The following is a 114,470-nucleotide window of genomic DNA, read 5'->3' on the forward strand; positions in this document are numbered from 1 at the left end:
TATAGCGCACAATCATTCCCTCCTGAATCACCGCCAGGTAAGGAAAATTGATGCTGGAAAACGCATCATAGCTCTTTGCCCTCTCCTTCTTTGCCCTAGTTCCGGCAATCACCTTCCCATCAAACACAATATTAACATTCTGGGACTCATGGTCTGCCGCATAGATAAAACTGTCCAGAAGGTTTGTCCTGGCATCAGTCACATCCATCTGAATTGGCTTCTGAGCCCCTGTAATTACAATAGGTTTTGCTGAATTCCGAATCATATAAGACAGCGCCGCCGCTGTGTAAGCCAGCGTATCCGTCCCATGGCAGATGACAAAGCCGTCATATGCCTCATAGTTTTCCTCAACACTTCTCGCAAGCAGCCGCCAATGCTCAGGCGTCACATTGGTACTATCCAGATTGCACACTTGAATCGTATCAACCTCGCATACCTGGCGTACCGCCGGTATATAAGAAAGAATATCTGCCGGCGTAAGCCCCGGCGCAAGCCCGTACTCTGTCTGTGTGGAAGCAATCGTGCCTCCGGTTCCTATCATTAGTATCCTTTTCATCTCTGTATCTCCTGGCCTTTTAACTCTTAATCGAATTGAACGTAAGCTATATGGACGACTGAATCGGTATCATTTCAATCTGTTGGGTAAAAAATCTGGCTGCTGCCTGAAGCATATAATAGCTGTCTTTCACTCCGGCAGTTTCATAGGAAGAATGCATGGCAAGCTGCGCAAGCCCGATATCAATACTGTTCATGGACACCTGGGACATGGCAATGTTGCCAAGGGTACTCCCGCCTGCCATATCGGATCGATTGGAGAAAAACTGCAGCGGCACTCCCGCCTCCTTGCAAATCCCCCGAAATACGGCAATGCTCACGGCATCACTGGTATATTTCTGCCCAGCATGGGATTTCACTACAATCCCTTCATTAATATACACACAGTTGCCTGTATCCGTCTTATCCGGATGATTGGGATGGACCGCGTGGGCATTATCACAGCTTAACATAAATCCCTTGGAAGCCGCCCTAAAAAAATCTTCTTCTCCCATTCCCAGACACATATTCGACCGGTAAAGGATATCATACAAAAATGTAGAGCCTGCTCCCTGCTTCGTACCAGACCCCACTTCCTCGTTATCAAAGCAGGCAAAAATATTGACAGCCTGGTCATCTGCGCCTTTCAGGAAGCCTTGAAGAGAGGTATAGGCGCACTGCAGGTCATCAAGCTGGGGACAAGAAATAAATTCCTTCTTTGCACCCCATACAGAAGGCTTCATCCGGTTATAGAGATACAAATCCATCCCGTAAATGTTCTCCTCCTCCACCTTCAGCTCTCCTGCAATCAGCTTCTTAAAGTCTCCCTCCTTACACTCGCTCCCTCCCAATAACGGCAATAGATCTACCTGTTTATTATAAGCGTAGCCGTCGTTCACTCCACGGTTCATATGGATTGCCACACTAGGAATCATCAGCAAATCCCTGTCAATATTCAAAAGCCTTGCCTCATATCTCCCCTTGTCCCTGACCATGACCCGTCCGGCAACAGACAGCGGACGGTCAAACCATGCAGCGCACAGCATCCCGCCATAGCCTTCTGTATTCAGCTTCATATACTTCTCTTTTACCTTTATTTCTGCATTTTCCTTTATCTTAAAGGTAGGGGAATCACTATGAGACGCAGCAATCTTAAAGCAGTAATCCTCAAGCCTTGTCCCTACATTCAGTGCAATAATACTGGAATCATTGCGGGTTACATAATACTTCCCGCCTGGACTAAGCTGCCACTTTTCGCCCTCCCAAAGCCTTTGGTAGCCATTTTCCCTTAAAATACCTCCTATATTTGCCACAGCATGAAATGGCGTCGGACTCTTTCCTATAAAAGAGGTCAGTCCGGATACAATTTCTTCATACATCTTGCTTCACCTCTGTCATTTGGTTTTATCAACAGTTGGGAAATGAATAACCTTCATATCCATCTCTGTTTCACCGGAAAATATTATACTATGCGCATATCTGAAAAACAAGTCTTAAAGTTCCACAGATATACTGCCCAAAAGTTCCCACGCCGCATCCCTCTCCTTCTTCTGCTCAGCCGTAAGCTCTGCATAAGAACACAGCATGGGATGCTGTCTTGCGGCGTCATTGCGCGCAGGTCCGTAAGTCCAGTTATAAAATGTATAGAAGCGGAGCCAACGCAGATGATCCAGCCTCCGATACATATCCTGCACAGACTCCTCTATTCTTGTCTCACAATATTTCTGATATGCCCTTTCTACCGTATCGGCATTAAAATCTGTAATCGTTTCATCTTTTAACAGTATACGAATTTTCATCAAAATATGGTCTGCAGCAGTAATCTTTGACTCCCGATGAAAATCATCTAACTCATCCCAACTAAGGGTTGGGTAGGAAACAGATTTGCGGAAAATCTCATTGATCGTGATAGCTGCTTGGTTCAGCGAGGTCCGCATAATCTGATTTGGCGTATATATATCCTCATTGGTCCCAAAATATGATACTCCAGGCGCTTTTCGATTACTATGCAGATGAATCTGTCCGGAAAGTTTGTAGTATTTATGAAGCCTCCAGAAGATATTCCATCCCTCCGGTTCATCGTCAGGACAGATGATAATTCTGTCCGCCATCTCTAAAAGTATATGATAATTCTCCCAAAATTCGTCATGAAATATCAGAGAATCCATTTTCTCTGATTCTTCGCCAAGAGAAAATATCTCCTGGAGATGGCTATGCATTGCAAGAAATTCCTTGGAATATCCAAAAATATGATAAGCCACATGCTGATTTACAGAGATAATATTAGTTAAAATCGCACGCTCCAAAATACAGCGTCCGTAATTTCCGAAGCCAATCAGCACAATCGTATTCTCTTGACTTAGAAGGGGCCTGGAACGCCAGTACTGCCTGGCGCAGCAGTCATAACTATGAAAAAAATTAATGTTTCCTGAGAGGTGATCCTGTCCATTCGTGGTTCTTGCATAGACCTCCACAGGTAATTTGTGTAAGTCAATGGCACGGCTGTTCACACCGATATCATTTTCTTTCATAAGGAAAACCTTGCATCTTGAACCAACGCCTTTCTTACACGCCACAATCCGTGCCGGAGAAGCGCTGATAAAAAGGCAGGGATAATCCGGAAATTCCATCTGCTCGTCCCTTTTCTCACCATAGATTATAACTGCGTCAGGATCCTCTTTATAGATATTTCCGGCTAAAGTATTAGCTTCCGCGCCGTAATCTGCAAAATAGTACCAGTTTTTCTTCCTCTGAAAGCCAAGCATGAGAAACGGAAACCCTTCACTTGTGATAAAGGATATGACCGCGCCAAACAAGGTCATCATCATGCCTGCTGACAAGAATAAAAAAACAACTCCTACACCGTGTCCAAGAGGCGTTACCGGCGTCAAATCGCCGTATCCAACAGTCGTTAGCGTAACCAGGGAATACCAAAACGCATCACCAAATGTCCGGATCGTTGCACTGCTGTCCGTATATTCTGAAAAATAAAGAAGCATAATCAATCCAATATAAACGAATAATAAAACTGAAGTCATGTACAGATAAATTTTTTTTCTTCTTTTCATATGAATCTGTCTCCTTTTTTATGCTGGTTTAGCCGCATCCCCTATCACATTATATCATACCGGCCGCCAAAGGAAATAGAAAGAAAACATTTACTTTAACACATTATTTTGCTAATATAAGGAGGTAGTCTACTGCTAAGGGTATGAGCGCCCTCAGCATTATAGTTATGGCATGATGAGAAAAAGGAGGAAGAACATGTTAGAAAAGCTCTTCAAATTGAAGGACAACAATACAGATGTCCGGACAGAGGTACTTGCAGGTATTACAACGTTTATGACAATGGCGTATATCCTCGCCGTGAATCCCAGTATCCTTGCTGCGGCAGGAATGGACCAGGGGGCTGTATTCACGGCTACGGCGCTGGCATCGTTTATTGGTACGCTTCTTATGGCGTTTCTGGCGAATTATCCCTTTGCGCTTGCGCCTGGAATGGGACTGAACGCTTATTTCGCCTATACCGTAGTCCTTGGTATGGGGTACAAATGGGAGGTTGCACTTACGGCAGTATTCATAGAGGGTCTCATCTTTATCGTCCTGTCCCTAACGAATGTGCGGGAAGCGATTTTTAATGCAATTCCGCTTAACCTTAAGGCAGCGGTCAGCGTGGGGATCGGATTATTTATCGCATTTATCGGACTACAGAATGCCAATATTGTAATCGGAGGCGCAACTTTAGTGGAGCTGTTCTCAATAGACGGATATAATCTTGCAAACGGCGTAGAAGCAAGTTTTCATGACGTTGGCATCACGGTTCTGCTTGCTCTTTCAGGCGTAATCATCACTGGTATCTTGGTTATTAAAAATATTAAGGGAAATATTCTGTGGGGAATTTTGATTACATGGATACTTGGTATCATCTGCCAGTTTGCAGGTATTTATGTTCCAAACCCAGAGCTCGGATTCTATGGACTGCTTCCGGATTTCAGCAACGGGCTGTCTGTGCCAAGTATTATGCCTGTTTTTGGTAAACTGCAGTTTGGCGGAGTTTTTACACTTAATTTTGCTGTCGTTATCTTCGCATTTTTGTTTGTAGATATGTTTGATACCATCGGTACGCTGATTGGCGTAGCTTCCAAGGCTGATATGCTGGATGAAGACGGAAAGCTTCCGAAAATCAAAGGGGCTCTTATGGCGGATGCTGTCGCCACAACTGCAGGCGCAGTACTTGGAACCACCACAACTACTACATTTGTAGAGAGCGCTTCTGGTGTGACGGAGGGCGGCAAGACAGGGCTTACGTCCGTGACTACGGCAGTTTTGTTTGGACTTTCTCTTCTGCTTTCTCCAATTTTCCTTGCAATACCCTCATTTGCAACGGCTCCAGCGTTAATCGTAGTTGGTTTCTACATGCTGACAAATGTGGTGAATATCGATTTTAACGACATCTCCGAGGCCCTTCCGTGTTATATCTGTATAGCGGCAATGCCGTTTTTCTACAGTATATCCGAAGGCATTTCCATGGGAGTAATCTCTTATGTAGCGTTGAATCTGATTACAGGTAAAGCGAAAGAAAAAAAGATTAGCGTGCTTATGTATGTATTGGCCGTATTATTTGTTTTGAAGTATATATTCCTATAATTTTATGCAGACAAATATTAAGAGTTTTATTTTGCAATGTATTCTTTCCGCAGCTTTGTGGAGATTACTGATAACAGGGTTCCTTTGGATAGATATCACTAATGAATTATTTCTTTATATATTGTTAGCAGTATGCTTTGGCATGACACACTATTTTTTTCATTGTATAAAAAAGGAAAATAAAATGGGAGTTCTTTATTGGTGGATTCTTTTGGGCATTATATTCAGAGTAATTACAATACCTTTGGGCTATATAGCAATCACTACAGCGGCGCAAGGCGTAGTCCTTTTATGGGTGATATTTATTTTAGGAATTCCTTTCGCAGTATTAATCACGAACAAATTATTTAAGATAATAAAAATGATTGTTTCATAAGATTTCTTAATGTATATAAGGCGGCCTGTAAAAGACCGCCTTATCATTACCTATTCTCTAATCCTTAGTAATCTCATAACTTCCCTCATCTACCCGTAGCTTTATCTTGTCAGATTCCTGCTCAGCCGGATCCTGCTCATCTGGTTTTGAAGCCTGGGCAAAGGTAATGACCGCATCATTTTTCCTCATAAACAATAGCCCAAACGAACCTGAACCGCAATTACTCGCAATCGCGGATGATGCTTTTTGAAGGTAAACCCTCTCAAACGGGCAATACTGACGTACAACCTGCTGAATATACTCAAGCCGCTCCTCATCCATCCCTGCATAAGTAATGAACAGGATACGCCGGTCAATACTTCTTGCATCCCGAAATACTCTGCGCACATAGCTTCGCACCATATACGAAAAATCTCCCATTTCCAAACCACCTACCGTCATACGGCTCTTACGAAGATGAATGATGGGATGCAAAAGCAGAGCATCGCAAAGCACCTGCACCCGTTTGGATATTCGTCCCGCCTGACACATCATATGTGTGCTGTCGATAATAAATGCTGATGAGATAAAGTGTCTGAGCTTCTTCACGTTTTGTATAATCTCTGCCTTTGAAGCATGGTTCTCTGCCATATAGGCGGCATACAAAACAGACAGCCCCATGCTGCTGGAAAGATGACCGGAATCGATGACAGTAACATTTTCAAATGATTTTGCCGCCTCAACAGCATTATAATATCCGTCGCTGACATGCTTCGCCATCGTAATATGTATGACATTCTGGGCCTCAGTCAGCTTTTCAGCAAAAAACCTCTCGTAATCCTCTACATCCGGCGGCTGGGAATAGCCATTCCGTCCCTCCGCCATATGCACAAGCAGTTCATCGACCCTAATTTCCACCTCGTCCAGAAACCGTCCTTCATCCGTACAGACATAATAGGGACATACGGAAATGCCGAACTCTTTCTTAAGAGTATCCGGAAGATCACATACACTGTCCGTCGTAACTAACAAAGAGATTCTTTGCGCCTGCTCAAATATCAGGAAATCCTTTCCAATATCAGACTGATTGGCATCCTCGCTTAACTTCACAAGCTCTTTTGGCAAAATACTAAGTACAGCCACCTCAAGAAGCGCACCGCTGACCGGCTTTGCCAGATAACCGCTGAATCCTTCCTTCCGGTAGAGAAGCTGGTTATCGCTGCCTGCATTGGCAGTCAGCGCAATTACAGGCACATTCTGGCATAGCCCTCCCGGCTGACTTTGAAGCGCATGGAAACACTGAATACCATCCATCTCCGGCATCATGTGATCCATCAGAATCCCGTCGTAGTGCTGAACCTGCGTCATCTCAAGACATTCTGCGGCGCTTAATGCCATGTCGATCTGAATCTTTGTCTCCGAAAGCAGCTTTTTCACCACAACCAGATTCATTTCGTTATCGTCTACCACAAGAATATGGGCGTTCGGCGCCTCGAAGCTCTGTTTATAACGCTCTCCTTCATTGGTCCTTGAACGGGATTCCAGAGTAAATGTTCCCAGCTCTTTTTCGTCTATAATATCCTGCTCAATCATGACAACGAATTTTGAACCTTTGGTATAAATGCTATTGACGCTGATTTCACCGTCCATCAGCTCCACCAACTGCTGGACAATGCTAAGCCCCAGCCCTGTACCTTCGATATGACGATTCTTTTCCTCATCTACCCTTCGGAAAGCATTAAAAATATAAGGGATATTTTCCTTTTTTACCCCTTGCCCTGTATCCTCCACAGAATACCAGACGCGCACCCGATTCAAGGTTAGACGCTCGCACCGGACAGACAAGGTGACGGAACCCTCGCTTGTATACTTCACAGCATTATTAAGCAGGTTAATTAACACCTGCTTAATACGCACCTCGTCACCACAAAGCATGCTCGGAATTGAAGAATCCACATGTAGCCGAAACTCCAACCCTTTTTCTTTCGCCTTAATCCATATCATGTTTACGATTTCTGAAAAAAGCTTTCCTGTCTCATAGGAAACATTCACGATCTCCATTTTTCCAGATTTAATCTTGGACAGATCCAGAATATCGTTAATCAGCGTAAGCAAAAGTTTGCTGGCTCCCTGGATATTACGCGCATTCTCCGCAACCTCCGCCGGAATATCCCCCCGCAGAATAATCTCATTTAACCCAATAATCGTATTAATAGGCGTACGAATCTCGTGGCTCATGCTTGAGAAAAAATGATTCTCCGCTCTGTTTAACTCCTCGATCTCCTTCTTCTGCTGCTTTGTAAGCTCATTTTCCTTATCATAAATCCTGTTTAGGAACATTAACAAAATACTGGTCAGCATTCCAACCAAAATAACTGAATGGGCAGAATCGAAAAAAGAATGTTTCTGCGAATTCTGTGCAACAAACTCCGGAAAATAATAAGCGCCGCGATAGCAAAGCAAAGTCTCCGCCATACAAAGCAGAAAAAACGCGTACATGCGTCTTCCTTCAAGCGTAATACAAATGTAAATAAAACAAATCACGAACCACTCCGGCACTCCACTGTAGAATCCTCCCGCCGTAAAAAAACAGATAGGGAACAAAATCAAAAGCAACACAGAAATTGCCGTAGCCCCCGCATGGATGCAGTTCTTCCGAATACTGAACTTCACAATCAACGCCATAATGGCAATGCTCACAGGCAGCAGCACATAATTCAAAACATTTCTGCCCATAGGCAGCATAAACATCAACGCAACCATGCAGACGCCTGTAACAATTCGATACATACGCTCACGCAGACTGATCCTATGATCATAGATGATAGCAATCCATTTTTTTAACACGCAATGCTTCCTCCTCTCAGTACGTGTATACTCTCAAAAAGAGTATCTAAAAATCTTATAATTTTGCGATACCCTCACAGACTTCATCATACATCCGCAAAAACTCAAGGTGATTCTTTCGGATATACTTCACATCCTCTTTCTTCCCTGCATGTTCCAGTAATTTTGCATAGGCAGAAAGACGCTCTGCGCCTATGGTGAGTGATGTGCTTTTTAATGCGTGAACCTTCACAGCATAATTCGCCCAGTCAGCGGCTTCATAAAGAGCAATAATCTCTGCCTTTTTATCCGCGCTCTGAGACTGGAACATCTGCAGCATCTCCATATAAAAATCCTCATCGCCGCAGCAGTAATCAAGCCCTATCTTGACATTGACGCCAACGCTCTTAAGACTGGTATAAGACACAGACGTTCCTCTTTCCAAAACGCCTTCTTCCAGAGCTTCATCAAGGTTACTGTTATCCTCCTGTGATTCCTCCCTTTTCCCTGCTATGTCCATCTCTGGTGGCTTTTCCTTTTCCTCTGCTTTATTTGACACCGCTAGCTTTACTTTTTCAGCTTCTTTATCTTTCGCTGCAGGCTTCACTTTTTCAGCTTCTTTATCTTTCACCCCAGGTTTTACTTTTTCCCTTGCTTTATCTTTCATCCCAGGTTTTAATTCTTCCCCTGCTTTATTTTTCACCTCATGCTTTACTTTCTCTTCTTTGCCTACCGCCGTCTTTGCTTTTTCAGCTTCCTTATACGTTATATCCCTTGCTACAGAGTCCACATAAACCGTTGGCTTATGCTGAACCACCGGCGCAACGCTATAATGAATACAAGTCTCCGGCAGCACCTTGCGCAGCACCCGCTCCAAAACTGCTCGCTCAATAGGCTTCGGAATAAATTCTGAAAATCCCTCATTCCGAAACATTTCCCTGGCGCCGCTTATGGTGTTCGCTGTCAAAGCAATCACAGGGCGGTCCCTATACATTCCATTATTCATCTCACGGATACGCTTAAGCGTTTCCACTCCGTCAAACTCTGGCATCATATGATCCAGGAAAACAATATCATAGGAAATGTTACGGCACCTCTCAATCGCCTCTCTCCCGCTTAAACAGGTATCAACCTGTATCCCGTAACCTCCCAGAACCCCTTTTGCAACCACAAGGTTCATTTCTTCATCATCCACAGCAAGAACTCTGACTCCATCACAGGAAAACGGCTTGCGTTCTGCAACCTGCGCCTCTTTAAATCCGTTCTCCCTCACCTCGCCGTTTAACAGGTTCACCACAGACAGAGCTGAAAACGGCTTGCGAATCACAAGCAGCCGGCTGTCTCTGTCTGGCATAAACCCTCTCTCAGCAATCACTACTACCCGAAACTTATTCGCCAGTTCCTCATAGTAGGTCTTGTTTTCTTCATATTCCGCCTGAGCAATAAATATATGAGTCAGCTTATATGTACGCTGCAGCTTTAAAAGCCCTTCAAAATTATGAGCCTGGTATCCCTCAATGCCAAGCCCTTCCACCATATGGTGAATCAGCCTGTCATAATAACTCTTTACTTCGTCACAGCTATATTTCTCCGGCCTGAAATAGCACGCAATACAAAGCTGATCAGCATGAGCAATCTCCATGCAAGGCGCATCGTCCGCCACCCCCTGGGGAATCGTAATATGAGCCTTAAGCCCCTCGTTCCCTTTGCCGTCAAAATAAATAAAACCTCCCATGGCATTGAGAAGCCCTCTCGCAATTGGAAGGCCAAGACCAAGGCCGCCTACCAAACGTCTGGTTCCCGAATCGGCCTGATAAAAATCATCATACATCTGGGTAATCTGAGAATCCGTCATTCCAATGCCGGTATCAGAAATATCTATAATCAGATTGACTCCATAACTCTCCCGTCTAAATTCCACACAGACACAGATACCGCCGCTCTCTGTAAACTTAATGGAATTCTCCACCAGAATTTTTAGTACATGTGAAATCTTCTCCGCATCCCCGATAAGGATTGACGGAAGCTTGGGATCAATATCAAATACCATCTCCAACTGATTCCTGCTGTTTTGCACCGCCATAATGGTAAGTACGTCATTCAGTAACGAAGTAAACCTGTATTCCTCCTTTGCCGGTGAAAGCGTCCCCTCTACAATCTCCGTGTAGTCAAGCATATTGTTGATAAGATTAGAAAGACGCCTGCCCGCCATACGAATGGACTTGACATCTTCCCTCATCTCCGGAGAAATATCCTTATCCTGCAAAACCTCGCTGATTCCAATTACCATGTTAATTGGAGTCCGAAGCTCATGAGATACATTTGACAGGAAAACCGCATTCTGCTTTCCCGCTGTCTCTAACTGGGCAAATGTTTCCTCATGCTTTTTTCTTTCTTCCAGCCTATTATTAATCCGATAGCGCGCAATCCCCGTCGCACCTGCCACCACTGCCGCTCCCAGTATTAAACGCATAATTACCCGATCTCCCGGAGAAACCGCTATGGAACGCAGCAGCCAGATTTGATAAACCATTTCCACTAAGTACAAAGCGACCGTCATACACAACAGCCGCTTTCTGTCAAACAAGGAAAAAATAAGAATCAAGATACATGCCACAGCCGGAATATCAAATATGATACCCCGATGTACACCGAAAAAGAAGAATTCACCCAACATTAATCCAGCGCACAGATTCTCATACAATATCTCTGAACCACTTCTTCCAATGTGAAGAAACCACACGCTGAACATTCCGGCAATAATTAATGGAACCATCCAAGGCTCCCACGCCATTGTAAGCGTCATCATAACCAGCATTACGCTGAATACTGTGACGATGACAGCCAGAAGCAGATGTTTACTTGTCTGCCTTTTCGTTCTCATTCCTTCTCAAGCTCCTTTGCAACTCGTTTTAGTAATTCCTTGGGGAAAAATGGTTTTTTGAGGTAATTTGCAGCGCCCAGCCTGATCGCATTCATAACGTCATCCTCATAACCCGATGCAGTCAGAAAAATTACGGGAAGCTCCGCTGCAATCTCTTTCATACGCTCAAATGTCTCAATACCGTTCATCTCCGGCATTGCAATGTCAAGAAGAACCAGATCTATCTTTTCACCCTTCATCTTATTCAGTGCTTCTTTGCCGGACTCTGCAAGAAGCACATTGTACTGCTTCTCCAAAATCCTTTTCGTCAGCATCAAATTCATTGCGTCGTCATCCACGACTAAAATACGTTTCTTCATATCTGCCTCCCTCTTTGCTCTTAGAGATTACCGAATCCCTGATAGATATATTGTAAAGCAGAGCCTGAAGAAAATCAAGTGTAACAAATACCATCTATTTCTCATATAGAAATTTTTCAGGAAGGTTTACCTTAAAATCTACTGCAAGATCTCTGAAATTTTGCGCAGAAATCGTCTGCTGTTTGTCCTGTCTCATAGACAGCACCTTCACCAAAATCTCGGCAGATTTTTCCACTGTATGCATTAGGCCAAAGGTCAAATCAAAATCCTCACCAGATACAAACATGCCATGATGGGCCCAGATTGCCACGTCATAGCGCTTCATCAATTCACTGGTCGCCACCGCAATCTCTCTGCCGCCCGGCACCATCCAGCCCACTACCCCAATTCCGTCCGGAAATACCACTGGACATTCCGTCGCCATCTCCCAAAGCTCTCTGGTAAATATTTCATCCTTTAAAGGCAATACAAATGTAAGGGCAATCACATTTGCAGGATGGGCATGGTAAATGACCCTGTGCTTCCCCCCTGTTGCCGCCATCTTCACCTCATGGTTCATCAGATGGCTAGGAAACTCACTGGTAGGTCTTCCTCCATTCACAAGTCCCCAGCAAATACGGTACTTCTCACCTGTCTCATCAATTTCCACAATCGCCAGTGAATCCTCTGGCATTAAAATTGTATTGCGGAAATATTTGCCGCTTCCTGTTACCAGAAAAAAATCTGCCGAAAGCTTTGGAACAGAAGTCCCAATTTCCTTCCACTCCCCGTCTGTACATAAATCTTCTCTTACAGCCTCTACTTCCTCCTGTTTGATTCGGTAGGTTAAGTTTCCTCCATTTCTTTCATGCCATCCCTGCTCCCATCCATCATTACACATACGAATAAATCCCTGAACAAATCCTGCTTCTAATACCTTCATCCTCATTTTCCTTTCTATAATACCACTGTTTCCGATTTCTGCTGCGGCTGATACTCTTTTATTTCAAATGACTCATAAACACATTTTCTAGCCGCCGAAAGCCCCATAAATTCTCCTGCTTTAATAAGCTGGGCCATAAGATTCCCGATTGCTGTCGCCTCTGTGGGCCCTGCATAGACCTTCTTCCCTGTAGCGTCTGCTGTAAGCTGGTTGAGATACTCCGCATTCGCGCCTCCTCCAATAATATGAATACTGTCATACCTTTTTTCGGTCAGCCTCTCCAGCTCCCTGACAGTAACGCCATAACAGTCAGCCAGACTGCGATAGATTACTGCCGCCATTTCTCCCGTCGTTTCAGGCACTCTCTGCCCTGTCCTTCTGCAATAATCCTGTATCTCCTTCCTCATGCTGTCAGGCGCCATAAAACAACCGTCGTTTGCATCCACACGGGATGGGAAATCCTGATTTTCCTTTGCCATGCCGCACAACTGAGCAAAGGAATATTCATCCTTCAATTCATGCCGCACAGACTGTATCATCCACAGTCCCATAATATTTTTCAGATACCTGAACCGATAATCATAACCGCCCTCGTTGGTCATATTTGCTTTTCTGCTCTCTTTGCCGCAGTCTGCTTTTTTCAGCTCAACTCCCATAAGGGACCAGGTTCCCGAACTGATATAAAGTCCGTCTCCGTTCTCTTTTGGAAGGGCCATTACTGCAGACGCCGTATCATGGCTGCTGCAAAGAACCACCTTGCAGTCAAATCCTACCTCCTTTGAAACCTCCTTTGAAAGAAAACCAACCTCTGTTCCGGACATCTTAAGGGGAAGGAAGATGTCCGTCGGATATCCCAATATCTGAAGCAATTCTTTATCCCACTGTTTGGTATCCGGACTTACAAGCTGCGTAGACGTAGCGTTCGTGTATTCTGAAACCTTCTTGCTAGTGAGGCAGAAGCTAAAATAGTCTGGAAGCATCAAGAATGTTTTTGCCATCCTGAGTATTTCCGGTCTTTGAAGCCGGTCCGCCATTAACTGATAAATCGTATTAAACATCTGCTTCTGGATTCCTGTCCTTGCATACAATTCATTTTCCGGAATCAAACGATATACTTCATCATCACACCCTGCTGTTCTTTCATCCCGATAGCCATAGACATCTCCAAGAACCCTGTCCTTTTCATCCAAAAGTACATAATCTACTGCCCATGTGTCAATCGACATACTCTCTGGAATCTTCCCAAGCCTTACACATTCCCTCATACCATTCTTAATCTCACCCAGAAGATACTCTACATCCCACAAAAGTCTGCCGTCCTTATTTGTCATTCCATTTGCAAAGCGATAGATTTCTGTAATCTTAAGATTTCCCTCCTCCATGTGCCCTAATATGTGCCTTCCGCTGGATGCCCCTATGTCTACGGCGAGAAAATACCTGCTCATGTTCATCCCTCCTAAAAAGTAATGTAGACTTTTCCTTCTCTAAGGGTTATTATATAAAAAAACAAACCGGAAATTAAGGTCATACCCAGACAAAAATAGGGACCTTATTTGCATTTTTGTGAGGATATATCATGAATCAGATACTCTTAGACAGTCTAAGAAAAATTACGGAAGAAGAAAACGCAATCCTCCACGGCAGTTCAAGTGTACAAAAGAAGCTCTATACATCAAAAAAGGAGTTTGTGATTGACAATGCAAAGCTGTTAGAACGGGGACATCTGATTGAGCTTCGTCCCCATACGCGTTTTGTCCATTTCCCCAGACACCGCCATAATTATGTGGAGATGGTGTATATGTGCAGCGGAACCACCACGCACATTATTAATAATACTGACCGAATCAAACTGAACGCCGGAGATCTTCTCTTTTTAAACCAGAACGCAACTCAGGAGATTTTTCCTGCAAAGGAGGAGGACATAGCAGTAAACTTCATTATTCTTCCAGAATTCTTTGACTGTGCGCTCACTATGATTGAGCGCGACAATGTGCTGCGTAATTTTCTGATTTCTACTCTATCAGAGGATACCTCCCAGATTAGCTATCTGCACTTTGAGACGAAAGAAATCCTTCCAATCCAGAATCTCATTGAAAATATGCTCTGGACTCTTATTGATAAAAAGCCAAATATGAATACCATTAATCAGATTACAATGGGGCTTGTTTTTATGAATCTGTCTGCATTTGGCGAGTCTATTATGAAAAAGCATCCCGGCAGCTATGAACAGGACTTGATCTTCCGTATCTTAAAGTATATTGAAACCCATTATAAATCAGGAACACTGGCAGATATCTCCACTGAAATAAAGCTGCCGAATTATCAGGTAAGCCGTCTGCTGAAAAAATATACCGGACATACCTTTAAGGAATTGCTGCAGCAGCAAAAGCTGCAGCAGGCAGTATATTTGTTGTCCCAGACCAATCTGTCTATTGATGCAGTTATCGGCGCGGTTGGGTATAATAACAGCAGTTTCTTCTACCGCATATTTCGAGAGAAGTATGGGTATTCACCTGGGGAATACCGGAAATTGTAAAAAATTATACCTTGCTGGATGAAGTCCACCCACCCGAAGGGTATGCTTTACGGTGTGCCCTTGGGTATACCTTTGTATTACTACCGCCAATTTAACAAATGAGAATTTACATCGCAGTTATTTTTTCAGAAAATCACTAAATTCCTTCAATTCCTTTTTTGTATTTTCTGAAAGTCTGTTATATTCTGTATCATGAATTGCTCCCTCTAATGTATATAAATGTACCAGACACACATTTGGATATTTCTGCTTTAGCTTAAGAAATGCACCTTTTGCACCTACCTCAATAAGTTTCTCAGAAGATTCAATACCAACAGCTCTCAGCTTATTGGCCATTTCTTTACCAATATTCATCATTGATGTTAATTCTGACATATTAATCTCCAACTCTCCTTAATTTACTTATCCTTCCAAGCTTCGCAAATTCTCAATTTGACCTGCTTGAATCGCCGCAATGTTTTTCTTAATTCTGTTTTCAGACCAGTTCCACCATTGAAGTTTCAATAATTCAGAAATTACATCATCTGAAAACCGTTTTCGTATCGGTTTTGCCGGAACACCTCCAACAATAGTATAAGGCGGTACATCTTTTGTAACAACTGCTCGTGTACCAATAATCGCTCCATCACCAATTGTGACACCAGATAGAATAATCGCTTCAAAGCCAATCCAAACATCATTGCCGATTATAATATTGCCCTTGTTGTCCCATGCGCTTGCAATCTCTTTTACGTCCAATTCCCATTCCTCAAAAAATATCGGAAATGGATATGTTGAAAGTGAAGACATTGCATGATTTGCACTGGTAAACAAAAACTTTGCTCCACAAGCAATCGAACAGAAGCGACTATATCGGTTACTACAATGCAGCGTCTCACTTCATACCTCCATTAACTTTAATTTGCAGATTTGATTATATCGTGTCTGTTCTCAGTTTATCATACTACATAGCCCGCCTCATTTAATAATTCTAATGACCTTTTATAAAGCGGGTCTAACTCACACCCACAACTGCCACATTCTCTATCTGCTTGTTTGATAGAAGCAATGAGCGTATCTTTATCACATTCCCCCTTCAACCACGCATGTGCAGGAACAGAAATCAAATCCCATCCAGATGCTGCAAATTTTTCCATAATACTTCTCAATTCCTCCATAATGTTTCATCCTTTCTAATTTTGATAATCTTTAATGACTCTTACATCTAAATCTTTCGCATCAACTAAACTTTCCTGTCTGGACTTAGGAGAATACATCAAAAAAATGCTTTCGTTCTGTATCCTCTCTAACTCTGTTTCAGATTTTATTTCCGCAAACAGGACAAAATATCCATTCTGCTGCCATTACGCTAAATCCTCAACATTAAAACTTTCTGTTTTTAAATCACAATAATGCCTGCCCTTTATTGCTGTAAATCTCAATACGCAATAGTCTGGGTCAGTTACCCCCTGCTTATAATACATAGTATCCCCTGTACACCAGATTTCCCGCTTTATATCATCATCCTGCAAAACTTCCATTGTACCTGTCAGCATAATGCCTTCAAACTTAAAACGTCCTCTATTATAAGAATAGATACTTGCCTTTGGATTCCCCATAAACTGCTGTGTACGCATGGAAGATGTATTGGTCGAAAAATAAAAGCAATTTCCCTCTATTTTGCGTGGTGTAAACATTGCTTTCATATTGGGAAAACCATCTTCATCCACAGAACCGATAAATATTGTTTTTTGTTTTTGGATAAATTCAATGATATGTCGTCTTGTTTTCATTGGAAATCCTCCTTGCTTTAAAATTATTTGCTTGAATGCAGATTTTTTATCAAGGTTTCAAGTATTCGGGCAAGATACTGTTCAAATTGATTCTGCTCCTTTTCCGAAAAACCTTCATAAAATAAAATGTTCATTTGCTGAGATACAACTTCATATTTTGCTTGTAATGATTTTGCATACTCTGTAAGCGACACAATGGTCTGACGGCGATTCTTAGGATTAATATTCCTTTCCACAATTCCCTTATTAACCATACCATTTATTACTACAGATACTGTGTTTTTAGCAAGGGAGGTTTTTTCACTTATTTCGCTGATGGTAAGATTATCTGTTTTCCATAAAACAAATAAGATTCTTCCCTGTCCACCACTTATTTCAATGTCATTTTCAAGTAATAATCTTTCAAAAATCCGATCTTGAAGCTGTTTTATCTGCGTAATATAAAATCCACCATTTGTTTCCAATCAGCCGCCTCCAATCCCATTAGAACAATTCTATATAGAACAATTATAAGCTTACCATAACTTTATTGAGAAAGCAACTTGAAATATCACGACAAAACGCAGAAGGCACAGAAAGCTATGTCAAAACAAAGAGAGTGCATAGAGCGTATCAAACGCCGGAAGGCACAGGGGCTTCAAGGCGTCCCTTTAGATGATACCTTCGCCAATGATGACATCCAGAAACTCGAAAAAGAGCTTATATATGCATAATAATATCGCAAAATCTATTTTGTTGACTTTAAAGTGTATTTTTGCCAAAATGAAAGTATTCACTTGCATGGAGGTGATAATTTGGATGAAACAAGTCAAAAAATTATAGATGCCGCAATGATGCTGGTAAGAGATAATGGGTATGTTGCCACTACAACGAAAGCGATTGCAAAAGCTGCAGGAGTGAATGAGTGTACCCTGTTTCGGAAATTTAAGAATAAGAAAGATATTGTACTGCAAGGTGTAAGCCAGGCAGGATGGAGGGCAAATATAACTCCAGAAATTTTTGAAAATGTACAATGGGATTTGCAGGCAGACATAGAGATGTTTATGAAAGCATATATGGACAGGATGACGCCAGATTTTGTAAATTTGTCTATCGGTTTGAGGGCCCCTCAATTATATGAGGAAACGTCTTCCCTCATTATGAAAGTTCCACAGGCTTTTTTATCATCATTCACACAGTATCTTAATAAAATGTTTGATTTGGGAAAAATACCCAAAGCAGATTTTGACGCTCTGGCTCTGACAGTTTTTTCATCAACATTTGGCTATGCGTTTTTAAATGCGTCTTTCGGCAATGAATTATCTAAAGTAGAAAAAGATGAATATATAAAAAGTAGTGTAAAAATGTTCATAAAAGGATTAGAACAGTAAAAATCGGTACTGCCCTTTATAGGAATCTGTTACAACTTTATTTGCTTATCCAGGAGGACAGGCAATAGACCTGTTTAATGCGCTATATGGAGAAAAGGATTTAGACGTTATTTTGCCACGCCATGAGCAGGGATTAGTTCATGCGGCAGACGGATATGCCCGCTCCACAGGAAGGGTGGGCGTCTGTCTTGTGACAAGCGGACCGGGAGCCACCAATCTCGTTACGGGTATTGCCACGGCAAATTATGACAGTGTTCCACTGGTATGCTTTACGGGACAAGTACCAACCAGCCTTATTGGGAATGATGCTTTTCAAGAAGTAGATATTGTAGGCATTACAAGAAGCATCAGCAAATATGCGGTAACGGTACGAAAAAGAGAGGATTTAGCGGAAACAATCAGAAGGGCCTTTTATATTGCAAAGACAGGAAAGCCGGGAGTGGTTGTTGTTGATTTACCAAAGGATATTCAGAGGGCATATGGCAGCGATCGCTATCAAAAGGAAATTACTATAAGAAGTTATAAGCCAAATACTTCCGTTCATACGGGACAATTAAATAAAGCATTAGATATTTTGAACCATGCTAAAAAACCCATTTTTTTAATAGGCGGCGGAGTTAATATTGCCCATGCAAATAAGGAGATGACACAACTTGCAGAATTGACAGGAGTTCCCGTTATTACAACAATTATGGGAAAAGGGGCAATTCCCACAACAAATAATTTGTATGTTGGGAATATAGGCATTCACGGATGTTATGCCGCCAATTCTGCAATCAGTAATTGTGATGTCCTTTTCTCAATAGGAACAAGGTTCAATGACCGTATTACTGGGAAAATCGAAAAATTTGCAGCAAACGCAAAGATTATCCATATAGACATTGATACGGCATCTATTTCCCGTAATATTGTTGTTGACGTTCCAATTGTAGCTGATGCAAAAAAGGCGATATGTGCTTTGCTTGAAAAGGCAAAGCCACTTCATATTTCAGAATGGACAGATGAAATAAACCACTGGAAACTGGAATATCCGATTGACATGAAAAACAGCGGTTTGACGCCGCAGATGGTTATTCAATCCATCAATGAACTTTTTGAAGATGCTGTTGTAACTACTGATGTAGGTCAAAATCAGTTATGGACAACACAGTTTCTTGATCTTGACGAAAATAAGCGAATGCTGACATCTGGCGGCTTGGGAACGATGGGATACGGTTTTCCCGCCGCGATTGGGGCGAAGCTTGGCAATCCCCATAAAGATGTAATTGCCATCTCTGGTGATGGCGGTATGCAGATGAACATTCAAGAAATGGCGACTGCCATTGTTTACGAATTGCCTATTATTATCTGTATAATGAATAATGGATATTTGGGGAATGTACGGCAATGGCAGGAGATGTTCTATGACAGGCGTTATTCGAGTACCTGCATGCGTTACCGAAGAAGTTGTGAAACAGGCTGTAATACTCCCAATCATTGCTGTTCAGAATATACGCCTGATTTTATAGCGCTGGCAGAAAGCTACGGGGCGAAAGGCATCCGTGTTACAAAAGCAGAGGATATAAAAACAGCTTTGATAAGTGCAAAGCAGAATGGGAAAACGCCTACGGTTATTGAATTTATCATAGACAGAGAAATCAATGTTATGCCGATTGTCCCACCAGGGAACTCCCTTAATGACATGATTTTGGAAAGTGCGGAAAGCGCAGAATGTTGTTAAAATTAATCATTGTTCGGATGCAGATATAACGGAACTATTTCGTATTTCAAAAGTATTCGGAATTACAATCATTGATTATGATGGTTCCACGGTTCATCTGGAATATATGCAGACAGAGAACAAGAATGATGATTTAATCATCCTACTAAAAAGAAAATTTGTGAACAGAATTGAAATAACAAGAGGGGGAAGCATTGCAGTTGAATCAGTCAGTATATCGGAAAGATAACGGCTGTAATGCTTCATGCCAGATAGAAATGAAACAGAGCCAAGAATGTCCGGTCTGGCGTCTTCCGCCTGGTCAGATCCAGCATATCTTCCCTTATTAAGCATTTCCATCTCTCCCCCAGATTACTTATTCTATCAGATCTGGATACGGCCAATCCAGAATCCCTCCGAATTCCATAATATTTTCATATCCCATATCTGCAAGTTTTTGCGCCGCCTGTTTGCTCCGGTTCCCACTCCGACAGTATACCAGGATCTCCTGGTCTTTATTCGGCAGTATGTCCGGTTCACTTGTTATATCCTCATTCGGCAGACATACTGCGTTTTTGATATGTCCAGAATCAAATTCCTCCTGAGTACGTACATCCAGAATAATTATATCCTTTTCCGTATTCATCCTCTCTTTTGCTTCCTGTGGGCTAATCTGTTCATAGGTCATCGCTGCATCCTCCTGCTTCTGATCCTTATGAGCTTCCATCAGCTCTAAAATGGCATCCACCGTCTGCTTCTGTTGCTCCTCCCGTCTGATCCCCGCGGTATGGTCGCCCTTTTGTTCTCCGTAGTTTCCAAACTGTGCATGGTTTCCGCCTTCTATGCAGATTTCCGTATAGTCTACAGGCATGTGGATTTTCCCTTCCTCCACTTTCTCCATATTCAGAACGCCGTCTTCACTGCCATAAATTGACAGGACGGAAAAGGAATCCGATTTTAAGTTCTTCGTCGGGTAGGCTCCTAGAAGCACCAGACCATCCAAGCTCTCCAGATGCCCAGAAGCATAAGAAGCTGCCATCGCCCCTCCTAAAGAATGCCCAGACAGATACCAGTGATTATACTCATAAGAATCCATAATCTTTTTTGCTTTATTCTTCCCGAAAAATGCAAGATTACACGGCATTTTCATAAGGAAGCAGTCAATCCCTCCTTCAGCCAGATCACTTATAAGCGGAAGATATGCCATATATTCCACCTTCGCACCCGGATAGAAGATCATTGCCACGTTATCTCCCGGTCCATCCAGATATAGACCATCAGACATTTCCGTTACCGATACGGAAGTCCTCTCCTGTAAATATACCTGTACATTTTCATCTGCATGATAGAAATCATTTATATACCATAATGCTGTAATAAGAAATATCATTCCCACCAATAATGGAAGAACTATTTTCTTCTTATTCCTAATCTTTTTCATCCCTTATACCCTTTATGTTCATTCCAGAAAAATAACAGGAAATATATTTCCCATCTGAATATAATATCCTGTTATACCACAGTAGTTACAGCTGAATTCTCCAAATGGATTCTAACTGCTCTGCAATGGCAGGAATCACATTCAGCCAACTCTTACAGCGGTTTAAAATAATAGCATCTCCGCTGATCACGCCATCCATCTGTTCTAAAATCCGGTCTACGTCAGGGATAATCTGTGTCTGCACAGATATATTATATCCCTTTGCACACTGCCGGATCAGCCCTGATAACCTGCCTGAATTAGATACAGGCGCGTCTAAATAAAAAACTGCCTCAGATATATGCAGAAGTCCCAACTGCTTATACAGTAATTCAATCGCTGCCTGCGTTTTGTCAATGATGCGGTATGTTCCCCGTAATCCAGCCAGATCACGCAGCACCCCGTCCCTGCAGTAAAAAACAGGAGCGCCTGACAACGCCACTTCCAATGTAATAATTGTATTGAAACCGTCTATATGCACCGTCTCTGGCAGATATCTCCTTCCTGTTTGCAACAACTCCTTATTCACCCGTTTCTGAATATATTCCTTTGCCGACACAGACCTTGCCAGAGCCAGGCGCTGCCGCTCGGAAAACAGGTAATGATTGCCAACAAAAGTCGTGACCGGTTTGACATCATATCCCCTGTCTAAAAGAAATTGCACTTCATCTGCTGCTTTTTGCAGCAATTCTAACTGCTTTCCGGTAAACTGCTTTTCATCCTCCGGAACATATCCCCTTCTGCTCATAGTCCTCTTATCCCTTTCCGGAAATTCCCTGGCCTGCAAATACAGCCAGTACTCCAAACGTAACACTGAGTACGGTATATATGACTGCCAGATGTATCTTTCCATCTTTCATCAGGTCTGCCGTCTCCAATGCAAAGGAAGAAAATGTAGTGAAGCCCCCGCATATCCCAACCTTCAGAAATAATACGGTTCTGGAATCCAGGGAATCTGTTTTCATTGCCAAAGCAACAACAATTCCGATCAGAAAAGAACCTGCTATATTTATCATTAATGTCTTTATGGGAAATGTACATCCCTCTTTCAAAGGGAGCATTCCTATTAAATATCTGCAGACCGCCCCTATAAATCCACCAATCCCAACAGCGATACAATCTATCATAACAAACACCCTTTTCTTAATTTAGGATAGGTCAATTATACTTGTTTTCCAATTCCATTGCAACATCTGTTGTCCGTTTCCCATTTTCCAATACTGGAATGGATGCCTGTAATCTCCAGCTCCTCCCCATCCCGTCCGTCAACCTGGACATAATAATTCCCGATATATATGGGAAATGCAATGGTCCTGCTGGGAATATAGCTTCAGCGTCTGAAAATTCAACAGACATATATCCTTCACCGCTGATTCTCCTTCGTATCCATAACTGTCCATGCATGCCATTCATATCTTTTTGTGATTTTTCTGATTTTTTTCTCAATCTTTTTACTATCATTTTTTCTTGTTTTTCCAACGTAGTTTACTTCCTCATCTATGTAAAGAATATTATAGTTGGCAACACTTTTTCCTGAAATATAAATAATTTGTATAGAACAGGCAGTCCTATAGACCACCTGTCATATAAAATAATCTGTGTAAAACTTTCAATTACTCGAACACTGGAAAAGACCGTGGCAGAGCTTACGCCGGAGGAAGCGAAACCTCTGGAAATCCACAGAAGCCGGAAGAAAATCGCAAGGGAAAAACGGGTATAGCAAGCCGAAACCGACCCAGCAGCAACGGCAGAGCTGGCAAAGAAACGGGCGTATGCTTCCAAAGCCACCAAGAAATCCCGACAGAAAATGTATGAGGAAGCTGCCGCTGGAACCCCCGAAGCGGTAGAACGCTATGAGAATTATCTCTCCGCAAGGAAGGACGCATACCACAAAAAAATTGCTATAATTTTTCTGTTGACTTAAAGTGCGCTTCATAGTTTATCTTGAAAGATGGTTTTTAAGATGTATTCAGCAAAAGAAGCAGCAGATATGTTTCCCTGTTAAGACAAGGTAGCGGAACAATTCCACAACGATATGAAATGGTTTTAAGTTACAAAAAAGATATTGAATCTCAAATGTCAGACTTAAAAATGCCCTTGCTTTGACACAAAATAAGCTGATGTTTTATCAAGAAATTTTGAAAAAGTCTTGCGGTAATAATATGACATATCTTGAAGAATAGCACTCGTTTAAAAATGGAGGAATTGGCGAAAAATGAAAACAGCTTTAATTACAGGAACTACAAGAGGAATTGGCAAAGTATTTGCTGAAAAATTTGCAGGTATGGGAAATAACCTTCTTCTTGTATCAAGAAACGAGGAAAAGTTAAAAAGACAGCAATACGATTTACAAAGCCGATATCATGTAGCAGTAAAATATATTGCTTGTGAATTAACACAATTAAATGCGGTTGATTTGATTTTTGAGAGGTTGAGTAATTGGCAAGTATCCGTTGATTTTCTTGTAAATAATGCTGGTTTTAATGAATGTGGGTTGTTCACTAATACAGATATGGAGCAGGAAATAAAAATGATTGATTTACATATTCGATTTGTTACACAACTTACAAAACGTATTTTACCCATGATGAAAAAGAATAACTATGGGCGAATAGTGAATGTCGGTTCAACTGGTTCATTTATACCCTCTCCATCAGATGCAGGGTAGTGTCAAATACAAAATGAAGGAATTATTAATGAAAAACCTCACTCCTGTTGCGTGGAATGAAAGAATCCACTTTGAATGTCATCATTGCGGCGCATGCTGCCGCCACGTAAAGGACAGCGTTCCGCTGGAGAGCCTGGATGTCTACCGGATAGCCCGATTCCTACGGAGCCAGGATAAATCTTTTGATTCCATAGACTACATGCTGTCCCGGTACGCAGAGCCGGTCCCGCTTCATGAATGCGGTTACTTTATTTACACACTAAAGACAGTTGGTGCAGACGATGCCTGCATTTTCCTGAAAGATAACCGGTGTACGATCCAGGCCGCAAAACCGCGGGTCTGCCTTACTTATCCGTTGGTAGCGGAGCCGGATGACGCTTCCTCTTTCCAGTACTATCTCAGTATGGAGAAGAACCACCATTTTACAGGCAGAAAATTCAAAGCACGGGACTGGATGAACCAGTATTTCACACAGGAAGACAGGGCATTTGTCAATGCAGACATTTCGGCAGTGCCAGAGATTGCGTGGCTGCTCAGGCAGATACCAGAGAAATACAAGCACAGGGCATTGTTCTTTTTTCTGTTATACAAATATACAGACTTTGACCTGAATCAGCCATTTCAGGAACAATATGAACAAAATAACAAAAGACTAATTACTTCTTTAGAGGCAATGATCTCATAAGCAATCAAGGAGGACTACATATGAATACAAGAATGGAAGAAATCATGCACGCTATTGAACATAACAAACTGACTGCCGATGATCCGTTTCGTTTTCACTGTACACAATGTGGGAAATGCTGCATCAACCGGGAGGATATCCTGCTGACACCGCTGGATCTCTTCCGGATTGCAAACGAGCTGAAGCTGTCCTTAAAAGAATTCATCGACCAGTATTGCGAGTTGTATATCGGGCCGGATTCGCACTTTCCGATCATCCGGCTGAAACCCAGGGGTTCCATAAAACGATGTCCTCTGCTAAAAAACCGCAGATGCTCCGTCCACAAAGCAAAACCTGCTATGTGCGCCATGTTTCCAATCGGACATGTCATTGCGTTTCCGGAAGATGGAACTTCTTCTAACGCACCAGTGATTGAATACTTTTATATGAATCCAGGATGTGGGAACAATACCAGGACGCAGACTATACGTGAATGGTTTGATTCTTTTGGTATTCCGCTTGATGATGACTTCTTTATTGAGTGGGCGTCATTCCAGAAGAATTTTGTAACCCTCATTAGAGAAGCAGAAAGATTCCTGGGCGAAGCAGCTATGCGGCAAGTATGGAGCCCGATCTTTGGCATCCTCTATCTCTGTTATGATTTGGAAAGGAATTCCTGCCACAGTTCCGGAAAAATGCCGAAAAACTGCTGCGAGGATTACAGATGATAGCAGGCACAAAAACAACATAGGGAACGCTGCCGGCTATACCGGCAAAGGCGTCTATACTTGAATTTAAAGGTAAAAAATGATATGATAAAATCACCAAACAGAAAGGGCGCAAGAGGTCCATTGGACCTCTGTAATGCGCGGACCGAAGCGAAGCGTAGAAACATATGGGAAATATATATGATGGAGCATTCCGGACAATCCTGAATGACTGCCGGAAATTGATTATACCTGTAATCAATGAAATTTTTAGTGAACATTACACGGGAGAAGAAGATATTCGCTTTTTCCCTAATGAACACTTTTTAGACCAGCAGGATGTGGCTGACAAGGAACGGATTACAGATACAAATTTTCAGATTATTGGCATCACAGCCAAAAAATATCATCTTGAATGTGAAAGCAGCTTACCGGATGGCAGAATCACAATCCGGCTTTTCAAATACGATGCCCAGATAGCGCTTGATGAGGGCGAAGTTACAGAAGAAACTCTGACGGTAACATTTCCCAATACGGCGGTGATGTATCTGCGGGCATATAAAAAGACTCCGGATAAAATGAAATATGTGATCATAACACCTGGCGGGACGGTGCAATATGATGTCCCGATTATGAAGGTGCAGTCATATTCACTGGATGAAATCTTTGAGAAACGCTTATTAATGCTTATTCCATTTTATATTTTCTCACATGAGAAAAGTTTTTCGGAATATAATAACAATGAGCTGAAACTGGAAGAACTGAAAACAGAATATCGGACGATTTTAGAAAGACTTGATGATCTGGAAAAGCAAGGTATTATTGGCGCATTTGACAAACGGACGATCATAGAGCTTTCAAGTGATGTGATCAATGAAATCGCACGAAAGTATGAAAACGTGCAGAAAGGCATAGGTGCTATGATGAGAGGACCATTGATTCAAACAGAAGCAAGAACTATTTTAAACCGGGGCATTAGTGAAACAAAAAAAGAAACGGCGCTTAGGATGCTGAAAATGGGAAAACTGACGGCCGAGGAGATTGTGGAATACTCTGCCCTTAGTGTGGCAGAAGTAGAGCAGCTTGCGAATCTTCAGACAATATAAACAGCAGGGTAACTAAATAGACTGAATTTCTGTGCCATCTGGTGATAAGATTACCATAATCACCAGATGGTTTTTTCATGTCAGGAACAAGCTCTGCTGCTCATATTCCTGTTCCCGCCAAAGCTCTGGCGGAGTCTTATGAAGCGCATACTCCGTAAATTTGTCATCATAAACCCAGTCCTCCAATTCACCCTCATCCAAAACCAGCGGCATACGATTATGAACAGGATCTACAGAAGCGTTCGCCTCTGTCGTAAGAATAATAAAACGCGCCCCATCCTGAAACCGGTTATAGAATCCTGCCATAAATAAAACCGGCCTGTCTTCTCTGAAAAATATCACCTTATTCTTATCTGAATCCCACTCATAAAAATGCCTGGCCGGAATCACGCAGCGCCTGTGCAATACGCTTTCACGAAATGTCCTCCGTTCCAGTGCCGTCTCTGCTCTGGCATTAATCAGCAGTCCTTTTTTCTGATACTGCAGGAATCCCCAGTGCATTTCATTCAGTTCCAATGCCGGTGAATTTTCCGCTGCAGAACCTGTCGATAACGGATTTTTCTGCCGGCTGTGGCAAGTCAGAATACCGGCAGGCTGGGAGGGGTAAATATCCCCTGTACGCATTTTCTGTATCCGCAGATCTACGCCGCGGATCACCCGTTCAATCTCTTTGGCTGTCCCCTCATCTACATAGAACCGTCCGCACATAATTTTTCTCTCCTTTTCCTGTCGCAGAGTATCCATTCATCCAGCGTGAGTGGGGTATAGTCCGAATACATGCAGAAACAATTAATCATATTCGACGGAATTGCCCGTTTCTCCCCGTCCGGATTTTTACGGATACTGCCCCTTGTTATTTCCCGGAATTGTTCAATCAGCCGCTGGTCATAGGTATCATGCACATGGCCATAAAGCATATATACTTTAGGATTCCCATTTCCGTCCAGACGATACTGCCCGTTATAACATATGATAGGATAGTGGCAGAGAATGACCTTCCGTTTGTTATCCTGCAGTTCCTCATAAGGTTTGATCCACACAAAACGGCTGGCATTATAATCCTTATTCTTCAGGAACCGGTCATGGTTCCCCTGGATTAGGTAGAGACGTCCATTCAGCTTCCCTAGCAGTTCATTGGTTTCTTCCGCCTTTCCCCATGACAGGTCACCCAGAATCACCACCTCGTCATTCTTCCGTACCTTTTCATTCCATCTCTGCAGCATATATGCATTCATTTCCTCCACATCCGCAAATCCACGGTAATCCATCTTTGTATTCAGGTTCCTATGGAAGAAATGTGGGTCTGCAATATAATATCTCAATCTATCTCACCTGCTTATCTTGTAATCCTAGCAATTTATTTTGATTGCTGGCTGTTTATCATTCGCAATTAATAATCATATTGTATGTAATCAGACCAGGAAAATCAACTACAGATTATCCCAACTACAGAACCCGCCACTGGCAGCTTCCTACGTATGCTATGGCAAGTAAAAATTCCAGCAGAGTATTAACCCTGGCCGGAATTTTTCTTTTGCAAACCTACGCTCATAAAAAGCAACACAATCAAACGCATACATTTTGTTCTGACGATGATATTTCCCTGCAATATGGCTTCAGAAGGATGTCTGCTTTTTCCAGAAAATCCTTTCTTCCCGTACTCTCCTGATAGACTTCCCACAATACTTTATGTAAGTTCTCCATCTGGATGTCGCCGCAGTGCCTCTCCAGCATCTTCATAAAGGGAAGCGCCATAGTCTTGCGAAAGTCCTTTCCAAGCCGCAGGTTGTCGCCTTCCAGACCATATACCTCCTGGATGCACTCCAGCACAACATCATAATCTGCCTCAAACCTCATAAGCACCTGATCCATTGATCTCTCCATTTCGCAAATATCCGGTAGCCCCTTTACATCCGGACAATCAGCCCGTCAAGGCTCATTCGAGGCAGTCCAACCAGATACCATTCGTCACCCATCTCAATCCTGGTCGGAACCCAGGCATTGTCCACCTTCACCTACAGAACCTGCCACTGGCAGCTTCCTCCGGATGCATGGCAAGGTCAAAGCAGTCCCCACAGTGCAGCCCGCCGTAATACGAATCCAGACCGAACCGGATATCATACCGTCCGCTTTCTTTATCATAGAACAATGCTCCTTCTCTTTTTCACTCATAACGCTATTACCTCCTCTAAAATTTGTCTTTCATATAAGTAATAGTGTCATTTTTTCTGAGATTGGAAAATTTCTGCATTTTTTTCAAAATATTTTTTTTTTTCGGTAGCGGTAAAAAGTAGTGTGAGATAAGCCTAACTCCCGTTTCAGCTCTGCCTGTGAGATCTCACCTGCAGTCACTCTCTGGTAGGCTTCGGAAAATTCCTCTTCTTTGATTGCTGGAGGCCGTCCATAGTCCTCCCATTCTCCACGGAGCTTCTTCATGACAATTCCTTCACACTGGCGTTTTTCTTTCTTCTGAATCTCAGATTCGCTAATGGAGGCGTAAAGCTCCAGCATCATGTTGTTGATCGTCTCCATCATCAGGCGTGCCATGGTGTTGTCCATCTTTGACAGATCCATTAGTGTTGTGGGAAGTTCCAGTACCATCAGCCTAACATCCCTGCTCTGTAGTTTTCGGATCTGCTCCATCGTATCCCGTTTATTCCGGCCTAACCGGTCCAGCTCTGTTACAAGCAGGGTATCTCCCTCCCGAAGAACATCTTCTACCAGAACCATATACCTCGGCCTGTTAAAATTCTTTCCCGTCTGCTGGTCCGTGAAAATATTCTCCAGTTCCAAGTCATGCTCCCTGCAAAACACTTGAATCTCATGAATCCCCCTGTCAAGATGCTGATCTCGTGTGCTCGTCCGATGATAACCGTATACAGCCATATTCGCCATCCTCCCTCTGCGAAGCGTACCAAAATGTCCACACTTTCTCCGGTATATGCCAAAAGCCGTCATGTATACATTTTGGTACAGGATTTCCGCCTGTTTTCTGCTATGCCAAAAAGTATACCTTTTGGTATATGCGTTTCACAGTCATATACGTAGGAAAATATGAAATAGCAACCTATATGTAGAAAGCCCCAGAAGATTTAATCCTCTGGGACCACAAATTTATATCCTACCCCTCTTACTGTTTGGATATATTCATGATTCTTCCATGCATTACTCAATTTTTTCCGGATACTACATATTATACGGTAAACAGCATTATCAACGTCCACTATTTTCTCATCTCCATATATTTTATTATAAAGTTGTTCCTTCGTGAATATTCTTCCTGATTGATTTGCAAGACAAACGAGAATTTGAAATTCATAATAGCTCATGGAAACCTGCTTATCCTTTTTAGTAATAGTACATTGTTCCAAGTCTATAGATAAACCCGGAAATGAAAGGAGCTTTTCACTATCTTTTCTAACTCTTAGTACTTTATCTAATTGGAGATCGAACTTTCGAGCCAGACAGTCTATTTGTTTGATTTTTAACCGGATAGAGTACTAGCCAAATTGTCAAATATGCCGGAATCTTAACTTTTAAAGCTTAAACTCCAATCTTAAAATAGTAACCTTTTTGCAGTAGATTCTCATCTTGGAGCGGGCAATATACAGGTGACATCCAGATTAGGTCAATATCCATTCTCCTCGTATAATAATGAACTCTGAATAAATTACCCCACTGATAACAGTAAGGAATTGCTTTGAATTCACTTCCTGTCTGCAGCAGGGTAATAAATTATATATACTAGTTCAGCATATAAATTCTTCCTTCATACGGTTTCATGATTTCCTGATCATTCTTATTATAATTACTCATGAGCAGATTCATTTTTTCATTTCTCAGCCTTTCCGGTATTTTAATCTTCTGAGATTTTTCCTGAAAATTAAAAATCATAAACCAGGATTCTTCCTCATATTGTCTGATATAGGCAACTATATTTTCCTGTTCTTCCATCACGGGCGTATAAGAACCATATACCATAACAGGATGCCGCTTCCTCATAGCAATCAATGTCTTATAAGTATAATACACAGACTCCTTATCTGACATGTCTTTTTCCACATTAATCTGTTTATAATTCGGATTTACTGCCAGCCATGGTTTCGTCTTCGAAAATCCGGCATTTTCACTGTCATTCCACTGCATGGGCGTTCTTACATTATCCCTGCTCATCATTTTCAGAGAATCCAGCGCTTTTACAGGGTCTTCCCCTGCTTCTACCATAGTGTGATATTTCCCGACCGTATATTTTTCATCATAATACTCAATAGATGGGAAATCCACATTAACCATTCCGATCTCCTCACCCTGATACACATAAATGGTTCCCGGAAGCGTATGCATAAGCATTGCCAGCATTTTCCCGGACTCCAGCCGGTATTCCTTGTCATTGCCAAACCGCGAAATCTGCCTTGGTGAATCATGATTTGTCAGGTATTGAGTAATCCATCCACCGTCTTCCACTACCTTTGCCCATCGCTTTTGTATCTCCTTAAACTCCGGCACTGTAACAAGATACGGATTCTTGGCAATTTCAAAATGAAACACCATATTAATTTCCTTACTTTCTTCACCTACATAATCCAGCGCTATATCGGACTTCAGATTTCCGGTTTCTCCGACAGTCATGATATCATACCTGCCAAACACCTCTTGATTCAATTTCTTTAACAGTTCATGAATCCCCGGCTGGTTTGCACACATTTCTCTGTCTACAACATAGCCGTGAATCCCAATCGGCGGTGCCGGCGGACGATGGGAATCCGGAAACCCCGCCGGCTTTTGCAGCCTGTTGACAGCATCAAGCCGAAAACCGTCAACCCCCATGTCACACCACCAGCGCAGCATCTGATATATCTGTTCCCGCATTTTCTGACAATTCCAGTTTAGATCCGGCATCTTTTTAGAATAGTTATGCAGATAGTATTCTTGTGTGTGTTCATCCCATTCCCAGGCAGATCCCTCTCCTTCATAAAAATAGTTTCCCCAGTTGTTGGGTTCCTTTCCATTTCTTGCAGGACGCCAGATATAGAAATCACGGTACGGGTTCTCTTTCGATTTCCTTGATTCCTGAAACCAGATATGTTCATCGGAAGTATGGTTCAGCACCATATCTAATATCAATTTCATTTTGCGCCTGTGTGTTTCCTCCAACAGCTCTTTAAAATCCTCCAATGAACCAAAATCCGGATTGACAGACTGGTAATCCGATATATCATAACCATTATCTACCTGAGGCGACTGGTAAATAGGATTCAGCCAGATCACATCGGCGCCTAATTCTTTTATATAATCCAGGCGCTGTATAATCCCCTGCAGATCTCCTATTCCATCATCATTCGAATCTTGAAAACTTTTCGGATAAATTTGATAAACAACTGCTTCTTTCCACCAATTTTTTCTACTCATCATATCAGATACATCCTCGCTTCATAAGGTTTAATACTTCTGGCTTCCAAATTCTCCAGTTCATTTGTTATCAGCAGTTCCGAAGATTCAGAGAGGTAATCTGCCCAGATAAACTCCCGCTCTTTGTCATGGAAATTGCAGGCAATGAAAATCTCCCGCCCCTGCCACATACGTGAATATACAAACAAATCCTCATCCTCCGGCAGATGCAGGCGAAACGCTCCAAACCGGATAATCTCATTCTTCTTCCGCAGCTGAATCAACCGGCGGTAATAGCAGAATACGGACTGCGGATCCGTGATCTGGCTCGCTGCATTAATCTCGGTATAGTCAGGATTCACCTTGATCCATGGTTCACCTCTTGTAAATCCGGCATTCCTGCTGTTATCCCACTGCATCGGAGTTCTGGCAGTGTCACGGCCTTTTGCATGAATGGACCTCATTACCTCCTGCTCCGTGTATCCCGCCTGAATCCGTTCCTTATACAGGTTCAGCAGTTCGATATCCCGATAATCCTCTATGGAATAGCGGGCATTCGTCATGCCCAGCTCTTCTCCCTGATATATATACGGCGTACCCTCTAGTCCATACAGCACAGTCGCCAGCATTTTGGCAGATTTCTCCCTGTATTCCCGGTCATTGCCCCAGCGTGATACAATCCGCGGCAGGTCGTGGTTATTCCAGAACAAGCTGTTCCAGCCGGTATCATGAAGCTCTGTCTGCCACTTGGCAATCACCTGCTTTAGCTTCCGGAAATCCAGCGGCGCCAAATCCCACTTCTTTCCTCCCGGCTGCTGATCGAGACGGACATGCTCAAACTGAAACACCATAGAGAACTCATTCCCTGCCGGATTGCTGTACCGGCGTCCGAGTTCCGGCGTTGCTCCCCATGTTTCCCCTACCGTTACCAAATCCGTTCCGCCGAAGGTGTTTAAATTCATTTCCTTAATATAGTCATGAAGCTTCGGTCCATTACTGGTAACCTTCTGATCCGGGTCTTTTCCGATCAAATCAATGACATCCAGACGGAATCCGCCTATTCCCTCAGCAATCCAGAAGTTAAGCATCCTATACAACGCTTCCCTTAAATCCGGATTCTCCCAATTCAAATCCGGCTGCTGCGGGGCAAACTGGTGAAAATAATACTGCCCAAGCTCCGGCACCCATTCCCAGGCAGAGCCGCCGAAGGTGGATGCCATGTCATTGGGCGGCTGCCCCTCGACTCCGTCCCGCCATATATAAAAACTGTGACAGGGATTATCCCGCCCCTTTTTCGCTTCTAAAACCACGGATGCTGATCCGAGGAATGATTCAGGACCAGGTCAAATATAATGCGGATATCACGTTTCTTCGCCTCGCTGATCAGCCTTCGCATATCCTCCATCGTGCCGAACATCGGATCAATATTCTGGTAATCCGAGATATCATAACCATTGTCAAACTGCGGCGACTGACAAACCGGACTCAGCCAAATCCCGTCGATCCCCAATTCCTTCAGATAATCAAGCCGGTCAATAATTCCCGGCAAATCACCGATCCCATCGCCGTTGCTGTCCTGAAAACTCTTTGGATAAATCTGATAGATCACTGCATTCTGCCACCACTTATATTCTTTCATATCCTGCCCTCTCCCTTTTTGTAACCAATTTGCATAGCAAATTGATTGCCTACTTGCCCGCCATCTGCGAAGCAGATTTTAAATGCGGGCAATACCCGTGTCATTTTTTTCATACGATACTTTACACTACCGGTCACTGATTAAAAATACAATACTCTGAAATGGATATAAGGTAATTTGGTTTCCATCCCAATCAAAATCCTCATAATTATTAACAATACATTCCGCTTTACCATATTCCATCGGCAACGACGCTTTTTTACAATTGCAATTGCTGATAATCAGCAAAATCCTGGATTCAAACTCCCTCCTGTATGCAAATATTCCCGACATTCTTCTGTATTCCGGAATTGTTTTTCCGAAAATGAGTACATCCTGCAAATCTTCGCGGGTCCTGACTTTAAGAATTTTCCGGTAAAACGAAAGAAGAGAAGCCGGATCGTCTTCCTGCAGTTCAACATTAATCTCCGTATAGTTTGGATTGACGTCAAACCAGGGCGTTCCGGAAGTAAAACCCGCATTCCGGGAACTGTCCCACTGCATCGGTGTCCGGCTGTGTTCCCGGGAGTCAATATTGATCTGGGCAAGAGCTTGTGCTTCCGACATCCCGCGTTCTATAAATGCACGGTAATTTTGATGTGTCGCCGCATCTTTGTATTCATCAATACTGGTTTTCGGATAATCCCTCATCCCGATTTCCTGCCCCTGATAGAGAAACGGAATTCCCTGCAGAAACAGATACGTAACAGCCAGCAGCGATTCACTGTAAAAGGAGATACACTCCTGCGGAATCAAGCGGTCCGGAACGCGGGGTTTGTCATGATTCTCCAGAATCGTGCAGAGCAGTCCCCTGCCATATGCATACTCCTGCTTCTCAAAAATCCGCGCTTTTAACTCTCCCAGCAGCGCCAGCGGCTGTTCTGTCCATTCCTGGTTCCTGATCCGGTATTTGGTATGGCTAAAATCAAATATCATCGAAAAATAGCCGTCATCACCGATATAGTCCGCTAACTCCCCGGATTTCACATCATCAATCTCGGCAATTGTCAGGCAGTCCCGGGGAGCAAAGCAGCGCCTTTTTAGCTCCGACAGATATACATCCAGCCCTTTCACATTGCGGAAATAAGAACGGCCATCCACCAGCCCGTCCGGTCCGTCGGCCGGCTGATCCGTATAACTCCAGTCCTTTTTTAAATGGCTGATCGCATCAATCCGAAAACCCGCAAGTCCACGGTCCAGCCACTGGTTGATCATCGTGTAAATCTCTTCCCTTAGATCCTCGTTCTCCCAGTTCAGATCCGGCTGTTCCTTATTAAACAGATGCAGATAATATTGATTCGTTTCACCGATCCGCTCCCAGGCGCTGCCCTGGAAAATAGAACGCCAGTTGTTCGGCGGCCCGCCGTCCTTCCCTTCCTTAATGATGTAATACCTGCCGTATTTACCGTCCGGATCTTTAAGCGCCTGCTGAAACCAGGGATGCTGGTCGGAAGTATGATTGACGACCAGATCCATCAGCACACCAATCCCCCGTTTTTTCGCCTCCGCGATAAGCCGGTCCATATCCCGGTTACAGCCAAAGCTGGGATCTATATCCATATAGTCCGATATATCATAGCCGTGATCCACCATCGGCGAACGATAAACCGGGCAGACCCAGAGCATATTGATCCCCAGGTCTTTCAGATAATCCAAGCGGCTTATGATTCCCTTAATATCACCAATTCCGTCGCCATTGCTGTCCTGAAAGCTTTTCGGATAGATTTGATATCCGATTGCATGATGCCACCATTTCTTTTTCATCATTTACCCTTTGACCGCTCCGCCGGTCACTCCTTCCACATAAAATCTCTGCATGAACATAAACACCATCGAAATAGGAATGGCGACCAAAACGCAGCCGGCAGTAAACGGCATAAACATGGAAGCGCCGACCTCCTTATCCATCATCGTAAATAATCCGATGGCGACAGTATATTTTTCGATATCATCTCCCAAAATAACCTTGGCAAAAATAAAATCCATCCACGGAGACATGAAGGCGGTCAGAGCCGTATAAACAATAATCGGTTTCGAAAGCGGCAGAGTGATCTTCGTAAACACCTGCGCTTTGGTCGCCCCATCAATCAGAGCCGACTCATCCAACGCGCGGGGAACCGTATCAAAAAAGCCTTTGGCAATATAAAATGACAATGCCGCCCCGGACGAATAAAGCAAAACCAGCGCAAGATGGCTTTGTACCAGCCCCACCGCTTTTAGCAGATAATATACCGCAATCATACTCATAAATGATGGAAACATATTCAATACTAATGCTACCTGCATCATCCGTTTCCGCAGTTTAAAGCGCAGCCGCGAAAATACATAGGCCATGCACAGCGTAATGGTTGTGCTGATCAAACAGGAGCAGACGGCAATCTTCAACGTATTGGCAAACCATTGCGGGAACGGATAATGTATCGACTGAAATAGCGTCTGGTAATTCTGAAGCGTCAGCTCTTTTGGAATAAAGTAAGGTACAAATCTCCCGCCCTCGCCCCGAAATGATGTCAGCACAATCCACAGGATCGGCAGAAACCAGACGATTGCAAGGATAGTGAGGACTATCTGGGCAGACAGCGCACTTTTCTTAAATTTGTTTTTCGTCATTGAAAATCCTCCTCCCTCTTAAAGGCAGCCGACCGGGAATATGTAATTAAAGAAAATACCGCACAGCAAATGAATGTTATAATTCCGACGGTCGAAGCCAGATTATAATCGCCGACTTCCACTGTCAGCTTATACAGCCAGGTCACCAGCAGGTCGGTTTCACCGGCATTGTAGTAATTACTGTTAAACGGCGTGCCGCCGGTCAGCAGATAGATTACGGTAAAGCTGTTGATGTTGCTGATAAACGACTGAATCAAATTGGGTGTCATGACAAAAATAATCTGCGGCAACGTAATTTTCCTGAAGATCTGCAGCGCATTCGCTCCGTCAACCCGAGCCGCCTCATACTGATCCTCGGGCAGATTCATCAATACCCCGTTGACAACCAGAAGCGCATACGGCATTCCTACCCAGACGTTCACTAATATGACCACTATTTTCGCCAATAGCCCTTTTAAGGAGGGATTTCCGTGCGGATGCCCCATTGGAAAAATGCATCACAGATATCACGGAGATTCCAGCGTCCAATGGGAAACTGTATGTATCTGCGATTTTTGACTGCTTTGATCTTAGCGTTCTCGGTCTTGCAATGGGAACAAATATGAAAGCAGATTTGTGTATCCAAACATTGAGGAATGCCCTGACAGCTTACCCTGCACTGGAAGGCGCAGTGATCCATAGTGACCGGGGAACACAGTATACCAGTGAGTGCTACCGGAAGACCATCCTGGAACACCATATCCATCAAAGCATGAACAGTGCCGGAGGACGCTGCCATGATAATGCACGCTGTGAAAGTATGTGGGCCAGAATGAAGACGGAACTTCTGTACGACCGCCATGACACAAAACAAATGACTGTAGAGGAATTAAAGGTACACATTTGGAGATACTTCCTCAGCTACTGGAATAACCGAAGGATCTGCTCTGCAAATGGCGGACTTCCTCCTATGATAAAACGCAGGCAGTATTATGAGGCTTTGGAACTGGAGGCATAGGCAGTGATACCCTTGAGAAAAATGTGTCAACTAATATTGACAATATCACACGCATGGAATAGTAATCTTTGTTCATGGCGGCCACTTTTTCATAAAGCTGCTCCATGGAAGTAATGTTGGATCTATGTCAATACTTTAGACAAAAAAAGTTGAAAGATTATGCTGCTTTTTTGAGTTCCTCATCCTCCTTTTGCTGTGGTGTCAGATAACCGATAGAGCTATGGATCCGTTTATGGTTATACCAGCCCTCTATGTATTTAAAGATTGCTCTGCGAGCTTCCTTTAAATCCTGGTAAGTATGAAGATAGATTTCTTCCTTTTTCAGTACGGAATGGAAAGATTCCATACAGGCATTATCGTATGGATTTCCCTTACGACTAAATGAATGCAGGATTCCTTTACTGCCCAGGCAGTCTTCAAATGCCTGGCTCGTATACTGACTTCCAAGATCACTATGAAGGATGATCCCCTCGGTATCCCTGACATTCAGGCATGCGTTTTCTACCGCTTTAACCGCCAGTTCCGCCGTCATAGATGTGCCATAGGCATACCCTATAATCTTTCGGCTGCACAGATCCATGACAGAAGCCAGATAGGTCCATCCTTCTTTCTGTACATGGATGTAAGTGATATCCGTACACCATTTCTGGTTGATGGTCTCCGTCCCAAAATCACGCCTCAGGATATTTTTCTTATCCTCCGGGATGCTGCCATGGTTGGCATGATGATTGTACTTCTTTACTACGATAGAGCGCAGTCCCTGCTCTGCCATATGCCTCTGCACCCTCTTGACGCTGCAAGGTGTACCATTATCATTCAGCACACGGCATATTTTGACAGCCCCATACCTTTGTTTTGAGTCATCATATGCCTGTTTCACTTTCCTGCCGAATTCCGCATATGCCTTCTGCTTATTCGAGGGTACACAAACCAGAGCCTTGTAATAGGTACTCCTTGGGAATTTCAGAGCGCTGCAAAGCTGAGATACACAGTAGCGGGTTAAGTTGTTCTGGATAAAGGAAACAATCTCGGCTATTGTTCTTTCGCGAATATGGCGGTCGCTTTTTTAATATTTCATTCTCAATCTTAAGGCGTTGGATTTCTTTCTGGAGAGCCTTATACTCCTTAAGGGTGACCGTCTCCTCCCCGGATACTTTGATGGGGAGAGCTGTTTTACCCAGTTGCTGAGTGTGCTTCGATTTACGCCATATTCACGCTCCAGTTGCGGATACGAGGTTCCTCCGGCATTATACAGATCCACGATCTGCTGCTTGAATTCCGGAGTGTAAGATTTCTGGTTTTTCGCCATGTAAAACATCTCCTTTGCTTTTTCACTTGATAGTATAGGTTGTTCAACTTTTCCTGTCCACACTTATATACTAACACCACAGGGGCTTCAAGACAGATACCTTTATGATTACACTTTCGCCAATGATAACGGCCAGAATCCCGTCATGGAGAAAGCCTGCGCTTATGTGGAGCATTGGAAGGAGGCATACCGGGACAATACCGGCCTTCTGCTTTTTGGTGACGTGGGAACCGGGAAATCTTTTTTTGCCGGCTGTATTGCCAATGCCCTGCTTGACCGTGAAGTGCCGGTTTTGATGACGAATTTTCCGTCTATCCTGAACCGGCTGACCGGCGTGTTTGCCGAGGACAGGGCGGCCTTTATCGCCAGCCTGGACGATTACAGCCTGCTTGTCATTGATGATTTAGGCGTGGAGCGCAGTACCGAGTATGCCATGGAGCAGATGTTCACCGTCATTGACAGCCGATATCGGAGTAAGAAGCCGTTGATTGTCACAACAAACCTGAAACTGGAAGAAATCAAGAACCCGCCAGACCTTGCTCACGCAAGGATTTATGACCGCATACTGGAACGGTGTGCGCCGGTTCTTTTTTCTGGTAAGAATTTCCGGGAGGAAGGAGCCAGGGCGACCAAAGCAGCGGCGAAGGAGATTGTGAGGAAGGATAATAAAATCTGATTGTATGAAAAGGAGAATTTATGAATAACGAGAAAATCACAGAGGACACTACCACCACAGCACCGGCTAAGGACGCTCCCGCACTGGTGAAAAAGATTGGCCGGACTACCTACATTGTGAGGGTTCATTTCAGCAAGACCAGCAGGGAAACCATGAGTGACAAAATCAAGCGTATGCTGAAAAATGAGATACAGCAGATGTAAAAAAGCGATAACGGAAACAGGCCGGGAATCAGAAATGCGCTGGCTCCCGGCTTGTAAAATCGGGAGGATTATGGTAGTATGAAGATACAAAAACGAAAGGGAAAGCAGGTGGGAAGAGTGACAGTGACGGAACAGATAGACCAGAAACATCAGGAAGATTTACAGAGGCTAAGAGGCTTTCGCCTGCTTGATGATGATTTCCTCACAAAGTGTTTTGAGGGAGATACAGCAAGCATAGAACTGGTATTGCGGATTGTACTGGAAAAATCGGATTTAAAGGTGCTGGACGTCCGCACCCAGGTATTTGTGGAGAACCTGCTGAACCGTTCAGTGAGGTTGGATATTCTGGCTACAGACAGCACAGGGGCAAAACTGAACGTGGAGGTACAGCGCTCCGACAAAGGAGCCGGGAGAAAAAGAGCCAGGTACAACAGCAGCATGATGGACGCAAACCTTTTGAAGAAAGGCGAGGACTTCGACAAGCTGCCGGAAACGTGGGTAATCTTTATCACAGAGAATGACGTAATGGGAAAAGGGCTACCGCTCTATCCGATTGAGCGGTGTTTTTTAGGAACCGTGGAAAGATTTGAGGACGGTTCGCACATACTGTATGTAAATGGCGCTTACCGTGGAGATACGCCAATCGGGAAGTTAATGCATGACTTCTCCTGCACAGACGCAGCGGATATGTACTATGGAACACTGGCGGACAGGGTGAGATTTTTCAAAGAGAGCAAGGAGGGAATCGAGATTATGTGCCGTGCTATGGAAGATATGAGGAATCAGACATTGAAAGAAGGAATGATAAATGTTGCAAAGAAAATGTTGGAAGATGGGACAATAACGCTTGAAAAGATTGCGGAATTTGTTGGCCTTTCTGTTGACGAGGTCAAAAAAATAAAAACAGACCAGAATATTCCTTTAGGATAAGTAATGTAGATTGAGGTGAAAATAAATGTTTGGAGATTTAATATATTTTAATAAAAAGAAGGTTGATCAGTATTCGGCATTGATTTTAGGAAAAAATATAGAAACAAGGGTTATTGATAAGGATAACATTGAAGATATATCAGCCAACTACTTATTGGAATGCTCCAATTTTGAAAAACTTCTACAAAGGAGAGATGATTTCATCGACTATGTTGATGATAATCAAGGCATTTCAATTAAAGATGTTAGAATTTCTTCCATCATTAAAGTTACTGGTGAAATTTATATACCTGAACAATTTGATATGGTTCATTTAATCGATCAATATAAAGATATGATTGTTTCACAAGTAGATTACGAAGATAATAATCAACGGGAATTAATAAATTCTGTTTTGAAAAATTCAAAGGTAAAAATACCTATATTTTGTGAATTGGGGGGTGATTGTGATTACTGGATGGGAATAGGGAAAGTATCACAAGAAGATATGCTAATTGATTATAATGAGTTGGAAGATTATGAAGGAAAAGAGTTAACTATTATTGCAAGATTGGAATCTCGAAAATATTATAGAGATAAACCACTTCCGGTTTTTGATATTTATAAAGATTTTTTAGGACTAAATCGAGCGTTAAGAAAACAAATAGCTTCGGAAAAAAAGCAAGAATTTGAGAGTATTGATGTTAATGAAGATTATATTGGATTAGAATTACTTGCTATTTATTGATAGGGCTACCATATGAAAAATACAATCAAAGAATTTATAGAGCCAACAAATAAAGAAAAACAAGAATTATGGCAAAAGGCAGTTTTTGTTTTTGATACTAATGTACTGCTGAATTTGTATAGATATTCTGCAAAAACAAGGAAATCTTTATTGGCTGCTTTTGAAAATTTTAAGGATAGAGTATGGATTCCATACCAAGTGGCATATGAGTATATGCGTAAACGTTGTGAGGTCATATATGAAACAGTTCAAAGATATGAACAATTTAAGAAGGAAATGGAAAACTTCACAAATAAAGCAGTAGAAACTTTACGTTTGACTTCCAGTGATGAAGAAGTTTCTGAATTAAAGAGATATTTGTTTAAATGGTTAGATAGTAATAAAGATCGAAATTTGTTAGTGGTTAACGCAGATGAAGATGAGATATTAGATAAAATCTTGACAATTTTTGATGGTAGAGTTGGTTTACAGATTGATGAGAAAGAACTAAATGCAATAAAAGAAGAAGGTGAGAAAAGATACAAACAGAGTATTCCGCCTGGGTTCAAGGATGATAAAAAGAAGAAAAATTCGGAAGATGACAATAATGCCTATGGAGATTTGATTATATGGAAACAGATAATTAAATATGCGAGGGAAAATGGAGTAGGTATTGTATATGTTACACATGATCAAAAAGAAGATTGGTGGAATATTACCAAAGGTAAGACAATAGGGCCAAGAATAGAACTTAGAAAAGAATTTATCACAGAAACTAATCAGGAATTTCATATGTATTCTATGGACGGGTTTATAAATACATACAATAAAATGAATGAAAACCAGATTGATAAAAGTGCTATTGACGAAGTGATTGGCCTTGAAAAAGCGGATAAAAAGAATCGAAGATACAAAAAGCGAAATGAAGGAATTACTTTATCAGAAAAGATAGCACGCACAGAAGATACTATAGAAAAAATTCAAAATAGAATTTTAAGAAGAAGAAAAATTATGGAGGATATTGAAAATAAATATCAAAAACAAGGTATCGAACTACCTGAAAATATTCAGTTTCAATATGATAATACAAAAGTCAAGAGGGAGGAACTAGAGGAAATCTACGAGAAAAAAATTACAAGAACTGAATGTTTTAAAGCAAACGCTTAGTGAAACAGAAATTATAAGTTCATTATAAAAAATTTGTGATTATTGTGTTTACAGAATCAAGAGCATAAACAAAGACCGCAGCCGGGAATCTAAAAACAGGTTCCCGGTTTTTTTTTGCCCTAAAATGTAAAATTTTTGTGAATATGATTAAAAAGTCCTTTACAAAACGTCACTGGCAAGACGGCAAAATCCATCCTTATTTCCTGCGGCGCCAGATTAGCGCCGTTTGATATTAAGGAAGTCCGGGAAATCACCATGTATGACGAGCTGGAGCTTGACCTGGTCGGGGACAGGAAAACGGCGCTGTTCTTTATTATCAGCGATACGGATGCGACCTTCAATTTCCTTGTCAGCATGGCCTATACACAGTTGTTCAATCTGCTGTGTGAGCGTGCCGATGACAAGTACGGCGGCAGGCTGCCGGTACATGTGCGGTGCCTGATTGACGAGGCCGCCAATATCGGGCAGATTCCAAACCTGGAAAAGCTGATGGCGACGATCCGTTCCAGGGAGATTTCTGCCTGTCTGGTTTTGCAGGCGCAGAGCCAGTTAAAGGCGCTTTATAAGGACAACATGGACACCATCATTGGCAACTGCGACGCTTCCCTTTTTCTGGGAGGCAAGGAGGAAACCACGTTGAAAAGCTGGAACTCCTGCTGGGAAAAGAGACCATCGACATGTATAACACCAGCGTCACCAAAGGCACACAGGAATCCCACGGACAAAATTTTCAAAAGTTAGGAAAGGATTTAATGTCGGTGGACGAGCTGGCCGTCATGGACGGTGGGAAATGCCTCCTGCAGATCAGGGACGTCCGGCCTTTCCTCTCCCGCAAGTACGATATTACCAGACACCCGAACTATAAATACCTGTCGGATTATGCCCCGAAAAATGCCTTTGACATTGAAAAATTTCTGTCAACCAGACTGCCGGTCCGTCCCGGTGAGCTGTACCGTAATTATGAGGTCACGGCGGAGGATTTGGAGGCGCCGGCTGTATGACGATGTAGCTGCCTGTTAAAGTCTCTGGCTTTGGCGGGCTTTTTCTTTTCACCGGAAGGAGGTTCTATTGAGGATTCGCGCCCCTCCCTGACAACTGTATACCTTTCCAGGATGATCCTGGACTATGCCGCCCCTGTGCTTTATGCAGATTTACTTAAAGCACAGGGGCGTTTTTCCGTTTCCGGCCAGATACGGCCATACCACAAAACCAATATATTTCAAATTAAAGGAGGACTTTCTTTATGTCTTTTTTTGCAAGTGCGATTGATACTTTGAAAATTCTGGTGTGGTGTTAGTATATAAGTGTGGACAGGAAAAGTTGAACAACCTATACTATCAAGTGAAAAAGCAAAGGAGATGTTTTACATGGCGAAAAACCAGAAATCTTACACTCCGGAATTCAAGCAGCAGATCGTGGATCTGTATAATGCCGGAGGAACCTCGTATCCGCAACTGGAGCGTGAATATGGCGTAAATCGAAGCACACTCAGCAACTGGGTAAAACAGCTCTCCCCCATCAAAGTATCCGGGGAGGAGACGGTCACCCTTAAGGAGTATAAGGCTCTCCAGAAAGAAATCCAACGCCTTAAGATTGAGAATGAAATATTAAAAAAGCGACCGCCTTATTCGCGAAAGAACTATAGCCGAGATTGTTTCCTTTATCCAGAACAACTTAACCCGCTACTGTGTATCTCAGCTTTGCAGCGCTCTGAAATTCCCAAGGAGTACCTATTACAAGGCTCTGGTTTGTGTACCCTCGAATAAGCAGAAGGCATATGCGGAATTCGGCAGGAAAGTGAAACAGGCATATGATGACTCAAAACAAAGGTATGGGGCTGTCAAAATATGCCGTGTGCTGAATGATAATGGTACACCTTGCAGCGTCAAGAGGGTGCAGAGGCATATGGCAGAGCAGGGACTGCGCTCTATCGTAGTAAAGAAGTACAATCATCATGCCAACCATGGCAGCATCCCGGAGGATAAGAAAAATATCCTGAGGCGTGATTTTGGGACGGAGACCATCAACCAGAAATGGTGTACGGATATCACTTACATCCATGTACAGAAAGAAGGATGGACCTATCTGGCTTCTGTCATGGATCTGTGCAGCCGAAAGATTATAGGGTATGCCTATGGCACATCTATGACGGCGGAACTGGCGGTTAAAGCGGTAGAAAACGCATGCCTGAATGTCAGGGATACCGAGGGGATCATCCTTCATAGTGATCTTGGAAGTCAGTATACGAGCCAGGCATTTGAAGACTGCCTGGGCAGTAAAGGAATCCTGCATTCATTTAGTCGTAAGGGAAATCCATACGATAATGCCTGTATGGAATCTTTCCATTCCGTACTGAAAAAGGAAGAAATCTATCTTCATACTTACCAGGATTTAAAGGAAGCTCGCAGAGCAATCTTTAAATCCATAGAGGGCTGGTATAACCGTAAACGGATCCATAGCTCTATCGGTTATCTGACACCACAGCAAAAGGAGGATGAGGAACTCAAAAAAGCAGCATAATCTTTCAACTTTTTTTGTCTAAAGTATTGACATAGATCCAATAGCATGTAAGCATAAATCTTTATTCATATATTTGTGAACAGTTGTTTTGCTTAAACGAATCCCTCTACGCATTAAAAAGATTCTCATGGCCCTATGGCCTGGCAGGCGATGGTTCTTGTAATAAATATATTTAATTTCCTCTTTGATTTTATTTTTTTGTTCCTGGTATGCAGCTTTGCGCTGTTTCAAATAATTATAGTAAGCATTGGGAGAAATTTGGAACTTTCTAAGAAGCCAACGCAGCCCCAAAATAGTTTTATATTGATCGATGAAGCGATACACCACTAATCTGCTTCCCTTACAAAGAATGCCGCGGCTTTTTTTAGGAAAAGGTTCTCCTTTTCCAGTTCTGCAATTCTTTTGTGAAGTTGCTGGATTTCTTTTGGAGAAAAGGCAGTGGAATTTGTAGTATGTGGTTGTGATATCAGGCATTCTTCGCTATACTTTTTTACCCATCCGGAAAGGGTTGACTTGGCAACACCATACTCTTTTTCAAGAGTAGGATAACTTTTACCCTGGATGTACTCTTTTACTAATTGCTTTTTAAATTCTTCGTTGTACACTTTGGCCATGCTACTGGTTCCTCCTTTGTTCGTTTTTATTATATCTTATCCGAACCAAGTGTTACAACTTTAGTATACCAGAACAAAGCTCTCCTGTGGGATAGTAGGCAGACAGGGCATCCGCAAGCCATATGTGTTTTTTTCCCATGACAGCGATAGAATCCGGCCCGGTGTTGGCTGCCAGTGAGCGCAGGTTGAATTCACTTTCCCGCAGGAAATCCCCGGCCAGGATATGGAGCTCATAGGCAAATATGCCTAAATCCGTATCACGGACTAAGTGAATCTGCGGAAGCGGTTCCTGTTTCAATTTGATTTCCTCCCTTCATTCTGTTTTTATCACCGGCTGCCTTTGTCATGGGAAGGCGCCGGCTGGTTCTTTATTGGCGCTGCCTTTACCGCCTGTTCCCGCATGGCCGCCAAAACGGAAGGCCGGCGCTGTGCCTGCTGTTCCAGCCCTTCCAGCGCGGCTATTGCTTTTTCTGCGTTCTTCTTTATGGTTCCCATGCAGGCACGGCTGGCACGGTAGGGGGCCTTGACATAGCGGGCAATCTCCCCGCCGGTCTTTGCCTGCTGTACCGGTTCCTTTCCCATCAGCGCCAGGCGCATATTTTTCAGGTGTTTTCCTGCCTCATGGTACTCGGAAACGAAAGCGTCGATCCTCTCCATTGCCCGGTTACTAACCTGCTGGTGGTTTTCCGCCCCCTGGCGGATCGCCTCTAACGCCGGTTTCAGGTGCAGGAAATTGGCGAGCCCGTTCAATGCAATCGTACCGCGTTCCTTAAAATCCTCCAGGATATGCCTGCATCCCTCAACAATCTTCCCCTTTAGCTCTGATAATTTCTGCTGCATGGAGGCAATATTGCCTTCCAGCGTCTTACAGGTCTTTTGTAAGGAGGCTTTCAGGGAGCGGTCCTGCATTTTCTGCAGGTCCTCCCGCATGGCCGCCAGCTCGCCGACCGCTATGGAAAGGCGGTCCTCCATCCCTGTGACAGATTCGATCAGTTTTGCGAAGTCTGCATAGGCGGGGGAATCATTTTCCTTTAAGAGCGCAAGCAGCGCCTTAACCTGCTCATTTTCCGCAATCGGCGTTCCCGTGCCGGAATCCGTATATGTCCTTTCCTCCGCCATTTACGAATCTCTCCCCTCTGCCGTCGGCTGCCCTCCGGCAATCTTGCCGACGATCTCCGGCCCGGTCTCGTAAACCTGCATGAGCCGTCTGGCCGTGCCGCTGGGCTGCGCTGCTCCGCTGGTCCAGAGCCGGACCGTGGAAGGGGCGACATTCATCAGGAGCGCAAAGCCTTTCTCGTTCATATCCAGTTTTTCCATCAGCGCCTTAACCATGTCGGGGCCGTAGTCCGGGCACCGGGCGGCTTCGGCGATCATCTGTAAAGCCGTGTTCTCTGTGTTCATCATTTCTTGAAATCCTCCTTGTCAAATCGAAACAGCCGCCTGTTTCCGGCGGCATTGCTGTTGATGTTCTTTCATCTGCGTTGTAACATGGAGCAGCATTTCGTTGTAGTCCTTTCCCATGCGGGGCGGGTTGACGCCCACACGGATATGCCGGAACCGCTGATCTTCATGGAGCATTGCCCTGATCCTCCTGGCATTTTTAAGGCCGCCGAGGTCGTTGTCCATGTAGAGGCTGACGCGCCGGATTTCCGGGTGGCGTTTCAGAAATGCGGTCAGCGCCACATGGGAAGTGCCGCCCAGGGACAGCCGGTAGCCGTCCCATTTCCAGCCTTTTAATTCCTGCAGCAAGGCGTGGGAGAGGGCGTCGATGGGCGCCTCAAACACCGCAACATGCCGGCTGCCCGGATTCCTGGGTGGATAGCAGAAGCTGTATTCCTTGTCGCTGCCGTAGACATCTTTCCTGAGGCTGCCGGCAATGCTCCGCATACAGGCAAACTTTGCTTTCCCCGCATCATCCTTTCCCACAAACACGCAGACCGGCTCGCCATGATACCGCGCCTCATAGAACAGCCCTTCCCGGAGACATCTGCTGATCACATCAGAACTGATCCCGCACCGCTGCAGATAAGAAACGGCAGAAGCAGCGCACCGTCTGGCCCAGGGGAGGGAAAATGCTTTCTTCTCCGGCCCCTTATGCACACACCTTGTCGCTGCTGTGCTCCGATAAGCCGGCGTCTGCCGGATTTCCCCGCCTGCCAGCGTATGGACCGCATCCACCAGCCCGTAGCCCCGTATCTGGATCAGGTAATCCAGGGCGTTGATACTCCGGCCCCGGCTGTTCCAGTACCAATACCTTTTCCCGGTCACATAGACCAGGCTGTCATGTTCCTTGTGGCGGTAATTGGGTCCGTCCCGTTTCAGAACCCCAGGCTCATGGAACTGCAGGTAGGCAAACAGGTCTGCCTCACGCGCCGCCTGAATCTGCTCCTTTGTTACGCCGGGCATGACACCGGCACAGAAATTCTTTTCATCGTGCCCCGCCTCCTTTCTGTGATGAAAAAAGACGCCGGAAGGCGCCTAACAGCCGTACAGGTCATGGTTGACCTCTGCACGGTAATAGCTGTCCATTGTTGCCGGGGCATTATACAGCGCCGCCAGCAGGTATGCCTTGATGTTCCCGACTTTGGTAGTGTTCCGGTCAATACAGTCAAAGACATACTCCAGATGGCCGGAATTGATTTTCAGGAAGCGGCCCTTTACCACCTCCCTGGGAAAATCATCCCCGGCGATACGGATATATGGACGTTTGGATAAAACCACTTCAAGCATAAGCTCCACCGTCTCGTCTACGCGTTCTTTCCCATACCGGGAAACCATACAGCCATACTCAATATTTTCTTTCAGGATTTCACGGTAAGCGTCTACCAGCTCTATCCGATCCATCCCATCCGAACGGCCTGCCGCCTCCGGCCCTGACGGATAGATTGATGGATGGGTCCTTGATATATCCGTTTTTGATTTTTTAGTTTTTAATGGATTAGTATTTAATTGTGCGGGATTTCCCTGTCCAGGTTCCCCCTGTTCAGGTTTTGCCTGTCCTGGATTTCCCTGTCTTGGATTTTCCCGTTTAGGTGAAAATGCCTGTTTTTCAGCGTTTACAGGCTTTTCATGGATCGTATACTCGATGTCTCCGAGCTGTCCGTTCCCATAGCGGAGGCGCTGCCTGGTGAGATACCCGTGCCGCTCCAGCTCTTTCAGGGCGGTAGTGATCGAATCCACGCCGTCCTTACAGATATGGGCGAGCCCCTTTGTGGTATAGTCCCAATCTTCCGGCAGCGACAGCATGAGCGAGAGAAGCCCCTTTGCCTTTAAGGACAGTTCCGTATTGCGCAGGTGGTGGTTGCACATGATCGTGAAGTCCTTTGTTTTTTCTACCCGGAATACAGCCATAACAAAAACCTCCTTCCTTTTCCTCCGGGCTACAAGGCGCGGTCCCTGCGGTCATAGTGCAGATGGCCGCCCGGCGCAACCTTCGCATGGTTTTTCAATTTGACTTCGCCCCGTTCCTGGCTGTCTATGAATTTCTGGTAGCTGGCATCCGTAAGGAACAGGCGCATCTTGTCGCCTTTATCCCCGACAGGGGAATCATAAGACAGCACATCAAAGACGATCATGTGACGTACCTCCGGGTCGAAGCGTTCCAGCGCCATGATGTCATGCCCCTTCAATTTCTCCGCGCCGGATTGCTGCCTGGCCTCGGCAATCTTTTCCCCAATCGTCCGGGGCGGGTAGGGCAGACGGTAATTCTTCTGAATATCCCGCACAATGTCCATGCACTCGGCATCCGTCAGGACGCGCAGCTTTGCCATCAGATTTTCCGCGGCCTTCCGTTGTTCGGAATTCTTTGTGTACCGGGTGGTCATGTAAAGCTCGTTCAGGACTTTGGATTGATAGTCACCCTCAACCTGAAAAAGCAGCCGTTTTTCCATTTCATTTAATTCCATGTGAATCTCCTTTCTCCTGAAAATGGGTATGAAAAAAGGGCGTCCACCTGTAAAAGTGAAACGCCCACGGCAATCAGCGGCCAGGCAATACACCGGACCGCTGGCACTATTAAATTTTGTCGTTAATGAAACAGCCTCCTTTTTTCGATATTTTTCTCGTCAGATTTCAACTTGGAAAAGGAATTGAATAAATGACGGCAAACGCTCAAACCCCTTGAAAATAAAGGCTTTTTCCGTTTGTCGTTATTATACCGTAACGGCATTCTCACGCCAGTATGCTGATTGATATGGGGTTTGATGCACTGGAAATTTCGGAACGTCTGGGGCATGAATCAGTAAAAACCACATTAGACACATATTCCCACCTGTACCCTGATAAAGATAAAAAGCTGGCCGGGGCATTGAACAAGCTGCGCAGACCGTCCACCAGTTCCACGGAAAGCCCTTGAAATCAACCATTACATATGTTATAGTAAGCATAAAGAAAGACGCCTGCTGGTAACAGACGTCTTAGGAGCTACCGATAGACGGTCAGTCCATTCAAATGATTATGACAAAATAGTCGCCTCACTTTAGCGGAGCAGGGCGGCTATTTTTGTGTCTTGTTACTATCTTTACCAAAGGTATATCCAATCCCGAAGCAGGTCAAGCCGAAGCTCAGCACTGCGATAAGTCCCAAAATATCCATATGGCTCAGCCCTCCTTTCCCAGATTCCCTTTCGGGTTTCTATGTAAACGGAGGGTCACAGTCCCTCCGGAGAGGGCTAACCGCCTACCATCCTGGTAGCGCCCAAAGACATTCTATCACAGCTTCCGGGAGTTTTCAACAAAATCCGGCACCGTGGAATAGATGGAAAGCAGTTTTATTCTGCATCTCATATCAATCTCACAGAGCAAAAAGAAAGACCAGAAAACCCTTATTTTACAGGTTTTCTGGTCAAAATGTCCGTTACTCGAACTCGACTTTTCCTAACTTGTTTTGTTTAGAAATCATTCTCTGTCGAGTATGCTAATCTTTTGATTATTTGATATATCCATATTATCCTGCCTATATGAGCTAATGTTATCATTTTGTTATCGGGATTGATAACACCAACTCTGCAGCTGCGGATAATAGCTATATGCTATGTTTTAAATTATAAGCGATTTTGCTTAAAAATTCAAGATATAAGCACAATCACTTAATAAAATAATAACCACTTACTTATCAAGCAACCTCCCTGCCTTATAATAAAAATATAAATCTTTTCGTTCAATTTCTCTTTTATTAGCTGTATATTCTTCATAGGCTGATGCAATTTTGGTCGCTGCATATGCACCACCTGTAACCAACATCGCTGTATCAGACGAAATAGCATTATTAAATGCAGAAATGACACCACCTGCCGCAATACTTACCACAAGTCCTCCTGTTGACTTCCATACCCCCTCATCTGTTAAAAACTTTCTTCCCAAATTTTTAATGAAACTCCCATCCTTAGTGCTCTCTTCAATTTCTAATAATGCAGGAACAACCTCTTTGTTATAAAGTAGTTCACACTCACTCTCAAAATCAGTATCCCACGGCATAGATTGGATAGATTCAGAGTATTCCAACATCTTGCCCCGAAATCTTGTCAATGGTTTAGATAATTCATTTTTTATATCTATCAATTCATCCATAGATGCTTCTGAAAAAGACGGAAGTTTCTGAATGTAATTATCAGTTAAACTAGCATGAGTGATTTTCTGTTTATCAATTGAACTTAAATTAACAATTCTACTATCTACAGCAGCTTTCATCAAATCATTGGATTGTGTATCAAATAATGGATAACTAGATTGTATTGATTTTGTAAGCAAATCACAGTAATCTTTAACACATAAATCCAAATCGCCTAATGAATGATTAAATTTTTCTATTTCAACCTGCCCTTTATTAATTAAGGTTTGTAACTCATTTCCATGTTGTTCCCCAACAAGCGAAAACATCACTTCGAAGACTTCCATTGTAAAGCTGCGTAATTGTCTTTGAATTTCAAGTTTTTTAACATAAGGAATTGATTTATATCTCTTGCTATGTATAATGTCAGAAAATTCTTTGATAACGGGATAAGTTTCTTCATAAAAACTAGTATCATTTAATTTCGCAAGCGGTAAAATTTGCTCGATTAATTTTATTACTGTTCTTTCATTAAGATTGTTGCCCTTGTCAGTCAATCTATTAAACATATACGCCAAAGGACTTATAAGCGTCACTTTATCAGCATACAACAACGCTGATTTAATATAATTCATTTCTCGTTCCAAACTTGTGTTATTAGGAACAATCGCAACTGTAAAATCAAATCCCATAGTTATTATCAGCTCCTCTTTTGCTTCAAAAAATTAATCATCCATATTTCTTAATTACTATTTTTTACAACAATTATAAAAATCAACTTTCTTTTGTCACATCTTCAACAAGATTTTCTTCAATGTTTCAATAGTATCTTTATTTTTTCTCAAAATTTCAAGTTGCCGATATGCCTTTTCCCTTAATATCTTTAATCGTTCAATGTTAGATAACCCTTGTCTTATCAAGTCAGCATTGGTATCTTCCAAATTGATAAGTACAACTAATTCCTCTGCAGAAGCAAAATCTCTTATATTAGGTGTTTTTCCGCTTATCCCCTTTTCGTTTCTCCATTGTGTCGCTGTCTTGCCAAACAACGCCATATTAAGAATATCTGCTTCGGATGCATATGTATATGCCATTTCCTGCGGGGATAGTGTCGGTGTTATCAGAAATTCCTTTACTGCATCTGTATGAATACGGTAATTTATTTTTGATAGTTCCCTCTTGGCATCCCACCCAATCGCTAATCGGTTTGATTCTTCTTTCTTTAACCGCTGGTAGTCCTTGATAATATAGAGTTTAAATTCTGGTGAAATCCAAGACGCAAATTCAAAGGCTATATCTGTATGGGCATATGTACCTCCGTATCGTCCTGATTTTGATATAATACCTATTGCGTCTGTTGCTTTTATCCACTGTTGCGGCGTCAATGTAAATGCATTATCTCCCGACTCCGCTTTAAACCTATCGAATTCGATAGGTTTAAAATTGGGATTATGAATCTGTTCCCACAAACCCAAAAATGAGATTGTGGAATGATTACGCATCCAGTTCGCAACCACGATAAAAGCATTGTCTGGATTTTTATATTTGGCAATATCCGTTAAAGAAATATAAGCTTCTTCATTTACGACATCACCCATTACTCTGATTTCTGTTCCATTGGCATCTATTTTCATATTCTTCATTATCTCCAACTACTTCCTTTAACACAGATTATCCCTTATATGACAGCATATACAGCAGGCACTCTTGCAGCAATTTTTCTGGATTGTGTTCCAATTCTATTATCGCTTTTATCTCTGCTTTAGCCTTATACGGAATGTTGTTATTATTCTCAATAATCCTTTTTAAGACTTCCTTTACCGCTTTTTCATCTAAATTACCAGTCATTTACACATACCCTCCCTCCCCATCACATCACAACTGACAAACCATGATGTATTCTTCTTCATTTTCGTCAATGACTTCAAAACCTACTTTCTGATACATACGAACCACATAATTTACCTTCTGTACAGAAAGAGACGTCCTCTTATAGCCTTTATTCTTTAAAAATTCAAGCATATCTCTCATAAGCGCTGTTCCAATGCCCATATTCCTATATTCCTCATACAGTGAAATAGCAAATGAGGGCGTTTCATCATCAATATGCCCATAATCATTCATAATACGAACCCATACTGCGCCTACAATTTTCCCTTTTATTTCCGCAACGAAACACCCATCATCTTCTTTTCCAAAATCTTAAATATATATTTGAAGCTCTGGCTGTTCAATAAAAGATTTTGGCGGCTTGTCCATGCCCTCTGGAATAAAAATTGCTTCGTACAGAAAATCAGATAATATTGGATATTCATTTTTTCTAATTTCTCGAATTTTATAATCCATGTTTATATAAAACCTCATATATATCAATTCAACAAACGAAATTTAATGCTTTTTAAGTTCTGCAATAGCAATATAATGCAAAATATCAAATTCATTCGGCGCAATTTGTTCAAGGAGTGTCATATGCTCTTGCTCCCACATCGAAATCTCTTTCTCGGTAAGCGAAGCACCAATTCCACGGCAAGCCTTCATTCTCCCATTCCAGCTTTCACGGGTAAATGGTATTTCCAGAGTAAATTCTTCATGATATACAAGCTCAAAGTTTTCTTTATAACAATCTGGTATGTCTATCGGATGTTTCGTTTCCCCTGCGCCACTCCACTTTGGATTATATTTTAAAACAAGTTTTTCACTGGCTCCTGCAATTTCATCCTCAAATGGCAGCCATGCCATATATAATACAAGAATACTTCCCCCTTGTTTCAGCATACGATAAAACTTAGGCATAACAGTCTCATGGTCGAAATACCAAAAGCACTGGCACGCTGTAATTACATCAAAAGAGTTGTCCGAAAAACTGATATCCTCTGTTGATACAACATGATAATCTATATCCATACCCTTTGAAAGAATTTTCGCTTGTTCGATTTGGTTTTCCGAAATATCCGCAGCTGTCCACTTCGCCCCATACTGGTACATATTTCTAGGAAGAACCCCCGTCCCTGTTCCGATATCAAGGACAGATTGTCCATCTAAGCATAATTTACGACCAACAATTTTTTGATAAAACTCCTGCGGATAAATGTCACGGAATTTCGCATAATCAAAAGATGTTCTCCCCCAGTCAAAGGGTTTTCCGCTATCTATGTCTCTGTTTATTATCTTCATGCCATACTTTCCTCAATCCCAATTTTTCTTTATATGCAATTTCACGATAAACTGACATTGTACGTCACTATTATAGATATTTTTCAATAAAAGTTTGCTCAATAACTGTTCTTCCAAGCAGTGTAATTGCTTGTTTGGGGCACGAATTCACACATCTGTAACACACCGTGCATTTATCATTCCCCTTTGCTTTATTGCCATCCATAATTATATTTTCTGTTGGACATATTTTTACGCATTTAGAACAGCCAATGCATTTGTCGGTATCTATCTTTAATTGATTGCTATATTGCCGAGTCCTATGACCAAACCATAATCTCTGTAACAAAAAACCTGCCAAACGAGGGAAAAGTCCTAATCCATCTTGCGGATATTTTCCATTCTTTATATGGTCAATTGCTTCTACTATTTTACTATTTGCATTTTTCACAAGCTGAATATTTTTTTTATGAGAACGCTTTAATACTTTTTCATCAGTAATACTATCTGGCATTTTCAGATGCAAGCCACCAGTAATTTTTGCACCATATTGTTTTAATAGACGCCCCAAAATCCCCGCACCATCTCCACTAAACAATGCCATTGTAGCAATAATAAAAACATTTTTCTCTTTCCACATTTCTGAATTACTATGTACAAAATCACTCAAATATTTAGGAACCGCACTATATTGAACTGGATAACTAAATATTATTTCATCATGATAGCTTATTTGCTCTATAAGATTCTCATCTTCAACAGAAAACATAACTGAATTATTATTATATTCTCTTAAAAATCTCTCTAATGCGTATCTAGAATTACCTGTTCCGCTAAAATATATCCCTATCATAAATCAATCTCAAAACCTCAATTTCTCATTCTAATTTTTTTAAGTATACACGAATTTGTAAGATTTTTCAATTCCCCGAACTATTTTTGCTTAATTGAACGGCACTCCCACATATTGCAGGAGTGCCGCTTATCACTACAAATAGATAAACTCGCTCTCCACAACTTCCCTCACACAAGCTCGAATATTATTCATTTTTTCAACCCATAAAAGCTGATTTTCTGCCTTTAACTGTTCTGTCACTCCTTGCCTGTCGGCATATTCCTTTACCAACCGAAAAACATATCTTCTGCCTGTTCATCCACACTTGACAAGTATTCATTCAACCTGCCGCTTGTCAGCAAATTGAGATATACAAGCTGCTTGCACTCTTTGAGATACCGCAAATGTCGTTTTCTCGCCTACCGGCTCGGTCGGTTCGCAGCTTGAGTGCCACCGGCACTCGCTCACCCCCATATACCTATCGGCTTTTCTTCTTCGGGAGGTAATGCAAGCTTTGGGAGGCAATACTCGCCTTGCTTTGCATACCAAAGACCGTTATTTTTGTCATAAATCCTATTTTCCATAATGTTTCCTACCTTTCCTCTTTGTTGTTTTTAAAGTGCTTTCCACGCTGTTTTGATTGCTGTACCGCTTTTGCCTGCTCCAAAAGGCTATCTATCTGCTTACTTCCAAATGCCTTGCGGAGCAGCTTATAATCTTTGTTTTCCGCACGAAGGTTTTCATTTTCCCCCGCCAGTTTCTCATTAATTTTCCTTAATCCCTCATTCTCACGGTGGAGATTGCTGTTTGTAACATTCAGCCGATAGTAGCTGTCCCACGCTTCAAAGCACCGTATAAGGGCTGTTTTAACAAGCGATTTCAGCTTTTGCACCAAAGGCTCTGCCACTTTATTCTTATAGGACTTTGCAGACATGAACCCCTGCGGCTCTGGCAACTGGTACTCTGGAGAAGTGTCAAGCGCCTGTTCCAGAGTTTTTAGATTTTCCATGCCTTTGTCGTAATTCTCCACCCTGTCCGACAATACTTGAAATTCTTCTTTTTTCTCCAAAATCTGCCCCTCAAGCTGAACAACCTCTTTTTCCCGTTCCTGCTTTTTATAATCAAGGACAGATAAATGTTTCTCATGCGTGCCTTTATGCTCCCATTCAATGCCATGCCGCCCCATCACAGCGGCAAGGTTCTCTTTTTCGGACTGTACCCACTGGCTCCACTCCGTATCGCCACGGGAGCCGCCTTTGAATCCCTGCGCCGCTAACGCCTGTTTTAGAGATACCCTTGTATCAAGCCCACGCTTGCTGCCAGTCGTGAACGGAATAAAATCAATATGCAGATGCGGCGTTGCTTCGTCCATATGGATATGAGCAGAAAATACATAAAGATTAGGGTTTCGTTCTTGGAAACCATGATAATATTCATCTAAAGTCTGCCTTGCAAGCTGTCCATTTTCACTTCCCGCACCCATATTTTCCTTATCGCCAATCTGCAAAATCAGTTCATGGAACGGCTTTTCCTGTTTTGAGTTCCGTATCTTCTCGTAATAATCGGCAATGCGGCGGTCTGCCCTCGTCTGTTTCTCGTTATATCTCTGTAATGCTTCATCAAATAGCTTATGATACACTTTCTTTATATTCTCATTGCAAAAATCTACATTGAGATGTGACCGTTCTCCGTCAACATTCTCCGCTTTGAATTTACGGCTGTTATGGTTGACCGAGCCTTTCCCCACCATTGCGCTAATCGTCCGTCTTATAAAATCACGCCCTTTCTTTTCGGCTGGTAGGCTTTGTTACTTTCCCGAAAGTAACGCAAAAGCACTTTTGTCGGCTGTGCCAACAAAAATGCAACCTGCAGGCAGGTTTTGCGCTCTCCGAGGGGTGAGCGTGTGCCAGTGGCACACAAGCTGCGAACCGACCGAGTCGGCAGACGAGACAGAGCCGCCTTTGAAAAGGCGCTCTCTGCACTCTCCCCCAAACTTCAATATCGCTCACACCAAACCGAAAAAGAACATTGCAAGATTGCACTTGCCCTAAACATATGCAATGTTGCAACCTTAACAGTTACTCGCTTCTTTTTTTTCGGGAAGTTCCCAATACCACCCATTACCTTCCTTTATTGACTTAACGCCGAGAGATTTTTTTGCTTCGTCAAGCACTCTTTTTGAGATGCCGATATTCTGTGCTTTCTTTAATATAAGCTGCTGTTGATATTTTCCATCAGACAGGCAATCCATGATTAATTTCTCTGCTTGTTCGGATTTCTTTTCACGACTGATGCCGTTCAATAAATCATCAATGGAAATGTCATAATGACCTTTCCACACAAATCCAGTTTCTTTATTCAATTCAAAAGCAATGGGCTCGCCCTCAGGCGCAAGGGAAGATTTTTCGTGCGCAACTACCCGCACTTCCTTGTTTTCCTTGAGCCTGCCGACAATGAGCACGCTTCGTGCCGTTGCTTGGAAGTCAATTGAGCCAAGCCCTCTGTAATTTGCTTTGCCGCCCTGTGCTTTATTCAAGTGTCCGACAAGGATAACGGCGCACCCATATTTTTCTGCTACCCGTCCTAACTGCGAAAGGACATTGCGGACTTCGTTTGCCCTGTTCATATCAATTTGGGAGCCGATATACGCTTGTACAGGGTCTAAAATAATTACCTTTGCGCCCGTTTCAATAATTGCCTGTTCAATTCTTTCATCAAGCATTGAGAGTGCGGCTTCCGACTCGTCAATCACCTTGATTTGCGTACAGTCTGCATTGGCTACAAGCAGACGGGGCTTAATTGTATCGCCAAGTCCATCCTCTGCGGTTTGGTAAATAATTCTTATCGGCTCACGCTCCGTATCATCACAAGGCAGTTTATCTCCCCTTGATAAGATAGCAGCTAACTGTAAAATCATCATTGTTTTTCCATCGCCGGGGTCTCCGTGGACAATGGTTATCTTTCCGTAAGGAATATACGGATACCAAAGCCACCCGACCTCGGTTGCAGGTATCTCGTCCATGTTCAAAATTTTAAGCTCAGCCATTGCAGCCACCGCCTTTTTCTACGAAAATATTGAATTTTTCGGTATTTAGGGTTATACTATTACTACTACATTTTTGAATTGGCTGCTCCGTATCTGCGCCAACAGATACAACAGGAGCAGTCACTTCTTTTTTATCCGTCATTTTCACATTCTCCTTTCAGACCGCCGAGGATAATAACAATCAATTCGATAATATCTAATAATTCGTTGTCAACGCTACCGCCTGCTTCAATTCTCTGTAATTCTGCAAGGACAGCGACAAGCTCGTTGCGGAGAGCCTTATACACCCTCGGATTGCCCTGCACTACTACGTCTTGGCATAAGAGCCGCCTTGTGATATAGTCCTGTTTGGTAAGCCCCGAAATCCGCACCGCTTTGTCAATCCGCTCACTTTCTTCGGGAGATACCCGAAAGGCGACAGTCTTGTTCCTCCAACGGTTGCAGTTGTCTAAATTTTTTGCCGACATATCAAAAACCCCCTTTCCCCAAATCGTCCAGTCTGTCTGCCATTTCCGCCTGCTTTGACGGAAACAGATGAGCGTACCTATAAGTGATTTCAATACTCTCATGCCCCACACGGTCAGCAATCGCCACCGCCGAGAATCCCATGTCAATCAATAAACTGATGTGGCTATGCCGCAAATCGTGAATCCGTATGCGTTTCACCCCTGCGGCTTTTGCGCCCCTGTCCATCTCGTGATGGAGGTAACTCTTTGTCACTGTGAAAATGCGGTCTTTCTTCTTTAAACCGTACAACATACCGATATATTCCTGCATTTCCTCGCATAGAAACTTCGGCATTTTGATTGTACGGTTGCTCTTTTTTGTTTTCGGAGAAGTAATCACATCTTCCCCATGCAGACGCTGATAGGATTTGTTAATCGTGACTGTTTCCTTATCAAAATTGAAATCAGCAGCGGTCAAAGCTAATAATTCACCCTCTCGGATTCCGCACCAATAGAGCATTTCAAAGGCGTAAAAGGAAACTGGCTTGTCCATCATTTCATCCGCAAACCTCTTATATTCTTCTTTCGTCCAGAACAGCATTTCCTTGTGTTCCTCACTCCCCATGTTCCCTGCCTTTGCCGCAGGATTGGAGCGGAGGTCATAATACCGTACTGCATGGTTGAAGATAGCGGAAAGCTGGTTATGGACGGTTTTCAGATACGTCTGCGAATAGGGATTACGTTTTTCATCACGGTAGGCAAGCAGCTCATTCTGCCATGCGATGATTTCCTTTGTGCCAATCCCGCTAATTTTCATCTTTCCAAAATACGGAAGAATCTTCGTCCGAATGATATGCTCCTTTGTCAGCCAAGTGTTTTCTTTCAATCTGTTCTTTACATCATTCGCATAAAGATCTGTAAAGGCTTCAAAGTCCATGTCAAGGTCAGCGGAATTTTGCAACTGGAATTTCCTCTCCCATTCCTGCGCCTCCCGCTTTGTGGCAAATCCACGCTTGCACTTCTGCTTGCGCTCCCCTTTCCAGTTCACATACCGAGCCATCACATACCATGTGCCGTTGCCCTCATTCTTAAATACTGGCATTTACTCCATCTCCTTTCCCTGTTTCTCTCCTGCTCCGTAGAGCCTTTCTTGAAAATACTGGCGGTTTACTCTCCCTGCAATCGTGATAAACCCCTGCTCCTTCAGCTCGTCATTTAATTTCTTGATGAGTTTATAGGCATAAGGCTTTGATACGGAAAGCTCCTGCGCCACCTCGTCCACACGGATAAATTTGTTGTCCATACAACCTCTCCTTTCTCTTTCTAAGCGTTTTTTGCTTAATCCACAATACTAAACATTTTTGCTACTGTCAATAGGCTTACAAGAAAATATTAAACTTTTTTGTTTCGCTTATGCTTGATTTTTTCTAAACATATATGCTATACTCCTTATAAACATACGAACAAGGAGTGAAACATTATGGCGATTGGAGAAAGAATACATTTTTTCCGCATCATGCGGGGCATGACACAGAAATACCTTGGTATGCTTGTCGGTTTTCCCGAACGGAGCGCAGACGTGCGTCTGGCACAGTACGAAACAGGCTCTCGTAAGCCAAAAGCAGAGCTTACTGCTGCACTGGCACAGGCTTTGGACGTTGCACCGCAAGCACTGGACATACCCGACATTGACAGCTACATCGGGCTTATGCACACCTTATTTACCCTAGAGGACATTTACGGTCTTACCGTCAGTGAATCAGACGGTGAAATTTGCTTAAAAGTCAACAAAAACAAAAATAAGGATGCCGCCGAACTGCTGAAAATGCTCTCTGCTTGGAAAGAACAAGCAGACAAGCTCTCTGATGAGGAAATCAGCAGGGAAGATTACGACCAGTGGCGGTACAATTATCCGAAATTTGACACCACGCAGCATTGGGCGAAAATTCCCTCTAAAGAATTAAGTGATGCCTTAGTTGAAACATTCAACGACCGATTAAAAAATTAATACATGGAGGTATGCAAATGAGCCAAATATACAACTTCATAAAAGAATGTGGTACATTTTTTGTATTAACTTTTAATAATGACTTTCCAGCAGGCAGACCGTTTGGCGCAATTATGGAATACAATAACAACTTATACATTTCCACCTCGGACACAAAATCAGTTTATAAACAGCTTGCCAAACATAACAAAATTCAGATAGTCGCACTGAAAAACGGTACACGGGACTGGGTAAGGGTAAGCGGCATAGCAACCGAATGTGTTGAACCAACCATCAAGAAAAGGATGTTAGAGGAATGTCCTGTATTAACAAAACACTTTTCTTCGGCAGATGCTCCCCATTACAGCCTCTTTCAAGTTGAAATCGTAAACAGCGAATTTTATTCGTAAGCGACAAAAAACGCCCTCAGCCATGAGTTCCTACCCACAGCTAAGGGCGTTTCTAATATGGATTTATGCCAGCCGTCCAAACCTCTTGCAAATCATTCCCCCACCAACAAACCACTTGACAGCAAGAATAATCGCACGCAAACGACTGTTATCAATTTGTTATCAAAAGACCTTTCCAAAGTCCGCAAACCCGCATAAACACTGGGTTTACTAAGCATTTTTGTTTATTCGAACTCCTCGGCGGATAGCTTGAACTGGCTGTTTTTTCCTCATTTTTCAAGCACTTATTATCCATATTATTCAAAAATTGCTCTCTTTTTTGTGCCGGTCTAAATTTTTAGAGCCAAAATAGAGCCAATCGAAACCACCATATATCCCTTATTTACATGGTGCAAGCATCATATATCTTAATTTGTTATATCACAAGACATCAACCCCTAGATAAAAATTGCAGATACAAATTTATAATATCGACTATTATATGGGGTTCCAATACTAACAACTAATATAGCTCTTTCAAATTTACTTCCGCTTCGAATTGAATAAAATTTTTGGTCAGTTACAGACATGTTTTCATACTCTGTTCCTTGATAAATAAACTTCGCTTTTGTTTTAGGTTTTCCATAAGGATTCTCCTCTTGAGTAATGACCAAATCGAATACCTCAACTATAATCAAAGAATACCCAACTGTATTCACTCGTGCCTCTGTGATATATCCATAATCATTTCCCAAAATATTTCTTTTTCTTTCTAATGGATGAATTTTCAGCACCTCATCAAGAGTCATTCTTCCTTTTATCTCAATATATGTATCCAAATCAAGCAAAACATTTTCTGGTTGAACACAATCATTACACATTCCCAGTATAGGTACATCTATGACATCTAGAACTTCAACACTTCTACCGTCCTCACAAATTAAATCATTGTCTGATACAGCACCATGACTTGCTTCATCTTCTGTCACAAGTCTTACCCAACCACCATTACTCAAATCAATACCTGCAACACAGTTATTGCCATATTTAGACGATTTTGTTAATACTACCATTCTAATGTTCCCCATAATGCATATCCTCCTATGTCATATATGAACAATTCTATTTTCTAATTCTTCATTCAAAGCTTCTGCCAACAATCTCCTGTGACAACATTCGGGTGTTGGTTCCGAACACAACAATAGCACATTATCATATTTAAGATATTTAGTTTTAAAAATATCTAAAACGTTTCTTCTTTTTATTAACTCATTGTATTCAACCTCATACTTTTCCCAACTTATTTGCTCTTTTTTATAACGATCCAGTATATCTTTCGTTGGTGCAAATTGAATTTCATGACTATATTCACAATTACAAATTTCTTTTAAGAAGAAAGCAATATCTCGTCCTTTTGTAAAACCAGCTAGTTGAGATTGATTATTCAATCTAACATCTATTAGCATTTCTATATGATGCTCCCGAATCAAATTAAAAAAATCTTTTGCACTCTTTTGGGTAAAACCCATTGTGAAAATTTGCATACCTAATTTTCTCCCTATACAATAGCTCTTTCTTTTTGTTTTAAATGGTAACCGATTTCTTTATTTCGTTCTCGATAAGCTAATTTTATATTCTCTTCATCGCTTACGGGATCATTATAATCAAATAGCGATAACTGTGCTCTATCTGGAAAATATTTATTTAATAATCTCCTATCCAATTCCTGCTGTGTTTGGAACTTCCCATTTGGAAGAATATGTTTTACATCAATCCCCTCTAAAGAAAACGCCCTTGCCACCATAATAGCTCTATGACAATCAATGGGATCTTTCTCTGTACACATCAACACTATATTATTTCCTCTTTCTAATCCTAATTTTACACTTTCCATGCCTTTGACAAATAAATCTGAATGCGAATTCTTTTCAAAGTCCAAATATCCTTCCTCACTGTACAAATTAATATTATCTGGTCTTGCACCAAAAATTTACCCATAAAAAGTACTTTACCCCTTTTGTAAATAATAAATTCTCAAGTTGTTCCTTATTGAATGTTTCCGCATATTTTGAATATGGAGTACTTCTTACGTCAAGCAAATAATTTATCTCAAACTTTTTTAGCAAATTTGCAAAATATTCAAATTCAAATCGAGAATGCCCCACCGTATATAACAATCCCATTATTACACCTCTTTAAGATCATTTTGCTTACAATTATATTCTTTACCTATAAATTATCAATGATAGACTATCTTGTCGATAAGCCAAAGCAGATATTACCTACCCCTATGCTTCTCTTTCCTTTTCTGCTGTTTCAATTCAAACTTCCGCTGTTTCTCTAATTCCCGTTGTTCTCGGCTCACTGTCTTACGTTCAGTTTTTAACTGCTCCTGCTGTAATTTCAAAGCCTGTTGCGATTTTGTACCTATCCCGGTATTCTGTACCTGTTTCCGTACTTCACGTTGTATCCGTTTAGGATTGCGACCAGCTTCTTTTACATCAGTTGCCACAGCCGGACTAAATCTTAACCGATAGTAATTTTTCAGAATGAACTCATAAACCTCATAGTCTTTGGGTTCTGCCCCGAATGTAACCTTACACACAGATAGCTTTCCATCTGATACACGTTCAAACACTCCCACCCAAAACGGTTCTTCAAAAAATACTGTCAATTTCCCCGATACTTTGTCCATAACAAATCCTCCTTAAAATAATTGTGATGAACAAAGAACGGACGACCCTAAGGAGGGAGGGCTACTTACACCAAATCGGTGCGACTGGACTACCTACCAGTTCTGCAAGATTACCTTGCGTTGTGTTTTTATCTTTGCCTCTATATATTACCACATAAACGCCCATTTTTCCACAAAAATGTGGCAATCCACCTATAACTGCAAACTGCCATATTATCATTCCCCTTGTCTGCTCTAACTTACATGGTGCTAGCACCATGTACTAACCATTACCAAAAGGAACATTATCTTTGCCACAGCCTACTTCCTATAACCATACTCCCCAATCCCCATAATTAAATGTCCCACTTCCTTGATGAAGTTTTCCGTCTGCCTTGAGATTTCTAAACGCTTCCCGCATACGAATTAGGATTTCCGATTCTATATCCAGTGAATGGTGTGCAGGAAATACTTCCTTTACAGGCAATGCCGCAACTTTTTCCAAAGAATCAAGGTATGCTTCCGGGTCAGTAGACGGATAATAAGCGAACAGAATATCTTTATAAACCAAATCGCCAGTAAATAAATATCCCCTGCTTTTTTCCCAAAAGCACATATGCCCCGGAGAGTGTCCGGGAGTATGCAGCACTTCAATTTCCCTACCGCCAATATCAATGATGTCATGGTCTGTCTGCACTTTTGTTGGCATACCTTGAAACAATTCATAATCGTTCACGCAAAACCCTTCGGGTAAATCACAGCGGTCTATGACCATCTCTCTTATTGTTTCGATTGATAAAGGGAATTTACCATTCAACCAATCCAATTCATCAGCATGGGCATAAAAATCCGGGAAATACTTATGCCCTCCAATATGATCCCAATGAATATGCGTTGCTACTGCCGTAATTGGTTTATCGGTAAGTTTCAGCACTTCTTCATAGATATTGGAAATGCCAAGCCCCGTATCAATAAGCAAACTTCGGGTATTTCCATTCAACAGATAGCAATGCGTTTCCTCCCAATGGCGGTATTCACTGATAATATATGTATTTGCATCAATTTTATCTATTATAAACCAGTTATCCACTACTCTACGTTCCTTAAAATCCCAATGAATTTATAGTTTTCCTATCTCTGCCAAAGAATTTTGAATATCCTTATAGACCAGTGACTGCATACTTTCTGCATAAATAGATATATCCGCTTTTTGTAATGCCGTAACAATATCTTCCTTTAATTCCGGCTTATTTTTTGCTATCATAGGTAGCAATTTTATACATTGTCTTGCCGTTATCGGCTTAACATCTTCTATATGCTTCAAATATTTGTCTATGATTTCATCAATTTTATTATCTTTATCCCATTTAGCGTTGTATGCAATCAGCGTAAACCCTCTTGTCCGAATGTAAGAATTATCACTGTCAATCATATTGGCTAACTTATCCATATAACAATATACCTTGTCTGATTCCTCACATTCCTTTTGCAACATCTGTAATGCTTTGTATGCTGTATTATTATTTTTGTCAAATAACAGCGTAAAATTATCCTCAACATTTATTTCCATGCTGTTTCATCTCCCATATCTTTAATCATGCTTTCGATTATAGCACTTTCTCTCTGTATCTGCCACTATAAAATACAGGGCATAGCAACCGCCACGCCCCATATTTTTTATCGTTCCAACGATTTTTCTATCTTGTATTTCTGCCCTTTCAAATCGTTCTGTTTCTCATACAGATTATTGCGCTCTTTGCAGAGTTCTTTCATGCGCTCCAACTGCGCCCGTACTCCCTCCCTGCAATCCGGCTCTATCTTCTTATATTCCCCGGTCAGATTGCGGATTATATTATTGTTTTCTTTTATCTGTTCCGACAAACATACCCAGTCTATTAGATTTTGCACTTCTTTGTCCGTTTCGTAAAGGTCTGTATCTGCCACGATTTTAGCGCACAGCCGTATCATAACTTTTTTCTCCATATCCGTCATATCCTATCAATCCCCTTTCCTATCGGCTTATTTCAAAGGCACGTTTCGGGCGTTTCTTTGACCATTCTGCCTGCTCTAATGCCTTTGACCGTTCCACTATCGACTGTACCTGTTCCCTGCCGAAATGCCGCTCCAAACGCCCCAAATCAGACACTTTTTCCTGCAAACGGTCTATGGTGTCACTCTGTTCCATAACCTTGTCCGTCAAGCGGCTAATCTGTTTCTTCTGTCCGTCCACTTTGGCGGTCATCTTCTTTCCCTGCTCCGTAAGCTGTACGCACTTGATAGTCAGATTTTTAACGACTTCTTTCAATTTCTCCACAAGCGGTAAAGCCTTTTTATCCCTATATGCTTTTGCGCTCATCAATGCCCCCGGTTCTGCCAACTGCCATTTCACATCTTCGTCATAAGCGTGGATATTGCGCTCCATGATTTCCTTTGACTGAACCATTTTGTTAAGTTCCTGCTGTAACTTTTTCTGCTGCTTCTCCAACTTTTCATTTTCAGACAGCAGCTTTTCTTTATCCTCTGTCAGCGTTTCCGTCTGTTCTTTCAACAGATGATTTATTGTGGTAAGTTCCGATACTTCCTGCCGGATTGCTTCTCCCTCTTTCCGTATCTGTTCCGTTTCCTGTCCTGCCGTCATCTGCTGATGAAGAATATCGGATAATTCCTCTTTACTGCCGGAGATTGTCTGCTCCAGTTCCGCAACTTCTTTTGCACGTTCCTTTTTCTCAAAATCCAAAACAGATAAATGCTTCTCATGTGTTCCCTTTTTCTCCCACTCAATACCATGTTGCAACATAATCTCCGCAAGCCGTTCTTTCTCTGCCGCTACCCACTGATTTCGCTCTGTTTCGCTCCTTGTGCCGCCTTTGAAACCAAGTTCTGCCAGTGCCTTTTTTAATGATACCCTCGTACCAAGCCCTCTCTTGCTTCCAGTCGTATAGGGTATAAAATCTATATGCAGATGTGGCGTGGCTTCGTCCATGTGGAGATGTGCCGAAAAAACCCTTAACGTAGGATTGCGCCGCTGAAAGTCCTGCATATATTTATCAAGTATTTTTGCCGCAAGCTGTCCGTCCTCTGTCTTTGCCCCCATATCGTCCTTGTTGCCTATCTGCAAAATAATCTCATGGAATGGCTTCTCCTGTTTGCCGGAACAGATTTTTTCATAATAATCATCAATCTTGCGGTCATTTCTTGTCTGCTTCTCATTGTACCGGGCGAGTGCTTCATCAAATAATTCATGGTATACGTCTTTGATATTTTCGTTACAGTATTCCACATTCATACAACTCCGCTCCGGGTCAGTGTTCTTTGCATGGAATTTTCTGCTGTTATGGTTGACAGAGCCTTTCCCTGTCATAACGCTGATAGTCCGCTTCAATCAATTCCCCTTTCTCCCTGTCGGGTAATGAGCGCCGGATACGGCGCATAGCCTTTGTTACTTTCTGCGAAAGTAACGCAAAAGCACTTTCGACAGGCTACGCTCTATCAAAAGTGCCTTTGCGCCCTGCCGGGGGCTTTCCGTCCTGCGGACGGTGGGTGGCTTTTCGCCGCCTTGATACTGCCGCTTTCCGGCTTTCTCCCAACACCGCAACAATGCAATGTCTATAATTTTTGCAACCTTGCAATCTTCAAGAATGCAATTCCAAGACTGCAAAATTCTAATATCCTGCATTGTTGCGCTGTTACCTTGCCTGTCCGTCACTGTTTGATTTTATCCAGTTCCCAATACCATGTATTATTTATCCGCTTCGCCCGGACACCTAACTCTTTTTTCGCATTTTCCAGTGTCCGCTTCGATATGCCCTGCTCGTCTGCAAGACTCAAAATCTCATTGCTCTGCATGGCATTGTTTGTTTCTGCCAGTTCCCGAAGTAACCGTTTCGCCTGTTCCATTTTATTTGCTTTTGGAGCAATGCCGCCTAACACTTCATCAGCGGTAATCTCATAATCTCCAAGCCATTGAAAACCGCCCTCCGACAATGCAAACGCTTTCGGGTGTCCGAACGCCGCAAGGTTATTTTTTATCTGTACCACAGCCCTTGTATTTTCTTCCCCCTCTACCCTGCCGACTAAGAGAACGCTTCTAGCGACTGCAAAGAAATCAATCGAACCCATTCCCCGGTATGCTGCCTTATTTCCTGCCGCCTTGTTCATATGCCCGACAAGCACAATCGCACACTGGTATTTCTCTGCCAGTGCCGCTAATTTCTTCGTCATATCTCTTGCTTCGTTTGCCCGGTTCATATCCATACCGCCGCCCAAATAGGCTTGTATCGGGTCTAAAATCAGCAGCTTTGCACCTGTCTTTATAACGGCTTCTTCCAGCCGTACATCTATCATGGAAAGAGATTTTATTCTTTCGTCAATGACAGAGATTTTCTCACAGTCTGCCCCTGCCTGTTCTAACCGGGGCTTTACCGTATCCGCAAGCCCGTCCTCTGCACTCTGATAGATTACATTCAAAGGCTCTGTCAGTTTCATTTCATTGTCTAAGCCCCCTCCTTTTGACAATTTCGCCGCTATGTTCAGTACAAAAGTTGTCTTTCCATCGCCCGGATCGCCTTGAACAATAGTCAGCTTGCCATAAGGGATAAACGGAAACCACAGCCAAGAAACTTCCTGTGACTGTATCTCCGACAATTTAATCAACTGTAATTCTGTTTTTGTTTCTTCCATAATGCCCTCCATTTCTGAAAAATCGTTGTCACTGGAAGAAACCTCTGCTATACTGATATTGTGATATTGATAACAGAGGTTTTCCAGTTATCACAGCCCTAACAGTTGCTGCTGTCGGGGCTTTTTTCTTCTCCGTTGGTGTTGCCCTGCCACAGATATTTTGCTCCGTCCAACACCCACAGGATTGCTTTCAGCATATCAAGACAATCATTCCGCATATCTTCCAATCCCTCCGGCGTTAAATCTACCTCTGTCTTTTCAAACTGTTCCGTTACTTCCCGGATATTTGTCTGCATTATCTTTAGTTCCTCTACCAACTGGTAAACCAGTTCTTTTTTGCCAACCACGCACACCCGGTTATAGATACAGGAACGGACAAAATAATCTTTCTTAGAAAGTCCGCTTGCCAAAATCTTTGCTTCGATTTCTTCCCTCTCTCTGGGGGAAATACGAAAGCTGATTGTCGGGTATTTATGCACTCCGCTCATTCTTCTTCCTCCCTGCTGTTTTCAATCTCCAATTTATCTGCAAGCTCTCCCTGCTTATTGGGATATAAATGTGAATAAGTATTTAATGTTGTTTCGATTTTCTCATGCCCCAAGCGTTCCGCAATCGCTAAAGGTGTAAAACCCATTTCCACGAGTAACGAAGCGTGGGAATGACGAATATCGTGCAAGCGTATTCTTTTTACTCCCGAAGCCTTGATACCTCTGACAATCTCATGCTCCATATAGGATTTTGTAAAACGGAACATTCTTTCGTCTGCCATAATTCCGTATAGATGCGAAGTATATTCTTTTAATTCCTCTGCTAAAAATGGCGGTATCGTTATGATGCGTTTACTCTTTGGCGTTTTGGGTGGTGTGATAATGTCCCTGCCCTCTATGCGCTGATAAGATTTGTTTACGGAAATAGTGCGCTTCTCCAAATCAATATCATTATAGGTTATAGCAAGTAATTCCCCAATCCTCATGCCCGTCCAATAAAGGAGTAGGAACGCCATTTTTGTTTCCGGCTTGTTCTCCACAGTCACAAGAAACTGCTTAAATTCCTGTTTCGTCCAAAACTCCTTTTCCCCGGCGTGGCTCTTTCCAATACTCCCGGCTTTCCGGCAAGGATTGTCTTTCAAGTCATAATACCGAACCGCATAATTGAAGATAGCCGATAACTGATTATTGACCGTTTTCAGATACGTTTCCGAATATCCCTTTTTCATCAGTGCATTTTGCCATGCCCGAATGTCGGAAGCCTTAATCTCATTCATATTCTTTTTCTTGAAATACGGAATGATTTTCAAGTCAATAATGAATTTCTTTGTACGCATGGTATTTTCACGCAGACGGTGTTCCATATCCTCATAATAGATTTGTACGAAGTTCTCAAAATTAATGTCTAAATTCCTCTGTTGCTGTTGCAGGAAGTCACGTTCCCACTGTTCCGCTTCCGCTTTTGTCTTAAATCCCCTCTTGTTCTTCTTGTGGCTTACGCCCTGCCAGTCCTTATAATAGAACTGGCAACGCCACATCTTTCCGTCCCTTGTCGCTGACATAAAATCTCTCCTTTCCTACATGGCTACGGTCAAACCGTAGAATTTTTCTTCAAAGTATTTTGTCGGGACTTTGCCGCAGATTGTCCGATAGCCTTTTGCTTTCAGTTCCTCATTCAGCCCCCGGATAATCTTGTAGGCATAGCCCGTTGATACACCAAGCATTTCAGCCGCTTCCTCTGCCGTTACATACATTTTCTTTCCATTCTCCATATAGTCCTGTCCTTTCTCTTTTTATTTCAGGTACACATATGTGACCTTTGTACTTCTATTATACGGTACACTTTTGTGAACGTCAAGTATTTATTTCAAATTTTTATACACAAATGTGTCCTAATGTGATAGAATTGAACTAAGCACTAACGAAAATCACATAAATTGGAGGTATTGGCATGACTACCGGGGAAAAGATTAAACACTTTCGGAATTTGCGTGGCATATCACAGGAAACGCTCGGACAGCTTTCCGGCATCAATTCCGCCACAATTAAAAAGTATGAGTATGGCATCCGCAATCCCAAGCCCGACCAACTGATGAAAATTGCAAATGCTTTGGGTATCAGTATCAATGTTTTCATGGATTTTGATATAGAAACGGTATCAGATGTATTGTCTTTGATTTTGAAAATGGACGAACAATTAGATATGGACTTTGAAGCAGAGAGGTACGAGGACGGAAGTTTCAATCCCGCTACAATCAAAATATCCTTTAAGAACTCCCTGCTCAATCATAAGTTGGGTGTATACATGAAAGCAAGGGAATTGCAGGAGAACCTTTTGAATGATACAGAACGCTTCTCGTCAGAGGAAGAACACCAACGGGCGATTGAAGCACTATCAAAAGATTTGGACGCTGTTAAGCAGAGTATTCTTGATGATAGTAAGATTGTTAAAAAAGGTGTTCGGGGAATATCCGTTAAAATATATCCCGAAAATGAATGAGAAAAATTTTGTGCAAAAAGTATTGACTTCCACGTAACGTGATACTGTATTCTTTTCTCATAGGAGCAGAATAGATATAAGCCGGCAATCTCTGTCTTGCTTCTTCACAAATTTAAGGAGCTGATAAGAATGCGAACCATAAGCCAAGTTGCAAAATTAACAGGCATAAGCACACGAACACTACAATACTATGATGAGATTGGATTGTTAAAGCCAAGCGAATTGACCGAATCCGGCTATCGCCTGTATGATGATGAAGCCTTGCAAAAGCTACAACAAATCCTGTTTTTTAAAGAATTAGGATTTAAGCTGAAAGAGATTAAAGAAATTCTGCAAAAACCAGACTTTGATAGAATTAAGGCTTTCAAAAGGCAAAAAGAGTTGCTTCTGCTGAAACGCAATCGGACAGACAGACTTATACAGCTTCTTAGCCGCTTAGAGAAAGGAGAACAATGTATGAGTTTTAAGGAATTTGACCTGTCTGATTACATCGCCGCTTTGGAAGATTTTAAAAATAACAGCACTGATGATATTATCAAACATTGGGGAAGTATTGAAAATTTTGATATGTTTATTCAGAAAATCAAAGATGACGAAGCTAAATTAGCTAAACTCGCCATTCAGCAATTCGGCAGTATTGAAAAATACACCGAAGCCATGAAACATAATTTAGAGCATTTCTCTGAACTCATAGAAACACAATTAACGGAAGAAGTGAAAGAAATTGGAAAACAATCTGATATTCTGTATGGCAGACTAACCACCGATTTGTCAGAAGATGTTTCCTCCCCTAAAATACAATCCATTGTACACGAACTATTGCAGCTCATACAGAAAAACAGCACCAGCGTATCCCTCGATAAGCCCTATATCAATATTCTTATCGACACATTTTCAAGCGATTATATTAAAAGCATGACTGATAGTAAATATGGAAAAGGGGCTTCTGATTATATCGTAAAAGCGTTCCATTACTACTCGGAGAATAATGCTTCTGAAAACAATTAGAGCCATTTTAGAGCCAACAGGCATAAAGCAATCCCGGAAATGCCCATTTTATCAGCATTTCCGGGATTTTATCCGTTACTCGAACTCAATCGTCCCCGGCGGCTTACTCGTCAAATCATACATCACCCGATTCACCCCTTTAACCTCATTAATAATCCTCCCCATAATCCTTTGCAGCACCCCAAACGGAATCTCCGCCGCCTCCGCCGTCATAAAGTCAACCGTATTCACCGCCCGAAGCGCCACCGCATAATCATACGTCCGTTCATCCCCCATAACGCCGACACTCTGCATATTCGTAAGAGCCGCAAAATACTGTCCAATCCCCTGCGCAATCCCCGCCTTCTCAATTTCCTCTCGGTAAATCGCATCCGCATCCTGCACAATCCTTACCTTCTCCTCAGTCACTTCTCCAACAATCCGAACGCCAAGCCCTGGTCCCGGAAACGGCTGACGGAACACCAGATACTCCGGTATCCCAAGCTTAAGCCCTGCCTTCCTCACCTCATCCTTAAACAAATCCCGAAGCGGCTCAATAATCTCCTTAAAATCCACATAATCCGGCAGACCTCCCACATTATGGTGGGACTTAATCACAGCCGACTCCCCGCCAAGACCGCTTTCCACCACATCCGGATAAATCGTACCCTGCACCAGAAAATCCACCGCGCCAATCTTCTTCGCTTCCTCCTCAAACACACGGATAAATTCCTCCCCAATAATCTTCCGCTTTTCCTCCGGTTCGGATATCCCCGCCAGCTTATCATAAAATCTCTGCTGCGCATTGACACGGATAAAATTTAAGTCATAATCCCCCTTTGGACCAAACACAGCCTCCACTTCATCTCCCTCATTTTTCCGGAGCAGCCCATGATCCACAAACACACAGGTAAGCTGCGACCCAACAGCCTTTGACAGCAAGACCGCCGCCACGGAAGAATCCACCCCGCCCGACAACGCACAGAGAACCTTCCCGCTTCCCACCTTATGGCGAATCTGCTTCACAGATTCCTCCACGAATGAATCCATCCGCCAATCACCTGCACATCCACACACATTTAACACAAAATTAGACAGCATCTTCGTCCCTTCCTCTGTATGCAGCACCTCCGGATGGAACTGAAGCGCATACAATCCGGCATCCACATTCTCCGCCGCCGCCACAGGACAATCCGCTGTATGGGCAGTAATCTCGAAGTCCGGCGCCACCTTAAAAATAGTGTCAAAATGGCTCATCCAGCAAACCGTCTTTTCCGAAACATCCTGAAAGATTCTGGAATCACGCTTGTCTACCCAAACCTCCGTCTTTCCATACTCCCGCACATCCGCACGCGCCACCGTTCCTCCAAGCACATGCATCATGAGCTGCGCCCCATAGCAGAGTCCCAGAACGGGAATCCCAAGCTCAAAAAGCTCTCTGGAATAAGTCGGTGAATCCGCTTCATAACAACTGTTGGGCCCTCCTGTCAGGATAATCCCTTTAGGCTTCTTGGCCTTAATCTTCTCAAGCTCGGTCTTATAGGAATAAATCTCACAATACACATTACACTCCCTGACACGCCTCGCCACAAGCTGATTATACTGTCCGCCAAAATCCAACACAATCACTAATTCTCTTTTCACACACAATCCTCCTACTACAATATATTTATGGTAAATATCCCTAACAGCCAGTAAGGAATTGCCTCCCACCTCCGGCACAATCTAATTCATAACACAATCTAACCCATAACACACCCTAATTCATAGCACAATCTAATCCGTAACACAATCTAATTCAAACACAGTCTCCCGCACTCTCAAGCACTACACCTATCATAACGATGTCAGAAAAAGAAATTTGCTAAAACACCTACTACACCAAGGCCTGTTTCTTCCATCCCCCTCGGTAATACCGCACAATAAAGCACAAAGCACGAAATACCCAGTCAATGACCATCGCCACCCAGACGCCGAAGACTCCCATTCCCATATACTCTCCAAGCACATAACTGAAGATAACCCTGAACAGCCACATGGACACCATAGAAATAATCATACACGCCCTGGCATCTCCAGAAGCTCTGAACGTTGACGGAAGGGTAAATGACAACGGCCAAATCAACACAGAACTAATTCCATGGAAATAAATAATCTGCCTCGTCGCCTCCGCCGCGGCGTCCGACAGATGATACGCCTTAAGAATCAGCGGAAGAACAGCGAACACACTGAATGCCATCACAGCCGTACCGATATGCGTGATAATCATCAATTTTTTATTATAGTACTTCACCTGCTCATAATCTCCTGCACCCACGCATCTTGCAATGACTGTCGTGACTGCCAGATTAATGGCCATGCCAGGAAGAATCTGAATAAGCGCAATGGAATTTCCCACAGCATTGGCGGCTATAGCGTATGTACCAAAGGTGGAAACCAGACTTAAGACCAGAATCTTACCAAGCTGGAACATACTGTTTTCCAGGCCATTCGGCACTCCTACACTTAGAATCTTCTTCACATGGGACCAGTCCACCCGATACCGCCAGGTACGTTTAATATGCAGGGTCTGCTTCTCGTCACAGAGAAGAATAATGATAATAACCGCCGCAACAATTCGGGATACCAGCGTTGGGATTGCCACCCCTTCCGTCCCTCGGTGGAAGCCATAGATTAGAACCGCATTTCCTGCCACATTAATTATGTTCATAAGAATTGATATCTGCATAGACACTTTAGAATTGCCCATCGCTCGGAAAACTGCCGCCCCTGCATTATACAATGCCATAAACGGAATCGCCATAGTCACAATCATCAGGTAAATATCTGCATGGCCCATAACATCCGAATCAATCTTCCCGAATACGCCGTGCAGAATCAGATTCTTCCCTGCATATACCAATAGGGTAATAATTACAGCGCAAATCGTAATAAACCAAACAAGCTGCGTGGCAGATTCGCACGCCGCCTCCTTTCTCCTGTGCCCTAAGTATTGTCCTGCCACCACAGCGCCGCCTGTTGCCAACGCCGCAAAAATATTGATAAGCAGGACCATCACCTGGTCCACCAGCGACACGCCGGACACAGCCGCCTCGCCCACGCTGGCAATCATAATAGAATCCGCCATACCGACGAGCACAGCCAGAAGCTGCTCGACGACGAGCGGAATAATCAGGGCTACAAGAGACTTGTTATCAAAAAGATAACCACTCCTGTCTACTTTCATATGTTTATTCATAACAAAGACTCCTTCATCGCATATTATACGACGAGGAGTCCCCTTATACAAGTATCAAATTACTTTTACGCAGCAATAAATTCTTCTATGTCTTTACGGAGATCATCGCACTTTTCTTCGTAAACCGCCAGCTCAATCTCCTTATGGAAGCCTAGATTCATCAGCCCTAACAGAGATTTTGCATCAACTACATACTTGCCGCGTTTCATATCCATATTGTATGGATATTTTTCCACCTTCTGCACAAACTCTAAGATGTCGTCCGGATTCTGAAATACTACAATCATTTTGCTCATAACAACCTCTCCTTTTCAAAAACGATAATATCATAATTTTCCAGGAATGGAAATATACAACATGAACAAGAAATTACTTCCTTGACTTCTATTTTGTAGGTCGAATGTATATTCTATATCATTTATGATATTGCTCTGAGCACATACAGCCTGGAGTCAAAATCACCGTACTCCTCCGTATTTTCCACAACCTGTCCGGACATACTGTCAGTGGTAATCAGACCAATATTCATCAGCTCATCCCCATAATAAGACTTTCCTGTCCCTTCCTCCTTATAGCAGAAATCTGGACTAAGCCCATGTAGACGCACCCTGGTATACGGCATATTCACATGATTCAGCGTGCGGTACCATCCAACGATGGCCTCCGTCTGATCTTCGCTGACCACCATCCAGCAAGTAATATTTCCTTCAAATGGACTGGTAAGCCTGTAAAATGTACCAAACTGCAAAAGCTTACGGTACTCCTTCATAAACACAATCTGAGCCTTCACCGACTCCAGTTCTTCTTCGTTCAGTTTATTCAAATCCAACTCATACCCAAAGGTTCCAAAATACGCTACATTTGCCCTGGTATGCAGCGGTGTATCACGGAACACCTGATGATTCGGCGCCACTGACACATGGCTCCCAATACTGCTGATGGGATAACAAAAGGACGTTCCATACTGAATCTTCAAACGCTCTACCGCGTCAGAATCGTCACTTGCCCACCCCTGAGGCGCATAGTAGAGGATGCCAGGGTCAAACCTCGCCCCACCGCTTGCGCAGGACTCAAAGAGAATGTGGGGGAAACGGGTATTCAGGCGTTCATACAGGTCATATACCCCCAGAATATAGCGATGGAACACTTCTCCCTGCCGTTTCGGAGGAAGCGCTGCCGAATAACACTCTGTAATACTCCGATTCATATCCCATTTAATATAGGAAACCTTCGCCTCACTCAAAATCTTTGCCATCATTTCATAAATGCAGTCAACAACCTCTTTCCGTGAGAAATCCAGTACATACTGGTTTCTGCCATGGGAAATGCTTCTATTTGGCGTGGCAAGAATCCAATCTGGATGCTTACGATAAAGGTCAGAATCTTTATTCACCATCTCCGGCTCAAACCAAAGGCCAAACTTCATGCCTAACTCTTCAATCTTCTCGGCAAGTCCGGTAATTCCACGGGGCAGACGCTCAAGATTCGCCTCCCAGTCGCCCAATCCTGCCCTGTCGCTGCTCCTCTGGCCAAACCAGCCGTCATCCAACACGAACAGCTCTACGCCGCACTCCTTTGCCTTAGCCGCAATCTCTACCAGACGGTCCTCCGTAAAATCAAAATAGGTGGCCTCCCAGTTATTATTTAAGATTGGCCTTGCCTTATCACGCCAATATCCTCTGGCAAGACGCTTCTGATATAATCGGTGGAATGTCTGGCTCATGCCGTTTAACCCTTGGTCAGAATAGACCATCACTGCCTCCGGCGTCTGAAAGCTCTCCTCCTTCTCAAGCGTCCAGTCAAACCCCATAGGATGAATCCCCATGAGCACTCTCGTAGTAGCATGGGTGTCCACCTCAGCCTGCGCCAGAAAATTGCCGCTGTAGATTAGGCTAAATCCAATGACCTCTCCCTGAAACTCACTGGCATCTGGACGCTTCAGCACAATAAATGGATTATGCTCATGGGAGGAATGTCCTCTGAGACTGTCCACCGCCTGAATTCCCTGCTCTAATCTCCTTACCTTCAGATGCCGTTCTCTCGCCCACGCGCCGGAAAATTGAAGCCACTCATAATTATAGTCGGGCAAATCCATACACAGGCTCATAGCCGTCGTAAGATGAAGCTCATCCGTCCCTTTATTAGTAATCTTTGCACTTCTGGCAAGGATGCCTCCTTTGGCAAAGATGGTATATAACAACTCCAGAACCACTCCTGTAACCGAATCCTTAAGTGTCAGAATTAAGGTCTCCGCTTCCTCCTCCTTCTCCGTATAGGTTGCCGGAAGCCCATTAAGCTTCGGTTTTCCTTTCCTAATCTCATAGCCTTTATATTGAAAATCACAAAGCCTGCTGCCATTTGGCTGTAATATTTCCACCGCAGGATGGCGGTAATCCGTTGTCCCATAGACGCCATACTCCTGTTTCACATGCTCCAGAGACAAAGAATATTCCCCTTCATACAGATAGGAAGCCATAGAGCGCGGCAACGACTCATATAAATAAGAAAAATCCTCCCTGTCATGAACCCTTTTCCCGAAGTAGAGCTGCCCCATATGCCCGTTGTCCAGCACCATCATAAGATAGCTGATTTCCTGATTATACAGATGGAATGTCTTTGTCCCCTCATTAAATACAATACTCATAAAATCCTAACCTCCCAAGCCAGTTCAATTTATTATTTTAAATGATTGTATCTAAGGAATCCTCCTATGGCTATATTCATTTGTCGGATAAAAATGTCCATATGTTGGTTATAGCCTTTCTAAATTGTCTAAATGCTCCTCCAAATGCTCTTTTGATTCACTCCGGCTCTTTTCCCTATATTTTGCCGGTGTAATCCCCCGTTTCGACTTAAATACCTTTCCAAAGGAATATGCGCTCTGGTAACCGCAGGAAAGGGCGATTTCCTCAAGTTTTAAATCCGTGAGGGTCAAAAGCTCTGCCGCCCTGGTAAGACGGTAATTCGTCAGATAATCCTGCACAGACACATGGAGATACCTGCGGAACAGCTCATACAGATAGGTTCGGTCAACACAGACATATTTGGCAATATCCGCCACGCGAATTGAATTAAAATAATTGTTGCGGACAAATTCCACCGCCCTGCTGATATGGACATTTTCCCCCTCCTGCCCCTTGGGCGTCCCAATCTCTATATCCCGTGACAGAAGGGCAAAAAAAGAGTACAGAAGACTCTGCCTTTCATACTGACTGGTAATGCTCCCTGTGGCATTTTTCAGCATACGAATGACTGTATCCTTCAACTCCAAGGCATGGTCGCTTCTGTAAATAGGCTGCCCACTATTCAGTCCGATATCACGCAGATATTCCCTGACGTTGGTTCCGTTAAAGCCAAGCCATAGGTATTCCCACGGCTCATCTGCATCTGCCTGATAGAAGGTCAGTACATTTGGCTCAATCAGAAACCCCTGTCCGTCCTCTAAACAGTACTGAACATCCCCAATACAGTACCTTCCCTTTCCTTTTAAAATATAGTGAATGAGATAATCCGGCCTGACTGCGGGCCCAAAGCTGTGCAGCGGCTCACATTTACTGTAGCCGCAACAGCAAAGATATAATTCAGAAAACTTTCGGTTCGATAACTGTAATACATAAGCATCTTCCATGGTAATACCTCTCCTCTGTATTTTTTCGTACGTACTGCCCCCTCTTTAGCCACACGTATTTTCATAAATCTCCCAAAAATACTCTATTTTCCCGCCTGTAATACCACGTCTTCATCATCCGTCTCTGATTCGTCTTTTCTCATAAGAGTACTGCTTATGGCATGTGATGGACATGCTTTTTTACACAGACCGCAGCGGATACACTCCAGACTGTTGGCATTTTCCACCGGATTCACCTGCATTTTACATACCTTTGCACAGACACCGCAGCCCGTACATCGCTCTTTCTCTACCCTGTAGCGAAATACGGAGATTGGATGAAACACCGAATAAACTGCCCCCAGAGGACATATATATTTGCAAAACGGCCGGTATATTAATATAGATAAAACAATCGTAGCAACAAGCAGTACATTTTTCCACACATACAGCCATCCCAGGGCGCTTCTCATAGATTGATTTAAAAGCACCAGAAAAAAACCGCCCTCCAGCGTCCCTGCCGGACAGATTAGTTTACAGAAGTAAGGCAAACCCTGCCCCAGAATATCCACCAGAAACATGGGCATGAGTATAACAAATACCACCAGAATCACATATTTTAATTTCCTAAGCAGCTTATCTCCCCGAAACGTCCCAATCTTCTTGAAAAATGGAAGCTTATGCAAAAGGTCCTGAAGCAGCCCAAAAGGGCACAGCCAGCCGCAGACAAATCTTCCCATTAATGCGCCTACAAACATCAAAAAACCCGCCGCATAGAACGTAAACTTAAAATTCCAGTTTCCAATTACCGCCTGCATGGCCCCGATCGGGCAGGCGCCAAGGGCGCCCGGACAAGAATAACAATTAAGCCCAGGAACACACAGATTTTTAATCTTCCCTTGATATATTTTCCCCTGAACAAACCCGCTCAGGTAACTATTGGTAAGCAGCGCCCATAAAGCCTGAAGCCTATGGCGTTTCCACTCAAATCTCTTTTTACTATCCAATTCCAATACACTCCATACATATATTGATTGCCTTTTCCAATACCACACCCATCTCCCCGCGGTAAATACCGAACACCATGCTCCCAAGTCCCAGAACAGTGATACAAATTCCCATCCAGAAGGACCTTAGGCGGCGGCTCACTTGACCGCCTCTTTCAGCTCATTTTCTATAATAAGCTTCCAATCCTCGTAGGAACGGCTTCCAGAATAGGTTTCTCCAACAATATTGCCCTCCTTGTCCACAAAAAACGTTTCCGGTACGGCATTAATCCCTGCAAGTCTGCCTCCTAAATAGCCTTCATCCGGTATCAGAAAGGGATAAGACACCCCTGTTTTTTCTGCCAGAAGCTTCGCCTTCTCCACCTTTTCAGAACTGCCGACAGCATCCAGGGCAATACCGACTATATTGACACCTTGGCCTTTCATTTCCTCATAAAGCTTCCCCAGATCTGGAATCTCATTGATACAGGGTGTACACCAGGTAGTGAAAACATTTATCATAGTCAGGTCATAGTCTGCAAACATTTCCTGTGTATAGGTCTTATCATTGATATCCTTTATGGAGAATTCCCCCAGATTTACCACACTGTCTCCCAAGCCGTCTTCCTCTTTTGACGACGCCTGATGATCTTCTGCCTCTGACTCCTTCTGGGATGCAGAAGATTGCCCGTTAGAGCCACAACCGCTTAAGATGGGCGTACAGCACAGAGAGGCTGCCAATAAACTACATAACACTTCTTTTCTGAATCTCATCATGTCATAACTTCTCCTTTTTCTTAAATCTTTCTTATTTTAACATATTATTTCTAAAACAGTGTGAAATGTATGTAAAAATCAAAAAAAAGTTGAAAAACCTCTCTGAACATGGGAAAATAATAGTGATAACCAAGAAAGAAGGTAACACCATGTCAGAAAATCAAAAACAGACACGCCCTGCATTTCACGGAAGCGACATTGAGCAGATTGAAAAATATTATGGTATCCCGAAAGAAACCATTATAAAATTCGGCGCCAATGTAAACCCTCTGGGCTTATCCGCCTCGGTACGAAAAGCCATGGCCGAACATTTAGATATCATAACCAGCTACCCTGACAGAGACTATAAAACTTTGCGGCAGGCCATTGCAGGCTACTGCAATACAGATATAAATTATGTGGTGACAGGAAACGGCTCAACAGAACTGATTTCCCTGCTAATCACCCAGCGAAACGCCAGACATGCTCTGGTAATCGGCCCCACTTATTCAGAATACGAAAGAGAACTGTCCCTCACAGGAGGACGAATTTCCAATTATAATCTGGAGGAATCACAAGAATTTCGGATAGACCTTCGCCATCTGGAGTATGCTCTTGATGATGATGTAGATTTCCTAATCCTGTGCAATCCAAACAATCCTACTTCTTCTGCCCTCACCTGTGACGAGCTTGATTCACTGGTCAAACGGTGCAAAGAACGCAAAATTTTTGTAATGATTGACGAAACCTATGTGGAATTCGCCCCCTCCATAGATGAGATTTCCGCCGTTCCCTTGACTGCACGCTATGATAATCTGATGATTATTCGCGGCGTATCCAAGTTCTTCGCTGCCCCAGGACTTCGGCTCGGTTATGGAATCACCAGTAATCGGGCATTTCTGGATAATCTGAAGCAGCGTCAGAATCCATGGTCATTAAACAGCCTGGGCGCATTTGCAGGTGAAATCATGCTGAAGGACAGAGATTACATCAGCCGCACAAGAGAGCTGATTCTTTCTGAGCGCAGAAAATGTCTTACCGTCTTGGAGGATTATCGCTACGCAAAGGCGTATCCTGCTTATGGGAATTTTATTCTGGTAAAGATTTTGAAGGAAGGCATAACCTCCTTTGACGTGTTTGATCACGCCATTAGACAGGGTATGATGATACGGGACTGCTCCTCCTTTTCCGGTCTTTCGGGGGAATATATACGGTTCTGTATTATGATGCCAAAGGATAATGAACGACTCCTGCACTGTCTGGGGGAATTGCTGGCTTGATGCTTAAGGACCAGCCTTACGTATCCCTTCCATAAAGACTCCGTTGCCGCAGGACTTGAAAAGGCATTTGAAAACAAAAAAACATCTCTGTAAAATCGAACCTTATCAAATATAATACAAAGTTACGAAAGGAGAAAATCATTATGAAGTATGTAATCCTCGGCGGAGTAGCCGCCGGCACAAAAGCTGCTGCCAAGTTAAAACGCTGCGACCGAACGGCAGACGTGAAAGTCTATACCAAGGGAACGGACATCTCCTATGCCGGCTGCGGCCTCCCCTACTACATCGGCGGCGACATCCCCAACCGAGAAGGCCTGATTGTCAACACCCCCAAGCGTTACAGCGGGCTTACCGGTGCAGAAGTATTCACCGGCTTTGAGGCAACAGGCATTGACAGCGCCTCTAAGACTGTCTCTCTGAAAAATGGGTCCGGAGAAGCATTTACAGAAGCCTACGACAAATTAATTATTGCCACAGGGGCAGTTCCCTTCGTCCCTTACGTTGAAGGCCGAGAGCTTCCCGGCGTATTCTGTGTCCGTACCCCTGACGACGCCGTGGCGACGCGCGCCTACATAGATGAGCACAAATGCCAAAAGGCTGTGGTGTGCGGTGCCGGCTTCATCGGACTTGAAGTGGCGGAAAATCTGATGGCACAGGGACTTCAGGTGACGGTCATTGACGCCGCGCCTCAGATTATGCCGAACGCCTTTGATGAGGAGATGGCGGACTATGCGAAAAAGCAGCTTCGCCTGGCCGGTATGCGCATACTGACCTCCACCAGCTTAACAGGAATCGAGGGTAACGGCAAAGCCAAGAAGGTTGTGACCGACAACGGCGCCTTTGACGCTGATATGGTAATCCTGGCAATCGGCGTTCGTCCTGCCACGGGATTTCTGGCTGATTCCGGTCTTGAGATGTTCAAGGGAACGATTCTGGTGGACGAGCATTTACAGACCAATCTTCCGGACATCTATGCAGTCGGAGACTGTGCCATGGTAAAAAATGCCATCACCGGACAGGGGCAATGGTCAGCCATGGGCTCTACTGCCAATCTTGCGGCCCGCGCCATGGCAAAATCTATAAATGGAGAAGGGACGGGTTACAAAGGATGTCTTGGGACAGGCGTGGTGCGCCTGCTGCCAACTCTGAATGCCGGACGAACCGGACTTACAGAAGTCCAGGCAAAGGCAGCCGGTTACGCCTCAACCTCCGTAATCTGCGTGTTAGACGATAAGGCCCATTACTATCCCGACGCGTCCTCATTTATCATCAAATTAACCGCTGAGACTACAACCGGAAAACTCCTTGGCTTACAGGTATTCGGCGCCGGCGCCGTAGATAAGATGACGGACATTGCCGTTGTAGGCATTTCACAGGGAATGGGGCTTAGTGACTTTGACACCCTGGATTTTGCTTATGCACCGCCATTTTCCACGGCGATTCATCCCTTTGTCACCGCATGTTATATTCTGGAAAATAAGCTAGACGGCCTGTTTGACACCATAAGCCCCTCAGATTACACAAAAGGCGCTGCCAAAGGATACACGGTGCTGGATGTACAGCCCGCAGCTTCCATCCCCAATGCCCGTTGGATTGACCTTTCCACAGTGAACGGTCCTTTAGACGGACTTGACAAAGACGCCAAGCTCTTACTTGTCTGTGCCAAAGGTAAGAGAGGATATTTCTTACAGAACCGTTTGAAAGCCTTTGGCTATACCAACACAAAGGTTCTGGAGGGAGGCGCATTTTTCAATGAGGTAAAGGTCCCAAGAGACGGCCGCAAGCTTTCTGCCGAGGAAATCAAGCGGGTCAAGGGACTTGGCTGCCTGCAGGATAAGCGGTATGGCGACGTATTCAATGTCCGCGTCATCACCCGCAACGGAAAGCTCACCACTGATGAGCAGATTAAGATTGCAGAGGCGGCAGAAAAGTTCGGCTCTGGTGAAATTACTATGACTACCCGTCTGACCCTGGAAATCCAGGGCGTTAATTACGACAAGCTTGAGCCTCTCTTTGCATTTTTGAAAGAAGCGGGGCTAGAGACCGGAGGAACAGGCTCTAAGGTGCGTCCGGTTGTATCCTGCAAGGGAACCACCTGCCAGTACGGGCTGATTGATACCTTTGCCCTCTCCGAAAAGCTCCATGAGCTATATTACACCGGCTATCATGACGTGTCCTTACCGCACAAATTTAAGATTGCCGTAGGTGGCTGTCCCAATAACTGTGTGAAGCCAGACCTGAATGACTTGGGGATTATCGGCCAGCGGCAGCCGGAGATTGATTTGTCCAAATGCAAGGGCTGCAAAATCTGCAAGGTTCAGAACAGTTGTCCGATTAAGGTTGCCGAGCTGACAGACGGCAAGCTTCGGATTGCTCAGGAAAAATGCAACCATTGCGGACGGTGTATCGAGCAATGCCCATTTGGCGCAGTAACAGAAGCCATGACAGGCTATAAGGTCTATATCGGCGGACGGTGGGGCAAGAAGGTTGCCGAGGGGCGTGCGCTTGGAAGGCTCTTTACCTCTGAGGAGGAGGTCATCGGCGTGGTAGAACGGGCGATTCTGTTCTTCCGTGATGAAGGAATATCAGGAGAACGTTTTGCAGACACAATCGCAAGGCTTGGCTTTGACTATGTGCAGGACAAGCTTCTGAACAGCAAGCTTGACAAGAAACAGATTCTTGAGAAGAACGTTGTCGGAGGCGCTACCTGTTAAAAGCTGAAAATAAAAACGTACAAGATATGGTAAATGTTGATTCTTTCCATATCCTGTACGTTTTCCTTTGCTTACTACTGAACCAAATACAATTTCTTTGAAGCGCCGCCCTGAGAAATGGCTTCTGCCACATCCTCAGCCGTAACCTTTTCTTCATCCGTCAGCACCCGAAATACCCTGTCATATTCTTCCCCTGGAAGCCGTCCGATAAAATAGAGAAGCTTCTCATAAATCTGCCCTTCTGGGGACGCATATCTGCCTTCTCCAACTCCAAGCCCTATCACATTCATAACGCCTTCCGAATAAATATATGGCAAAACATCTGTCAGCAATTCCTGGAGAGAAGCTTCCGACTCAGCAAAGCTTTTCACATCCTTTCCTCCAAGCAATTCCTTGGCCCTCTCCCTGTCACAGAAGAAGCGGCGCTCTGGCTGTCCTTGCGTTGAATCAAGAGGATATGTCCACTCAATCCTGTCCACGTTTTCAATCAGACACAAAAGCAGGATGGCTTTTTTCTCCATCTGCTCATTGAAACCAAGCTCTCTTGAGGGTTCGTCTTCAAAATGCAGCTTAAGCGTATACGGCTCTTTCTTGGTTTCCAACTCCATTGTCCGCCCCATTTCCGGAAATATCCCCAAGGCTTCCACTAGCTTTCCGTCTGCCGGTGCGTCGCCAATGTAAGGATTTGCCGCCTCGAATAACATTTTCGCATATGGAGAAACCTCATAATCAGATTTCAACTCATCGGTGTTTTTTTCAGAAAACACCAAATAGTATAGAAGCTCTCCATCATTCTGCCCTATAACCTCCTGCTTCGTCCGTTCATCCATAAATTCCTGACAGGGAATCTTCCGAAGCTGACTCTCACTGCTTCCCATCAAATGCCATGCCGCCAGCGCAATATTCTCTCCTTCCTTCACCTTATACCATTGGGACTGATTTTCCAGGAAATAGCTCTCCATCATTCCCAGATAACCGTAACCTAGCGATTCCCAGGAATTGGCATCTCTCGAAAAATCTTCTTCTCCCTCAAACTGATTCAGGAAGTTAATATTCCATTCCCCATCCATCGTCTGAGAATTTCTCTCTACCCTAAGGGTAAGTGTTCCGTCTTTCTTAACGCCAGCCTCTTTAAAATCCTCTGCCCTTAAAACTCCATACTCCAACAGCTCTCCGGCTCGATAATACTCTTTGTAAATCAAAAAACTTTTCATCTTACCGTCGAGTCTGTACTCATATTCAATATCTCCCTTACCAGGCTGTTTCACACAGCGTATCTGGGGCTCTCCGCCCTGTCCGTTTCCAAGACAAATTACGATAATCAGAATACCTGCTGCAATTCCCAGCGCAGCCGCCTGAAATACTCTGCCAATTCCATTCATGTCCTCACCCTCCGATCTCACTTTCCTTGTGTAATAAGCAGAATACCTGCCAGTACCGTTCCTATCTAAATTTCAGGCTATATGAAAATACCTGTTTTGTCAACAGCTTTTCCATTTTTATATTACACTGTATTTATATGCACTATTTTATGTTACATCTAACAATATACTACATTCAATGCTATACTTTTTATAATAGAAACTAATGCAGAAAGAAAACACGACCAATGAAGAACGATAAAGGTGAAATAATCAGCGGAATACGCCAACTGAAAAAACCAGAATATGGCACTGGAAAGAATAATCGGTTTGGCCAGCCGATAGTGAATTGGAATTATTTATCAAAATATGCGGATGACGACGGGTTTGACATCAGAAATATCGAAAGCAACGGAAAACATACTATTGAATATATTCTGCCCTATGGCAGCAGAATCATCCGATATGGAAGTGAAATTGGCCATTTCTCATCTCCTAAAGGAACTGCATATGAAGAACTATCATTGCCGTATATTCCGGAAAGCATGGAATATAATGAATATAAGGTTATTGCTGACAATGTCCGTATTGTATGTGTCGTAGACAAAGGAATTGTCGCCCCAGGCTTCGACAGTCTCGGCGGCGCAGTCCAATATCTTCATCCCATTACAATCAGAGAAGCCGTCAAAAAAGGCATGTTGGAAAGGATATAGCTATGGGAAAAACTATGCGTGAACCACCGTCTACAACAAAAGATAATAATGATTTATATATAGAAATATTAATGAAGGCGCTGAAGGAATTCCATATTCCAGAAGGCTTCTGTTCAATCGGAGAGTATACGGAAGAAGCAGTCTGCCTCGAAAAGAACGAGCCTAGCTGGATGGTGTACGAAGGCGAACGAGGGAAAAAATATAACATCAAGACGCATATGAACTGTCGGGACGCCTGTTATGATATCATATCCAGGGTTTCACAGTCTAATGACGCTGAAAAAAGCTTGAAAGATTTTTTTAATCTGGAATGTGAAAAAATTAGCTTTAACCGTTTCGTGTATGCAGTTTAATCCCCTCCCTGACGGCTTGTCATATTATCCCAAATATGATATAGTCGGTACAAAGGAGTGGGTATGTCATGACAAAAGAAAATATAACCAAGAACCAGATTACAGAAGGCGTGATCTGGCGTCAGTTGTTAATCTTCTTTTTTCCAATCGTAATAGGAACTTTATTCCAACAGCTATACAACACGGTAGACGCCGTCATTGTGGGCCGGTTTGTGGGAAAACAGGCTCTCGCAAGTGTCGGCGGCTCTGCCGCTGTATTGTCGAATCTGATTATCGGATTCTTTACCGGTCTTTCCGCCGGCGCCACTGTAATCATTTCACAGCATTACGGGGCGAAAAATGCAAGAAATCTCCACGAAAGTCTCCATACTGCCTATGCATTTTCCATCATTGCAAGCCTGGCAATCGCAATTCTTGGGTGGGTTCTGACCCCTTTTCTTTTGACTGCCATGAATACGCCTGGGGATGTTCTCACCGATTCCATCCTGTACCTGAGAATCTATTTTCTAGGGATGATCTCTGTGCTGATCTTTAACATGGGCTCTGGAATCATGCGGGCAATCGGAGATTCCCGCCGTCCCCTGTACTATCTGATTGTCTGCTGCCTTCTGAATATTGTGCTGGATATCGTCATGGTGCTGGTATTCCATCTTGGTATCGCCGGTGTCGCTGTTGCAACCGTCATCTCCCAGTCAGTCAGCGCTGTTCTGGTCACACGGGCGCTGATGACCGGTTATGACTCACTGAAGCTGTCCCTTTCCGCCATCCGTATCGCACCCGCCATGTTAAGAGCCGAGCTTCGCATCGGGTTTCCAAGCGGGCTTCAATCCTGCATGTACGGGATTACCAACATCATTATCCAGGCAGCGGTTAATGGGTTCGGAACCGACCCTGCCGCAGCGTGGGCGGCCTACGGTAAACTGGATGCCATCTTTTGGACCGTATGCGGGGCATTCGGCATTGCCATCACCACATTTGCCGGACAGAATTACGGTGCAAAACGGTATGACCGAGTGTTCAAAAGTGTTCGGGTCTGCCTTGGGATGTCCCTTGGCATATGTGGACTTCTGTTGGTTTTCCTAATGGTTTTCTGCCGACCCCTTTACCATATATTTACCACAGACATAAATGTAGTGGATATCGGAGTCTATATGCTGCGGTATATCACGCCCAGTTATATTGTCTTTATTTTTATTGAAATCCTCTCCGGTGCGCTGCGCGGAATCGGTGATGTGATGATTCCAACCCTCATTACCCTGGGCGGTGTGTGCTGCGTGCGCCTGCCCTGGATTCTGCTGGTGGTTCCCAGATGGCACGAGCTTTCGACGATACTCGTCAGCTATCCTATGTCATGGGTGGCTACGGCTGTGCTGCTTATCTTCTACTATTTTTACAGGAAAAAGCGTATGATTGTCTGAAATCTTCGGGCAACGACGGTTTTATTTTCATATATCGTTCAACTATTATGATACGCTTACATGCCTCTCAAGCCAGCGGGCGACTCCGTCCGCTTTTACTCATTTTTCTCTCCCCGACATGTATGAAGGTCTATCAGCCCTTACAGATTTCCTCTATCTGCTCAAGCTCCTCCTGCGTAAATTTCCCGTGGCGTGCCGCAGAAATATTTTCTATAATCTGTTCTGGCTTTGACGCGCCAATCAGAACTGAGCATACTTCATCATCCTTAAGCACCCAGGATAAGGCCATCTGGGCCAACGTCTGCCCCCTCTGTCCGGCAAGCTCATTCAGCTTACTAATCTGGCTAAGCCTTCCCTCCGTCAAATCGCTTGAATGAAGGAATCTGCCATCCTGTGCAATCCGGCTATCCTTTGGAATTCCATGAAGATACCTATCTGATAAAAGCCCCTGGGCCAACGGGCTGAATGCAATGATTCCCACGCCGTTTTCTTTACAGAATGATTTCACTCCGTCTTCTTCGATGGTTCTGTCAAATATAGAATATCTCCTCTGGTTCACGATTACAGGACAATGCTGCTCTCTCAGAAAATGAACAGCTTTTTCTGTGTATTCCTTATCGTAGTTCGACACGCCAACATAGAGCGCCTTACCACTTCTCACAATATCCACAAGCGCGGTTAAAGTCTCCTCCAAGGGCGTATTCTTGTCCATTCTGTGATGATAGAAAATATCCACATAGTCAAGCTTCATACGCCTTAAGCTGGCGTCTAGGCTGGCCATCAGATATTTTCTGCTGCCATAATCTCCGTAAGGCCCTTCCCACATGTGATAGCCTGCCTTTGTCGTAATCAGGAGTTCATCCCTGTACGGCCTGAAATCATCCTCCAAAAGCCTCCCTAAGTTTTCCTCCGCACTGCCGTTTTCCGGCCCGTAATTATTTGCCAGGTCAAACTGGGTGATTCCGTGGTCAAATGCTGTCCTGCACATCGCACGCATATTATCATAAGAATCCTTAGAGCCAAAATTATGCCAGAATCCCAGAGAAACAGCCGGAAATTTTAAGCCGCTTCTGCCTACTCGGTGATATTCCATTCTTTCATAACGTTCATTTTCTGCTACATACATGTTCAAATGATTCATTTTTCCTCTCTTTCTGTGTGTACACTTTAAACTCTGCTTCATTGATATTTTAGGATCTATCATTCATTATATGAAAATAAGGAGTATAACGCAATGATGAATTAAATTCTGCAATGAAGGTTTAAATTTTAAAGTTGCCAAACACAGGAAAAACGTTTATGATAGAAAGCATATAGTCAATATGTCGCATACGGTCTGCGCTTACAATTCATACAACAGAATCTAAAAGGAGTTGGTAGGATGAAACATTTACAGATTGACCAGAATATGAAGGCTCTCTGGCCCGCTACAAGAGTCGGCTGCTTCCAGTATCAGGTTCAAGTAGAGAAGAAGAATGAAGAAATGTGGACGTATCTCAAGAAGGACATTTTCAAGAGAACCAAGGACGCAATCTTTGATTACGGCATCAACGAGCTTCCTAACATCAAAGAATCCCGCCAGGCATACAAGGCGTTCGGAAAAGATCCAAGCCGATATCGAGTCTCCTCCGAGGCGTTAATCCGCAGAATCGGTCAGGGGAAAGGGCTTTACGAGGTAAATACAGTCGTGGATGTCAATAACCTGATTTCCATTCAGTCCGGCTTCTCCGCAGGCTCCTATGACGCCTCCAAGATTGGTGAAGAACTTATCTTCCGTGTAGGCAGGGAGTACGAGACGTATAAGGGTATCGGGAAGGATGAAATCAAGATTGACGGACTTCCTGTTTTGGCGGATGATGAGGGGGCAATCGGAAGCTCTACCAGTGACTCTGAACGGGCAATGATTACGGGAGATACAACGGAAGTCCTAACGCTTATCTATTCCTTTTCCGAAAACCAGGATTTAGAACGGGCAATGGAATATGGAAGTGCATATCTTGAAAAATATGCCGGTGCAAAGAATCTTCAGTGTTGGATTGTGTGATAATGGGTTTAGCTTACAGAGCCAGCCTATCCAGGCATACACGGTAGTGTAGAATAATTTGTGTCTTTGGAAAAAAATACCTCTTTTTTGGTAAGAATCAAGATATGACAATTCTTATCGAAAAGGAGGATTTTTTATGCCAGCAACAAAAGAACAGATTCGACAGATTATTGCAGATAACAACCTAAACAGCGTAGCTGATGTCTACAGCCTGCTCAGAGACAGCTTCAAGGATATCCTTCAGGAACTCATGGAGGCAGAATTGGATGCGTCTCTCGGTTATGAAAAGAATCAGAAAAGAGAGGCTCCTACATCCAATAAGAGAAATGGACATACCCCTAAAACATTGAAGAGTCAGTATGGTGAGTTCCAGATCGATGTCCCAAGGGACAGGGAAGGGGAATTTGAGCCAAAACTGATCCCAAAATACCAGCGGGATATTTCCGGGATAGAGGAAAAAGTGATATCCCTCTACGCAAGGGGCATGAGCACAAGAGACATCCATGACCAGATACAAGATCTTTACGGGATGGAACTGTCAGCAGAAATGGTCAGCAAGATCACAGACAGGGTCCTGCCGGAAATAAAGGAATGGCAGTCACGTCCGTTGAATCCGATCTATCCTTTTGTGTTCATGGACTGCATCCATTACAAGGTCAGGGAGGATGGGCGCATCTTAAGCCGGGCGGCTTATATCGTGCTGGGCATCACAGCAGATGGTTACAAAGATATCCTGAGCATCACAGTAGGAGCTAATGAAACGAGCAAGTTCTGGCTGGGCATGTTAAATGATCTGAAAAACCGCGGTGTACAGGATGTACTGTTCTTCTGCGTGGACGGGCTTCCCGGTTTTAAGGAAGCGATAGGGGCAGTCTATCCGGATGCCCAGATCCAGAGGTGTGTCATCCATATGCTACGCAATTCTTTCAAATATGTCAATTACAGTGACCTGAAGAAATTTTCCTCAGATTTCAAGGCAGTATATAATGCCCCCAATGAAACATCTGCTCTTTCAGAACTGGAAAAGATCAAAGAAAAGTGGGGAAGGAAATACCCCTATGCGATAAGTAACTGGGAGAATAACTGGGAAGACATCAGTTCCTTCTTTCAGTTTTCAGATGATATCCGGCGTATCATGTATACTACAAATATCATAGAAGGACTGAACCGCCAGTATCGGAAAGTGACAAAGACAAAGAGTGTATTCCCCAGCGACAGCGCGTTGGAAAAGATGCTTTATCTTGCCAGTGGAAATGTGATCAAAAAATGGACACAGCGTTACAGAAACTGGGACCAGGTGCTGAACCAGCTGATCGTCCTGTACGGGGAGAGGCTTACCCGGTACCTGTAAAATGAAAAGCCGGAACGACATATCGCATCAAAACGTTCCGGCCTTATTTCATCGGCATTAGCAGTATTGCCAGAAATTCCCGGTCTTATTCCGGAGGCCGGGTGTGGGCAGAGCCCACGGAAAGAGTTTCTGCTGCTAATGTCTGATTGGTGTGCCAAAAATCAATAAATATGTATAAAACCTGACTATCTGGTAATACTATTATCATAAAAAGAATTCGACAACATAAAAGTAATGATATTCGACAGCAGATTTCTACATATCTGATTCCTACCAGTAAAGATTATTTCTCCAAAGACACAAGATTATTTACAGTCTCGCATACACAGGATGCGAAAGAGGCTGGTCTGAGGCTGAATTTTCTCCAATTAAATTTGAACCTCCGTCATGTGTATTCCTCCTGAATTTTTCTCAAGCATCTTTTCTGCCAGTATTACTTCATCTGCCGCATTACTCGTGGTCTCCCTTAACTGCACAAAACCATTTTTCAGCCAGAAATGTTCTGATTGTGGATTCCCTTTTACCCAAGCCAGACGAACAGAATGGTAGCCCAGCTCAGTAAGATATCTGCACAAATCGTCAATGATTGCCGTTCCTACTCCTTGGTTCTGTAATGATGTATCTGTCATGAAAAAACCGATATAAGCAATCCCTTTTTCGGGATATCCGTCGATAAAATCCATAACCGCGATTAGCTTTTCATCCTGATAAAATCCAATATAATATTTGTCTTTCTGCTCTTTTCCAGGCGGCAAAATCTTCATATCCTCTCGAATTGACTCCCGCGTAACAAAAGGCGGACAGTATTCATAGTATAAGACATTCTTACTGAGCAAATGATATATTTCGTCGATATTCTGGTCGGTAAGCCTATGAATTTTATATTGAGACGAAAATAATTTTATCTGCATCATACCCAACCTCTATCTTTGCATTTTTCTCTATCTTCAATAATATTTCACAGATTTATTTTTTCGTAATGATTGCTATGGCACAGGACATTCTTCCATAAACAATAGAATATTCAACATCCTGATAGCCTGCATCTACAAAAAAACTTCTGTATGAATCCATATCGAATTGCCGTTTAAATTTTACTCCTAAAACTTCCAGCAGGCGCACCGCCTTTTTATTCCTCGCATCAGACATATTTATATATGTGGGAATAATGATTTTACCTCCTGGTTTACACACTCTTTCCAGCTCTTTTATTACGGTGTGAGGGGATTCTAACAAATGAATCACATTTCCTGCGACTACCTTATCAAATCTATGAGCCTGACACTTCAACCGTGTCATATCTGCACGCCTTATTTTTACATTGTCATATCTGCGGCAATTTTTTGAAGCCTGCTTTAACATTCCTTTGGATAAATCTGTCGCTATTAATTGCCTGCATTTCGGCGCAATATATTTGCTGATGGCGCCGGTTCCGCAGGCACACTCTAATACAATATCATCTTTTTCAACTTCTTCCGCTACCCTTTTCCCCAGGTTTTGATACACCTTACGATTGTATAGCGTTTCAAATAGGTCATAAAAAGCTGCTGCTTTGTCCCAAAACATAAGTATATTCTCCTTTCCTGCCTATACTTCAACCCTCTTTTTCATCCACTCGCCATAACCCCTGTCTAACTGACAAGCATACATTTTCTATATACTCTGGAGGGCTCGCCATTCATATCTTTCATTGTCTGATAAAATTCAAAACCATACTTTTCATATAATCCTATATGGTCTGTCGATATGAAGATATCATGAACTTGCTCCGATTTCGCAAGTCTTTCAATTTCCAAGAACAATTCCCCTACATATCGATGCCCCCTGTACTTTGGAAATGTATACACAAATCCTATCCATGGGGTTAATTCCGTGGGCTGTATGTCATCTTTTTCAGTATAAGTACAGAATGAAACGAGTTCCTCTCCATTTGTCAGCATCAATACTCTTGGATTTTCACCCACAACCTCCTTTAACTTATTCTCCCTTAACAAGTTAAACAGATATTGCCCTGCGCCCCAGTCGCTTTTCTTTATTTGAGATAACCAATATTCTTGCCGGCCGCAGTTGAAATAATCTATTATTTGCATTTGTAATTTATCGTTATATTCGCTCAAATTCCTCTTCTCCTTTAATTCTTACTGTAAACCTGGAATATTTCCAAGATAATTCTTATTATATTGTTTCTTTTTTAAATTATCAATAATAATTTCCGCCATACACCTCCTTTTCCCAAGCTCAGCTACTCTACGGAACGTTTATTGAAATCTCAAGATTCTGCATTATAATAAACTAAGAAGGAGTAAAATAATATGAATCATGTAAAAATCGGGCAGCTCATTTGCAGGCTGCGGAAAGAAAATAAGCTGACTCAATTACAGTTGGCCGGACAGTTGGGCATCAGCGATAAGGCGGTTTCAAAATGGGAACGGGGATTAGGATGTCCCGATGTCTCTTTGCTTCCGGATTTGTCAAGAATATTTAACGTTGATTTAGAAAAACTGCTTTCCGGCGAAATGAATGAAAATGAAAGTTTAGGAGGGAATATGAAAAAAATGAATTTTTATATCTGTCCAACTTGCGGAAATATGATTACTGCAATGACAGATACCAGTATTTCATGCTGCGGCAAAAAATTAAGTCCTCAACAGCCAAAAAAGGCAGACGAGGACGAGAAGCTTAATGTGGAAATTGTGGATGATAACTACTTTATCGCAAGCGACCACCCCATGACACGAGAACACCATATTACATTTGTGGCGTTACTGACAGGTGACAGTATAATGCTTCGCAAACAATACCCAGAATGGGATCTGCAGGTGCGTATTCCTGCGTTTGCACATGGGAAACTGCTATGGTATTGTACGAAGCATGGGCTGTTTTATCAGTTGGTGTAACCAGGCTTTATCGCTTTTCGGGTATACAATAAAATAATTACTCACTCATTGGAATCTTTAGTTCGGTAAAACCGGTTGGGAATTTTTGCTTTTCCCAACCGGCTTCTTAGCTGTGTTCCAGGTGGAGATATTTCTCACGGGTAGCAAGTCCACCGCGGATGTGACGCTCGGATTTGTTGAGGTCTAGTATTTTCCTCGCTTCCGCAGCCAAGGATGGGTTGACTTGGAGGAGACGTTCTGTTACGTCCTTATGTATGGTTGTCGCAAATTAGAACGGTTTCATTCAATCCTAAATCCCCGAACAAACGCAGGTAAATATCTACATTTCCTTCTTTGTCTACTTCTATCTTTTGGATAATCTGTTTCAGCTGCTCATTCGTCATATCCCTGACAGACACGATATCCTCTATACGCTTGAAGGTCATTCTTATCACATCTTCTAACTGGTCGCCTTTGTTCAGATTATACTGGACCAGTTTCAGATTATTTTCCAACTTCTCAATCTCTGCCTTCATCCCTCCAATCTTCTCATTCAGTTCCTCTCTGCTGATCAAATCATCCGTATACATATCCATATATTTTTGCCGGGTCTTTTTCATTCTCGCAAGGCTATCATTTAATTCCTTCTCATAATTCTCATTTTCGTCTTTTGCTTTGTAAATCTTAACAAATTCTTTTACCACATGGGCAATGACATTCTTTTTTGATTTCAGCATTTCTGCAAAATATTCTTCCAATGCCTGAATTAATTCTTCTTCATCAACCGTAACTGCATTCGGACAATTATCCGCCCCTTTTCCATTATGCCCGGAACATACCCAACGGATATATGTGTTCTTATAAGTACGGACTGTCCTCCGGAACGACCATCCGCACTCCTTACATTTTATCAATGTACTAAAAAGATATTTATTGCTTTGTCTCTCTCGCTTCATATTAAATGCTCCATGGCGTCCCGCCAATACTTCCTGTGCTTTATCAAATTGCTCCGGCTCAATAATCCTCAAATCTGGGCGGTCTTTTACCAGCCATTCAGACTGGTCTTTTCCTGCCCTTGTGCCAGTCAGGAAATCCGTTACTTCTTCTTTCCCATTAATAATCTTTCCGGTATACAGTTCATTCGTCAAGATGCGGCAGATTGCGTTCTGGCTAAAGCTATAGCCCCGCTTCGTCTTACAGCCTCTTTCATTAAGCATATTCGCAATCTTGGCCGCTCCATATCCTTCCTCTATATACCATGTAAATATCTGACGGATAATTTTTGCTTCTTCTTTATTAATTCCCAAGTTAAAATAGTCGCCGTTTGTCTTATCATAGCCGTATACAATATTCGGTACCCGCCCTTTCTCTGCATTCATCTTTTTTCCGAACTTCACACGTTTAGAAGTATTCGCACTTTCTTCCTGTGCCAGTGCGCCGAATATTGTCAGAACGAACTCCGACTGCCCCAAGACGGTCATATTCGCCGTCAGGAACGTCGTTTCAATGCCCAGCGCTTTCAAAGTCCTGATACTCTGTAAAAGGTCTACCGTATTACGTGCAAAACGGGATATGTCTTTTACGACCACCATATCAAACAATCCCTGTTTTGCATCCCTCATAAGCTGGAGAAATTCTTTGCGGTTTTTAATCTTTGTACCGGAAATTCCTTCATCTGCATATAGTTTTACAAGGTCATGACCATTTTTCTGCGTATATTCAGTGAAAAATTTCTTTTGTGCATCTAAACTATTGAGCTGGTCGGATTTATCTGTAGAAACACGGCAATAAGCAGCAATATTCATAACTCAGACCTTTCTAATTAAATAATAGCGTTCTGTTACGACTCCATTATATAATGTAGCGAAAAAAAAGACAAGCTATTTTCTTATACCTAAGTTTTTCATACTAAGGAAAGAACCGCTAGCTTACGCAGCGGTTCTCTCGTTCATCTTCTTCTTTGCCTCCCTTGGAGGCATTTTGATTTAAAATTTGTTCCACTCTCCCAGTGTTAGCAGCAATAAAAATCTGCACTATGTAATCTGCCGACGCCTCTTGGGTGTTTGGATTGTGGAATCTAAAATTTAATTTCTTTTTTTTAATGATTGTCTCCGCCTCCCTTGCTATCTCTTTCAACTGGTTTCTCTAACCTATGCCATCTCATGGCTTTTTAGCACTGTTTTATGGAAATGCCTTAATTATGAGCGGTGTATCCAGAACCCTGTTTCGGTTATCCAAGCGGTAATGCCCCTTTAATAGCGCCTCTCCTTTTTTTAATCCCGCCAGCTCCCTTTCCCATATCCGAGGATTCATTGGAGCAATCACCCTTGCCGAATATCTGCGATCCTCTGGAGTCGGACGGAAGATAATCTTCGTATCTGCCTGATGAAGCGCACTTTTCTCATCCTCACCATAATGGCTGATATATTGTGTGCTGAGAACAAGGGACAATCCTTTTTTCCTGCCTTCATGCAGCATGGAATTCAGTGTGCTGCCTTCTTTCACAGATAAAAACTGCATTTCGTCAAGCACCAGAATCTCATACCGGCTTTTTGCTTTGGGGCGGTATGCTTCTCTCCATAACAGCGATACTATTAATCTTGTCAAAAACCGTCTCTGACCTTCAGGATAACAACTAATATCAATGATAGTAAGAGGTTCATCCATATCTATTTGCGCTTCTTGATTTCTTATTGCAAAGTTGTCGATATCTTCATAGGGAAACAATCTCGTCAACAAATGCTGTAGATTCTCCGCCGTTCTGCCAGTATTCTCACTTAATTGTTCTTCCAGAAGCATTTCCTCGATAATCCTCAGCAAACGCGAAATACAAATATCGTTTTCAGATTCCAAAGTACGCCTAACGGCTTCTTCCAGTAACTTTTTCTGATAATAACTGCCGCAATTCAAAACTTCCCCCAAAGCATCTGCGATATTTTTTATGCACAGTTTTACGCTGTCGGCACAAAATGTCCATTGAAACAGTTCCTCAGCTAAGTTCAAGCGTTTGACCTTATCGAGATATAAAAATTTCTTCTCCACCAATTCTTTCTCCGTAAAACTTCCGGAATAATCCAGAATCAAGATTTTCTTCTCTTGCTCACAATAGCCTTCCAACTCCCGCATAAGGAAGAAGGTCTTCCCTTGACCAGAATTACCATAAACCAATTTATGGCCATTCGCTTCCCCTATCAAATGAACCTCATGTCCCTCCTTATCCTTAATCATCGCCTTTTCTCTCCTTTCCTAAGTCAATGATATCTGCCATCCCTTGTCGCTCAAAGATTTGACGTTTGATTTGTAAAACTTCCATACGCTTCTCGCCACTTTTAATTTGCCGTGAAAAACTTCTGTTATCGTCTGTAATCAAAAATCCTTTCCTGCGTAAATCTGCAAGCAACTGATTCCTCTCCTTCTGCAAACCATATTGGGTTAGAATCTGATCAAATATCTTGGTCGGTATCCATATATCCTCATCCGTGTAGCCAATGAACCCCTCAAAATTCTCCCCCCGACGTTTTTCTTTAACCGAATAATCTGAGATTCCCTGCCGTATTACTGTCACAAAATCGTCAATAATATCGTCGTTTAATATCAGCATTTCCGATAAAAGCTTTTCCCAATCTATTTCTTTGGGGATATCTGCTGATGATTTCAAATCAACGCCATATGAGGACCAAAAATCCTCAAAAACTTTGAAGGCACCTTGAAGCCATGTGTACTCCGCACCAGTCTGCTTAACCATATCCAATATCTCTTTTACACGCTCAAGATTTCGCTCACAATATTTCACAAAAATATAAATCATAGCGCCAATGATATCCACCTCAGGATCTAGTGCAGATAATTTCAGCGAATTCTTGTCCAAAAATAAATTAACGGCATAGCGGCTCCGTGATAACTGTCCGGAAAAAACAACTACCGGAACACTAACTTCAAAACCATCTTCCGTGATAATTTCCCGCTTCACAATGCGTTCAGCAAAGCTATGGCATTTTTTTTCAAGATTTTTTTGCATATAATCTGAACGAACTCCATCTGAACGCGCATCCAGAATCAACACTTCATCCTTCGCCGTAAGGATTTCTTCCTCTCTTGGTTCATAGGCTTTAAGCTTATTACGCCCAAATACTTGCAAAAAATCACATAAATCCCTCGATTTGATATCATCTAAAAAGACGACAGATAAATAATATTCTTGGGCGGTTCCCCTCTTTTTCATTATACTGCTCAAGATTCCATGAATCGGATAAAGCATGAATAGCAGACGATACCTCCAATCCTTAATTTGCCGAATTTTTTCAAAATATAAGCTGGTGTCAAAATCCTCGCTTGCATATTCCAATAAATTTTTTTTCTGTACCGGCAGTTCTGGAATCCCTTCTTCCTCTCGAAACATAAATCTTTCCGCCGCCAAAAACCTTCCGTTCCACCATCCCCCCAATGCAGGAATTTCCATCGTTTTTTTGCTTTGTGCAATTAACGGCGTAAAAAAATCATTCAATAATTCCTTAACCCTGGCACTCCTAAATTTGGTGTTGAACACTACGCCATTTTTGAGCATTCCATCAAAGATGACGGAACCATTTACCTTTCCCTTTCTTCCAATAATCCAGAAATCGTCGGTTTTAAAATAAATTCCGATGTGCTTGGGTTTTTCATCCAGACCTTGAAACTTAATTTTATTTACAACAAAATCCGGAAATAGATTCAATGTCAAATCCACAATCTCTTGTGTACCATCATCAAAATTCTTTACGACTCCAAACCGGTCATTTTGAGCAACGATAAACGAATTCAACGCTTTTCGACGCCGCTTTCTATTCTTGCCAATTTCTTGGTCAATACGCACATTCAACGCTTGTAATGAATTTGCCACCAGCATGTTTCCCTCTTGAATCCCCTGCGCAATCATTGCCATATCATTCTGATTCGCTAATCCGTCAAAACATGATTTCATATGCTTATTTCCTCCTTCATTTTATGTACGTATTATACCGCAGATAAAAAATGACGAAAATGGGGAGCTTTTGATATGACAAATTATTTTTTCCCCCTCCCCCAGTCTGCCCCAAATAAACAGCCCGTCCTATAAGAGTTAGATAACATCATTTATTCAGTCTTTCGTATCAAATATTATTTGTCTGAACATAGGAAAAGTGCCGTCCTAACAGGACGGCACCCCTTCTTCTCTTTCACATAAAATAATCTTTTGAATTAACTCATATATATTATCATTTTCAATATTCTGGGGTAAATCTTTCAATAGATAATATCCTTCCGAACAAAGCAAATACTCTGCTATCAATACTTTACAGTTTTCTTCAACCTCCTTTATAAAAATTTTCTTCCTTTTCTCATCATCTCCTTGCTCTAACACATTCTTCTTTAACCATCCCATCGTCTCCACATATACAGACATTCTCTTATTCAATATTTCACTATATAAATAATGTAATCGTTCTCTACACCCCAATTTACTGTTCGCAAATTTTAACTCATATATCATTTTCATTTTCTGAATCAATAAACAGCGAGTATATATGCCCTTTACTTTCATAACTTCCAAAATGATTTTTTATATTATTTCATAATACTCCCTCTTGATATCCTCAAAACATATATCTTTCAAAATTGGTTTAAAAAAGAATAAAACATTATTGCAAGATTTAGTCCAAATAAATATTCACATAACCAAATTTCTTCTATTCTATTAATCGAAACATAATCTGAATCAAAAAGTGATTTCATTTTGTTGTAACTATATTTTTCAGTATTAATTTTTTTTACCTTTGTAAAAATTTGCCGAACTTCACGGGATAAATAATATAATCTTGAAACATTGGGAGCAAAATTTTGTATTCCTGTCACATCATAATATACTTTCCCTTCACTATTTTTTTCTCATTTATCTTTTCTCTAATCACAAAAGGTTTAAACTTATCTGGATTTCCTTTAAAATATTTTTTACATTCTTTTTCTTTTTCACGTATTTCAATTTTCTGCTCTGATGTCCACTCCTTTTCCGTCAACGCTATATAACTCTCCTTATTCTGTTTATATAGCAATGAATAATAAATATGTAAATATATATCTAAGTTTACTAATTTTGATGAAAAACTATGATCCAAAATATCAAAATACATGTCTCTCTCTGAATCTGCATACTCTATATTATCTACATTAAAAAGCAACTTCTGAATTTCAGCTTCACATTCTGGAAATGTAAATAACATTTCTTTCTCTGGTTCTTTACCTTCTACAAAACCATTATATAAACTTTGCTCTGTGGGTTCATAATTTATACCCACCCTGTATTTTGAATCTTCCGGAGACTTGTCATCCTCTGTTTTTTCATTTTTTACAGAATCAGATAACACATGATTCTCTGCATACTCATAATTCTCTGCATACTCAAGTGCCTTAAATGGGAATATTCTAATATATGGACAGAAGTTTGGTCTACAATCGCTCAATTCATTCTCTACAATACAATACCGTTCCATTTCATTAGCCTTCTTTCGTAAATAGAAAATACTCCACTTTAAAAAAATCATCTATCACCTATCAATTATAACGGTTATTTTTAATGCTTATCCACACTAATTTTTTTTATAAGAGGATTTTCCCAAAATATAATTCATTGATCTAACTCCTTAAACCTCTGTCAATATAACCGACTATACTACCAGATTCAAATTTCCAGCCTGATTCATAAATTCTCTGAGGTCATCAATATATTTATACGGCGCATACTCTGAATATATTTCGGGGTTATCTAGTGTAGTGTCTGCATTATATCTGGTGAAACTCCGCAGAATAAATTTTCATCAGCAAGGCGGAGAAGGGAGGCGATGCGGTGGCTGTTGTCACAAGGAGGGACCCGCTTGCGGGAGGATTCCTTATGACCTAATCGTTGACCGCCGACAACGTAGCCTGATGGAAATTTAGGCAAGGAGGTTTGCCTGAATATAATGCAGACACTACACTAGTATCACAATCTGCACATCTTTGCCCCTAAGGGCTTCCAATGTATTCGGGACATTTCTTGCTTCATTCATATTTTTACATTTATATGCAATACATCCTTCTTCATCAAACTTTTTTGCCAATATATAGAATGGATTATCAACTCTTATCACTTCATTCACTCTCCCTTATAATCTATCCTTTTCACATTGAATTGCTTCTTCCATTACGATAATGCCGAGTCTATATTTCTAATGCAACTGATTCTAATTATATCTTAGATTATCATAAACTCTGGAAAAATAGAAGGGTATAAAACTAAAATATCCATCCCAAAACCTCTACCTTTAGGGACTAGTCAATCCAGTCTCGGATTGACCTCCCTAAAAGTCCATTTCTATTTTGGGAACATATCCCTGTCATTCTGCACCTTTTGGAACGGCACATCCTTCATACTGGTTCACCAGCCGATAAAAACTGGTTTTTGCCATCCGAAGCATTTTCATGGCAGATTTCGCGCTAATCTGCCCCGCTCTCCATCTGGCATAGACCTCCGGGAACTCCTCCGGCACCTGCAGTCTTGGCCTTCCAAGATGTTTCCCCTTCTTCTGCGCCGCCTCGATTCCCTCACGCTGTCTCTTTTTAATCAGAAGCCTTTCCTGCTCTGCCATAGACGCAAGCACTTCGATAAGTATATGATTTATCATCTCCACAATCCACTCTTGCCCTTCCGGCACTTCCACCAGTGATGTGGGCAAATCCAAAACCTTTAACCGTATCCCATGGTCTTGGAACCACTGTAATTCTTTCCGTATATCCGCCTTGCTTCTGCTTAGGCGGTCTAAAGATGTAATGATAAGCGTATCTCCTGCACGTAATCCCAATGTCCCTTTCAACGCCTGATATGCCGAACGTTCCAAGTCCCTTCCGCTTGCCTTGTCCATCAAGATATTCTCCGGTAAAACAAACTGCTTCAAACGGTCAATCTGACGATCAAGATTCTGTTCTTTTGAACTGACTCTGGCATATCCAAATACCCTCTGCATAACTTTCCCTTCCTATTCATTTAATAACTCTTAATCGTTCTGGCTTCTATCCTTCTATGCTGCAACCTCAACTCTATCTTCATCCTTATTATAATAATAAACTGAATCCGACAGGCATTCTTCCGGCTCTACCGTACCAGAACAATGATTGATTTCATAAACCATATTCCTTAAATTTTCTGCCGTAACCATCCCGTCTTCCTTTAGTATTAAAATTTCATGAACGGAACAGGGCAGGATATAAAAACTCCCGCCCTGCTCTTTCGCCAATCTCTGCAATAAATCCTTCCGCAAGATTGCCCTTGCCCCATACTTTTTGCATGTATTTGTAACGACATATACCTTCCCGATTCCTTCTATTTCCTTTCCTTCCATATCATTCCAAAACATCCCTGCATCCTCAGAATCCTTCATTTCCGTCAACATATTTTCTATAACAGCCCCCATCGTCTCTATCTGAAATACTTCTTCTTCCAGATTCTTCCTAGATGTTTCCCACAAACTCTTTACATCTACACCCCACAATTTCATACATTCCCTGCTGACTGGCTGCGTTGCCATCAATCCCCCTTCCTCTTTTATAAAAACATAAAATACGATTGCCAAGTCCAGATATTCCCTATAAGGCATCCGCTTCAAGGCTTGCTTGTTCCAGTTTTTATTGATCACCCGCATATGAAGCCTTCCCTTTGCAGATTCCCAGGTTTTCGGGATATGACACTCATCGACGAATGGAACCTCCTCACATGCCCGGATTACTTCTTTCACGCATTTTTCAAAGTCTCCCGTATCTTTATATCCTTCATACATATCCTCTGGATAAATCATCGCTTGTACTGCTGTCCCGATCAGCCGCACAATAACCGCATCTTTGTCCGTGTCATTCATCTTTTTCACCTTGTCATAATATACCTCTCCCCTTCCAAGGAAATACTCCTGCAAAGCCTCTATCAATCTCTCTTTAAACTGCATATACTCCATCTGTTTTTTCTCCATTCTTTTCACCTCATCATCTATGATCATTTCTGTAATCCCTAAGCTAACGCCTCACACATAATTTTTGCAAAGACACGGAACCCTGATACAAATCCCTGACGTTCCCCGATGGCACATGCCTGACACATCAGATTCGTAAATTCCTCATATGTAACCTTTTGTAAATCCACATCCCGGAATAGAGCAGACAATTCGTCACTTATCTCATGGTCGTTCCGCTCCATCTCTTTTGTTTCCGCAAATATTTTATTATAGATATCCCTAATCAACATAACTCACCCCCTTATTCTGTAAATACGGCGTTGTTATATTACCCATGTCAGCAGAAATTCTTGAACTTATCCAAACTCAGCTCCTGTCTCCCTATTTCTGCTGTCAGGCTATGCTGCTTCTTTGGTTTTCGATTTTTTCAGCCCGTTTAACGCCTTCGTATAAATCTCCAGCGTCATCTGTTCCAGCTTATGGATCTTATATCTGGCTAATACATTCTCAATCGGAACTCCTGTGCGTTTTAACTCCTGTTCTAAAATGGATTTCTGCATATCCGTAATCCTGTTTTCCTCTGGCTTCTGACCGGCTTTCTGCCGATTCCCCAATTCCTGTCCGGCTTTCTCCCTGCTTCCCGTCTCCCGGCTGGGCTCCTCCTTACAGTCCGCTTCTTGTCCTTCATCTGGCTTTCCTCCGGTATTCTGCTGGTTTCCTATATCTTGTCTGCCTTTCTGCCTCGGCTTTAATTCAAACACCTTGACGCCTTTTCCATTCACAATCACAAGGGCATTTATCTCCCGCTGTTCATTGTAAGAAATAGACTCCACCGAAAACCTGTCGCTGGTTGTAAACTTGTTGTCTTTCTTCTGAATCGTGGCATGTCCCGCCCCAATCCAGATAAACGGCGCAGTATACAATTCCCTTCCCACACCCCAGTTAAAGCAAGCCCGTTTAAAGGAATCCGAAGCCTGCCCTTTCTCCTTCTCCGAATAACTGGTAGTTCCTACGTCCTGCTTGGCAATCCACTGGCATTTCTCACTGTCCCAGATTTCCACGGTGCAGTATAGGTTCCCGTCTATGATCTGATGAGTCCGTTTCCATCCAAAGGGCGTAAACGTCTCGTCCAGAATCTTCTGGTCTACACGGGCGTCCTTGAATAAGAGAAGGCTCAAGCCCCTCTCATTGATGGTTGATACCCGGCATACAATCTCATCCGCCCTTAGTAAACGGACAAAGGCTTTCTCACAGCCTAACTTGTCAACTGCTTCTTCCTGCCCCATCTCATTCCCATACTCCTTCTTTCTGAGACTTGACGCTCTCTTTGCTAATTCTTCCTTAATATCTGACATTTCTTACCTCCACAACTGTAGCGTCTTCCCTATGGTATTCTGACATTCAAAAAGGAGAGGCATTTTCATCCTCTCCCTAACATGCTGTATTCAAAAAATGTTTACTTGCCACATTCTTCTAACCTAAGTATCTTCACAGGCTAACTCCTGCACATCTGCACAGTCTGCAATAAATTTTTATAGTCTCCATTCTTCCACCGCCACGCAGCGTATTTCTTTGAACTGCTTTAACTGCTTATCATTCGTCAAGAAGATATCACACCCTTGGATACATGCACTTGCAAGCTGTAATGCGTCCATCGCTTTAAAATATCCATACTCAGCCCTAATCATGGAAGCCTTTTTCGCAATTTCCATATTGACGGAATACAACGGGATATCACAATCCGACACAAATTCAAAAAAAGCCTCTGCCTTTTCATAGTTGTTATTCCTATATGGAAAGGTAAGATATTCCATACAAGTAATGACAGAGGTTGCCAGCCCTTTCCCATTCCCTAATATTTCTTCCAGAATACTTTTGGCTTTTTCTCCAAAATTCACATCATTATCGAGGAAATAAATGATTGGTGCTGTATCTAAAAATACTTTTCTATAACCTGTCATAATCCCGTAACTCCCTTACCGCTTCCTGTGCGTCTGACTGGAAAAGTTTTTCTCCCCTCCCCATGTATTTCTTTAAGTCAACCTGTTTCTTCTGCTGTTCAAACTGGAAATCAAGAATCGTTACAATCACGTCTTTTCCGTCATATTTTTTTATATCTTCATCTTTGATAACTACAGTATTGCCTTGTATCGTTCCCTTTACTGCCAACATGATTTTCACCTCTGCCTTTATAGTTCCGTTTATCGCTGTAATATGATTATAACCTATTTTTTATTCCTTGTATATTGCCTTTCTCGGTATTCTCTATATTCGTTTCCAAAATATTGACAGCTTTCTCCCCCTTACGCCACAAATAAACATTCCTGTCTGGCTGATTACGCCGCCTTCACCGTAAGCCTCCGGCTATGAATCGTTTTCTGGTACTCTGCATAGACCTCCGGCTTCTCTGCTTTCAGACGCTTCTCGTCAATCCTCTGGCTGTCTACCGCCTTCCATGATACCCGGTACTTCTCATTCTCCGCTAATTCCGCCTCCCCAAGATACAGCTTCAATTCCTGCTCAATCCGCTTCTTCTCCGTCTCCATCTCTGCCATGATTTCCGCTAATTCCTGCCGTCGTTCTAATTTCTCATTGAAACCGTTTAACGGGATAGTCTTATCTATGGATCTCTTGAAGTATTCCGCAATCACGCTGTCTGCCAGTTTAGAACCATCAGGACTGGGTAATACGCGCTTCAATACATGGTTCTCCCAAAAGTCCTTCTCAATCTTTACCAAATCGGCAAGCATTTTTTCATCCCTCTCCAAACGGTAAAACTTAAAATCCCTTCCATATATCAGGACGGCGATATACCAAGCCTTAGTATTGCAGACGGACATATAGTGAAAGCACTGAATCTGGTAAGACAGCGGAATCCTGCCGTCCTTCCATTTATCCGCCATATACGGGCTTGCCGTCTTACATTCCAGCCCTGCGTTCTCCCCAACCACCATCCGGTCTACATCCGCAAGCATAAAGGGATTTTCTTCATCGTAAAACATTGCGTTGGCTCTGCGTACCTTCTTTCCCGTTGCCTCTGTGAATCTCCTTGCTACATAATCTTCAAACTCCCTTCCCTGCCTCATTGCCTCATTGTCGATTTCTTCGGTTTCATTCGTGGTCTTATCCTGATACACCTGGAGGGCTGTGCGGTAGGGGTTGAACCCGCATACCGCCCCTGCGTCAGAACCTCCAATCCCCTGTTTCCGGTACTTTAACCATTCCGTTTTCTCCATATTCAATGTGGATACTAATTTCTTCATACGATGTTCTCCTCCTTCATATCCCTGTAATCCCTTCTGAGTTTTGCCAGTTCCTTATCTAAACAATACTGGATGTCTGCGGTATAGGAATCCTCATATCCCAGCCATTCCCGATAAAGGAAGGTCAGGATGTTGGGAAACATCACCGCCGCCTCCAAAGTTTCGGTTGATAACCTGCTACTCATTTCTACCAGAAGTTCATAAATGCTGATGATACTGTCTATCTGGTAAGCCGCCTCATAAATGGCTTCCTTTTCCCCCTGCAGAACCTCATACCGGAAGATTGTCAACTCCCCGCTAATCTTCCGGCAGAAGGCTTGTTCCAACTGTTTCCTATACATATACCTGCTTTCTCTGCCTTTCCCAATCCTGTTACGCCGCACTAACCATCTGATATGCCTTGTCAATCATTGGATTTCCGTCTACGGTGCGGGAGAACAGGTTCTCCTTATAATTCGCCGTCCTGCGCAGCGGTTCCGCATGGGTAGCAAAATCAGATACCGCATTGACAAAGCGGTAGGCATTTTTCCCTACCTCCTGTAAATCCGGGGCGTCAAAATAGCGGATTTTCATATCCTCCCGTAAACGCTTCATGTTCTTCTCCTGCTGAGGCGTAGAACCATCCTCAACTGGCAGTAAAATCTCAATATACTCCATGACCTGTTTGTCTGTCAGCTTCTTCATACGGAGCGCTTCAAACTCTTTACCCAGTTCGTCCATATATTTTTCTGCTAGGAAAAGGGTATCCTTTGCCTCCTGCATTTTCTCCCTGATATCCCCGGTGTGGATCATAGACCATGAACGTTTTGCACCTGCCAACGCTAGATTCAAGGTGTTCTGGCATACCACCCGAATCGGTGTCAGTGCGACCTTAATCGCACCGGAACCGTCGTGGGTATTAGAAAACAGCATATACGGGCTGATTCTCTCACCGGATATGATGTACTCATGGGGCATATGGGCAAGCAGCCATACCTTCCTGCCTCCCTGTAGGCTTCCGGCGGTCTCGTATTTCACGCCTTCCCCTAATAAACCGTCCGTAAATGCAAAGGCTTCGTCGTTCTGGATTACCCTGTAACGGTCTGTGACAACGCCGAGCACCTTGCGGTCAGAATCCCGCACATTCGCCTTGTAACCGTCAACCAGTTCTTCCATGGCTGTATAAATCGGTTCCTGCATAACACGCCAGTTAAGTCCTGCCAACTGCAATGCATCCTTGGAAGCAGGGGCTTCTAGCACCTTTGTCCCCAACCCATGCCATGGGGTTTCCCTTACATAAAACATACTCTCAACATTTGCTGCCATAATCGGAATCTCCTTTTCTCAATCAACCTTTGTTTTTTGTATTCTTTTCTACCTCTTGCCGGTTCTGGCGGTAGCTCAGTCCCATTAAATTTGATTGCCGCCAGTTTCCGGCAACTATCAGACAATACTTCTTAATTAATCTTCTTCCGCTATAATCTCTGCCAGCTTGACGCCACATCCGATAATAAATAAAGCAATCTCAATTCCTTTCATCCTTCTGCCTCCTTTCCCCAACACCGCAGAGCCATCCTAACGATTGCTCTGCCAATGTTCTTTACTATAATGATAATCTCCCAGAAATAACATTCCTCCTCTCTGGGCATAACAAATGGCAGGAAGGATCATTCCTCCTGCCGCTTCTATAAGTGGTTTCATGATAATAATATATAACTGAACTTTATTGCTTTTACTATACTTCTGAAAACTACCGCTGATAGAGAAAAGGTGTCCGATTTGGACACCTTTTTCATCTGTAATCTTTCACTTCTAAGATACGGGAACCTAAAAAACATCAAGAACTCAATTTCTGCCAAATCCGTATCCCTGTTGTAACCTTTTCCATCAATATGCTTTATACACATCCCCACGGCTATCAATATTTTCTATTGTAATAATCTTTACTCCAATCTATACGATACCCTGCAATCACCAACACGCAGACGATATAAATCATGTCCCTTTAATTTTTTGATATCTGTCCCGTCTGGCAGACGGTAAATAGCCCTGTATAATCGAATTCGCTTCGGTCTGTCCTGTTTATCAAGAAATTTTTGGGCAGCTTTCTCAAAAATAATTTTATAAATCGGCATATGTCAGCCCTTCCTTCTTTAAAAGTTCCTCAAAAGACACCGATGAACCATCATTATTTTTTTGCTTCCTCTATCATTTCTAAATCCCATTCATCCAGCTCAATTTCTTCTACAGGCAAACCTTTTATTTTCATTAGCATATTTACTACAAATATCATCTTGCTATCTGGTATTTCCTTTATTAACTGCATAGCCTTTTCTCTTTCACTCATTTATCACAGCCTACCCTTCCCAATCATAGTCCTTCTGATTCTGATACTCTAAAAGATTCAAATCTTCCTAAAATATTTTATTGGCTTTATTATACTATGATTCTCCCTCAAACACAAATATTTCTAAAATATTACAAAAAAACAGCAGAAGAAGCATTCCCCTGCCGTTCTTTATCGTAACTCTAAGTGATTTGATATTTCATAGATTCTTACTAGCCCCTGTAAAATTTCTTCCTGCCAAGGATTCCGCATACGCCTAACGCAATCATCCCAAGTACCATCCAGTATACGATATTCGTCTCGTCTCCTGTTTTCGCACTCTTTTTCGGACTTACGACCTGTTCTTTCTTCTGTGTCGGTGAAATCTCTGCCGGAACATCTGACTGGGACATCTCTTTATCTGACATCACAATCACATAATCGGAGGCATGAGAAAATTCCAGACTTACATTTCCATCCGGATTAATCTTTCCGGCATTAATAAATACCATCTTTCCGGCACTGTCATGGTAATATAGATTACCGAACTGCCCCGAATGTTCACTTCCCACGTTCACGGTCAATGAAGCTTTAAATCCGAAATCTCCCTCATGCGCTAAGGAAAGCTGTCTGATTGGATTATCTCCTGCAAGCGCCTGTAAGGTCTTACTTGGGATATTCTTGGTATCCAATATTACTTGAAGATTAATATCCTTCAAATTACCAGCCTTAATATCCTTGCCATTAATCGTCCAGGTATATCCGCCCATATTTAACAGAATATCTACATCCTTTCCTTTGGCGGCTTCCAGTATCTCCTTTGAAATCACGGTCGCACCATCCATATCTATACTGACAGAGCCGCCGGATTCTGTTGATTTAATAATCTTTATAGTATTATCAATCGTCTCTTGTGGAAGGGTTACTCCCGGTGCCGGAATTGACGGATTATCTGGCTGACTCGGATTATCTGGTTGACTTGGCGGCGTCGGCTTATCTGGTTCCTCGGAAGCATCCGTTCCATATCCATAGAATGTTATATTTTTTTCTACTGTAAATGTATCACCCGGCTGATACTCGCTATAAGGCCATAAGACCTTTTCATAACCATCGAAGGATTCCCTGAATGTAACTTTCTCACCTTTCTCTACTACCTGGCAAATGACTGCTTCCAAATCGTAGTCGCTGTTCCATTCAACTTGTCCGCTTACAAAGATGGGGTCAATCAGGTAGCGCACGATACAATTTTCGCAGATTGCTTCCATTATAATAGCTTGTCCATGCTTTACAGTTTCATCGTCTTTAATGCCGCTAATGTCCCATTCTTTGAATCTTAATCCCTCATAAAATTCTGGTATTTCCCATGCTTTTATGGCTTTTATTGCCTCGCTGCCCTTAGTGCCTTCATCCAGAATTAAGGCTTTCGTTGGTAAGGAACATCCATTTTCGTCATATCCATAACGAATGACAGGGATTGTTGCTTTGCCAGAAAACTTTACTGAAAGATAAATAGTTTTTAACCCAGAAGCAATGTCAAAATTATCACCTCCCGTAACTTCCCATTTTTCAAATTCATATTCCTTTGTGATATCTTCTGGTATATAAGCTTTCGCTTTTTTTAATACAGACGTATATGTTTCTTCTTTTTCAAAAGCTAAGGGCAATTTTTTACTACACAGATTTCCTTTGGTATCAACATAAGTATATTCTACCCTCACACAGTTTTTATTATAAACAGCGTTTATAGTAATAGAATTATCATAAAAAACACTCTCATCTGTACAGCTATCGGGCTGTTCCATCTCCCACTTCTGGAACACCAATTCTGGATAAGATTTTTCTGGTGCATTTACATTTTCAACAATTTTTCTTAACTGCCCATATGTTAGATCTTCAGGAACTTCCATTTTTTGTGACATATAGAGAGGCTTTCCATCCTCTGTTATATATATATAAGTTGCAGAAATAAGCCTTTTGTCATATTTTGCACGTATGACCATATTTCCTGAATTGCCCATAACCGGTGTATTTTCTGTTACAATATTCCTGCCATAATCCGTCCATCCAGTTTGAACAAATCCCTGATATTTTGAAACCATTTCTGGGAATATAACACCGATTTCCTTTAAGGTCTGACGCCGTTCCACTTTTTCTTTATGAAATTCCTGAATCGTTTCCCAGACACCATTTTCATTAAGTGCTGTAAAACTGATATTTACATCATATGTAGGATTTGTGAACGTTTCACCGTTCTTCACATTGATATAATAAGGATAATTTGCACCATCCGTAAATACAGTGTCATCCGCGCTATTAAGTTCCGTATCATAAATATCTATTTCACCTATATACCATTCGCAAGGATATATATCTTCTGTAATTTCAAATACTCCCTGATAAACCCCCTTACTTTCATCGTAAGACAAGGAAACACTCTTTGAATCAGCAATATTGGCCCCTGCACAAAACCTTACATAGCCATTTCCATTCAATTTACCTTCATCAACTGTCGCACCTATTGTAATATTAACACTGTCCCCTGCTGAAAGGAATTCTCCATTTTTATCCAATGAGACAGATGTGATTGTTGGTTTTACTATAGAAGGTACTGTTTTCTTAACCCTATATAAAAATTCTCCTATACCAGCTATATCCAGACTTTCTGCCTTCCCTAATGCACCCTTTTTTATATAAATGCCTTCCAAAGTCCATGGACCATCGGTATAATAAGTTCCGACCTCACCCTTGTATTCAATTTTTTTTCGATTTTCTGGATTAAGAGGGGATATATTCAGATAAAAATCTCTGGGACTTCCCATTGTTCCATTGTCTAACTTAAAACGTGCGTAAACAGAATAGCCCTCTTTTATATCTTCTTCCGTTTCTAACACCATCTCTAATACATCTTTTTCGTTAAGAGTCTGTCCATTTTGCTTTAGTTCAAACTTCTTAATATGGATTTCTTCTGATGCCTGCGGTTCTACGGATACCCAATATTTATATTCCCCATTTTCGTAACAAGAGTATTCTGTATAATTACCTGCCAAATCAGTTGCCTTAATGGAAAATACAGTTACCTTTTCTGTATCCGCACCTGCAAGATTATACTCACATACATAACATCCCTTTTCTACATCAAAGGTAGGATTCATATATGCAGTACCTCCATCAGCAGAAATCTTTGCCTCTACACTCAATTTCCCTTCTTCTGTCTCCGTATCATATGCATACACATAAAGCCGGATGGTTTCATCTGCCTTTACAGTTGTACTCTGCTGCGGAAATTCAACCTTTTCAATGACGGGTTTCGTTATATCATACTGCCTATTACCTGCCTTTTCTGTTTCTATTGCTTCTTCTGACTCTTGTGTCACTTTTTCTTCATCTAAATCCTGATTAGTCTCTGTAGTGTCGCCAGCTTCCGTCTTTTTGTCATCCCCCACTGGTTCTTCTGCATAGATAGAAACAGGATTTGCCATTGTAACCAACATAGCTATCAACAGCGTAAAAGTCAGAATTCCTTTTATTAACTTCCTTCTCATTCGTTATCTACTCCTTCAAAATAAATTCTTTGACATTCTCCACAATTTACTTAACAAAATTCAACATTTATCAGCATCTTGTTAGCCCCTGTAAAATTTCTTCCTTCCCAAAGAACCACATACACCTAATGCAATCACACTAATCACCATCCAGAATACGATATCTGTCTCGTCGCCCGTCTTAACACTTCCTGCACCCGTCGTCTTAGGCTTGTTATCAGTAGATACCGGTTTCGGATTAACCGCCGGCGGATTGGCCGTACCCGGCGTCTGTCCCGGCTTCTCATTGGTGGAATCCTTCTCCTCGCTTACCGCAACTGCAAAGGTCGAGAATTTATTTACAGTAATTGAAACTGTTCCATCTGCTTTTACGGTCAGCCCGTCATGCTCAATTACCTGCCCGTTATGTAACTGGAAAATAACCGCTTTACGTCCTGCATAATCTTTTCCAGCCTGTAATGTCAAAGTTACGCTGCCAAAATTTTCTGTAATCTCTGCAATCTCATTTCCCTCTGAAAATAATTTTAACAGAATCTCATATGTGGCTGTTACTTTAAGTCCTTTGGAATCTGCCTCCCCTGCCAGCTTGTCAGCGTCTCCTTTTGATGGCGTTTCCTGCGATACGACAATCTCTGCCTTGTCCGGGCTTACATTGTTGTCTTTGCAAATGCTGTCTATATCCATGCCGCTTGTATCAACAGATACTTCTTCCTTTGTCTGGTCGTTCACGCCTGAAAGATTAACTGTAACCTCCATCAGCGTCGTTTCCGCCGGCGTTTTAGTATCAAACTTGTAGACCAGTTTCTTTGGAACCTCGCTGCCTCGGAATGTTACCAGTCCATCCTTTGACATTTGCACCCCTTCTGTAATAAGTGTTACACTGTCCAAATAATCCTTGCCTACAATAGACGCCATATCTAATGTCCATACTCCATTTTTTTTAGAAACACTTTTTGAAAAAGCCTGTGGAGTTACATATGCCCCTGCTAATTCTCCATGACTTGCAACACCCCCACCTTTTTTCTCATCATCCCGCATTGCCATTTTTATTTCATTCGCTAAATCCAGATAAGCTAATTGATTATTCTCACAATCCAGATATTTCAGCTGAGAATTGGTCTGCAAATTTCTAAGTTGATTATCGGCACACCACAAAGCATACAAAGCTGTATTTCTAATATCTAAACTAACCAACTGATTTCCTGCGCAATCCAGTTCAATAAGTTCTTTATTATTATCTAAGTTTAGATTTGTAAGCCTACACTCACCACAATCTAAAAGCTCCAAACTTGTAAGATTACTTACATCCAACTTTGTTAATGGATTTTTTCCACAAACCAAAAATGTCAACTTCCTATTATTGCTTACATCTAATGAAGTCAACTGGTTTCCCCAAGCCTGTAATGTATGGAGTTCTAAATTCTTGCTTACATCTAAACTTGTTAATTGATTCTTGCTACATACCAAACGGCTTAATTCCAAATTTTTACTCATATCCAGACTTGTCAGTTCACAGTCAAAGCAAAAAAAGTCTTTCAGCTTGGTGAAATATCCGATTCCATTCACATCACTAAAAACTTTTCCATTTGTAGAACTTAGAGAAATTTCTTCAACCGCTATAATTTCCTCCTGACTTAAACTGCCGTTTCTATCCGTATCAAATTCATCTTTGATATATTCCCTAAAATTTGCATCCGGGAAATGAGCTTCATCAATCGGAAGTTCCTGCCCTGCCGTCTCCTCTCCGTCCGCAGCAGGATTCGGCTTTTCCGTATCATTCTCTTTGACTTCTTTCAAGGTGTCCTCTGCTATAACGGTATCATTCTTTGACGCCTTTGCAGAATCATCCGAAACTATGCGTTCTTTTTCTTCCGTTTCCTTATCTTCACCCTCTCCATCAATCTGTGATATCTCCGTCCCATCTCCTGACGGTTCCTCTGCCATTGCTACCACACTACACGATAAGGCAAGCGTCATTGCCATCAGTGCGGCTACCAATTTCCTTTTCATTCGTTATCTACTCCTTTTCGTTTTCATCACGATACATTCTTTCCCTGTAGTTACTTCCTGCACTACTTCCCTTTTCCCTTTAGTTCCTCCCCTCCTTTCCAC

124 protein-coding genes and 10 pseudogenes (1 of these 134 only partly in view) are annotated in these 114,470 nt (G+C 42.7%); 32 read left to right on the forward strand and 102 right to left on the reverse strand.

The features are described 5' to 3' along the window. The 3 genes from GN277_RS23340 to GN277_RS23350 all read right to left on the reverse strand — a co-directional run. A protein-coding gene (locus GN277_RS23340; protein ID WP_159754450.1) for an asparaginase crosses the window boundary here: on the reverse strand, positions 1-556 show its 5' portion. The gene continues 467 nt to the left of window position 1, outside the view; only the first 556 of its 1,023 coding nucleotides appear in the window; its start codon is at positions 554-556; its stop codon lies beyond the left edge, outside the window. A 46-nt stretch (positions 557-602) separates the two neighbouring features. Then, positions 603-1,913 (reverse strand): M18 family aminopeptidase, encoded by a 1,311-nt coding sequence (locus tag GN277_RS23345; RefSeq protein WP_159754453.1) that lies wholly within the window; start codon positions 1,911-1,913, stop codon positions 603-605. Positions 1,914-2,027: 114 nt separating this feature from the next. Then, on the reverse strand, positions 2,028-3,602 hold the full coding sequence (locus GN277_RS23350; RefSeq protein ID WP_159754455.1) for an ion channel: 1,575 nt from the start codon (positions 3,600-3,602) through the stop codon (positions 2,028-2,030). Positions 3,603-3,798: 196 nt separating this feature from the next. Between GN277_RS23350 and GN277_RS23355 the strand changes: the two genes are divergently transcribed. Further along, a complete protein-coding gene (locus tag GN277_RS23355; protein ID WP_159754458.1) occupies positions 3,799-5,181 on the forward strand; it encodes an NCS2 family permease in 1,383 nt (460 codons plus the stop codon). A gap of 433 nt (positions 5,182-5,614) precedes the next feature. Here GN277_RS23355 and GN277_RS23360 read toward each other — a convergent pair whose 3' ends face one another. The 5 genes from GN277_RS23360 to GN277_RS23380 all read right to left on the reverse strand — a co-directional run bounded on the left by GN277_RS23360 (position 5,615) and on the right by GN277_RS23380 (position 13,972). Then, complete coding sequence (locus GN277_RS23360) at positions 5,615-8,383, reverse strand: DegV family protein (RefSeq protein ID WP_159754461.1); 2,769 nt, start codon at positions 8,381-8,383, stop codon at positions 5,615-5,617. Positions 8,384-8,438: 55 nt separating this feature from the next. Next, entirely contained in the window at positions 8,439-11,246 is a 2,808-nt protein-coding gene (locus GN277_RS23365; protein WP_159754464.1) for a response regulator, read from the reverse strand. Further along, positions 11,243-11,605 carry a response regulator gene (locus tag GN277_RS23370; RefSeq protein ID WP_159754467.1) on the reverse strand — a complete coding sequence of 121 codons (363 nt, stop codon included), beginning with the start codon at positions 11,603-11,605 and terminating at the stop codon, positions 11,243-11,245. Before GN277_RS23370 ends, GN277_RS23365 begins: the two co-directional genes overlap by 4 nt. 94 nt (positions 11,606-11,699) lie before the next feature. Next, on the reverse strand, positions 11,700-12,527 hold the full coding sequence (rhaD, locus tag GN277_RS23375; protein WP_159754470.1) for a rhamnulose-1-phosphate aldolase: 828 nt from the start codon (positions 12,525-12,527) through the stop codon (positions 11,700-11,702). 14 nt (positions 12,528-12,541) lie between these two features. Next, on the reverse strand, positions 12,542-13,972 hold the full coding sequence (locus GN277_RS23380) for a rhamnulokinase (RefSeq protein WP_159754473.1): 1,431 nt from the start codon (positions 13,970-13,972) through the stop codon (positions 12,542-12,544). Between the two features lie 131 nt (positions 13,973-14,103). On the opposite strand from GN277_RS23380, the gene GN277_RS23385 reads away from it, so the two are divergent. After that, a complete protein-coding gene (locus GN277_RS23385) occupies positions 14,104-15,063 on the forward strand; it encodes an AraC family transcriptional regulator (RefSeq protein WP_159754476.1) in 960 nt (319 codons plus the stop codon). 117 nt (positions 15,064-15,180) lie between these two features. Here the strand turns inward: GN277_RS23385 and GN277_RS23390 are convergent, their stop codons facing one another. The 5 genes and pseudogenes from GN277_RS23390 to GN277_RS23415 form a co-directional block, all read right to left on the reverse strand. Next, positions 15,181-15,438: a TfoX/Sxy family DNA transformation protein gene (locus GN277_RS23390; protein ID WP_159754479.1), complete on the reverse strand. Its 258-nt coding sequence runs from the start codon at positions 15,436-15,438 to the stop codon at positions 15,181-15,183. A 27-nt stretch (positions 15,439-15,465) separates the two neighbouring features. Beyond that, a pseudogene (locus tag GN277_RS32215) lies at positions 15,466-15,909 on the reverse strand (CatB-related O-acetyltransferase); the annotation flags it as partial. A gap of 92 nt (positions 15,910-16,001) precedes the next feature. Further along, positions 16,002-16,220 (reverse strand): hypothetical protein, encoded by a 219-nt coding sequence (locus GN277_RS23400; protein ID WP_159754482.1) that lies wholly within the window; start codon positions 16,218-16,220, stop codon positions 16,002-16,004. Between the two features lie 186 nt (positions 16,221-16,406). Beyond that, positions 16,407-16,835 carry a pyridoxamine 5'-phosphate oxidase family protein gene (locus GN277_RS23410; RefSeq protein WP_159754485.1) on the reverse strand — a complete coding sequence of 143 codons (429 nt, stop codon included), beginning with the start codon at positions 16,833-16,835 and terminating at the stop codon, positions 16,407-16,409. Positions 16,836-16,858: 23 nt separating this feature from the next. Then, entirely contained in the window at positions 16,859-17,299 is a 441-nt protein-coding gene (locus GN277_RS23415) for a MarR family winged helix-turn-helix transcriptional regulator (protein ID WP_159754488.1), read from the reverse strand. Positions 17,300-17,416: 117 nt separating this feature from the next. Between GN277_RS23415 and GN277_RS31020 the strand changes: the two genes are divergently transcribed. The 4 genes and pseudogenes from GN277_RS31020 (at position 17,417) to GN277_RS32495 (ending at position 20,154) form a co-directional block, all read left to right on the forward strand. Then, the gene (locus GN277_RS31020; protein WP_280178627.1) at positions 17,417-17,548 is read left to right on the forward strand and encodes a hypothetical protein; all 132 of its coding nucleotides are present in this window, start codon (positions 17,417-17,419) and stop codon (positions 17,546-17,548) included. Positions 17,549-17,629: 81 nt separating this feature from the next. Then, positions 17,630-18,205 (forward strand): TetR/AcrR family transcriptional regulator, encoded by a 576-nt coding sequence (locus GN277_RS23420; protein ID WP_159754491.1) that lies wholly within the window; start codon positions 17,630-17,632, stop codon positions 18,203-18,205. A gap of 22 nt (positions 18,206-18,227) precedes the next feature. Beyond that, a pseudogene (ilvB, locus tag GN277_RS23425) lies at positions 18,228-19,925 on the forward strand (biosynthetic-type acetolactate synthase large subunit); the annotation flags it as partial. Further along, complete coding sequence (locus GN277_RS32495) at positions 19,900-20,154, forward strand: hypothetical protein (RefSeq protein WP_244324866.1); 255 nt, start codon at positions 19,900-19,902, stop codon at positions 20,152-20,154. The pseudogene ilvB and the gene GN277_RS32495, both read left to right, overlap by 26 nt. A 126-nt stretch (positions 20,155-20,280) precedes the next feature. Here the strand turns inward: GN277_RS32495 and GN277_RS23435 are convergent, their stop codons facing one another. From GN277_RS23435 to GN277_RS23450, 4 genes are all read right to left on the reverse strand, one after another. Further along, complete coding sequence (locus GN277_RS23435) at positions 20,281-21,294, reverse strand: alpha/beta hydrolase (RefSeq protein ID WP_244324868.1); 1,014 nt, start codon at positions 21,292-21,294, stop codon at positions 20,281-20,283. 136 nt (positions 21,295-21,430) lie between these two features. Next, the gene (locus tag GN277_RS23440; protein ID WP_159754497.1) at positions 21,431-22,132 is read right to left on the reverse strand and encodes a DUF434 domain-containing protein; all 702 of its coding nucleotides are present in this window, start codon (positions 22,130-22,132) and stop codon (positions 21,431-21,433) included. A 7-nt stretch (positions 22,133-22,139) separates the two neighbouring features. Beyond that, positions 22,140-22,511: a fluoride efflux transporter CrcB gene (gene crcB / locus GN277_RS23445; protein WP_159754500.1), complete on the reverse strand. Its 372-nt coding sequence runs from the start codon at positions 22,509-22,511 to the stop codon at positions 22,140-22,142. Positions 22,512-22,542: 31 nt separating this feature from the next. Further along, complete coding sequence (locus GN277_RS23450) at positions 22,543-22,863, reverse strand: hypothetical protein (protein WP_159754503.1); 321 nt, start codon at positions 22,861-22,863, stop codon at positions 22,543-22,545. 736 nt (positions 22,864-23,599) lie between these two features. Between GN277_RS23450 and GN277_RS23455 the strand changes: the two genes are divergently transcribed. The 4 genes from GN277_RS23455 to GN277_RS23470 all read left to right on the forward strand — a co-directional run bounded on the left by GN277_RS23455 (position 23,600) and on the right by GN277_RS23470 (position 26,529). After that, positions 23,600-24,052: an SDR family NAD(P)-dependent oxidoreductase gene (locus tag GN277_RS23455; RefSeq protein ID WP_159754506.1), complete on the forward strand. Its 453-nt coding sequence runs from the start codon at positions 23,600-23,602 to the stop codon at positions 24,050-24,052. Positions 24,053-24,065: 13 nt separating this feature from the next. Next, positions 24,066-24,737 (forward strand): YkgJ family cysteine cluster protein, encoded by a 672-nt coding sequence (locus GN277_RS23460; RefSeq protein ID WP_159754509.1) that lies wholly within the window; start codon positions 24,066-24,068, stop codon positions 24,735-24,737. Between the two features lie 20 nt (positions 24,738-24,757). Beyond that, entirely contained in the window at positions 24,758-25,444 is a 687-nt protein-coding gene (locus GN277_RS23465; RefSeq protein ID WP_159754512.1) for a YkgJ family cysteine cluster protein, read from the forward strand. A 167-nt stretch (positions 25,445-25,611) separates the two neighbouring features. Continuing rightward, a complete protein-coding gene (locus GN277_RS23470) occupies positions 25,612-26,529 on the forward strand; it encodes an RpnC/YadD family protein (RefSeq protein ID WP_159754515.1) in 918 nt (305 codons plus the stop codon). A gap of 75 nt (positions 26,530-26,604) precedes the next feature. Here GN277_RS23470 and GN277_RS23475 read toward each other — a convergent pair whose 3' ends face one another. The 12 genes and pseudogenes from GN277_RS23475 to GN277_RS23525 form a co-directional block, all read right to left on the reverse strand. Then, entirely contained in the window at positions 26,605-27,237 is a 633-nt protein-coding gene (locus GN277_RS23475) for an SOS response-associated peptidase (protein WP_159754518.1), read from the reverse strand. Beyond that, positions 27,216-27,851 carry a metallophosphoesterase gene (locus GN277_RS23480; RefSeq protein ID WP_159754521.1) on the reverse strand — a complete coding sequence of 212 codons (636 nt, stop codon included), beginning with the start codon at positions 27,849-27,851 and terminating at the stop codon, positions 27,216-27,218. Before GN277_RS23480 ends, GN277_RS23475 begins: the two co-directional genes overlap by 22 nt. 244 nt (positions 27,852-28,095) lie before the next feature. Continuing rightward, positions 28,096-28,386 carry a hypothetical protein gene (locus GN277_RS23485; protein ID WP_159754524.1) on the reverse strand — a complete coding sequence of 97 codons (291 nt, stop codon included), beginning with the start codon at positions 28,384-28,386 and terminating at the stop codon, positions 28,096-28,098. 50 nt (positions 28,387-28,436) lie between these two features. Further along, the gene (locus GN277_RS32595) at positions 28,437-28,544 is read right to left on the reverse strand and encodes a DUF5348 domain-containing protein (protein WP_456300594.1); all 108 of its coding nucleotides are present in this window, start codon (positions 28,542-28,544) and stop codon (positions 28,437-28,439) included. Continuing rightward, entirely contained in the window at positions 28,541-28,678 is a 138-nt protein-coding gene (locus GN277_RS32600) for a DUF5348 domain-containing protein (protein ID WP_456300595.1), read from the reverse strand. Before GN277_RS32600 ends, GN277_RS32595 begins: the two co-directional genes overlap by 4 nt. Positions 28,679-28,785: 107 nt before the next feature. Beyond that, the gene (locus GN277_RS23495; protein ID WP_159754527.1) at positions 28,786-29,415 is read right to left on the reverse strand and encodes a recombinase family protein; all 630 of its coding nucleotides are present in this window, start codon (positions 29,413-29,415) and stop codon (positions 28,786-28,788) included. A 206-nt stretch (positions 29,416-29,621) separates the two neighbouring features. Continuing rightward, positions 29,622-29,858 (reverse strand): winged helix-turn-helix domain-containing protein, encoded by a 237-nt coding sequence (locus tag GN277_RS23500; RefSeq protein ID WP_159754530.1) that lies wholly within the window; start codon positions 29,856-29,858, stop codon positions 29,622-29,624. 415 nt (positions 29,859-30,273) lie between these two features. Further along, a complete protein-coding gene (locus GN277_RS23505) occupies positions 30,274-31,941 on the reverse strand; it encodes an alpha-glucosidase (protein ID WP_204162784.1) in 1,668 nt (555 codons plus the stop codon). Next, positions 31,938-33,556: pseudogene (locus GN277_RS23510) on the reverse strand (alpha-glucosidase). Before GN277_RS23510 ends, GN277_RS23505 begins: the two are co-directional and overlap by 4 nt. A gap of 126 nt (positions 33,557-33,682) precedes the next feature. Then, a complete protein-coding gene (locus GN277_RS23515; RefSeq protein ID WP_244324871.1) occupies positions 33,683-35,362 on the reverse strand; it encodes an alpha-glucosidase in 1,680 nt (559 codons plus the stop codon). Next, the gene (locus tag GN277_RS23520; RefSeq protein WP_159754533.1) at positions 35,363-36,205 is read right to left on the reverse strand and encodes a sugar ABC transporter permease; all 843 of its coding nucleotides are present in this window, start codon (positions 36,203-36,205) and stop codon (positions 35,363-35,365) included. Further along, on the reverse strand, positions 36,202-36,651 hold the full coding sequence (locus tag GN277_RS23525; protein WP_244324873.1) for a carbohydrate ABC transporter permease: 450 nt from the start codon (positions 36,649-36,651) through the stop codon (positions 36,202-36,204). The genes GN277_RS23520 and GN277_RS23525 overlap by 4 nt, the downstream gene beginning before the upstream one ends. Positions 36,652-36,656: 5 nt before the next feature. Here GN277_RS23525 and GN277_RS23530 point away from each other — a divergent pair. Continuing rightward, positions 36,657-37,202, forward strand: a pseudogene (locus tag GN277_RS23530) (transposase); the annotation flags it as partial. A 157-nt stretch (positions 37,203-37,359) separates the two neighbouring features. Here GN277_RS23530 and GN277_RS23535 read toward each other — a convergent pair. Both GN277_RS23535 and GN277_RS30560 read right to left on the reverse strand, forming a co-directional pair. Beyond that, a complete protein-coding gene (locus tag GN277_RS23535; protein ID WP_322101299.1) occupies positions 37,360-38,253 on the reverse strand; it encodes an IS3 family transposase in 894 nt (297 codons plus the stop codon). A gap of 15 nt (positions 38,254-38,268) precedes the next feature. Further along, positions 38,269-38,511 (reverse strand): transposase, encoded by a 243-nt coding sequence (locus tag GN277_RS30560; protein WP_244324639.1) that lies wholly within the window; start codon positions 38,509-38,511, stop codon positions 38,269-38,271. Between the two features lie 79 nt (positions 38,512-38,590). Between GN277_RS30560 and GN277_RS23540 the strand changes: the two are divergent. The 8 genes and pseudogenes from GN277_RS23540 to GN277_RS23570 form a co-directional block, all read left to right on the forward strand. After that, positions 38,591-39,187, forward strand: a pseudogene (locus tag GN277_RS23540) (ATP-binding protein); the annotation flags it as partial. Positions 39,188-39,207: 20 nt separating this feature from the next. Further along, positions 39,208-39,390 (forward strand): transposon-encoded TnpW family protein, encoded by a 183-nt coding sequence (locus GN277_RS23545; protein ID WP_159754539.1) that lies wholly within the window; start codon positions 39,208-39,210, stop codon positions 39,388-39,390. Positions 39,391-39,468: 78 nt separating this feature from the next. Further along, a complete protein-coding gene (locus GN277_RS23550) occupies positions 39,469-40,320 on the forward strand; it encodes a PD-(D/E)XK nuclease family transposase (protein ID WP_159754542.1) in 852 nt (283 codons plus the stop codon). 25 nt (positions 40,321-40,345) lie between these two features. Next, the gene (locus GN277_RS23555; RefSeq protein ID WP_159754545.1) at positions 40,346-41,047 is read left to right on the forward strand and encodes a hypothetical protein; all 702 of its coding nucleotides are present in this window, start codon (positions 40,346-40,348) and stop codon (positions 41,045-41,047) included. A gap of 12 nt (positions 41,048-41,059) precedes the next feature. Beyond that, complete coding sequence (locus GN277_RS23560) at positions 41,060-42,193, forward strand: PIN domain-containing protein (protein ID WP_159754547.1); 1,134 nt, start codon at positions 41,060-41,062, stop codon at positions 42,191-42,193. A gap of 174 nt (positions 42,194-42,367) precedes the next feature. Next, a pseudogene (locus tag GN277_RS23565) lies at positions 42,368-43,194 on the forward strand (VirD4-like conjugal transfer protein, CD1115 family); the annotation flags it as partial. Between the two features lie 366 nt (positions 43,195-43,560). After that, on the forward strand, positions 43,561-43,959 hold the full coding sequence (locus GN277_RS30565; RefSeq protein WP_244324874.1) for a transposase: 399 nt from the start codon (positions 43,561-43,563) through the stop codon (positions 43,957-43,959). Then, complete coding sequence (locus GN277_RS23570) at positions 43,856-44,713, forward strand: IS3 family transposase (RefSeq protein ID WP_244324996.1); 858 nt, start codon at positions 43,856-43,858, stop codon at positions 44,711-44,713. Before GN277_RS30565 ends, GN277_RS23570 begins: the two co-directional genes overlap by 104 nt. 18 nt (positions 44,714-44,731) lie before the next feature. On the opposite strand, the gene GN277_RS23575 is transcribed toward GN277_RS23570, so the two are convergent. From GN277_RS23575 to GN277_RS23610, 8 genes are all read right to left on the reverse strand, one after another. Continuing rightward, complete coding sequence (locus tag GN277_RS23575) at positions 44,732-45,037, reverse strand: hypothetical protein (protein ID WP_159754550.1); 306 nt, start codon at positions 45,035-45,037, stop codon at positions 44,732-44,734. A 2-nt stretch (positions 45,038-45,039) separates the two neighbouring features. Beyond that, complete coding sequence (locus GN277_RS23580; protein ID WP_159754553.1) at positions 45,040-45,327, reverse strand: transposase; 288 nt, start codon at positions 45,325-45,327, stop codon at positions 45,040-45,042. 52 nt (positions 45,328-45,379) lie between these two features. Beyond that, entirely contained in the window at positions 45,380-45,625 is a 246-nt protein-coding gene (locus GN277_RS23585) for a hypothetical protein (protein WP_244324875.1), read from the reverse strand. A gap of 29 nt (positions 45,626-45,654) precedes the next feature. Further along, positions 45,655-46,446 carry a DUF6674 family protein gene (locus tag GN277_RS23590; protein WP_159754556.1) on the reverse strand — a complete coding sequence of 264 codons (792 nt, stop codon included), beginning with the start codon at positions 46,444-46,446 and terminating at the stop codon, positions 45,655-45,657. Further along, positions 46,447-46,731: a helix-turn-helix domain-containing protein gene (locus GN277_RS23595; protein WP_159754559.1), complete on the reverse strand. Its 285-nt coding sequence runs from the start codon at positions 46,729-46,731 to the stop codon at positions 46,447-46,449. Between the two features lie 18 nt (positions 46,732-46,749). Then, positions 46,750-47,733, reverse strand: a complete 984-nt coding sequence (locus GN277_RS23600; protein WP_159754562.1) for a DUF3991 domain-containing protein — start codon at positions 47,731-47,733, stop codon at positions 46,750-46,752. Between the two features lie 72 nt (positions 47,734-47,805). Next, entirely contained in the window at positions 47,806-48,678 is an 873-nt protein-coding gene (locus GN277_RS23605) for a DUF6017 domain-containing protein (RefSeq protein ID WP_159754565.1), read from the reverse strand. A 29-nt stretch (positions 48,679-48,707) separates the two neighbouring features. Next, entirely contained in the window at positions 48,708-49,232 is a 525-nt protein-coding gene (locus tag GN277_RS23610) for a DUF5720 family protein (RefSeq protein ID WP_159754568.1), read from the reverse strand. A gap of 257 nt (positions 49,233-49,489) precedes the next feature. Here GN277_RS23610 and GN277_RS23615 point away from each other — a divergent pair. Beyond that, positions 49,490-49,681: pseudogene (locus GN277_RS23615) on the forward strand (tyrosine-type recombinase/integrase); the annotation flags it as partial. 751 nt (positions 49,682-50,432) lie between these two features. On the opposite strand, the gene GN277_RS23620 reads toward GN277_RS23615, so the two are convergent. The 14 genes and pseudogenes from GN277_RS23620 to GN277_RS23680 all read right to left on the reverse strand — a co-directional run bounded on the left by GN277_RS23620 (position 50,433) and on the right by GN277_RS23680 (position 59,657). Beyond that, positions 50,433-51,566, reverse strand: a complete 1,134-nt coding sequence (locus tag GN277_RS23620; RefSeq protein ID WP_159754574.1) for a hypothetical protein — start codon at positions 51,564-51,566, stop codon at positions 50,433-50,435. Positions 51,567-51,662: 96 nt separating this feature from the next. Continuing rightward, positions 51,663-52,517, reverse strand: a complete 855-nt coding sequence (locus GN277_RS23625; RefSeq protein ID WP_159754577.1) for a KilA-N domain-containing protein — start codon at positions 52,515-52,517, stop codon at positions 51,663-51,665. 28 nt (positions 52,518-52,545) lie between these two features. After that, the gene (locus GN277_RS29575) at positions 52,546-52,722 is read right to left on the reverse strand and encodes a hypothetical protein (RefSeq protein WP_199735779.1); all 177 of its coding nucleotides are present in this window, start codon (positions 52,720-52,722) and stop codon (positions 52,546-52,548) included. Positions 52,723-52,749: 27 nt separating this feature from the next. Further along, positions 52,750-53,220: pseudogene (locus GN277_RS32220) on the reverse strand (GNAT family N-acetyltransferase). A 42-nt stretch (positions 53,221-53,262) separates the two neighbouring features. Further along, a complete protein-coding gene (locus GN277_RS23635) occupies positions 53,263-54,048 on the reverse strand; it encodes a class I SAM-dependent methyltransferase (protein WP_159754580.1) in 786 nt (261 codons plus the stop codon). 70 nt (positions 54,049-54,118) lie between these two features. Further along, entirely contained in the window at positions 54,119-54,880 is a 762-nt protein-coding gene (locus tag GN277_RS23640; RefSeq protein ID WP_159754583.1) for an EFR1 family ferrodoxin, read from the reverse strand. A 135-nt stretch (positions 54,881-55,015) separates the two neighbouring features. After that, a pseudogene (locus GN277_RS32605) lies at positions 55,016-55,266 on the reverse strand (TnpV protein). 188 nt (positions 55,267-55,454) lie between these two features. Then, a complete protein-coding gene (locus GN277_RS23650; protein WP_159754586.1) occupies positions 55,455-56,612 on the reverse strand; it encodes a plasmid recombination protein in 1,158 nt (385 codons plus the stop codon). A 17-nt stretch (positions 56,613-56,629) separates the two neighbouring features. Beyond that, positions 56,630-56,854 (reverse strand): hypothetical protein, encoded by a 225-nt coding sequence (locus GN277_RS23655; protein WP_159754589.1) that lies wholly within the window; start codon positions 56,852-56,854, stop codon positions 56,630-56,632. A 79-nt stretch (positions 56,855-56,933) separates the two neighbouring features. Further along, a complete protein-coding gene (locus GN277_RS23660; protein WP_159754591.1) occupies positions 56,934-57,908 on the reverse strand; it encodes an AAA family ATPase in 975 nt (324 codons plus the stop codon). Further along, a complete protein-coding gene (locus tag GN277_RS23665) occupies positions 57,901-58,050 on the reverse strand; it encodes a hypothetical protein (RefSeq protein WP_159754594.1) in 150 nt (49 codons plus the stop codon). The genes GN277_RS23660 and GN277_RS23665 overlap by 8 nt, the downstream gene beginning before the upstream one ends. Beyond that, positions 58,040-58,375: a plasmid mobilization protein gene (locus tag GN277_RS23670; protein ID WP_159754597.1), complete on the reverse strand. Its 336-nt coding sequence runs from the start codon at positions 58,373-58,375 to the stop codon at positions 58,040-58,042. The genes GN277_RS23665 and GN277_RS23670 overlap by 11 nt, the downstream gene beginning before the upstream one ends. Position 58,376: 1 nt before the next feature. Further along, positions 58,377-59,456, reverse strand: a complete 1,080-nt coding sequence (locus GN277_RS23675) for a site-specific integrase (protein ID WP_159754600.1) — start codon at positions 59,454-59,456, stop codon at positions 58,377-58,379. Further along, complete coding sequence (locus GN277_RS23680; protein ID WP_159754603.1) at positions 59,457-59,657, reverse strand: helix-turn-helix transcriptional regulator; 201 nt, start codon at positions 59,655-59,657, stop codon at positions 59,457-59,459. It abuts the gene before it with no gap. 177 nt (positions 59,658-59,834) lie between these two features. Here GN277_RS23680 and GN277_RS23685 point away from each other — a divergent pair, with 177 nt between their 5' ends. Both GN277_RS23685 and GN277_RS23690 read left to right on the forward strand, forming a co-directional pair. Then, positions 59,835-60,362: a helix-turn-helix domain-containing protein gene (locus GN277_RS23685; protein WP_159754606.1), complete on the forward strand. Its 528-nt coding sequence runs from the start codon at positions 59,835-59,837 to the stop codon at positions 60,360-60,362. Between the two features lie 17 nt (positions 60,363-60,379). Then, positions 60,380-60,751: a pyridoxamine 5'-phosphate oxidase family protein gene (locus tag GN277_RS23690; protein ID WP_159754609.1), complete on the forward strand. Its 372-nt coding sequence runs from the start codon at positions 60,380-60,382 to the stop codon at positions 60,749-60,751. 437 nt (positions 60,752-61,188) lie between these two features. Here GN277_RS23690 and GN277_RS23695 read toward each other — a convergent pair whose 3' ends face one another. The 14 genes from GN277_RS23695 to GN277_RS23760 all read right to left on the reverse strand — a co-directional run bounded on the left by GN277_RS23695 (position 61,189) and on the right by GN277_RS23760 (position 69,843). After that, positions 61,189-61,818: a dual OB domain-containing protein gene (locus tag GN277_RS23695; RefSeq protein ID WP_159754612.1), complete on the reverse strand. Its 630-nt coding sequence runs from the start codon at positions 61,816-61,818 to the stop codon at positions 61,189-61,191. 18 nt (positions 61,819-61,836) lie between these two features. Continuing rightward, positions 61,837-62,274, reverse strand: a complete 438-nt coding sequence (locus GN277_RS23700; protein ID WP_159754615.1) for a DUF488 domain-containing protein — start codon at positions 62,272-62,274, stop codon at positions 61,837-61,839. A 14-nt stretch (positions 62,275-62,288) separates the two neighbouring features. After that, entirely contained in the window at positions 62,289-62,690 is a 402-nt protein-coding gene (locus tag GN277_RS31025) for a DUF488 family protein (protein ID WP_159754618.1), read from the reverse strand. 7 nt (positions 62,691-62,697) lie between these two features. After that, positions 62,698-62,913 carry a DUF488 family protein gene (locus GN277_RS32500; RefSeq protein ID WP_159754621.1) on the reverse strand — a complete coding sequence of 72 codons (216 nt, stop codon included), beginning with the start codon at positions 62,911-62,913 and terminating at the stop codon, positions 62,698-62,700. A gap of 95 nt (positions 62,914-63,008) precedes the next feature. Beyond that, positions 63,009-63,425, reverse strand: coding sequence for a YjdF family protein (locus GN277_RS23715; RefSeq protein ID WP_159754624.1), 417 nt, complete (start codon positions 63,423-63,425; stop codon positions 63,009-63,011). 307 nt (positions 63,426-63,732) lie between these two features. Beyond that, entirely contained in the window at positions 63,733-64,494 is a 762-nt protein-coding gene (locus GN277_RS23720; protein WP_159754627.1) for an MBL fold metallo-hydrolase, read from the reverse strand. Positions 64,495-64,524: 30 nt separating this feature from the next. Next, on the reverse strand, positions 64,525-64,974 hold the full coding sequence (locus tag GN277_RS23725; RefSeq protein WP_159754630.1) for a SufBD protein: 450 nt from the start codon (positions 64,972-64,974) through the stop codon (positions 64,525-64,527). A gap of 107 nt (positions 64,975-65,081) precedes the next feature. Next, on the reverse strand, positions 65,082-65,396 hold the full coding sequence (locus GN277_RS23730; RefSeq protein ID WP_204162785.1) for a hypothetical protein: 315 nt from the start codon (positions 65,394-65,396) through the stop codon (positions 65,082-65,084). 19 nt (positions 65,397-65,415) lie between these two features. Continuing rightward, the gene (locus GN277_RS23735) at positions 65,416-66,765 is read right to left on the reverse strand and encodes a plasmid recombination protein (protein WP_159757128.1); all 1,350 of its coding nucleotides are present in this window, start codon (positions 66,763-66,765) and stop codon (positions 65,416-65,418) included. Positions 66,766-66,843: 78 nt separating this feature from the next. Continuing rightward, on the reverse strand, positions 66,844-67,062 hold the full coding sequence (locus GN277_RS23740; protein WP_244324876.1) for a hypothetical protein: 219 nt from the start codon (positions 67,060-67,062) through the stop codon (positions 66,844-66,846). Between the two features lie 44 nt (positions 67,063-67,106). Further along, positions 67,107-68,084: an AAA family ATPase gene (locus GN277_RS23745; protein ID WP_159754635.1), complete on the reverse strand. Its 978-nt coding sequence runs from the start codon at positions 68,082-68,084 to the stop codon at positions 67,107-67,109. A gap of 98 nt (positions 68,085-68,182) precedes the next feature. Next, positions 68,183-68,572 carry a plasmid mobilization protein gene (locus GN277_RS23750; protein ID WP_159754638.1) on the reverse strand — a complete coding sequence of 130 codons (390 nt, stop codon included), beginning with the start codon at positions 68,570-68,572 and terminating at the stop codon, positions 68,183-68,185. Continuing rightward, the gene (locus GN277_RS23755) at positions 68,569-69,633 is read right to left on the reverse strand and encodes a site-specific integrase (RefSeq protein WP_159754641.1); all 1,065 of its coding nucleotides are present in this window, start codon (positions 69,631-69,633) and stop codon (positions 68,569-68,571) included. Before GN277_RS23755 ends, GN277_RS23750 begins: the two co-directional genes overlap by 4 nt. A gap of 15 nt (positions 69,634-69,648) precedes the next feature. After that, positions 69,649-69,843: a MerR family transcriptional regulator gene (locus GN277_RS23760; protein WP_004080072.1), complete on the reverse strand. Its 195-nt coding sequence runs from the start codon at positions 69,841-69,843 to the stop codon at positions 69,649-69,651. A gap of 179 nt (positions 69,844-70,022) precedes the next feature. Between GN277_RS23760 and GN277_RS23765 the strand changes: the two genes are divergently transcribed. After that, complete coding sequence (locus GN277_RS23765) at positions 70,023-70,571, forward strand: helix-turn-helix domain-containing protein (protein WP_159754644.1); 549 nt, start codon at positions 70,023-70,025, stop codon at positions 70,569-70,571. A gap of 129 nt (positions 70,572-70,700) precedes the next feature. After that, positions 70,701-71,579, forward strand: coding sequence for a MerR family transcriptional regulator (locus GN277_RS23770; protein ID WP_159754647.1), 879 nt, complete (start codon positions 70,701-70,703; stop codon positions 71,577-71,579). 75 nt (positions 71,580-71,654) lie between these two features. Here GN277_RS23770 and guaA read toward each other — a convergent pair whose 3' ends face one another. The 8 genes from guaA to GN277_RS23810 all read right to left on the reverse strand — a co-directional run bounded on the left by guaA (position 71,655) and on the right by GN277_RS23810 (position 80,166). Beyond that, positions 71,655-73,202 carry a glutamine-hydrolyzing GMP synthase gene (guaA, locus tag GN277_RS23775; RefSeq protein WP_159754650.1) on the reverse strand — a complete coding sequence of 516 codons (1,548 nt, stop codon included), beginning with the start codon at positions 73,200-73,202 and terminating at the stop codon, positions 71,655-71,657. Between the two features lie 232 nt (positions 73,203-73,434). Next, positions 73,435-74,796 (reverse strand): MATE family efflux transporter, encoded by a 1,362-nt coding sequence (locus GN277_RS23780; RefSeq protein WP_159754653.1) that lies wholly within the window; start codon positions 74,794-74,796, stop codon positions 73,435-73,437. Between the two features lie 65 nt (positions 74,797-74,861). Next, entirely contained in the window at positions 74,862-75,092 is a 231-nt protein-coding gene (locus GN277_RS23785) for an HPr family phosphocarrier protein (RefSeq protein WP_159754656.1), read from the reverse strand. Between the two features lie 122 nt (positions 75,093-75,214). Further along, entirely contained in the window at positions 75,215-77,440 is a 2,226-nt protein-coding gene (locus GN277_RS23790; RefSeq protein ID WP_159754659.1) for an alpha-galactosidase, read from the reverse strand. Between the two features lie 108 nt (positions 77,441-77,548). Beyond that, positions 77,549-78,424 carry an AraC family transcriptional regulator gene (locus GN277_RS23795; protein WP_159754662.1) on the reverse strand — a complete coding sequence of 292 codons (876 nt, stop codon included), beginning with the start codon at positions 78,422-78,424 and terminating at the stop codon, positions 77,549-77,551. A gap of 83 nt (positions 78,425-78,507) precedes the next feature. Further along, positions 78,508-79,410 (reverse strand): 4Fe-4S binding protein, encoded by a 903-nt coding sequence (locus tag GN277_RS23800; protein WP_330587430.1) that lies wholly within the window; start codon positions 79,408-79,410, stop codon positions 78,508-78,510. Beyond that, positions 79,403-79,525, reverse strand: a complete 123-nt coding sequence (locus GN277_RS23805) for a CD1871A family CXXC motif-containing protein (RefSeq protein WP_159754668.1) — start codon at positions 79,523-79,525, stop codon at positions 79,403-79,405. The genes GN277_RS23800 and GN277_RS23805 overlap by 8 nt, the downstream gene beginning before the upstream one ends. Positions 79,526-79,548: 23 nt before the next feature. Next, positions 79,549-80,166 (reverse strand): TlpA family protein disulfide reductase, encoded by a 618-nt coding sequence (locus GN277_RS23810; protein ID WP_159754671.1) that lies wholly within the window; start codon positions 80,164-80,166, stop codon positions 79,549-79,551. Positions 80,167-80,315: 149 nt separating this feature from the next. Between GN277_RS23810 and GN277_RS23815 the strand changes: the two genes are divergently transcribed. Next, the gene (locus GN277_RS23815; protein WP_159754674.1) at positions 80,316-81,425 is read left to right on the forward strand and encodes a pyridoxal phosphate-dependent aminotransferase; all 1,110 of its coding nucleotides are present in this window, start codon (positions 80,316-80,318) and stop codon (positions 81,423-81,425) included. A 143-nt stretch (positions 81,426-81,568) separates the two neighbouring features. Beyond that, positions 81,569-84,139: an FAD-dependent oxidoreductase gene (locus tag GN277_RS23820; RefSeq protein ID WP_159754677.1), complete on the forward strand. Its 2,571-nt coding sequence runs from the start codon at positions 81,569-81,571 to the stop codon at positions 84,137-84,139. Between the two features lie 74 nt (positions 84,140-84,213). On the opposite strand, the gene GN277_RS23825 is transcribed toward GN277_RS23820, so the two are convergent. Continuing rightward, positions 84,214-85,521, reverse strand: coding sequence for a DUF4825 domain-containing protein (locus GN277_RS23825; protein WP_159754680.1), 1,308 nt, complete (start codon positions 85,519-85,521; stop codon positions 84,214-84,216). 227 nt (positions 85,522-85,748) lie between these two features. Here GN277_RS23825 and GN277_RS23830 point away from each other — a divergent pair, with 227 nt between their 5' ends. The 3 genes from GN277_RS23830 to GN277_RS23840 all read left to right on the forward strand — a co-directional run bounded on the left by GN277_RS23830 (position 85,749) and on the right by GN277_RS23840 (position 87,984). After that, positions 85,749-86,213 (forward strand): TNT domain-containing protein, encoded by a 465-nt coding sequence (locus GN277_RS23830; protein WP_159754683.1) that lies wholly within the window; start codon positions 85,749-85,751, stop codon positions 86,211-86,213. A gap of 2 nt (positions 86,214-86,215) precedes the next feature. Further along, the gene (locus GN277_RS23835; protein WP_159754685.1) at positions 86,216-86,566 is read left to right on the forward strand and encodes a hypothetical protein; all 351 of its coding nucleotides are present in this window, start codon (positions 86,216-86,218) and stop codon (positions 86,564-86,566) included. 68 nt (positions 86,567-86,634) lie between these two features. After that, complete coding sequence (locus GN277_RS23840; protein ID WP_159754688.1) at positions 86,635-87,984, forward strand: MATE family efflux transporter; 1,350 nt, start codon at positions 86,635-86,637, stop codon at positions 87,982-87,984. Between the two features lie 133 nt (positions 87,985-88,117). Here GN277_RS23840 and GN277_RS23845 read toward each other — a convergent pair whose 3' ends face one another. Continuing rightward, positions 88,118-89,110 carry an aldo/keto reductase gene (locus GN277_RS23845; RefSeq protein ID WP_159754691.1) on the reverse strand — a complete coding sequence of 331 codons (993 nt, stop codon included), beginning with the start codon at positions 89,108-89,110 and terminating at the stop codon, positions 88,118-88,120. A 255-nt stretch (positions 89,111-89,365) separates the two neighbouring features. Between GN277_RS23845 and GN277_RS23850 the strand changes: the two genes are divergently transcribed. Next, the gene (locus GN277_RS23850) at positions 89,366-90,028 is read left to right on the forward strand and encodes a B3/B4 domain-containing protein (RefSeq protein WP_159754694.1); all 663 of its coding nucleotides are present in this window, start codon (positions 89,366-89,368) and stop codon (positions 90,026-90,028) included. Positions 90,029-90,164: 136 nt separating this feature from the next. Beyond that, positions 90,165-91,379 carry an IS256 family transposase gene (locus GN277_RS23855; protein ID WP_159751631.1) on the forward strand — a complete coding sequence of 405 codons (1,215 nt, stop codon included), beginning with the start codon at positions 90,165-90,167 and terminating at the stop codon, positions 91,377-91,379. A 368-nt stretch (positions 91,380-91,747) separates the two neighbouring features. Here the strand turns inward: GN277_RS23855 and GN277_RS23860 are convergent, their stop codons facing one another. The 3 genes from GN277_RS23860 to GN277_RS23870 form a co-directional block, all read right to left on the reverse strand. Then, entirely contained in the window at positions 91,748-92,293 is a 546-nt protein-coding gene (locus GN277_RS23860) for a GNAT family N-acetyltransferase (RefSeq protein WP_244324877.1), read from the reverse strand. 52 nt (positions 92,294-92,345) lie between these two features. Further along, positions 92,346-92,945, reverse strand: coding sequence for a class I SAM-dependent methyltransferase (locus GN277_RS23865; protein WP_159754697.1), 600 nt, complete (start codon positions 92,943-92,945; stop codon positions 92,346-92,348). Between the two features lie 65 nt (positions 92,946-93,010). Further along, on the reverse strand, positions 93,011-93,496 hold the full coding sequence (locus GN277_RS23870; RefSeq protein WP_159754700.1) for a GNAT family N-acetyltransferase: 486 nt from the start codon (positions 93,494-93,496) through the stop codon (positions 93,011-93,013). A 195-nt stretch (positions 93,497-93,691) separates the two neighbouring features. On the opposite strand from GN277_RS23870, the gene GN277_RS23875 reads away from it, so the two are divergent. Continuing rightward, positions 93,692-94,276 carry a helix-turn-helix domain-containing protein gene (locus tag GN277_RS23875; protein WP_159754703.1) on the forward strand — a complete coding sequence of 195 codons (585 nt, stop codon included), beginning with the start codon at positions 93,692-93,694 and terminating at the stop codon, positions 94,274-94,276. Between the two features lie 106 nt (positions 94,277-94,382). Here GN277_RS23875 and GN277_RS23880 read toward each other — a convergent pair. From GN277_RS23880 to GN277_RS23985, 22 genes and pseudogenes are all read right to left on the reverse strand, one after another. Next, positions 94,383-94,538: pseudogene (locus GN277_RS23880) on the reverse strand (sporulation transcriptional regulator SpoIIID); the annotation flags it as partial. Beyond that, the gene (locus tag GN277_RS23885; RefSeq protein ID WP_159754706.1) at positions 94,525-96,060 is read right to left on the reverse strand and encodes a recombinase family protein; all 1,536 of its coding nucleotides are present in this window, start codon (positions 96,058-96,060) and stop codon (positions 94,525-94,527) included. The pseudogene GN277_RS23880 and the gene GN277_RS23885, both read right to left, overlap by 14 nt. A 118-nt stretch (positions 96,061-96,178) precedes the next feature. Then, entirely contained in the window at positions 96,179-96,391 is a 213-nt protein-coding gene (locus tag GN277_RS23890) for a hypothetical protein (protein ID WP_244324878.1), read from the reverse strand. A 45-nt stretch (positions 96,392-96,436) separates the two neighbouring features. Further along, positions 96,437-97,483: an ATP-binding protein gene (locus GN277_RS23895; RefSeq protein ID WP_159754709.1), complete on the reverse strand. Its 1,047-nt coding sequence runs from the start codon at positions 97,481-97,483 to the stop codon at positions 96,437-96,439. After that, entirely contained in the window at positions 97,476-99,215 is a 1,740-nt protein-coding gene (locus GN277_RS23900; RefSeq protein WP_159754712.1) for a hypothetical protein, read from the reverse strand. The genes GN277_RS23895 and GN277_RS23900 overlap by 8 nt, the downstream gene beginning before the upstream one ends. 207 nt (positions 99,216-99,422) lie before the next feature. After that, entirely contained in the window at positions 99,423-99,764 is a 342-nt protein-coding gene (locus tag GN277_RS23905; protein WP_159754715.1) for a hypothetical protein, read from the reverse strand. 358 nt (positions 99,765-100,122) lie between these two features. Beyond that, positions 100,123-100,761 carry a hypothetical protein gene (locus tag GN277_RS23915; protein ID WP_159754721.1) on the reverse strand — a complete coding sequence of 213 codons (639 nt, stop codon included), beginning with the start codon at positions 100,759-100,761 and terminating at the stop codon, positions 100,123-100,125. Positions 100,762-100,935: 174 nt separating this feature from the next. Then, complete coding sequence (locus tag GN277_RS32505) at positions 100,936-101,076, reverse strand: DUF6718 family protein (RefSeq protein ID WP_408641727.1); 141 nt, start codon at positions 101,074-101,076, stop codon at positions 100,936-100,938. Between the two features lie 162 nt (positions 101,077-101,238). Then, the gene (locus tag GN277_RS23920; RefSeq protein WP_159754724.1) at positions 101,239-101,397 is read right to left on the reverse strand and encodes a DUF6718 family protein; all 159 of its coding nucleotides are present in this window, start codon (positions 101,395-101,397) and stop codon (positions 101,239-101,241) included. A gap of 246 nt (positions 101,398-101,643) precedes the next feature. Then, positions 101,644-102,270 carry a recombinase family protein gene (locus tag GN277_RS23925; RefSeq protein WP_159754727.1) on the reverse strand — a complete coding sequence of 209 codons (627 nt, stop codon included), beginning with the start codon at positions 102,268-102,270 and terminating at the stop codon, positions 101,644-101,646. A gap of 54 nt (positions 102,271-102,324) precedes the next feature. After that, a complete protein-coding gene (locus GN277_RS23930) occupies positions 102,325-103,266 on the reverse strand; it encodes a DUF5688 family protein (RefSeq protein ID WP_159754730.1) in 942 nt (313 codons plus the stop codon). A gap of 38 nt (positions 103,267-103,304) precedes the next feature. After that, positions 103,305-103,538 carry a hypothetical protein gene (locus GN277_RS23935; protein ID WP_159754733.1) on the reverse strand — a complete coding sequence of 78 codons (234 nt, stop codon included), beginning with the start codon at positions 103,536-103,538 and terminating at the stop codon, positions 103,305-103,307. 108 nt (positions 103,539-103,646) lie between these two features. After that, positions 103,647-104,603: a hypothetical protein gene (locus GN277_RS23940; protein ID WP_244324879.1), complete on the reverse strand. Its 957-nt coding sequence runs from the start codon at positions 104,601-104,603 to the stop codon at positions 103,647-103,649. A gap of 177 nt (positions 104,604-104,780) precedes the next feature. Continuing rightward, positions 104,781-105,209, reverse strand: a complete 429-nt coding sequence (locus GN277_RS23945) for a type II toxin-antitoxin system VapC family toxin (RefSeq protein ID WP_159754736.1) — start codon at positions 105,207-105,209, stop codon at positions 104,781-104,783. Beyond that, complete coding sequence (locus tag GN277_RS23950; protein ID WP_159754739.1) at positions 105,196-105,420, reverse strand: hypothetical protein; 225 nt, start codon at positions 105,418-105,420, stop codon at positions 105,196-105,198. Before GN277_RS23950 ends, GN277_RS23945 begins: the two co-directional genes overlap by 14 nt. 164 nt (positions 105,421-105,584) lie before the next feature. Then, positions 105,585-106,511: a YqaJ viral recombinase family nuclease gene (locus GN277_RS23955; RefSeq protein WP_159754742.1), complete on the reverse strand. Its 927-nt coding sequence runs from the start codon at positions 106,509-106,511 to the stop codon at positions 105,585-105,587. Beyond that, entirely contained in the window at positions 106,508-106,852 is a 345-nt protein-coding gene (locus GN277_RS23960) for a DUF3848 domain-containing protein (RefSeq protein WP_159754745.1), read from the reverse strand. The genes GN277_RS23955 and GN277_RS23960 overlap by 4 nt, the downstream gene beginning before the upstream one ends. A gap of 31 nt (positions 106,853-106,883) precedes the next feature. Then, a complete protein-coding gene (locus tag GN277_RS23965) occupies positions 106,884-107,816 on the reverse strand; it encodes a DUF932 domain-containing protein (RefSeq protein ID WP_159754747.1) in 933 nt (310 codons plus the stop codon). Positions 107,817-108,433: 617 nt separating this feature from the next. After that, the gene (locus GN277_RS23970; RefSeq protein ID WP_244324880.1) at positions 108,434-108,625 is read right to left on the reverse strand and encodes a type II toxin-antitoxin system RelE family toxin; all 192 of its coding nucleotides are present in this window, start codon (positions 108,623-108,625) and stop codon (positions 108,434-108,436) included. Positions 108,626-108,678: 53 nt separating this feature from the next. Beyond that, positions 108,679-108,837 (reverse strand): hypothetical protein, encoded by a 159-nt coding sequence (locus tag GN277_RS23975; RefSeq protein WP_159754749.1) that lies wholly within the window; start codon positions 108,835-108,837, stop codon positions 108,679-108,681. Between the two features lie 212 nt (positions 108,838-109,049). Beyond that, complete coding sequence (locus tag GN277_RS23980) at positions 109,050-112,358, reverse strand: hypothetical protein (RefSeq protein WP_159754751.1); 3,309 nt, start codon at positions 112,356-112,358, stop codon at positions 109,050-109,052. Between the two features lie 81 nt (positions 112,359-112,439). Further along, entirely contained in the window at positions 112,440-114,368 is a 1,929-nt protein-coding gene (locus tag GN277_RS23985) for a leucine-rich repeat domain-containing protein (protein ID WP_159754753.1), read from the reverse strand. Positions 114,369-114,470: the final 102 nt, after the last annotated feature.

It is taken from the genome of Sporofaciens musculi (genome assembly GCF_009830285.1).
Lineage (GTDB): Bacteria > Bacillota > Clostridia > Lachnospirales > Lachnospiraceae > Sporofaciens > Sporofaciens musculi.

What these genes read in the sequence shown, in the direction of transcription:
- GN277_RS23560 (WP_159754547.1), top strand. Translation starts at nt 41,060, where the DNA reads ATGAAAAATACAATCAAAGAATTTATAGAGCCAACAAATAAAGAAAAA.
- GN277_RS23660 (WP_159754591.1), bottom strand. Translation starts at nt 57,908, where the DNA reads ATGGCTGAGCTTAAAATTTTGAACATGGACGAGATACCTGCAACCGAG.
- GN277_RS23515 (WP_244324871.1), bottom strand. Translation starts at nt 35,362, where the DNA reads ATGATGAAAAAGAAATGGTGGCATCATGCAATCGGATATCAAATCTAT.
- GN277_RS23815 (WP_159754674.1), top strand. Translation starts at nt 80,316, where the DNA reads ATGTCAGAAAATCAAAAACAGACACGCCCTGCATTTCACGGAAGCGAC.
- GN277_RS23440 (WP_159754497.1), bottom strand. Translation starts at nt 22,132, where the DNA reads ATGAGCAGAAGGGGATATGTTCCGGAGGATGAAAAGCAGTTTACCGGA.
- GN277_RS23520 (WP_159754533.1), bottom strand. Translation starts at nt 36,205, where the DNA reads ATGACGAAAAACAAATTTAAGAAAAGTGCGCTGTCTGCCCAGATAGTC.
- GN277_RS23495 (WP_159754527.1), bottom strand. Translation starts at nt 29,415, where the DNA reads ATGGCTGTATACGGTTATCATCGGACGAGCACACGAGATCAGCATCTT.
- GN277_RS23385 (WP_159754476.1), top strand. Translation starts at nt 14,104, where the DNA reads ATGAATCAGATACTCTTAGACAGTCTAAGAAAAATTACGGAAGAAGAA.
- GN277_RS23620 (WP_159754574.1), bottom strand. Translation starts at nt 51,566, where the DNA reads ATGGGATTTGATTTTACAGTTGCGATTGTTCCTAATAACACAAGTTTG.
- GN277_RS23345 (WP_159754453.1), bottom strand. Translation starts at nt 1,913, where the DNA reads ATGTATGAAGAAATTGTATCCGGACTGACCTCTTTTATAGGAAAGAGT.
- GN277_RS23700 (WP_159754615.1), bottom strand. Translation starts at nt 62,274, where the DNA reads ATGCAAATTTTCACAATGGGTTTTACCCAAAAGAGTGCAAAAGATTTT.
- GN277_RS23610 (WP_159754568.1), bottom strand. Translation starts at nt 49,232, where the DNA reads ATGGAATTAAATGAAATGGAAAAACGGCTGCTTTTTCAGGTTGAGGGT.
- GN277_RS23745 (WP_159754635.1), bottom strand. Translation starts at nt 68,084, where the DNA reads ATGGAAGAAACAAAAACAGAATTACAGTTGATTAAATTGTCGGAGATA.
- GN277_RS23685 (WP_159754606.1), top strand. Translation starts at nt 59,835, where the DNA reads ATGGCGATTGGAGAAAGAATACATTTTTTCCGCATCATGCGGGGCATG.
- GN277_RS23760 (WP_004080072.1), bottom strand. Translation starts at nt 69,843, where the DNA reads ATGGAGAATGGAAAGAAAATGTATGTAACGGCAGAGGAAGCGGCTGAA.
- GN277_RS30565 (WP_244324874.1), top strand. Translation starts at nt 43,561, where the DNA reads ATGGCGAAAAACCAGAAATCTTACACTCCGGAATTCAAGCAGCAGATC.
- GN277_RS23905 (WP_159754715.1), bottom strand. Translation starts at nt 99,764, where the DNA reads ATGATATATGAGTTAAAATTTGCGAACAGTAAATTGGGGTGTAGAGAA.
- GN277_RS23380 (WP_159754473.1), bottom strand. Translation starts at nt 13,972, where the DNA reads ATGAGCAGGTATTTTCTCGCCGTAGACATAGGGGCATCCAGCGGAAGG.
- GN277_RS23830 (WP_159754683.1), top strand. Translation starts at nt 85,749, where the DNA reads ATGAAGAACGATAAAGGTGAAATAATCAGCGGAATACGCCAACTGAAA.
- GN277_RS23900 (WP_159754712.1), bottom strand. Translation starts at nt 99,215, where the DNA reads ATGAAATCATGTTTTGACGGATTAGCGAATCAGAATGATATGGCAATG.
- rhaD (WP_159754470.1), bottom strand. Translation starts at nt 12,527, where the DNA reads ATGAAGGTATTAGAAGCAGGATTTGTTCAGGGATTTATTCGTATGTGT.
- GN277_RS23390 (WP_159754479.1), bottom strand. Translation starts at nt 15,438, where the DNA reads ATGTCAGAATTAACATCAATGATGAATATTGGTAAAGAAATGGCCAAT.
- GN277_RS23930 (WP_159754730.1), bottom strand. Translation starts at nt 103,266, where the DNA reads ATGGAGAAAAAACAGATGGAGTATATGCAGTTTAAAGAGAGATTGATA.
- GN277_RS23485 (WP_159754524.1), bottom strand. Translation starts at nt 28,386, where the DNA reads ATGAGGTTTGAGGCAGATTATGATGTTGTGCTGGAGTGCATCCAGGAG.
- GN277_RS23475 (WP_159754518.1), bottom strand. Translation starts at nt 27,237, where the DNA reads ATGTGCGGACGGTTCTATGTAGATGAGGGGACAGCCAAAGAGATTGAA.
- GN277_RS29575 (WP_199735779.1), bottom strand. Translation starts at nt 52,722, where the DNA reads ATGACTGGTAATTTAGATGAAAAAGCGGTAAAGGAAGTCTTAAAAAGG.
- GN277_RS23725 (WP_159754630.1), bottom strand. Translation starts at nt 64,974, where the DNA reads ATGGAAATAAATGTTGAGGATAATTTTACGCTGTTATTTGACAAAAAT.
- GN277_RS23605 (WP_159754565.1), bottom strand. Translation starts at nt 48,678, where the DNA reads ATGGCTGTATTCCGGGTAGAAAAAACAAAGGACTTCACGATCATGTGC.
- GN277_RS23790 (WP_159754659.1), bottom strand. Translation starts at nt 77,440, where the DNA reads ATGAGTATTGTATTTAATGAGGGGACAAAGACATTCCATCTGTATAAT.
- GN277_RS23885 (WP_159754706.1), bottom strand. Translation starts at nt 96,060, where the DNA reads ATGAATATTGCTGCTTATTGCCGTGTTTCTACAGATAAATCCGACCAG.
- GN277_RS23765 (WP_159754644.1), top strand. Translation starts at nt 70,023, where the DNA reads ATGACTACCGGGGAAAAGATTAAACACTTTCGGAATTTGCGTGGCATA.
- GN277_RS23845 (WP_159754691.1), bottom strand. Translation starts at nt 89,110, where the DNA reads ATGTATGTAGCAGAAAATGAACGTTATGAAAGAATGGAATATCACCGA.
- GN277_RS23825 (WP_159754680.1), bottom strand. Translation starts at nt 85,521, where the DNA reads ATGAATGGAATTGGCAGAGTATTTCAGGCGGCTGCGCTGGGAATTGCA.
- GN277_RS23595 (WP_159754559.1), bottom strand. Translation starts at nt 46,731, where the DNA reads ATGATGAACACAGAGAACACGGCTTTACAGATGATCGCCGAAGCCGCC.
- GN277_RS23935 (WP_159754733.1), bottom strand. Translation starts at nt 103,538, where the DNA reads ATGTTGATTAGGGATATCTATAATAAAATATTTGCGGAAACAAAAGAG.
- GN277_RS23455 (WP_159754506.1), top strand. Translation starts at nt 23,600, where the DNA reads ATGAAAACAGCTTTAATTACAGGAACTACAAGAGGAATTGGCAAAGTA.
- GN277_RS23835 (WP_159754685.1), top strand. Translation starts at nt 86,216, where the DNA reads ATGGGAAAAACTATGCGTGAACCACCGTCTACAACAAAAGATAATAAT.
- GN277_RS23500 (WP_159754530.1), bottom strand. Translation starts at nt 29,858, where the DNA reads ATGAGCTATTATGAATTTCAAATTCTCGTTTGTCTTGCAAATCAATCA.
- GN277_RS23770 (WP_159754647.1), top strand. Translation starts at nt 70,701, where the DNA reads ATGCGAACCATAAGCCAAGTTGCAAAATTAACAGGCATAAGCACACGA.
- GN277_RS23755 (WP_159754641.1), bottom strand. Translation starts at nt 69,633, where the DNA reads ATGTCAGCGACAAGGGACGGAAAGATGTGGCGTTGCCAGTTCTATTAT.
- GN277_RS23590 (WP_159754556.1), bottom strand. Translation starts at nt 46,446, where the DNA reads ATGGCGGAGGAAAGGACATATACGGATTCCGGCACGGGAACGCCGATT.
- GN277_RS23735 (WP_159757128.1), bottom strand. Translation starts at nt 66,765, where the DNA reads ATGACAGGGAAAGGCTCTGTCAACCATAACAGCAGAAAATTCCATGCA.
- GN277_RS23820 (WP_159754677.1), top strand. Translation starts at nt 81,569, where the DNA reads ATGAAGTATGTAATCCTCGGCGGAGTAGCCGCCGGCACAAAAGCTGCT.
- GN277_RS23960 (WP_159754745.1), bottom strand. Translation starts at nt 106,852, where the DNA reads ATGTATAGGAAACAGTTGGAACAAGCCTTCTGCCGGAAGATTAGCGGG.
- GN277_RS23810 (WP_159754671.1), bottom strand. Translation starts at nt 80,166, where the DNA reads ATGATGAGATTCAGAAAAGAAGTGTTATGTAGTTTATTGGCAGCCTCT.
- GN277_RS23975 (WP_159754749.1), bottom strand. Translation starts at nt 108,837, where the DNA reads ATGAGTGAAAGAGAAAAGGCTATGCAGTTAATAAAGGAAATACCAGAT.
- GN277_RS23925 (WP_159754727.1), bottom strand. Translation starts at nt 102,270, where the DNA reads ATGCAGAGGGTATTTGGATATGCCAGAGTCAGTTCAAAAGAACAGAAT.
- GN277_RS23675 (WP_159754600.1), bottom strand. Translation starts at nt 59,456, where the DNA reads ATGCCAGTATTTAAGAATGAGGGCAACGGCACATGGTATGTGATGGCT.
- GN277_RS23940 (WP_244324879.1), bottom strand. Translation starts at nt 104,603, where the DNA reads ATGTCAGATATTAAGGAAGAATTAGCAAAGAGAGCGTCAAGTCTCAGA.
- GN277_RS23715 (WP_159754624.1), bottom strand. Translation starts at nt 63,425, where the DNA reads ATGGACAAAGTATCGGGGAAATTGACAGTATTTTTTGAAGAACCGTTT.
- GN277_RS23750 (WP_159754638.1), bottom strand. Translation starts at nt 68,572, where the DNA reads ATGAGCGGAGTGCATAAATACCCGACAATCAGCTTTCGTATTTCCCCC.
- crcB (WP_159754500.1), bottom strand. Translation starts at nt 22,511, where the DNA reads ATGATAGATTGTATCGCTGTTGGGATTGGTGGATTTATAGGGGCGGTC.
- GN277_RS23695 (WP_159754612.1), bottom strand. Translation starts at nt 61,818, where the DNA reads ATGGGGAACATTAGAATGGTAGTATTAACAAAATCGTCTAAATATGGC.
- GN277_RS23690 (WP_159754609.1), top strand. Translation starts at nt 60,380, where the DNA reads ATGAGCCAAATATACAACTTCATAAAAGAATGTGGTACATTTTTTGTA.
- GN277_RS23665 (WP_159754594.1), bottom strand. Translation starts at nt 58,050, where the DNA reads ATGACGGATAAAAAAGAAGTGACTGCTCCTGTTGTATCTGTTGGCGCA.
- GN277_RS23785 (WP_159754656.1), bottom strand. Translation starts at nt 75,092, where the DNA reads ATGAGCAAAATGATTGTAGTATTTCAGAATCCGGACGACATCTTAGAG.
- GN277_RS23625 (WP_159754577.1), bottom strand. Translation starts at nt 52,517, where the DNA reads ATGAAGAATATGAAAATAGATGCCAATGGAACAGAAATCAGAGTAATG.
- GN277_RS23945 (WP_159754736.1), bottom strand. Translation starts at nt 105,209, where the DNA reads ATGACAGGTTATAGAAAAGTATTTTTAGATACAGCACCAATCATTTAT.
- GN277_RS23915 (WP_159754721.1), bottom strand. Translation starts at nt 100,761, where the DNA reads ATGGAACGGTATTGTATTGTAGAGAATGAATTGAGCGATTGTAGACCA.
- GN277_RS23370 (WP_159754467.1), bottom strand. Translation starts at nt 11,605, where the DNA reads ATGAAGAAACGTATTTTAGTCGTGGATGACGACGCAATGAATTTGATG.
- GN277_RS23860 (WP_244324877.1), bottom strand. Translation starts at nt 92,293, where the DNA reads ATGATGCAGATAAAATTATTTTCGTCTCAATATAAAATTCATAGGCTT.
- GN277_RS23600 (WP_159754562.1), bottom strand. Translation starts at nt 47,733, where the DNA reads ATGCCCGGCGTAACAAAGGAGCAGATTCAGGCGGCGCGTGAGGCAGAC.
- GN277_RS23505 (WP_204162784.1), bottom strand. Translation starts at nt 31,941, where the DNA reads ATGATGAGTAGAAAAAATTGGTGGAAAGAAGCAGTTGTTTATCAAATT.
- GN277_RS23955 (WP_159754742.1), bottom strand. Translation starts at nt 106,511, where the DNA reads ATGAAGAAATTAGTATCCACATTGAATATGGAGAAAACGGAATGGTTA.
- GN277_RS23840 (WP_159754688.1), top strand. Translation starts at nt 86,635, where the DNA reads ATGACAAAAGAAAATATAACCAAGAACCAGATTACAGAAGGCGTGATC.
- GN277_RS23670 (WP_159754597.1), bottom strand. Translation starts at nt 58,375, where the DNA reads ATGTCGGCAAAAAATTTAGACAACTGCAACCGTTGGAGGAACAAGACT.
- GN277_RS23855 (WP_159751631.1), top strand. Translation starts at nt 90,165, where the DNA reads ATGCCAGCAACAAAAGAACAGATTCGACAGATTATTGCAGATAACAAC.
- GN277_RS23795 (WP_159754662.1), bottom strand. Translation starts at nt 78,424, where the DNA reads ATGGAAGATGCTTATGTATTACAGTTATCGAACCGAAAGTTTTCTGAA.
- GN277_RS31020 (WP_280178627.1), top strand. Translation starts at nt 17,417, where the DNA reads ATGTCAAAACAAAGAGAGTGCATAGAGCGTATCAAACGCCGGAAGGCA.
- GN277_RS23865 (WP_159754697.1), bottom strand. Translation starts at nt 92,945, where the DNA reads ATGTTTTGGGACAAAGCAGCAGCTTTTTATGACCTATTTGAAACGCTA.
- GN277_RS23970 (WP_244324880.1), bottom strand. Translation starts at nt 108,625, where the DNA reads ATGCCGATTTATAAAATTATTTTTGAGAAAGCTGCCCAAAAATTTCTT.
- GN277_RS23365 (WP_159754464.1), bottom strand. Translation starts at nt 11,246, where the DNA reads ATGAGAACGAAAAGGCAGACAAGTAAACATCTGCTTCTGGCTGTCATC.
- GN277_RS23460 (WP_159754509.1), top strand. Translation starts at nt 24,066, where the DNA reads ATGAAGGAATTATTAATGAAAAACCTCACTCCTGTTGCGTGGAATGAA.
- GN277_RS23875 (WP_159754703.1), top strand. Translation starts at nt 93,692, where the DNA reads ATGAATCATGTAAAAATCGGGCAGCTCATTTGCAGGCTGCGGAAAGAA.
- GN277_RS23555 (WP_159754545.1), top strand. Translation starts at nt 40,346, where the DNA reads ATGTTTGGAGATTTAATATATTTTAATAAAAAGAAGGTTGATCAGTAT.
- GN277_RS23355 (WP_159754458.1), top strand. Translation starts at nt 3,799, where the DNA reads ATGTTAGAAAAGCTCTTCAAATTGAAGGACAACAATACAGATGTCCGG.
- GN277_RS32500 (WP_159754621.1), bottom strand. Translation starts at nt 62,913, where the DNA reads ATGGGATTGTTATATACGGTGGGGCATTCTCGATTTGAATTTGAATAT.
- GN277_RS23435 (WP_244324868.1), bottom strand. Translation starts at nt 21,294, where the DNA reads ATGATATTTCTTATTACAGCATTATGGTATATAAATGATTTCTATCAT.
- GN277_RS23635 (WP_159754580.1), bottom strand. Translation starts at nt 54,048, where the DNA reads ATGAAGATAATAAACAGAGACATAGATAGCGGAAAACCCTTTGACTGG.
- GN277_RS23465 (WP_159754512.1), top strand. Translation starts at nt 24,758, where the DNA reads ATGAATACAAGAATGGAAGAAATCATGCACGCTATTGAACATAACAAA.
- GN277_RS23895 (WP_159754709.1), bottom strand. Translation starts at nt 97,483, where the DNA reads ATGATTAAGGATAAGGAGGGACATGAGGTTCATTTGATAGGGGAAGCG.
- GN277_RS23580 (WP_159754553.1), bottom strand. Translation starts at nt 45,327, where the DNA reads ATGGCCAAAGTGTACAACGAAGAATTTAAAAAGCAATTAGTAAAAGAG.
- GN277_RS23650 (WP_159754586.1), bottom strand. Translation starts at nt 56,612, where the DNA reads ATGGTGGGGAAAGGCTCGGTCAACCATAACAGCCGTAAATTCAAAGCG.
- GN277_RS23470 (WP_159754515.1), top strand. Translation starts at nt 25,612, where the DNA reads ATGGGAAATATATATGATGGAGCATTCCGGACAATCCTGAATGACTGC.
- GN277_RS23985 (WP_159754753.1), bottom strand. Translation starts at nt 114,368, where the DNA reads ATGAAAAGGAAATTGGTAGCCGCACTGATGGCAATGACGCTTGCCTTA.
- GN277_RS23640 (WP_159754583.1), bottom strand. Translation starts at nt 54,880, where the DNA reads ATGATAGGGATATATTTTAGCGGAACAGGTAATTCTAGATACGCATTA.
- GN277_RS23780 (WP_159754653.1), bottom strand. Translation starts at nt 74,796, where the DNA reads ATGAATAAACATATGAAAGTAGACAGGAGTGGTTATCTTTTTGATAAC.
- GN277_RS23350 (WP_159754455.1), bottom strand. Translation starts at nt 3,602, where the DNA reads ATGAAAAGAAGAAAAAAAATTTATCTGTACATGACTTCAGTTTTATTA.
- GN277_RS23950 (WP_159754739.1), bottom strand. Translation starts at nt 105,420, where the DNA reads ATGTTGGCAGTAAAGGGAACGATACAAGGCAATACTGTAGTTATCAAA.
- GN277_RS23680 (WP_159754603.1), bottom strand. Translation starts at nt 59,657, where the DNA reads ATGGACAACAAATTTATCCGTGTGGACGAGGTGGCGCAGGAGCTTTCC.
- GN277_RS23805 (WP_159754668.1), bottom strand. Translation starts at nt 79,525, where the DNA reads ATGGGAATTTGTATCACTGTTCTGGGACTTGGGAGCATGGTGTTCGGT.
- GN277_RS30560 (WP_244324639.1), bottom strand. Translation starts at nt 38,511, where the DNA reads ATGGCGAAAAACCAGAAATCTTACACTCCGGAATTCAAGCAGCAGATC.
- GN277_RS23730 (WP_204162785.1), bottom strand. Translation starts at nt 65,396, where the DNA reads ATGACGGATATGGAGAAAAAAGTTATGATACGGCTGTGCGCTAAAATC.
- GN277_RS23545 (WP_159754539.1), top strand. Translation starts at nt 39,208, where the DNA reads ATGAATAACGAGAAAATCACAGAGGACACTACCACCACAGCACCGGCT.
- GN277_RS23850 (WP_159754694.1), top strand. Translation starts at nt 89,366, where the DNA reads ATGAAACATTTACAGATTGACCAGAATATGAAGGCTCTCTGGCCCGCT.
- GN277_RS23965 (WP_159754747.1), bottom strand. Translation starts at nt 107,816, where the DNA reads ATGGCAGCAAATGTTGAGAGTATGTTTTATGTAAGGGAAACCCCATGG.
- GN277_RS23410 (WP_159754485.1), bottom strand. Translation starts at nt 16,835, where the DNA reads ATGAAAACAAGACGACATATCATTGAATTTATCCAAAAACAAAAAACA.
- GN277_RS23400 (WP_159754482.1), bottom strand. Translation starts at nt 16,220, where the DNA reads ATGGAGGAATTGAGAAGTATTATGGAAAAATTTGCAGCATCTGGATGG.
- GN277_RS23550 (WP_159754542.1), top strand. Translation starts at nt 39,469, where the DNA reads ATGAAGATACAAAAACGAAAGGGAAAGCAGGTGGGAAGAGTGACAGTG.
- GN277_RS23980 (WP_159754751.1), bottom strand. Translation starts at nt 112,358, where the DNA reads ATGAGAAGGAAGTTAATAAAAGGAATTCTGACTTTTACGCTGTTGATA.